The following is a 115,343-nucleotide window of genomic DNA, read 5'->3' as shown; positions in this document are numbered from 1 at the left end:
ATAGCAGAGTCAGGAAATCCACTATCCAGAAAACCGGACATGCCTAACGTATAAGTCATCAGTCCATTCAAACTTAATGCCTGGACAAGACAAAGCGGTAAAAGCAAATAGGTTGCATACTTCAGCATCAACTTCCAATTCTCTTTTATAAAATCGAAAGATGCATTAAACTTCTCACCGAAAGAACGTTTTACGTACAACGCAATTTTAGGTTTCTCTGTTTCCATGTCGTTTTCTATTAGGTAAATAAATATAGTAGAATAAAATAAATGCCAGGGAAGTAAGAATCAGCCCAAGCCTCAGCGCATCCGGCAATTCGGTGTGGCGGGTGATAAAGCCTTCAATGAATCCTGCCATGATAAATACAGGGATGGTGCCTATCACAATCTTCACCCCTCGTTTGGCTCCCCTCCGGAAAGATTCAAGCCTTGAATAGGTTCCGGGGAACAGCCATCCGTTTCCCAAAGCGAGTCCGGCAGCACCGGCCACAATGATAGCCCAGATTTCGAGTGTTCCGTGCAACCATACGGCAAGCATGGACTCGCCAAGCAGACCATGCTGGAAAAAGAAGGTCTGGAAAGAGCCCAGCATGACTCCATTGGCAAAAAGCATATATCCTGTACCGAAGCTGGTTAAGATTCCCATTGCAAAGCAATTGAAGGAAACCATGATGTTGTTCAGTGTGATTCCCAGGAACATAGGAACTTCCGAAGAACCGTTATACACTGCCATAGGTTCTCCGTTGGCTATATTATCCAATGTCATATCCACATAGTTATTTCCCAGAATCAGACGGACAAAATCGGGGTCACCCACAGTAGAAATCACCCCGACCGCTACGCTGACAATGAAAATAAGAAATGAAACAAGCAGTTCACGACGCGCATCGTGCATGGTCTGAGGTATTTCCTGCGTCCAGAAAGTGATGACTCGCGACCATTTCTCACGTTTGTTCCGATAAATTTTATTATGCAGCGCCGAGGCGAGATTGTTCAGATAAATGGTGATGCGGGAGGTTGGAAAATGCGTTTGTGCAAACGCCAAGTCAGCAGTAAGGTCCGTATATGCGTCGGCAAGCCTGTCGGGAGACAAGCTTGTAGCCTGCTCCACCACCTTCTCGGCTTCTTTCCATTTTTCAATATTCCGACGGATGAACGTTACTTCTTTCATACTTTTCTTGAGGACTTCGGATGAGTTTTGTCTGAAATCGGTAACAAAAATAAGAGAATAATGATATATTTGCAACGAAATACTAAAAATGTTCAATCGGAAATGGCAGAATCTACTATAATCACGGGGCAATTCGTCCGTATCAGCCAAACACCCGCCAGCATTGGCGAACGATTTCTGGCATTAGTCATCGACTATATCCTGATAGGACTTTATGTATATTCCACAGCAACCCTGCTCTCTAAATTCCAGGTATCTTCGGATTTTACTATGATTGTTTTTTTTGCAGTCATCTATCTGCCTGTATTATTCTATGCATTTTTATGTGAGATGTTCAACCACGGGCAGAGCCTCGGAAAGAAGCTCATGAACATCCGGGTGGTGAAAGCCGATGGTTCCACTCCGAGCATAGGCTCTTATCTGCTTCGCTGGCTTCTCTTCCCGATTGATATTCCCGTCACCGGAGGACTCGGAGTATTAGTGATTTTGCTGACCAAAAACAGTCAAAGGATGGGCGACCTTGCCGCGGGCACAATGGTTATCAAGGATAAGAATTACCGCAAGATACACGTCAGTCTTGACGAATTCGATTATCTGACAAAAGATTACCGCCCCACATATCCGCAAGCCGCCGACTTATCACTGGAACAGGTAAATGTAATCACCCGGACTTTGCAATCCGGGAAAAAGGACCGTGCACGGCACATCGTGCAGCTTGCCAAAAAAGTGCAGGAAATTCTTTCAATCACACCCCGGGATGGCGGACAGGAACAATTCCTGCAAACCATACTCCGGGATTATCAATACTATGCATTGGAAGAAATCTGAATTTCTTGTCCATTAAACTCAACCTTCCGTATTCTGCCGTTCTGATGCATATTGACTCGGAGAAACTTTATATTCGGCTACAAAACATTTCGAGAAATAAGATGGATTTGAATAGCCGACCATATACATCACTTCCGAAACAGAGAACCTGTTTTGTGACAATAAAGCAGCTGCCTTCTTCATTCTTATCCGGCGAATAAGATCTACGGGAGTGACTCCTGCCAACTGCTTTACTTTCCGGTACAATTGTTTATTATCCATCTCCACTAATTGGCAAAGCATAGAAACATTGAATTCTGTATTTTCCATGTTTTCTTCCATGATGGCAACAAGTTTGGTTATAAATGCTTTCCCTGTATCTATTTCTTTCTCCTGTATCTGTACAGGTTGCCCGATTGTTTCAATACTCAGTCGTTTCTCCAACCTGCGCCGGGTTTTAAGTAGCTGTTCCAGCCGCAGTTCCAGTTTATCAATATCAAACGGCTTAGCTATAAACGCATCTACTCCTGCTTTCATACTTTTGAGTTCTGTATCTTTATCATCCTTCGCTGTCAACATCGCAATAGGTACTAAAGCTATTTGCAAATTTTTGCGTATCACCTTACAGAATTCAATTCCATCCATTTCCGGCATTATCTGATCTACAAGAATTATGTCCGGATGGTGTTCTGAGGCAATGGTTATCCCATCTTTTCCATTTAAAGCATACAGGCAACAGTATTCTTTAGAAAAAGCTTCCACCAGATAGGTTACCATTTCAACGTTATCATCAACAATCAATAATATGGGTTTTCCCGAAAGCAGGCTCAATTGTTGATCCGTCTGAAAACTGTTCTGCACGGAAGATATACAGTTTGCACCGGATAAAGGTAAGGTTACGGTAACTAAAGTTCCACATTTATCGCCAGCACTATTAATGCTGACATGGCCATCATGCAGTTCTATAAACTTCTTAACTATATACAGCCCAATGCCACTTCCATCTTTACGTCTCTCTTTGTTTTTACTCTGAAAATAGCGGATAAAGACATAAGGAAGATCTTCATGCCTTATGCCACTGCCGGTATCCGAAATCTGTATAGTCACCGTTTCAGCTTCCTGAATTATACTAACTTCGATTTTTCCCCCTTCAGCAGGAATGAATTTAATCGCATTAGTGATTATATTTGATATTACAGATTCCATTTTTATCATATCCAGATTCATCCATATTTGTTCTCTATCGGATATGAGGACCGGCCTGATATTTTTCGATGCAAAAGCCATGGAGAAAGTATCCAGGATATTCCTTGTAAAAGAACATAATTCGATATTAGAGCGAATCAAAGTGTTCTCACTTGCACAATCAACCTGCTTGAAATCAAGAACTTCATGAATCAATGAATTTAATTTCAATGCATGTCCGTATACAGACTCCAGCCGCTTTTTATGTTCCGGCTTCTTAATTTCTGTAATCAGAGTACTTAAAGGGGCTATAATCAGGCTTAAAGGAGTCTTGAGTTCATGTGAAATATGAATGAAGAAGTCTAATTTCAGATTTGACAATTCTAATGTTTTCTCTTTCTCTATACGCTCATATTTCAGCTTGATATTCCTTCGGATATATTTTATGATAATAAAAGCGATACCTGCCAATATAAGTGTATATATAATATACGCTATCACCGACGCATACCATGGCGGAAAAATGGTAAAGCCAAACTTCGTAACCGGAGATATCCGGGGATTATCAGAGTTCCCACTCCGCATAAACAACTTGTACCTGCCGGGATGTAAATTGGCAAAAGAAATATAATTCCGTCCCGGCTCCAATTTATTCCATTGCTTCGTATTTCCTAAACGATAATAGAACTCTGTTTCCGACGAATAAGCTAATGTAGAAAACTCAAATGTCAGATTCTTCTCCGTATGCGGCAACTCTATCCTATTCTGGTATCGGATACTACTCCCGATATAATCCACCATAGGTAGCAATCGCTTGTCATTGCTTCTGACAGCTGTTATAATAACCGGACTTGCTTTCTTTTCTTTCTTTATAGCATGAGTGGGCATATAAGATATCCCATCATATCCTCCCCACAATATAACCTCATGTTGCTTGTCATAGAATCCTGCCTGATAATACCTTCCTGGAAATGCGACGCCCGTTCTCTGCAAAGAAGTTACATCCCATGCCATGACTCCTTCTGTACACGAAACCCAGATATTCTTATTTTCCAATACGAAAGAATGCACCAGACTTCCTTTGGCTAATTCACCTATTTTCTCAATGGCACAAGTCAGTACATTGATTCTATAAAGTTCATTGTCCGACGAATACCAAATAGACTGTATTCCATCATAAATCATCTGATTCAGACAAATGTCCAGTATGCGTGTTTTTCGGGATTTACAGTCTATCCGGGCTAATCCTTTTTGAGTATTAACCCACATAAAACCATAATTATCAGCCTCTATCTGATAGGCAATCTCACTAAACTTTGTTGAAACAAGTGAGTCGGATAAATTCCATTCCGCCCGAAATAAAGCCTCATGATCGTGTGCAAGCAATTCTTGCTTGTCAACGATGAATATTCCACCCAGATAGGTTGTAATCCATAAATAACCATATTTATTCTCATAAACATCATATGCCCAATTAGCTTTCTTCTGATTCAGCCTGTCTACTATATTGTAATGTATAAACTTCTTTTTCTTTCTATCATACCTTGCCACCCCGGCATCCGTAGCAATCCACATGATATGATCACGATCTTCATATATACATCTGATTCGGTTGTGCAGAAGTAAACCGTCCGGGGTCTCTGTATTAAAGCATTTCACGTCACCATTTTCTCCAAATAGCAAAAGCCCGTTTGTTCCTCCTAGCCAATACCCTCCTTTGCTATCCTTATATATATGGGTAAAATGATTTCCATTCCTTTCATTTATCAATTCTGAAATATGAATAAACTGAAAAGCAGAGTCATCAATAATCAACGATATGCCATAATCAGTACCTAACCAAACATTATTATTTTTGTCAATATAGATACATGAAATCACATTATTACACAAAGATTGTTCATTTTGCAAATCACGAAGTATATGGTTGACTTTCCCCAGATTCCGACTATAAATATACAAGCCATTATCCGTACCGATCACAATATTATTTTTATTATCAAAAGCCAACGCTTTAGAAGTATTTGACGGCAATGCGAGAGATGTTTCTACATGAGAATCTTTAAAAGAATACTGGAGTAAACATCCTTCCGCCCCAATCCATAAGCAATTTTGTTGTTCATCCCACAGCAATGAATTTACCATCAGTTTCCGGAATTGCTCAGGCAATGAGACTGTTTCTCTCACTTGCTTTATGGGGTCATAACAACTCAAGCCATCATAAGAGCCTATATAAAGTTTGCCATTTGCAGGTGCAAATGCATAAACAATTGATTTACTTTTTCCGGACTCTAATGGCAGGTGCAAAATAGATCCATTCTGGAAATCATAATACAGTAATCCTTCATCATTAGTTCCAATCCAAAGTTTATCGTGCCAAACAGCCAAGGAACGGACGGATTTAACCACCTGAGTAGCCGGATACAGGTTCTCAAATTGCTCAGTAAGCAAATTAAAAAAACGTAATCCCCTATTAGTCCCGATACACAGATATTCTTTACTTATCTGTACTATTGCAGTGATATTGGCATATTCTATATCGGTTTCCTTTGCTAATTTATAGATTTGATATCCATCATAAGAGAACAGGCCACTTTTAGTACCAATCCATGTCAGTCCCGTGTCATCTTGAAAAATTGCATTTACAATATTTGATTCTATTGGGAAATATATATTCTTAAAACTTTTATATTGATAATTATGTGGGAAAACAGAAGGGAGATTAGCGGAGCCATACGCCTGCATACCCCAAACTAAAATATAAACAAGAAGAAGTGTTTGCTTACTAAGAATAATATTCTTTATAATCAGAAATCCTTTCATATATAAGGCCCGTTCAGGCATTGGTTAAAGCGAAAGTAGTAATTAAATTCGATAAAGAGCATACTGAAACCATAAAAACAAAAAAATGGAGCAAACCATTCAGCCATAGGCTGTCCGCTTGCTCCATCCCCCACCAATTAGATTATTTCCGGGGACCGGTATAATTTTCATACCAGTCTGTATATTTGGCCCCCTTTGAGTCTGCCCATTTCGTGAAATCAGGATATTCACTGTCAATACGCTGCCTTTCTGTTACCGGCTTGAAGCCCAATACAGGAATATCAATGGCAAACGGATATGCTCCTTCACGGTCAATGTAATAAGCATCCTTATTAGTGCCGATAAGCGACTGATTAGCTAAAGATGTGGCTTTATGCTTAGGTAAATGTACCTCTGCCCTATCCTTTTGCCCATCAGCATACTTTACAATGATATATGGATTGTAACCTTTCAAATCATCCTTCTTAAAAGAAGCATTGAATTCTCTGGTTATTGTATACGTCTTGCCAATACTTTCCTTAACATTAGGTGTCACTATAATGGACGATGTTTCATTTTCTACTTTTACATCCGTTGAAGTCACTTTACCAAGTTGTCCGGGATCTATCTGATAAGCGAACGCATTTAAGAATGTAGCGCCATCATGTACCGGAGTAAATGTATCGACTATCTTTGTTACCATATTCTTGGTATTAAAAGAAACTTCACGCCTGTATTCCACTATTACATCATTCATGTCATAATCACCACCCGAAGGCCAGATGTCTTCAAACGCCAGCGTACCTTTAAGAGGTTCTACCGGATCCGGTTCCGGATCCTCTTTACCATCGTCAGGTTTAATAACAGGTCTATTAGGGTCGTCAATACTTCCTTCCGGAGTGGCATCTACATAGAACAAGAGGTCACAGTAACTTTGGTTCGCTCCATCTTCAACACCTATAATGGTCTTTCCACTCTTTTCATCTTTCACTGTAACAAATCCATTCTGAGTTATCATTACTTCATTAGAAGTACGAAGTTCTTTCGTCCTAATTTCATTCTCTTTAACATCAGAATCATGTTTGTAGCCATTATATCCATCAGCATAGAGAAACCAGCCTACCGTATATCCTTCCGGAAATTCTTCTGCGGCATTACCGTTCTCATCAAAATAGAGCAAACGTACTTTGTTTCCACAGCTTAATATAGATAATTGACCTTCATATGCCGAGAAAGTAACATTTGGAAATACAATATATTTCTTCACATTGTTCACACCTACGCGATCAGACGTTTTATAAAAATAATATCCAAACGTATTATCATAAGAAGCATCCCGATCAAGGAATACAACATCCAATTTTGTTTTTTCTTTTATCTTTATATTAGTAACCTCGGGGGCTGAAAATAAACTTGAATTATTCACATCCGCAATATTATATGGATTGAAAAATTTCTTCAGGCGCTTTGTTACATCTGAAATTTTCTCATCACCAACCTGATTCACAGATTTTATATAATCCTTACTAGAAGCAAGATTTCCTTTCTCTCCCCATTTACACAGTGAATAAAGATTCTTAGACCTATCAATAGTATACGGAGGCTTTGTTTCACCAAACGAATAAGATCGTGTAGAAGGTCTTAACTGCTTCACACTCATATCAAAGCTAACAGCATTGTCTTTAATTTTCATTTCCACACATCTTGGCAGTCCACAAGTTTCCGTACATAAATAAACTTTCTCCACTGAGGTCGGTATATTCATTTTCCCCTCATACTTTCCGTTGTTATCCGTATAAGTTTTGAATATAGCCTCCACCCCTTCTTTTTTCACCGACGTACCTTCCACCATAGGATCTTCGTCATATACCTCTACAAGAGCAGTAAAACTCGGAACATTATAGTTCACCAGAAGCTTCACATCACCACGCGTTTCAAAACCAAAATATTCATCCGGATCAGGTAAAGGTTGTTTGCCTGCATCCGGGTTATATACGTCTTTTTCCACGCATCCTGTCATCAGACCATTGAATACAATTGTGGCAATCACAATCATAGCGATTTTTAAGTACTTTTGTCTCATAAATACAATATTAAAATTACATAGTCAGTAGTAAACTACATGCAAAATTAGGCTATATCAACCGAGAGAAAAGACACAAAATGGACAAAGGCTAACACAAAAAAGACAAGTTTAGTATTAAAAAGATAAAGCCATCTGATTATTAGTCAACTACAAAACTTTCCGATTTAAAGTTACTATAATACCTCCCGGAAATTGCCGTAAACTTCAGCACACAATAATCCGGGTCCGTCACACCTTCCGGATAATACATGGTATCGCCTTCCTGCCATATCATCTCCTTACTGGAGGCATCCGTCAGCACTTCCATTGTGCCGCGCAACATCACTCCCCTGAAGAATCGCGTATCACAAAAGTAAATACTTGCACGGTCATTTTTCCGGTATTGTGCAACACGCATTGACGAAGTGTTCGTGGTCAGATAGATAACTTTTATCCCCTCCCTTTTCCGGGGCTGCAACATAGCTTTGATATTCGGAAAACCTTCTGCATCTATCGAACCGATGAAAGCGGTTTTCAACTTATCAATCATACCTCCTACTGTTTTCTCTGCATCTCTCATCATTTCATTATTTTATGGGTTATTGTTGCGGCAAAGATAAGCACGACACAGAACATCAATGCAATAAAAACCAAGGGAGAAATAGCACTTTTTACGGTTTATACAGTTTCCGGTAAGCTAATGGCGTCTCTCCCGTACACTGCCGGAAACAACGCACGAAATAAGCAACAGTAGAGAAATGAAGTTCAAATGACAAGTCTGATATGGAAATATCGGTATAGATGAGCTGCTTTTTAGCCTCATCCATAATCTTATTCAGGATATATTGTTTGGCACTGAGGTTCATTGCCGAATTCACAACTTCATTCAGATAGTTGGGAGTAATACAGAGCTTATCCGCATAAAACCGGACGGAATGTTGTTCTTTCAGGTTCGCTCCGACCAGTTCTACAAATCTGCTGACGTGAATGCTGCCGGCTTCCTTATCCTTCTCTCCCTGAGATAGCATATTCAGATACCCCCGGTTCAGCAGCATAAGAGCTTCGTAAAGCAATGCCCTCAGCACATGTATATCATTCTGTCTGTACAAGTCGATTTCTGCCTTTATATCATGCAGAAGCTGCATCATGCGCTTATAAAGTTCATCAGACAAATGGAGTTTAGAAGCTGTCTTTTCCAGGTTGAAGAACGGGAGATGTTGCACAAACAAAGGGTCCTTGAAGAAGGAAGACAAGAACTCATCTTCAAAAATCAGCGCATAACCATCTGCAATATGAGCTGTATCCCAATTCCGTATTTCGCCGGGTTTGGAGAAGAACACATCACCGGGAATTGCTTCACATATCTGATTATCAATCGAGAATCTCCCCTCTCCTTCCGTAATGAAAGTAATATCATAATAAGTCAACGTATGCGCAGCCCCTTCAGCCAGAAACCGCTTCACGTATTTCAGTTCCACGACATCCACTAAAAGTTCACTCCCATACTTATGCTTATAAAATGTATACCGGGGGATTGATTTCTTCATTTAATAATCTCTTATTTATGAATAAACTCTTACCATGAAATTACAACCCGCAAATATATTCATTCCTGTCATAATTCCACTTGCACACCTGACTTAAAATTATGTTTTTTCGCATCTGCCGGTGATATTTAGAATGAATATTTATTTCCTTGTCATTTCTTTTACTAACTTTGACAATCAATACATATAAAAATTACTCTGATGAAGAAACAGTTTGCCTTATTACTAATGGGAATACTTGTTCCTGTTTGCATCTATTCCCAGGATATTTCAGGTGCGTGGAACGGAAAATTATCACTCCCTACCAGTTCACTCACTATTTGCTTCAATCTGCAAAAGACCGAACAAGGTTATACATCCACCTGCGACAGTCCGGATCAGGGAGTTAAGGGTATTCCTACAGAATCAACCCTTTTCAAAGATTCGGTACTAACGATTCAGATTCCCAATATACATGCCTCTTATAAGGGAAAACTCGGAGCGGACAACAAGATATATGGAAACTTCACACAAGGCATTCCATTGAAATTAGATTTGGAAAAAGGAGAATCCGCCAAGATGAACCGTCCACAAGAGCCTCAACCGCCTTTCCCTTACAAAGTGGAAGACATAACCATTGAAAATCCGCAAGCCGGCATCACACTTGCCGGAACATTGACTTTGCCTGAACAAGGGAGTAAATTTCCGGCGGTAGTATTAGTGACTGGTAGTGGCCCGCAAAACAGGGATGAAGAAATCATGGGACATAAACCTTTCTTAGTGATTGCCGATTACTTAACCCGCAACGGAATAGCCGTTCTGCGTTGTGACGACAGAGGCGTTGGTGAGTCGAAAGGAGTATATGCATCTGCCACGAATGAAGATTTTGCCAGCGATGCGGAAGCTGCTTTCCAGTATCTGAAAAGCAGGAAAGAGATAAATTCCAAACAGATAGGAATCATCGGGCACAGTGCCGGAGGAACCATAGCTTTTATGCTGGCTGCCCGGAATAAAGAAGTGGCTTTCATCGTTTCGTTGGCAGGCGCCACCATTCAGGGAGACAGTCTGATACTAAAACAAAGTGAGATGATTTCCAAATCCAGCGGTATGCCGGATGCTGCATGGGAATTGACTAAACCCGTGCTACGCACCCGCTACGCTTTATTAACCCAGGATAAGAGTACAGAAGAAATCCGGAAGGAATTGTATGCCAATGTTGCGCAAACGCTTTCTCCCGGACAACTGCAAGACCCCAATGTCATGAAACAGGCAGAGGCTCAAATGAACTCAATGCTCTCCCCCTGGTATTTGCATTTCATGAGATATGACCCTACTTCCGACTTAAAGAAGACCAAATGCCCCGTCCTGGCTCTCAATGGAGAGAAAGACCTGCAAGTAGACGCCGACATGAACCTCGGAGCAGTGGAGCAGTGGGTGAAATCCAACGGAAACAAGCAAGTCACCACTAAAGAATATCCCGGCCTGAACCATCTATTTCAAGCGTGCAAGACTTGTACTATCAGCGAATACGGACAACTGGAAGAAACAATTAGTCCGGAAGTTCTGAAAGATATGTCAGACTGGATTCTCAAATTGAAGAAGAAATAAATATCCGGAGGTTGCCCCCGATGCTTATTTACCTACAAACTTGAATTCACGCTCATTGTATCTGTCGCCGACATTGGGGTACTTCTTCAACAGATGTTCTATGTCCGCAATATCTTCGGCAGACAAATCCACATCAGCAGCTTTTGCATTCTCTTCCAGATACCGGGAGCGTTTGGTTCCCGGTATAGGAATGAGATTTTCACTTTGTGCCAACACCCAGGCCAAGGCAAGCTGTGCAGGAGTAATCCCCTTCCCCGCTGCGATTTCCGCAAATCCGGCAGATAACCTTTGATTGTTTTCCCAATGTTCGCCGTTGTAGCGGGGCAGATGCTTTCGGTAATCATCCGTTCCCAGAGCTTCCACACGAATTGTATTAGTCACCAGTCCCCTGCCTAAAGGTGAAAAAGGCACCAGGGTAATCTCCAATTCTTTCGTCAATGGCACTATTTCCTTTTCCACATCACGAGTCAGCAAAGAATACTCACTCTCAACGGCGGCAATAGGATGCACGGCATTAGCTTTCCTCAAAGTTTCGGGAGAGCACTCGCTCAGTCCCAGATAACGGACCTTGCCCTCTTTTACCAGTTCAGCCATCGCCCCTACCGTTTCCTCAACAGGAACAGACGGATCTATCCGGTGGGCATAGTACAAATCTATCGTCTCAATCTTCAACCGTCTGAGGCTTTTCTCCACCGCCTGCCTGACATATGCGGGAGAGCCATCCACATAGCTCTCGCCTCCACCAAACACGCTGCCTTTCTCATTACGCAACCTGAAACCGAACTTCGTCGCAATAAAAATTTGATTTCTCTTTTCGCACAGCACTTTAGAGAGCAGTTCTTCATTGGCTCCATTGCCATAGACATCCGCCGTATCCCAAAAGTTCACGCCAAGTTCCAGGGCACGATGCAACGTTGCCATACTCTCTTTCTCATCCGCCGTTCCATACGCAGCACTCATCCCCATGCAACCCAACCCTATTGCAGACAGTTGCACATCCGTTTTACCTAATTTTCTATACTTCATAATTCTACTATTTAAGTCGATGCAAAATTAGGCGATAGCACACGGATGGATTAGCACTATTCAAAGCATCATTTGTACAAATCAAATAGTTGCCTGTTCCCGCACTTTGGTCGGTGACTGATCGGTATGTTTACGATAGAATTTACTGAAATAGGAAATAGATTCAAAGCCCAGGCTGAATGCAATTTCAGATATGGAGCGATTGGTATGCTGCAAATATTGGGTAGCTTCTTTGACGACTCTTCCGGCAATCAGTTCGGATGTCGTTTTTCCGGTAGTCTCTTTAATAGCCTTATTCAGATGGTTGACGTGTACGGACAACCGGTCGGCATAATCGGCAGGAGTATGCAAAATCAGTGTGGCACGGGGGTAATCTACCGGAAACTGTCTTTCTAATAGTTCAAGAAACAATTCGGCAATGCGTTGCGAAGCATTCGGATGCGATTCATACTGATTGATATCCTGCATCTTCACAGCCGTATGTATCAATAAATGCAGATAACACCGCAATACATCGGACTTGCCTGCATAGTCAGATTGCAGTTCCTCCTGCATCCGGGCATATATGTTCTGCACATTTGCCAATTGCACTTCATCCAAAAAGAAAACCTTATCACCCGTCAGCCTGAACAAAGGCGTATTTGCTAAAGAGCCGTTCTTCTCTTCCGTTCGTACAAACTGTTCATTAAAGATGCAAAACATTCCTTTCTGTTCTTCACTGACTGACTCCCACGCATAAGGCACCAAAGGATTAGAAAACAACAAGGCAGGACGGTCCACCAATATCCATTTATCGGCATAATACAATTTTCCCGTCCCCACTATCAGAGTCACTTTATAGAAATCCCGATAACTGAATTGCACCGTCCCGAAGTTACATTGCCGGAAGAAGAGATTGAAATATTCTTTCTCTTTGGAATAAACGGCATCCGGCCTCGGGTCGTAGCATTGTATTCTCTTATAGAATTGAGGAATTGTTTCAGGCATAATGCATATCTGTTTTGCTACAAATTTACAGATTCTTCTTTAATTCTACCGCAACAGAATAGACTAATAGTGCTCTTTACATCAGCATTTGAGAATTAGAGACTATACAGGCCCTGAAATTCATAAGAGTTTCTTTATTTGTTTTATCAAGTCTCCCATCTTTCGCTTATTCTTTTCAATCATTCTCGGTCGCAAAAAGAACCAATTAAAACCGATCCATAAAAGTACAACAGAATATGCTGCCACACCGAATAGTAAAGACCTTTTCAAAGTATATTCATACATATAGAGTGCAATCCCTGCGGACAATAAAATGAAATAGAGGTTCAACAGTTTGGTCTGCATGATATGTTCCTTGCTTCTAACCTTTAGCAAAGCATTCAAGTAATCCATATTCGACTGTTTCTCGTCTATTTTCCTATATAATGAAGTCAAGCCATTATTAAAAACGAGAGCCATTCCCATTGGCAGAATCGACAGTATAATACCGATTTTGGTACTCATCAATTGTGGTTTAAAGTATACCCAGATAAAGATGATAAAAAGAATAGTAAGCAATAAGACTGCATTGAGAATTGTCGTTCTCATAATCCCCTTTCTTCTGAAACCTTTTATTTTTCCAAGTATGTCGGCCTGGTCAACAGCCGGAACCGCCTGCTTGTTCCACAACTCCCTAATATCTATATCATTTTCCATACTCTTTCATTTTCTTTGTTAACAACGCTTTTATACGATGGATTTTCACCCGGATATTGCTCTCGGACAATCCTACGATTTGTGCAATATCCGATTGCCTGACATCTTCCAGTTCCAGCGAAATAATGATACGGTCTATCTCCGGAAGTTCGGCTATAGACTTATACAATATGCGAATCTGAGGTTCGATATCTACAACTTCCTCCTCGGGTAAATCAACAGGTAATTCGGTTGAAACGATTCGTTGCTGCCGCTCCAATTGACGAAGGCAATTGTTGGTTGCAATACGGAATATCCAGGTACTGATATTGGCTTCATTCCTGAAAGCAGGCAGATGTTGCCAGACCTTGATGAATGTGTCCTGAGCCATATCCTGCGCTAAATTATAGTCGTTTACGTATCCCATACACAAACGGAATATTTTGCCCCAGTATTCCTTATATATTACTTCAAATTCCACTATTTATTCTTTAATGAATTCACGTATCTGATTCATAAACCACTCTTTATCGTCAAACATCACAAAATGCAACCCCTTATTAGCATATGCAAACTGCACTGTAGGCAATTTTTTATATTGTTCTTTTATGACTGTTTCTATATTCCTGAAATGAGGTTCCAGTAAAATCAAAGAAGGAACTGTTATGCTCTTTATCCGTTCCCTCAAATCGGTATTCGAGAAATCACAATACATTTTAGCGAATGTTTCCCTGTCGGACTTCAATCCCCAACTTACGATCTCATCGAATTTCGATGAATCGGTAGTAAGACTTGCAGCACTCATTCTTTGCATCTGGGCGAATTGTTCTTCATTCATCGCAGTGATCCGGTTAATCATCTCCGAGCAATCCTTAGCAGGAACTGGCTTAAATTCCGGATTACTCAGAGCCATTAAACAAGGCAGAGCATCCACTACTACAATTTTCACGGCAAGATAAGGAAAATCAGCCGCAATTGCAAGTGCCAACCCTCCTCCCATACTATGACCAATAAGAATCGGCTTTTCTATATTCTTCTCTTTTATAAACCGGGCTATCTGCATTTTCCAACTCTCAAATGAAGGATTCTCTTCCGGTGCAACCCCTGAAAAGCCTGCCATCGTCAAAACGTAGCAAGTATAATCCTCCTTCAACACTTCAACACTTTCCTTCCATACATCTCCCGAACAGGCAAAGCCGGGAATAAATACAATAGCTTGCTTCCCCGTTCCTGACTTGACTACTGAAAAAGGATAATCTTGCGCTAAAGAGAAAGAAGAAGCAAAAAATGCCACTAAGATAAAAAATAGTTTCTTCATTATCATTCGTTTTTTGATTTACCCTTTAGATACGGGAAAGTTCAGAATGTTACAGAAAAGAAGAACTTATTCAGAAGTCTATTTTTTAGTACTAAAATCAAATATAATGCTAATTCTTATTTTCTACTATAAAAATGAAATATCATTCATATGTATTTATAATGTTTGTTTTCTGGTTCTATCAGCAGGGATGAAACAGGCTATTGCTGAAGCTGTTGCTTTCCATGTAGAGGGTATGCAGGCAGAGGGGGATGAGGTCGCTGCTTGGTTGGCTGATGGGGGCTATCAGTTTGAATGGGTACTTGAGATATCGGCCCCAACCTTATCCCACCTTCTCCAAAAGATAAACCGTCCCCCTATTCGACTTCTTACAAGGAATGTCCAGTTTCCGAAGTGAGCGGCCGAAGCATGCTATTTTACTGATTGACAATCTGTCCCGGGTCTTGGTCTGCAAATAGTTGAAGATTTCCATGGCAGTCAGCCACTCTCCCGCCTCTTCACTTTCCGCAGGCTGGAAGTAGCTACTGAAAAGCTGCTCAAGCGGAGTGACCTGTTCAAAATCGCGATTGGTTTGTTTCAGAATCGCCTCATCTTTATCGTCCAGCCAGTAACGTTCACCTTTATATATATCATGCATGGCCTGGGCATACAGCTGCCTGTAATTGATGGCAACATTCGTATCGATAGGTGCAGTCACCTCAATGCAGATGAAACGGCGGCTGCCACTGGGATCGGTCAGCAAATCCATCTGATTGCTCGTACCGATGAACGAAGCGTAACGGCGCACCTCCTGAATACTGCTCGCATAAGGTTTCCGCAGATTAGCCACCGGCTTCTGAAGCAAATGTTTCAGAAAGCCCTGCTGATTGAGATTAATCTGGTCAAATTCATCCAGATTGACCAGCATAAAGCGCCCCAGATAGCGTTCGGCATCCTGCTTGCTCTTAAAGTCAAGACTGTCCGTATAGCCAAAACGCAACTCGGGTGGCAGAATAATGCGGCAATACGTAGATTTCCGGAAGCCTTGCGCACCTACCAACAGAGGCGACGTACTGTTGCCATGCTGCCGGTCGAGTCCCCTCCAATGCGCCACCATACTGAGAAACCAGCGATAGAACAGATCCCGCCAATATGGATTGTTGCACGGCACGAGGTCGGCAAGCGCCCGGATGCGGTCTTTCCCATCCCAGCGGCCCACACCGCAAAGATACTCCTCGACCGGATTGTACAGAGGTACGAAGTCGGACGTCAGATAGCGTTCCACATCTCTGTCCCAGGCACGGATACCTTCTTTCAGGGCATTGATGGCAATACTGTTGCGCGCCCTGCGGTCCATAGTCTTAAAATAAAAATGAATGGAATCGCGCTGGCGGAACTCAAGGTCATTCAAGACCGTATTATAGCGGAACTCATAGCGGCGTCCCATAAACTCCTCCAGCCTCAACGCAGTGTCCTGTTCGGGAGTCAGTGCGCTCTTTTTACCGAAACCTTTACATTCCTGATACAGGTTATGAAGTATAGTGCGCACCGTCTGCTCATCGGACTGGCGATAATAATGAATCAGCACCTGCCGCACCACTTCCTCTTCCGGTATGCCTGCTTTGTAGCAGTGTTCGGCAAGGTGGACGAGCAAAGGCTGTAAATCATCGCCCCGCCTCCAGTTCTCCAGCTCGCGGAAAGCCTTGTCGAGCGCACTCTCAAAAAGCATGACAAATGTTTGCGAAGTCTCATAGCCCGGCTCCATCCGCAGCAACGGATTTTTCTCCGCCAGGCGACGTTGCCGGAAAGTCTCTTCTCCGGGCATGGAGAAGGGCTGTTCCAGACAAAACGATACGGCAGCCGGATTATATTCGGGCTGTTCATCCAGCGTCATGCGGCAACTTTGTGTCAGCGAAGGTTCTCTCAAAGTAATGGGAAACGGGAGTAACGGCTGGTAACAACTTACAGCCAGCCTGTAAGCATGCGCATGGAAAAGCATCGCCTCCTGTTCCCTTTTAGGCAAATTTCCGTCAGGCAGGGCAAAACGCACCCATATCTTCACGCTCTTTCCGCTGGAACCGCAAAAAGCGGCGAAAGTCTGCGGCAACAACATGGCTTGCCGCTTCACCAGGTCAGCTTCTCCCAAACCTGCCAGCTTTTTCACTTCCAGCTGCACCAGTCCGTTGTATTGCTTCATCTTCCGCCCGCCATCTTTGGTACGGGCATACTCCAATGCGGGATAAATACGCGGCAATTTGTCAATATGCTCGTACATCGCATGGGTTCCTTCCAGTTCCGGCAGGACGGTTCGGAGTCCTGTCACATACCCGGCTTTTGTTTCCGATTTCATTTTCTCCATCAGCACACCGGCGTCACAGACTGTGAGCATTTCCTTACCACTCTCTTTGTCATGTCTTATCAAGGTGATCCTCATCCAATTATGTTTTTGAAATTTATTTATTTACAGCCTTCCCGTTACGGGACTGCTAAAGTACAACATTAGAAAGGCAAAGTCAAGCTTTCAGGACTATTTATTGCACATTTACTGAAATAAAATCCAACTGCGCCACTTCAATCAAAATACATCAATAATAATTGAGAGAAACATAAGGAATCACTTGACTTACCCTTATTTATTTTGTATATTTGCAGTAACGGGAACAGGGTGTCAACCCAGGTGAACAGGCCCGTCAATATGGGTTGACGGAACCGTTCACCAAGGTTGGCAGAGCTGTCAATCTTGGTTGACGCACACCCCTGCCGTTACCTAAACGTAACTATCCCTTATGTAAAACAAATTAATGCATCATTCATTTAAAAACAAACAACGATGGCAATCTTATTCGAGTGGTATGAAAACCCGGTGGCCCCAAGCCAACCTCAGGAAGAAACGAAACTTCACGCACGCATCACGCTCAACGGCACAGCGGACACGGCCAGGCTGCGGCGAAAAATTCAAGAACGTTGCTCACTAACGGAAACGGATGTAAGCGCCGTGCTCGATGCCCTGTCGCATGCGATGGGCGACGAACTGGCAGAAGGCAAACAGGTGCATCTGGATGGGATCGGCTATTTCCACCCCACTCTGACTTGCACGGGTGAAATCACCAAAGATACGAAACGGAAAAATACGAAAGTAAAACTGAAAGGCGTCAAGTTCCGGGCGGACCAGACTCTGAAAAATGAAATCGGCGCCGTCCAGTTGAAAAACATCAAGCATAACGGGCACTCCAATAAACTGACGGACGAAGAAATTGACCGACGGCTGACGAATTATTTCAGCGAACACCGGATGCTGACCAGATGTGACTTCCAAAAAGTGTGCGGTATGATGAAATCGACTGCAATGAGGCATATACGGCGCCTGAAAGAGGAAGGAAAGCTGAAAAATATCGGAATTCTGACACAACCGCTATATGTGGCGAATCCGGGCTATTATGGTGTAACAGAAGAAGTTAAAATGTAGAACTGTTAAAAGCGAAGTGAGGGCAAGCAAGTTGCTCTCACTTTTTATTTTGCCATCACTATAATTAATACTCTAAGAGACAATTCATTGACATATCAGTGAGAGTAGTGAGAGCAAATTGCACAAAACTATTTTTCAGATTCTGAATCTTGAGCGAGTCAGGGCATCCGTTCAATAATCTAAACTGGTTTCTTTTATGGGGATTTGAGGCAAACGAGATTTTAGATATGGATTTCAATTAATCAGTATTTATCTCTTTCCGGAGCGGTTATGAATCTTTTCACCACAGAGGACACAGAGTCTCACAGAGTTTAATCAATTTGAAATCAAAAGAATAGAACTCCGTGAGACTCTGTGTTACTCTGTGGTGAAAACTCATTTCTATACTGTTATGAATCAGCTGACATATATTTATTGAGCAAGTGCCCTGATTTAAACACAAATTACACAATGCTAAATTCTTGTTAATTTCACTTTCGGTTATCGAACTATTCTTCAGACACAATGTTGTCATAAGCAAATAGCAAACTTAAACATGAATTAAAGAAATAAAATTATGAAAAAGGAATTAGTCACTGAACATTAGATATTTACCCAAGCAAATCAAGGTAAATACGGAAAATTAGCATAATAACCTAAACTCATAATTTCTCAAATTCTGAAGAAAAGGCAAAACGCTTCAGAATATAAGAATTTTGCAATATTACCAATTAATTATTATTTTAATTATGAAAAAGTCAATTATTCTATCAGTTTTTGTAGCAGCAGCACTCACAGCGAATGCTCAGACTACTGTACAAGGCAGCAAATTCACAGACAACTGGTCTGTAGAACTAAAAACCGGCATGATAACTCCCCTAACCCACAGCGCATTCTTTAAGAACGCCCGTCCGGCTTTGGGACTTGAGTTTACCAAGCAACTGACTCCTGTTTTCGGACTGGGTGTTCAAGGTATGGGATATATAAATACTACGAATAGCAAGACAGCTTTCGATGTTTCCGACCTTAGCTTATTGGGCAAGGTCAACTTGATGAACCTGTTCGCAGGTTATACGGGCGTTCCCCGCATATTCGAAGTCGAAGCCGTGGCCGGTGCGGGATGGCTGCACTACTACATGGACGGCCCTGGAGATGTGAATTCCTGGTCCAGTCGTTTCGGACTGAACTTCAACTTCAACCTTGGCGAAGCTAAAGCTTGGACGGTAGGAGTGAAACCGGCACTGGTATATGATATGCAAGGTGAACACAACCGGAGCCGCTTCAATGCGAACAATGCGGCATTTGAGCTGACGGCAGGCGTAGCTTATCACTTTGGTGGCAGCAACGGAAGTCATCACTTCACTTTGGCGAAACTCTATGATCCGGCCGAGATAAGCGACCTGAACAATTCTATCAATAATCTTCGCTCGCAAGTGAATGAGAAGAACGGTCAGATCAATGTTGACGCACAGAAGATCAGTGCACTGCAACAGGAAGTCAATAACTTACAGAACCGGGTAATTCCTGTTGAGACGGTAGTGGAAACCAGCCGTATTCCGGAATCCATCATTACTTTCAGACAAGGTAGATCTACAGTCGATGCCTCTCAGTTGCCAAATGTGGAACGTGTAGCTTCTTACATGAAGAAATACGCAAATACAACAGTGGTAATTAAGGGATACGCTTCACCGGAAGGTAGTGCCGAAGTCAATGCAAGAATAGCTAAAGCGCGTGCCGAAGCTGTAAAAACAATCTTGGTGAATAAGTATAAAATCAACCCGTCACGTATTACTGCCGAAGGTCAGGGAGTGGGTGACATGTTCACAGAACCGGATTGGAACCGGGTTAGTATCTGTTCTATTATTGAAGATGCCAAATAAACAAAAGGCTAAAAAATAGAGTAAATACATGTAATGTAAGGGTTATCTTCTTGAAGAGGATAACCCTTTTTATTATGACATTACAGTCAGCCAGCGATTGATATTGCGTTTCTCAGCACTGAATTCCACACCGAGTTTTATCACTTCACGCCCGTCAGCCTGATAAGGTATCAAATAATCTTTCTCACCAATTTGCTTCAACGCCGCTTCCGCAGTATCATCTCACTCAGAAAGACTCTCTTTCCCTATACTCAGTTGGAGTCATCCCCGTATATTCACGAAAAAAACGGGTCATTACGGAGTTTGATTGAAAGTTGGTTCGTGAAACCACTTCCTTAATTTCCAGGCTCGAATCCCTCAAAAGAGCCTTGATTTCAAGAATGGTATACTCAACAATCCACTCTTTGGCCGAACGTCCGCTATTTTCCGTCATCAGCATTGTCAGGTACTTAGGGGAAATATGCATTTTTTCCGCGTAAAACGCGACATCACGACTGACTGTATGATATTCTATTACCAGACAAAAGAAGTCGAACATCTTTTTTTCCTTATGGGTATACTTTATCGGTTTTTCCGACTGTGGACTATTCTTATACGATACATACATATCCCAAAAGAAAACCTTCAAAAGATTCATTATGGATTCCCTCCTGAAATAGCTGCATGGTAAATCTATGCGGAAAGATAGTATATAACAAAAATGAATAAACCGGTCACACTCTTCCTCACACATAGGTAAGCTGAAATTTTTCCTCATATAAAAAAAGTACTCAAGAGTAGGCCTATATGTGCCACAAATGGTGTCTAAAAACATCTTTTTAGGCACCTTAAGAAATGTCATAGAGAAATCTTCACTAAAATCAGTCACACAGACTAACTGGTAAGGGAAAATTGTTATCAAATCGTTCTTGATAACTTTTCGCTTATTGGAAAACACACTGAAAAAGGCAGAACCTTCCGTACATACTCCTACAATGCATTCATCAAGATATTTAGGATTTCCATCAAGAGGTAAATCACTTAGATCCGTGTAAACATTGAACTCTTCAAACTCAGGCGAAGTATCAGCCTGATCATATTCGTTATTTTTTCTCACTACCATAATATGTCTGGTTTCAGATTTGTTTTATTTGCATCATAAATAGCAATCACTTATCCCCATCATAGTAATGTGGATACATATCTACTCTTCCATATCTTTTTAGACTCACAATCAACGGCTCAGAGAAAATATAGATAAAACATTCTTTATCTTTCATCAAGATTTTCAGTGCCAGAAAATATTCGCCCTCGTCAACTTGCGGAAGGATTGCACAAACTTTATCTTCTGAGCATCTGTGCACATTGTTAAGCTCTATCAGTATCTTGTCGTTTACTGCGGGAATAATACATAATCTTGTGTTTTCCCACGTCAGCATCTCTAAATTGCATCCGGTAATAATAATGGGAGCCTGCGGAGTGATGGTTCCGTTACGCCTTCTGCTCAAAGGGTCGTAAACCTCCTGAATGACAGGAAACGACGAACCTTCCACCAGTAACATTTCAGCTTTTATTGTTTTCATTTTGTTTGATGATTGATTATACACTCTTCGGCTTTTGGCTGAGAAAAATCTTGCTTATAGATTGATAGTTCATTCCGGCGGAATATCCCGGATGCAACGGAGATAATAGTAGCTTGCCTTGGAGAGATCTCTGACAGACTTATATTTCACTCTTGTCGCATCAGGATAAATTGTCATTGACCATGCTTGAGAAGAAGTTGTATTTTCCGTCGCTAACCAATAGGTGGTTGCTATGTCAGATAAGGCAAATGCTTTACAATCGGTATCTTGGGTAGCTGTAGCCTCTAATTCCTTATAATAAATCATAATCAGGCTTCCTTCACGCAGTGTAGGTATCCGCCATGTTCCCGGAGCGTCCTGACCGTCTTTCCCCCGATACATAGCGCATCCCTTGGGAACGGCAATATTCTTCTCCGTACTATAACTATTACTGTTTGCCGTAGCGAGATAGCCATTTGCCGTAGCCCAATTCATTGTTTGCGTTCCACTATCTTTTCCCTCGCTATCATTGCCATCGCTATATACGATATCCGGAGAGACTATAAAAAATGCAGATACAGTCTTATTGATTTTGCCTGCATCATACATGCTATCTATATGCCGGATAATCCTGTCCGCATAAACAGGGTTGCCATTAGTATCAATAATAGGATTCGTATCTTGACCAGTCGGGGTGTACTCGTATAATTGAATGTTGTTATAAAAGACAGCACTTTTATCTCTGATCCTTTGTTTCGGCAAATCTTTCGAATTAATAGCCGCATACTTGTTTCCCCTTGAATCTTCATAGACTTCTATTGTCTGGGAATATCCCTTTAGCAAGATAAAAAGGGACGCGAAGATTATGACAGTTATTCTTTTCATTTTATTCTTTATATTTTCATTTTATCATTAATAAGTAACGGAAGGGAGAGGGATGTCTCTTACACACCTTGCACTACCCTCAGTCTTATAGTAAGAGTTAAGCCCGTAATACCACCTTTTGGCAGAAGTACTTCCATCTTCTGTAATTGTTTGCCCGCTGCTGGCATCTAATAGACTGCCGATATAGAGGCCAATCAGTTGATTGGATGCCGGTAAATACCATTTTAACTCCTCCCCTTCTATTCGTCCGTTTCCATCTTCATCCCGGTTCTTATCATAGCAAGCCCTTGCAGAAAATGTACTAGCGGGGTGTTGATATTGATATAGCAATATATGTCCGGAAGCATCTTTCTGCGGGACAGGTATATTACCACTCCAAGTAAGGTTCTTTATATTCTCGGCCAGGTTTACCGTTGCGGTTTTTCCATAATACACGTCATCCGTCCCGTATGAATAATCAGCTGTTACAATCGCATTGTAACCATATTCCAATTTACCCGATGGTACGTCATACTGGTATACACTACGTTTCGGTCTGTCATGCACCAATCCCATTGTATAGTTTCCGTCCGTGTCTCTTTCTCCTCCAAAACACCCGGCATATACTGCCGGGCGCTGGTCCAGTCTGAATATATGGAAAGTTTGCAATGTTTCTCCTTCACCCTCTGTCGTAGTAGTTACTTTAATGTATAAAGAACGCTTTCCTGATTTATCGGATTCACCCGGGTCGACCAGTTTGCCGTCATCATCGTAAATGTATTCCTTATTATAGAGATAAAACTTCACCTGAGTGGGAAGTATGGAACTTGCCGTAACACGGGTATCCAATGGCTCTTTAACATTATTGAATGCATCCGTATAGTTGGAAGAGGAAGACAAGAGGAGCCAACTGCTTCCCTTATCGGCTCTCTGCGTACAATCTGCGTCAGTATATATTTCCACTTCCACTTTCCTTCCTTGAGTCTGTATAACTATCGGGCGGACACTATAAGCTGCATCCAGGTCATAATCGACACCCGCTTTGTTGTACTGGGTGTAGCTGAATGATGCCCCGGAAGCCTTTACGTTAAGGCTGGAAAAAAATTCCACATACTGGCTGGTGGTATATGCCCTGATCCGTTCATCGTTCTTCGCCGAGTTTATCTCTGCGTTTATGGCAGTACGTAAATTATAAAAATGATTGGGTTCCACATCGAAGTTATCGGTGTTGTTATTCCCAACATACATCTGGTAGATCGCGTATTCGTCTGTTCCGGTAGTAGGGTATGCCCATGCCTCTATCTGCGTACCCAGTGGCGGCGCAGCACCTGAAGGCGCCTTATTGACCACTTTGTAGTACCGCTGGCTTTCACTCAGAATAGTTGCGACCGTCCCTTGCCGATTCTGCGCTACATACCATGTTGCCGAGTAATAGCCATTGGAATCGGGCTCACCCAACTGATCCATTTCAAATGTGGCGTATGTATCCGCATCGGTATTTTTTACAGGATTGGTGAGCCGGATAGTATTGTTCACATTCAGCAGTTTCAAACCTTGTAACCGGTAATTTTCCACCTCGAACTTGTAACGTAAGGTAACGCGTGCCATCAACCTCTCGATTTCGATGCCTCCCACAAAGCCGGTCGGTTTGTTGTATTCTACCAGACCACGATTACCACCGTCGATGTCCACCACAGTGACACCTGACACTTCTCCGGCCAGCGGCACTTCATCATCTGCGGTGATAAGCGATTGGGTATGCCCTTCTACATTAATAAGATAGTCAAAACTCCAATTCTTGAGTTCATCAAGAGTGCTCACTCCGCTCATATCATAGTTAAGTTTGGGGCCTAATACCAACAGGTATAAGGTTTGGTTCTCTGATACTACGAGGGGGACATCTATCGTCATCAAATCATTTATGGCTGTTACCGCATCACTCAGTTTATGAGGATTTCCGTTAATGGAACCGTGCTCATCGAATTGGAAAAGCCAAAGGTTATGTAACTTGGTCGTGCCGTCAGACACCCGGGTAGTTACCTCATGTGGCTCTTGTCCCTGTTCCAAAGCCACTGTAAACGGCAATCCGGAATCGTTCCTATCCCTAAAAAGCGACTTAGCGGCGGCATATCCGCTCGTTGATGCAGGCTCTATAGCTGGGGGAATACCGACTTTCAGGCTGACCATAACCACCTTACCGGTAGCGTCACCGGGACCGTACTCTGCCAGTTTATCTTTTGCACAGCCCACGAACGCCAGCAACAGCAAGGTGGTGCAGGCTGTCCGGAAATATCTTTTATATTTTGTTCTTAGGTTCATATCATATATGTTTATTGTCAAGTTTTCATCCAGGGAGAGGACATCAGTAGCCGCTTTGTGTAATTGACGGACTGCCGAGAGGAACTGTCACTCCAGTATCTTTCTCCAGTAGAATATTAACAGTAAGATTGATAGGACTCGGACTGCTGTTCTCAGGAATTGTTATCGAGACAGAATAACTATACGTATTCGATGCAGTCTCCACTATAGTACTGAGACACTTTTGGACGCCTCCATAAATAACCTGCAAATACAGTTTTCCGGCAGGTATGGAGATATCCGTCGGAGTAAGCTGGATATTCACCGTATAAGTATCTCCCGTTTGAGGTATATTACCCAGACTACTTAATCCGGTAGTAGCACGTAAATCATATCCGCTTTGCGAGACGGTGAGCAATATGCTCCTTGTCTGTCCGTCCAAACCGACCCCTTCCACCTTCACTCTGAATGAACGCGGTGAAGCGCTTTCTTTACGTTTGACGTATACAGGTATATTTTCCGTATTGCTTCCGTGGGTCGTATGTACGATGTCACCCGATACGAACGAGAAATCGCTCGTATCCGCTGTTCCCGCATCTTCTCCCGTGAGAAGCGTTGCCGTCCAATAAGGCACATTGGATTTTATACCGAAATAAGCATTTCCACCTTTTTCGGTTCCCTGATAAGTAGGACTGGAAATGGTACCCGCCTCCATCTTGCTTTCCGGTATTTCATTGCGCACGCAGCGGATCATATAGGCACTTTGCCTGTCCTTACCGCTTTGGAAACTTGCACCCGATGGATTACCGGAGAATTCGAATACCGAAGCGTCATCGGTCCAATACCCTCCATTGGAATGGTCCCCCTGAGATACACCGCCCGCGTCTCTATACCGGTTATGCGGGGAAAGCAGCCAATGGAAAGAAGGATAACCGTATGAATTATTCTCGTTATCCGATGCCGCTATCAGGGCTTTGTTCTCATCCGGGGTAGCCATGTGCCACTGCCCGTTATCCACAATGTTTTGAGCCTTGATCTGGGTTTCGGAAAGTCCGGCCAGCTTGCAGGGATCTCCCACCCCGGCTTTAACCTGGTCTACGGTGTTATTTGCAGGTATTCCGCCTGTGTTTAGGTAGGGAATACCTGTCCACCCGCTGATGCTTAAGGGATCGTATGAACCGGGATACCAAAGTACATCGTTCAGTACACTGGCACTGGCAGGAGCTATAAACTCCTCACCCGCACTTGTGCCGCTGTGCACGGCTATCAAGCTGCCATATTTGAACAATACATCCTTATATCCCGTCTCCGAATGATATGCTTTCAGTATACCTGAATAAACGCTGACATCATTCCAGATATTGACATTTTTGGATGTATCGGCAACCGCGTCATAATCTGCCGCCTTGTCGCTCACAATGACCAGTCCGTCGATAGGTTTCCAGTTGATGGTAATATCATGTTCCTCCATGGCCACTATTTGCGCATATAGCCCCATTGCCCCCATACCGGTAATGGTGGCATATATCTGATAATGGTTATTTCGTGTCAGGTTATAGTTTTTGGGAGGCTCTTGACCGATATTCAAGAGGTAAACGCAGTTCAGCACCTGAGAACTTCCGTTTTTAAGTACGCACTGTGCGTCAATCTTAAGGTAGGTTGCCTGAGAAGCATTTTCAGGTTGGGATAGCAAGTGCTCAGGAATATATGTGGCAGGAATTGTTATGAAATCCAGTGCGGCAGGAATAGTATAGCTATTATCTTTTATAGTATAATCGCCATTATTGTCAAGCGTGCCTGTTCCTGATATCGCAAGGTCGTCTGACCAGACATCGCCTGTAGATGGCTGCCCTTCTCCTATGGGTGTACCGACCGGCATACGGCATACCTTAACTGTGAGCTTGGCTACTTTGAAATCTTCATCCGGATTGGTTATATTTTTAATAGCTGTAAAGCTAAGACGGGCCACCATACGTGTCACACTTATCGGCAGTTCGGTCATTCTGACATTATTAACTATAACGGTGGCATTTGACCCGTCGCTACGGGATTCGACATAAGCATGTGTCACATTTCCATACATAGGCGGAGGAGCAACGATACCTACGGCTGAGAATGTCACGTTTTCTATTTCATTTTCCCGTTTAATGGCGTTGAGTTTTTCCGTCAGTTCCGTCGTCTCATTACAGATGATGTAAATATTGTTGTATCCCCGTGCAGCCCTGATTGTTGCAGTAAATGTGTTATCATCGTTTATGGAAGCATCGGAAACTGCGTTATACACAAGTTGGTCCTTGTCATTAAAAACAATGGCGCGTACGGATTTTATCACTTTATCTTCATCGGTAGTGTTGCGTGCCCCCATAGTAATGCCCAGTGGTATCCTTTCTCCTTGATAAATACTTGTACCCGCCGGTTCATTCTCGTCACTGCAAGAATAAGTTAAGAGGGCCAGCATTGTTAAAAGCAAGACAACTGCCGGAAATTTTATGTTTATAGTCATTTTCATTCTCTTACGCCGAAGTTTCATTTCAGAAATGGCTTATATATCTGTTGGTTGAAACCAGTAGATCCAGTTATTAATGGTTATGCACAATGCGATGTAACCATTTTCTTCCTCATCACCAATACGGATATTAATATCCCATTGATACCTGCGGTCAAGGTATTCCTGCTCGCTCATCGTATCCGGTTTGCTCTTCAGCAGATAGTCAATAAGGTTAATGACCGCCTGACCTCCTATATCAATTGATTTCCCGGATGACTTTTCTGTTATGGAAAAAGACATATTGCTGCCCTTCACAAATCTGAGAGTATGCAGTTGTGCCTTGAAAGGTGTCTTAGCATCATTTTCTTCTGAACAGGGATAGTAAATAATATCCTTGTTTATATCTCCAAAATTATTTTTATGGTCGTAGGAACCATTTGCACCAACAAGTTTGATGTCATATTTTGACATGTCAGTCAAGCCATCTCCACGTGTAATACTTAACGTAATATCGTTGGTATTACGCAATAAACTGACAGTTTCCGTATTACTGATGCCCTCCGGAGAAAACATTTGCAAAGGACCGCTATGCCATAGCGCATCAAGATGGTTGCTACTTATATTATTTTCAGGCTCATACTTCAGAGTCAATTTATCAACCGGATCACCTGCGGTCATTACAGGAAGCGAATAGAATTTATCTGTCTTTCCGGCCCAAACAATTGCCGTACAGCCTTTCATACGATATGGTACCGGCATGCGGTAGTCCGGTCTTTTCAGCGCATCACCATTTTCGGTTAATGTCTGAAGGTATCTCCCTTTTGCATCGAACACAAAGATTTTCACCTCTTCCACTTGTTCGGTAAACCAGTCTTCATTTGCCATATTGTAGTCATAACGGAATCTAAGAAAAAGGTCACACTGACTGAGGTCGTCATGAAGGACATCACAACCGGTAATCCCTGCCATCAAGCTGACGGCAAGGATTATCATGTATTTCTTTATGTGTGTTTCGATTCCCATTTATCAATGCAAATCAACACCCTGTGACCAATAAGTCCATGGATTGATAGTGATTTTTACAGAGAGATAAGCGTCCGCTTCATCATCATCAGTATCCGGAGGAGTGGGATTGGTAGGATCAGGGTCAGACGGATCGGGAATCCACGGGGTTCCGGGACCGCTCACACTATTGAGTTCAATATTATACCAGTTGTTGCGTACCACACCGTATCTGCCTAAAGCCATCTTAGTTGTAATATTCTGGTCGTGACGGATCAAGACGTCGTAATAACAGACAGATTCGTGATAGTAGCGTACGGCACAGAAACGTCCGATGATACCGGTTTTTGCATTTAATTGATTAGCTGCAGCACCTTCTGAAAGATTGGCGACAATTTCATTCCTTTTGTCTTGACCTTCATCGAATTCCGCTTGTGACATAACCCCGGCTTTTATCAAGAATATGGGTAGGTCTACTTTCAATCCCGTGCCGTCACTATGTTTCAGATATTCAGCTTTAAGTTGTTCCAGTGTATAATAGGCTCCTTTCCAAGAGAAATAATTTGCGTCTTTAGTTATACCGTCAGGAGTATACTGGGCTTTTACTACCACCTTAGTCGTAAAGCCCAGTTGTTGCGCTTTAGCCTCCATGGTGTTTTCAAGACAATATAGACTTGCGTTGTCAATTTGCGCTACGGCAGGCATATTCTCACTTACATTCTTAATATTTTTTAGATAATTGAAAGCTTTGTCCATATTCTCTTCCTTATTACTAGTAACATCAGGTTGTTCGCTCTCCAAATAGTTCTTATCCCGACGATAAACAGCTCCCGGGGTAGCATTATCATAAGTAACAAGGTCACTATACAATCTCACACTCTTGTTAGTTACACTTAATTCCCAACCGTTGAAAGTGAAATTTGAACCTGTAGGCTTTGTAAAACCAGAAGCCTGCGAGACTTGCACTTTTGCACTCAACCGGTCTACATTGATGGTAGCCGGAGCATCTTCTGCTGCTTTTTTTGCAGCTGCCACATCTTCCGCAGTATATGTTGTCGGTTTATGCACAGTTACCGGTGTCAATGCCCCATCAGTCGGCGTACCCGCACTCGCCATCATAAACTTACTAGCAGTAGCAACATCACCAATCACCGCATCAATAGCAGTATTGATTGTAGACCATGCTTTTCCTACTACAGCTTCTTTTGTAAAAGTCCATTTGGAAGCAGAATTGAGAACCACAAATACTTTCTTGGTTTTCTCCGGAACTAATTGAGCCTTACTGGCTGTAGCAGTAGTAGGAGGCGTACTTCCACCACTATTCCCTACAGTTATGTCTCCAGAAGGAACGTTTACTACATCAAGACACACGTCATCCTTATCAAACAACAGAACCGTAACGGTTTCCACCTTGCTTTCTTCAGCAGAACCATCCTCCGTTTTTACATTATCTACCCTTGTAAGCGTACTCGTCCGACTTTGCAACGAAAGTGACAGATATGCCTTCCCGACCAAAACATTACCCGGAATCTCATCTTCACGGGCATCCTCACTACAGCCTGCAAGCATTAATGCCGCCAATGCTGATAACAGAAAACTCCTTGTTTTCATTTTGTTTATGTTTTATAATAGTTAATAAAATGATTATTGTCAATCACGGTATATAAAAAATCAATTGTTCTGTTTGCTTATCAACCGGGCATTCTCTTCTTTCTTAACCAACTCCTTAAGATTGAGATGTGCTTGCTCCAATCCTGATTCCACAGCTTCATTCAAGTATACCTTTGCCTGTTCATAATCTCCCTTTAAGAGGAGAAGTACCCCCATAGCATTTTGATATTCAGGAACAGTGGTATCAGCCTTCTGCAGATATTTCTCAGCAAGAATGGTGTCACCGCGTGAAAGTGCGGCCGAAGCTGCATTCAGATTAGCGGTTTTATCATTGGGGAATATCCGTACCGCCGTTTCAAACAACTCTATAAATTCCGGCGACCCGTTATCATAAGTAAGCGCAACCAGATACATTTCATTCAGACTCAGATTTTGCGGACGGCTGCGCAACATCTCTTTTGCCTGTTCCACATCAAAATTCTGAACATCATAATTCAGCTTACAAACGGCTTTCCGCAGATGCGGATAAAATTCACGGAGCATATACCTGTAAGGGTTACCCAGCTTGTACAGCATCAATGACTTTTTGCGACTGGTATTGGTCTTATAGTTTATCGCTGCGGGTACATGGTCTATAATGTCAAGAATGCCTTCCTTTTCAGGCATATCGGACTCTGCAACCATTTTGCGCAAACCGTCCCAGTTCTCACCTCCATATTCCACATTATACATTTCTTCAGGAAAAGAGAAACGAGGCAGAAGATAGTGGACAAGCGCCTTTGCACGCCCCTCGGAAAGCTGTCTGTTAAAGATGAAGGAGCCTTCGGGGGAAGCATAACCTATCACGGATATTCCACGGACTATTATACTTGAATCTCCCTTTACCTCTTCAATCATATCAGATATCTTTTTCAGTTCAACCGGGTTATTCATATAATCCGCTTTTATATCGGTCTTCGACACAACAAAGTCCAGGAATGCTTCACACGATACCTCACGGCGCTTGACAGGTTCAACTTCAGGCTGGACATAACTGATATGCGGAATAACCTGGTACGTCTCCGTAACCGGGAGTTTTTCCATTGCAACCATGTTGAAAAGCGGAGAAGCGGATATCAGCTTGCCGGGTTTACAGCAGCCCATCACTTCCTCGTGGATGTCCAGGCGCGCATCTTCCATCCACGTTTCAAACGGAATGGATACGGAATATTCTACTTGCCGCTTTCCGTCACTTCCAAATCCTTTCAGGATCTGAAACGGAGCTTCGGACCGGTAAAGCTCAAGTTCCATATCATCCATCAAGGCGAGTTTCCTCCTTGATGTATGATAGTTGTTGCGCCCTTTTATTGAGATTTCCGGCAGTTCCATTTGCATATCGGATCCTTTTAAGACCGGAATCAATTGTATGGAATGATTAGAACTGACCTTCACTCCATCAAAACCATAAAGTATGCGTATGTGTAAGGAGTCTCCTTGTTGAGTCAGCTCAAGAGGGGTTGATTGTATATTTCCTATATACCATTTCTTTTCTGGAAAAGTCTCCCCGGACACAGGAATTACCTGTAGTATGGTCAAAATCCAATATATTAAAAATCTGTTCATTGAGTGTTATTTAATAAGGTATACAAGTGATATAGCCGCTTTTGTCGGACCGAAATAGTTGCGGTTTTCTGTATTTATTTTCTCTCCGCAAGTCTCACATTTGAATTTGTCGTAATGTAAACGCACATACCCTACCCCAATACTGGCTTCCAAGCTCCAGTGATTACCAAGAAAGAAGTGATATCCATAAGATATACCACCTCCCGCTCCCCAACCTTCATATCGGAACTGTTTGGAATCGCTGCCAAACAGAAGAGGTAATTTGTGCCCGGCAATGTTATACTGAGTTCCCAAAACATGTATTCCCCAGAAATGTCCGTTGAATCTCTCACATGTCCAGTAACGATACTCCGCCACCGACAACCAGTGTACCAGCTTCTGATGAGAAGTGGTTTGATTGGGAGTGAACCAGTTATATCCACCTCCCAATTCCAGCGTGCCGCGTGGCGAAAGCCCCCACTCCACCCCAAGGTTAGGTGTACGGGTATACAGGCCATAGAATAGATTTGTCTTTATTGCTACTTTTTGTGCAGTGCACTTTGATATACCACTGAACAATAACAGAATAATTATTATATATTGCTTTCTCATTAAATAGATGTATGCGTGATTCAGATTGCCAGCATCTTAATCTTATTATAAGATGCGGCGAAATTATGAAATAAATATGTATTAAAACAAAAACTTCTGAAATTGCACACAGATTCTGAAGTTTCGTTGAGGGCTTGTTGATATTCTAAGTATTATCTCTCCTTTTTGAATGGAAATTGAGAAAGAGAAGAAAGGGAGTATAGTAAAAGTTTATTAGGGAGTTCTTCTTCCGGAAAAGGCATTCAGTAAATGTTCTACTTTATAATAAAAGAGATGAGGAGCAGAATCAATTTTTGTATTGATTCTGCTCCTCATCTCTTTTATTCATTTCATTATTTAAAGTAGCCCACAGGATGATTCAGCATCGGAATCTGAGCGTCTTTCAGTTTTAAGACTTTCTTTAGCTGAGTGGCATCCATCGAACCTCGCGGCACTGTAGCCAACTTAGCATTGGCACAGAATAAAGAGATATTCTGCGAGACGATGCCTGCATCCATAGCTCCAACCAACTGATTTTGTGTTTTCTGAGCATCACCAAAACGGGAAACATCACTGACCAGTACCAAAGATACCGGAGCCGTTTTTACAAAAGTCTGACCACCGGCAACAGCATCGCGATGATCTCCTTCAGAAACCAGAGTTAACTGGTGATTTTTCGCATCATACAAATAGCTTCCTTCGGGCAGTACCACATACACATCTACATCCTGCTTATTCAAAGCCGATGGAGCGGTCCGCTTTCCGGACTCCGGACGGTTGATTCCGTTAGCAGCCCATAACAAATCCGACAAGTCAGCAAGACTCAATGCTTTCGAAGCATATTCGCGTGTAGACTGACGTTCGGACAATGCTTTCATTACCGTACCGGCACGGTTCAAATTGGGTTTTGGCAACTTAATTACCTTATCAGCAGCAGAAGCAGCCACTGAAAGCACTAAACAAACTAACAATAGTTGTACTTTTCTCATAACTGTGGTATTTTAAAAGTTATGAGGCAAATATAATCAAAAAAGAGAATCTATTTCTATTTTTTGAGTATTCTCTTTAAATAGTTGACATCCAACAATAAATTCACGGTTTCAAAGTTTCCTTTATAAAATACACCCCAATTATTGAAAACACAAGGCAATTCCTTTGCTTTTTGCAACGTATCTACTTGAATGAAGGAGACCGGAACATCATTCACCTCACAATACTGCTTTACGTTCTCAATGCTTTGACAGATATAGGGGCATTGCATATCATAATAAATAGTCAGTTCCTTGTTTTCAATCTCTAATTTCTTAGCATTGGGAGCGAACTCAGGTGTTGTTCCGTCAAAAGAAAGTGCAAGCAGTTCATACCCATTATCGGTAGTATCAACCACCTCAAAGCCAAACTTCTTCGCAAATGACTGGTCGGAAAGCCAGGATTTTTGTTTCTTCGCCCCAAGCATACAAACACCGGATTTACCTTTTTCCTTGGCATCAGCCAGGCAGTACTCCATTAACGCGCGCCCATACCCACTTCCTTTCGGACCACCCGTAACCCACAGGCAATACACATAATAATAGTTGTCGCCAATGATAGGTACCCAAGCCATTTCAAGAGGAGCATATTCAATGAAAACGCAGCCTTTCACATTCAACTTTCTGAAGACATGCCCTTCCTTCAAGCGTTCTGCAAGCCATTGCCGCTTTGCTTCAACGCCCGGATGATGCTTTTTACTACGGATAATGCAGCATAAATGCTCACTGGCAAGGTTTTCTGTTGTCAGGTTTATAAAATCAGTATTCATTAGATAGTCTTATTTCTGTTCAATCACAAATATACATGTTTTTCTTACTCTTTTCCTCAAGAAAGCCGGAAAACAGAAAAAAAACGCTATACTTGCAAATCAAAATATAGTAATAACAGACCACGATAATCATGTTATTAAATCTAACAGAAGAACAAATTATACAATTAGCCCCGGATGCCGCTTCCGTGAAAGCGGGAAAAGGCTTAGCGACAAAAGCCAAATGGGTACTGCTGGAACACAGTGACCGTGCCATCTGGGGACACTGCCAGGGAAGTGGAAAGACTCCATACCAGACCGTAGTCGATACAAAAAATATTGCATTCAAATGTTCGTGCCCAAGCCGGAAGTTTCCATGTAAACACGGGTTGGGACTTTTATTTCTGTATGCCGCGCAAACTGATTTATTCAAAGAAGCGGACGAACCGGACTGGGTGACCGCCTGGCTTTCCAAACGGGAAGAAAAAGCGGAAAAGAAAGAGCAGAAAGCCAAAAGCGATGCTCCCGTAGACGAAGCGGCACAAGCCAAACGGCAAGCCATGCGCCATACCAAAGTGCTGAACGGTATAGACGAACTGGAAATCTGGATGAAGGACTTGTTGCGCAACGGGTTAATCAACATACCGGAACGGGCTTATACTCTTTTTGACGGTATTGCCCGCCGCATGGTCGATGCACAGGCTCCCGGACTTGCCAACCGGTTGAGAAGCATTCAAGAAATCAACTTCTACGATGAAACCTGGAAGTACAAACTGACCGACCAACTCGGAAAGCTTTATCTGTTGATGAAAGCTTATAAAAACCTGGAACAGCAACCGGAAGACTGGCAGAATGAAATCCGCACCCAGATAGGTTACCCGCAGGCCAAAGAAGAGGTGCTGGCAGGGGAAGCCGTTGAAGACCAATGGATAGTACTCCACAAAAAGAGCCAAAAGGTGAATGAGCTGAACAATGATATTTACTGGCTGCATGGCCAGCAAAGCAACCGTTTCGCCGTTTACCTCAGCTTCACGACTCCCGGCTCATTGCCCGAATACAACCTTGTGCCCGGAAGCATCTATCACGCCAAACTCTGTTTCTACAAAGGAGTAGGCAATCTGCGCGCACTGTTCAAGGAGTGCGAATTATCCGGTGAGACATACGTTCCGCATTTTTGCAGCAACCTGCAGGAAGCCGCAAGCCGATACAGAGAAACACTGCAAGTCAATCCGTTTGCCGAAAACGTACCTATATTGGTAGAGAACATCAGGTTGTCCGCACAAGGAAAGCAACTGTACATACAAGACGTGAACGACGAACGCATGCCTGTGCAGATGCAGGAAACAACGAAAACAGACATCCTTGCTGTCACAGGCGGAAAGCCTTTTGCCGCTTTCCTGCTGGCGGATGCCAATTGCTGGGAACTGAACACGATGTGGTATCAATCTAACTGTTATATTTGGAGAGATGAACATAACTGAGCCAATCATAAATGCAGCATTACTCGGAACTGCAACCAAAGAATTCACCCCGTCCGGCTTCCCGGAAGCACTGGAAGAGAACTTCCGCCTCCTGCAGGAAAAAGCCGAAGATGCGGAAGCCGCTTTCTATCAGATAGCAGCGTTAACTTTCGCCTATCAGCGTGCCGGAACAGAACCGCAATCCGCCGAAGAAACCACTGCCATCAGTGAAGCTCCGGAAGACAGCCTGCCTTACTTTGACCGTGCCGTCGGCGAAATGCTCGTCCAGATGGTGAACGAACGCAACCGATACCTCTTATTATATGCTTACCGGAAAGCAGTGCAATGCAACAAGCTGATTCCGCCTTTCTACCTGCGCCCGTTAATCTCCCGAGCCTACGACCGCAACAACCCCGACAAGCACGAAGAACAGTCATTGCTCTCTTTGCTGACGGGAAACCGTGGCCGCTGGCTACTCTCGCACATGGAACTTCCCGACTGGGGAGACACCGGAAACGAGACTTGGGAAACCGCCTCGCACGAAGAACGGAAGCGAATGTTGCAACGTCTGAGAAAAGAAGCCCCGGAACAGGGACTTGCCTTGTTGCAAACCGAATTGAAAAACGAGTCCGCCGCCCACCGTGACGAACTGATACAGTGCCTTCGTATCAACCTGAGCAAGAAGGATGAACCTTTCCTACAAGAAATTATCACCACCGACCGGAGTAGCAATGTAAAAGAAACCGCCCGTCGGCTGTTATGCAGTCTGCCCGACTCCGAATTGGTAAAGACATACTGCGAGATGCTACGCGGGAAACTCCGTTATAAGATGCTGCTGGGTTGGTCGTATGAGAAAATCGCTTTTACTCCGGAACTAAAGAAATTAGGACTGGAAGAAGTCAGCCCCAATAAAATGGAGAAGGACGACGAATTTCTTCTACGTCAGCTTGCGGAACGTGTACCCCTCAGTTTCTGGGCAGAATTATACGACTGTTCTCCGGAAAAGGCAGCCGCCAAACTGGCAAAAAAGCCGCCATTCAGCCAATACTTCAACCTGCGCCTGCCGATAGTGAATTTCAATGATAACTTATGGGCTTACCAAACGCTGAAAGAAGATGCAAGCGAACATCATTTTGCTTCGTTGATAGGATTGCTGACACCGGAACAACGGGAAGAGATCGACTTCCAGACCACAAACAAGAACCTCAGCGCCCTCGACTCCTGGTATAACGAAGACGGAAAACAGTGGGGACCAAAGTTCTCCGCACGGGTGTTGCAGCGATTGTTCCAAAGCGATTATTATTATCCTCCCAAAGAGACCGCAGAACGCTTGGCGCTCTACTTGCCCCGGGAAGTATATCCCCAACTGGAGAAATATACACTGGCAAATGAAGCGGACCACTTCGCAGCAAAATTCAGTCGGTCGATAACTGAATACATGAGAATGAAAGAGAAAATAAATACCATGTTCAATGACAATAAATAATATAAAAACGATATGAGTACCTTACTTAGACAACATGCCGAACAGCAATTCGCAGAAGAGTTGCACGAACTGAAAAAGAATGAAACAAATCCTGTTCCCGAGAACTGGGAGATGTCTCCGCAATCCGTAGTTACTTACCTGATGGGGGGCAAACTGAAAAACGGATTCGAGGTTTCACCTAAATACATAGGTAACCGTCGCCTGATGGAGATTGCAGTCGCCACACTGGTAACAGACCGCGCACTTTTGCTCTACGGGCTTCCGGGTACAGCGAAAAGCTGGGTGAGCGAACATATTGCTGCGGCCATCTCCGGCAATTCCACGCTGATAGTGCAAGGTACTGCCGGAACGGGAGAAGAGGCGATTCGCTACGGATGGAACTATGCCCGCCTGCTGGCGGAAGGCCCGAGTGAAGGGGCTTTGGTGCAAACACCGATTATGAAAGCGATGCAAGAGGGCAAGATAGGACGTATCGAAGAATTAACCCGTATAGGTTCGGACGTGCAGGATACGCTGATTACGATTCTTTCTGAAAAGACGCTTCCCGTTCCTGAATTGAATAAGGAGGTGCAGGCAATACGGGGATTCAACATCATTGCTACTGCCAACAACCGCGATAAAGGAGTCAATGATTTATCGAGTGCTTTGAAACGTCGTTTCAACACTGTTATCCTGCCCCTGCCGGATAGCATTGATGAAGAAATAGATATTGTACGCCGTCGCGTGGAAAGCTTTGAAAAGGTGATGCAACTTCCGGCAGAGAAACCGGCACTTGAAGAAATCCGTCGTGTAGTAACCATTTTCCGTGAACTACGGCAGGGAGCTACCAATGATGGAAAAACGAAGTTGAAAGCACCCAGTGGTACATTAAGTACGGCTGAGGCTATCTCCGTAGTGAATAATGGTCTGGCTATGGCAGGTTATTTCGGAGATGGGCAGATACATGCCGAAGACCTTGTTTCGGGAATTCTGGGTGCAGTGGTGAAAGATCCCGTACAGGATAAGGTGGTATGGCAGGAGTATATGGAGACGGTTGTGAAGAACCGCGATGGATGGAAAGATATTTACCGGGCTTCAAGAGATATGATTTGATAAGAGTGTCTCAAAGGAGTATCTCAATTCCCCTCCTCCTGGGAGGAGAATGAAGTTACTCTTGTCAAATCATCTGTTAATCAAATAAAATCTTAATGAACTAAAAGACTCAAAAAATGTCCATTCATTTATTAGGAATAAGACACCACGGTCCCGGTTCGTGCCGGAATGTATTGGAATACTTGCAGGAGCTACAGCCTGACCTTATCCTTCTGGAAGGTCCGGCAGAAGCTGAGGCATTGCTTCCATGTGCATTGAACGAGCAAATGGAACCACCCGTTGCCCTGCTTGCCTATCAGCCCGACCAGCCGCAGAATGCCGTGTTCTATCCGTTCGCCGAGTTCTCTCCGGAGTGGCAGACGATATGTTATGCAATGCGCAATGAAGTGCCGTTGCGTTTCTTCGATTTGCCTCTGACACACTCTATGGCGCTGAGTCAAAAGCCTGCCAAAGAGGAAAAAGAAGAAACGCCGCAGGACGAACCGGAAGGACAAGAGACGGCACAGGAAGTTATTGCTGAAACAGAAACAAGCATTCAAGAAGCGGAAATAAGTGCAAAAGAACAGGAAACTGTCTCCGAAACCGAAGAAGAAACCGGCGATATATACAGAGACCCTTTCGACTATCTGGCGGAAGCCGCCGGATATACGGATGGCGAATGTTGGTGGGAAACTACCATCGAGCACCGTAAAGACAGTGCCGACGTATTTCTGGCAGTGCAAGAAGCGGTCACCGCACTACGTGAAGAACTTCCCAAACATACCTCTCCCCGCGACCTGCTCCGTGAAGCCTGGATGCGCAAGATGATACGTGCGGCACAGAAAGAGAACTTCGAACGTATCGCCGTGGTTTGTGGTGCCTGGCATGTTCCTGCACTTGAGAATATGCCCAAAGTGAAAGAAGACAATGAACTGCTGAAAGGACTTGCCAAAGTAAAAGTGGAATGTACCTGGATACCCTGGACCTACGACCGCCTCTCCTTCCGCAGCGGGTACGGAGCGGGAATAGAGTCTCCCGGCTGGTATCATTATCTCTGGCATCATCCCGAAGATGACGGTACTCTCTGGATCAGTCAGGCCGCCTCGCTTTTCCGCAAGAAGAACATGGATATTTCAGTGGCCCACGTCATCGAAACGGTTCGTCTGGCACAGGTGACGGCTGCTTTGCGCAACCTCCCCGCCCCTTCGCTGGCAGAGTTCAACGAAGCCATTACCACCGTCATGGGCTTTGGCGACGACATCCTTCTGCAAATCATCAAAGAGGAACTTATCATCAGCGACCGTTTGGGGCGTGTTCCGGACAATGTTCCCAAAGTTCCCCTATTGGTGGATGTGGAAAAGGTACAAAAGCGGCTGCGCGTTCCGTTTACCGCCGAAATCAAAGAACTGACGCTCGACCTTCGTAAACCGAACGATCTGGAAAGAAGTATCTTCTTCCACCGCCTGTACCTTTTAGAAATAGATTGGGCTATCCCGGGCAGCTCCGACGGTAAAGGTACGTTCAAAGAAAAATGGACGCTTTACCACAAACCGGAACAGATTATCAGCATCATCGAGAAAGCTATCTGGGGAAATACACTGGAAGAAGCCACCCAAAAGTATCTGCTCAAACAGACCGGAGAGATAAGGCATATTCCGGAACTCACCCATCTGCTCGACCGGGTGATTCCCGCCAATCTGCCGGATTTAGTAGATGCCATGACCGTACAACTCGACCGTCTTTCGGCTGCTTCTACCGATATTATCGAAATGATGGAAGCCGTTCCCGACCTGGTCAGCATCGTCCGTTATGGCAATGTGCGCAATCTGGATTTCTCTAAAGTAGGTAATATGCTTCATGCCATGATTGCCCGTATCCTTGCGGGCGGCGTACTTGTCTGCATCAATATCGATGAAGAGGCGGCAGCGGATATTCTCAACAAACTGGTGTCTACGGACTATGCGGTATCTACCCTCAACGATCCGGAACTGAACACCATGTGGCTTGAATTTATCCGCCAGGTGCGCACTTCCGTCAATGTGCATCCGTTGCTGTCCGGCTATGCCACACGCTTGCTGAACGACAAAGGGGACATTTCACCGGAGGAGGCACAGAACACCCTCAGTTACTATTCTTCCGTCGGCAACGCTCCGGCAGACATGGCATACTGGTTCGAAGGATTTCTCCGTTCTTCCGGAGCTATCCTGTTGTTGGATGACAATCTTTGGAATCTTGTAAACAACTGGGTATGCGGACAGGACAAGGAGACTTTCATGGAACTGCTCCCCATATTGAAACGCACATTCAGCGAGTTCACCCCACCGGAACGCCGCAAACTGGGCGAAAAAGCCAAAGCAAGCGGTGCAGGCGGCATACAGACGCAGACGGTCACAGTCTCCGCCCACAATGAGGCGGAAGCTGCCAAAGTAATCCCGCTGATCCGCCAATTATTAGGAATTGAAACGAAGTAAAGAGTAAACAATGGAAGAAGAATATCTGAAAAGATGGCGCCTGATATTGGGTGGAAACGAGGCCGACGGTACAGGTATCACGCTGACGCAGGAAGAGCAACGCATCGACCAGTCTCTGGAAGCTGTGTACGACAGTGACCGGCGCGGCGGACTCGGCTCATCCGCCCCGAAAGTAAGCCGTTGGCTGGGAGACATCCGCGAGTTTTTCCCGCAGACGGTGGTACAAGTCATCCAACGCGATGCCATCAAACGGCTGAACATCACCTCACTGCTGACGGAAAAGGAAATGCTGGAAACCGTAGTGCCGGATGTGCATCTGGTAGCTACGCTGATGTCGCTCAGCCGTGTAATCCCGGAAAAGAACAAGGAAATGGCACGGCAGGTAGTCCGCAAAGTAGTGGATGAATTGTTGCGCAAACTCTCCGCCCCTACCCAACAGGCTGTGACGGGAGCACTCAATCGTTCCGCCCGCCAGAGAAATCCGCGTTATAACGAAATAGACTGGAAAACCACCATCACCAAGAACCTGAAAAATTATCAGCCAGAATATAAGACGATTATCCCAGAAGTGCGCATCGGTTACGGCAGGAAGCGGAAAGCGATGAAAGACATCATCCTCTGTCTGGACCAGAGCGGTTCAATGGGAACATCGGTGATTTATTCCGGAATATTCGGCTCGGTGCTGGCTTCCATTCCGGCAGTAAGCACACGGATGGTAGTATTTGATACGGCAGTCGTAGACCTGACCGATGATTTACAAGACCCGGTAGACCTTCTCTTTGGTGTGCAGTTGGGTGGAGGTACGGACATCGCCCGCGCCCTGACCTATTGCCAGGGAGTGATTACCCGTCCGCAGGATACGGTACTCGTGCTGGTTACCGACTTGTATGAAGGTGGCGATGCCCGGGAAATGCGCAAGAAGTTCGTATCTTTAGTGAACAGTGGTGTGCAACTCATCGTGCTGCCTGCACTGAATGACGACGGCGCCCCCTCTTACGACAAGAGTCATGCGGAGTTTCTGGCAAATATCGGTGTACCGACTTTCGCCTGTACACCCGATAAATTTCCCGACCTCATGGCGGCAGCGCTTAGCAAACAAGATATAGGGATGTGGATATCGCAGAACATCAAAAGTACTTAGTTCTGTGAAAGCCTGTATTCATTAGGGGCTACCCCCACCAGTTTGCGGAACAGGTTGCTGAAATATTGCACGCTTGAAAAGCCCAATATTTCGGCAACCGAACCAACGGTATTCTCATTGGCAGACAACATTTTCTTGGCTATCTCTATCCTTTTCAACTGGAAATATTCGTCCAGGTTCTTCCCCGTTTCAAACTTCAACAGGTCCATGAAATAGCGTGGCGACAAGTGAAGTAGATTTGCACAATACTTTACGGTCGGCAATATCTTGGTCTTCAACTGCCCGGAGCGGATATATTCATCCAGCAGCGTATCCATTTTACACAATATTGTCTTATTCGCCTCATTCCGCGTAATGAACTGGCGTTCGTAAAAGCGGGAACAATAATCCAGCAACAATTCTATATATCTTGAGATTAACACCTTGCTATGGCAGTCTATCGCATGCTTCAATTCCTGCTCAATATTGCAGAAACACTCCACAGCTTTCGTTTTCTCACGCAACGACAGATGCAACGCTTCATTGGGACTGTAAGAGAAGAACGGACAATGCCTGATGTGCTGCTCCAGAGAGGTATTACACAGAAAGTCCGGATGGAATGCCAGCAGCCAACCTTTTTGGAGAAGAACCTTCCCGTCATTCATATCGATAGATGCTCCCGGAGCCAGAAACAACAGGGTGGCATTGGAATAGTCGTAGTATTTACGTCCATAGATATAGTCGCAACATTCACTTTCCAGCAATAACAGGGTGTAAAAGTCGAACTTGATGGTACGTTGCATCACGTTGGCTTTGGATAAGTCGATAGCACTCACCAGCGGATGCAGTGTCTTGTTGCCCAGGCAACAATTACACTGATGTACAGTCTCTATGTTCAATATATCCTTTTTCAAAGCTATGAATTTTGCAGTCGGTATTCGTTCGGGGTGCAGCCTACGCGCTTCTTAAACAGGCGGTTCAGGTGCTGCGGATACTGAAATCCCAGCCTGTAAGCAATCTCGCTGATGGTTTCTTCCGCTCCGAGGATGTGCTCTTTGGCCAGTTCGATGACCTTTGTCTGTATATGTTCCTGGGGTGTTTTCCCGGTTTCCTTCTTAATCATATCACCAAAGTAATTGGGAGACAGATAAATCCTGTCTGCGAAATATTTCACTGACGGCAACCCCTCCTGCATCGGAAGACCACTCTGGAAATATTCATCCAACAGTTGTTCGAACTTCGTCAAAGCATCTTTATTCGCATTGCTGCGGGTGATGAACTGGCGCTCATAGAAACGCATGCAATAGTTGAGCAAGAGTTCTATGTTCATTGCAATCAATGACTTGCTATGCTTGTCTATGGGATGTTCCAGTTCGATGCTGATTTTCTTCAGGCAGTCCATCACGGTTTCTTTTTCCTGGTCGGACAGATGCAAAGCCTCATGCACTGCATAGGAGAAGAAGGTGTAGTTCTTTATTGTTTTCCCAAGTGAAGTCCCGTGAATCAAATCGGGATGAAAGACGAGACCGTAAACGGGCTGGCTGATTTGGTCACCAACCGTGCTCACACTAATCGTCTGTCCGGGTGCAAAACAGACAATAGTACCTTCCTGATAGTCATAAGACTGGCGGCCATACTTAATATCACAAGTCTTTGCCAACTTCAGAAAAAGTGCGTAAACGCCATAATGCATTTGTATTTGATTGACCGCCCGCGTCGCTTTCGTAAGGTCGACAACGCTTACCAAAGGGTGCAATGTTTCAAGTCCGTACAAATTATTGTACTGATCCACATTATCCAGATTTATAACCTTTTCCATAATCCTAAGTATTTGAACAGCAGCAAAGATATGAATTATTTTTTATTGATAATAAGGTGTCTGTAATAAGGGTTATACTATCCGTAATTGGGGTATAACTTTCATTTTACATTGGCAGGAATATCAGGATTTATACCCAACTTTATAATCTGTGCAAATCCACGTATCTGTGGTAAAAAGATTTTTGGCACATCCCCGATAAAATAAAAATCCGCCTCACGAGACGAATCATTTCATCCCACGAGACGGATATTTTCACATCACAAGACCCAATTATTCGTCTCGTGAAACTATTCTCTCTCTAATCTTTTCAATGCATCCCACGCTTTTTTATATCCTTCCGTCAACTCCTGCATCACTTCCGCCACAGTCTGTATCTGCCTGCCATAAAGCAACGCTGAAACCTGGCCGATCTCCAATTCTCCTTCCTCCAGGTCTCCATAAAAGATGCCTTTCTTGGCACGTCCCCGCGCCAGCAGAATGCGAAGTTCATCCTGAGTCGCCCCCACAGCTTCGGCAGCCTCCACCGCATCGCGGAAATTACTTCTTGCCAGGCGTACCGGAGCAAGTTTCTTCAACAGCAACCGCGTGTCCCCCTCCTGCAAACGCAGGCAGTAATCCTTAAAATACTCGTGGGCGGAGCTTTCCTCCGTCAGTGCAAAACGTGTACCAATCTGCACACCTTCCGCCCCCAACACACGGGTAGCAAGAATAGCTTCGCCCGTAGCAATTCCTCCGGCAGCAATCAACGGCAAAGTTGTAGCCGCGCGTACAGCAGGCAACAGGCACAAAGTGGTAGTCTCTTCCCTTCCGTTGTGTCCTCCGGCTTCAAAGCCTTCGGCCACCACAGCATCCACACCCGCCTCTTCGGCCTTCATCGCAAAGCGGGAAGAACTAACCACATGTACCACTGTCACACCTCTCTCCTTCAGCCATCCCGTCCATTTGGCGGGACTCCCGGCGGAGGTAAATACTATATTGACTCCCTCGTCCACTACTATCTGCATGATTTCTTCAATCTGCGGATACATCAACGGAATATTCACTCCAAAAGCGTGATGCGTAGCGGCACGGCATTTACGGATGTGTTCACGCAATGTTTCGGGATGCATCGAACCTGCCCCAAGCAAGCCCAACCCACCCGCATTACTTACTGCCGACGCCAGGCGCCAACCACTACACCAAACCATACCGCCTTGGATTATTGGATATTTTATTCCGAAAAGGGAAGTAATTCTGTTCATAGTTCCTTCATTTAGGCATTATTAGGAAGAAACAAGAAAAAAGGATGAAAGGTTCGGACAAAAAGACGATTTGTCATAAAAGAAACACCCGGAAATACGAATATACAACATACGTATGACCGGGTGCGCAAATAATACAAATGAAGATAAAACAATTATCCCTATAATAAACACATCCTTTAATAAACAAATCTTTTCCTTAATTACTAATAGCCTTGGCCGGTGCTTTTCTCGACACCGTTATAGAGTCACCATATGCCTTCAATACTTCCAGAGTACGGGCACGACGCTTGCGTCCTTTGGGATTCCAGAAATCTTTGGTGAAAGGTGCCATAAGATTTAACCCGCCTATACCTCCGCCACTAGCACCTTGCCAACTGCCCACCGCCATATTATTCGCCCGTTCCGTCACCCGATAGCGTAATCCGGTCGCCTCAATCTCATCCATACTTTTGCGTATGCCCTTATCCAGAGGATGTTTCGCCCAGTCACTATAAATCTTGAGCAATTTAAGCTCATAAAAAGGATCGCCACGCCACGTATTCTTATCTATTTTAATCCTCTTCTGATATACCGGATCCCAGTTGTATTTTGTATTTGCCGTATAAGGGCGCAAAGTTAGAATCACTTTCTTCTTCGGCACATTCGGTACTTCGGGCAGTGCCGTGTTGAAATCCAGCCATTGTTTTTCCGTTGACATCAGTTGCTTACCTACGGGTTGGTCTATTCCCAACTCTTCCAGTACCTTCGGATTCAACTTCACTTCCCCCTCTCCGTCCAGCAGGCGGCGCAATCGCAGAGAGTCCTGAGGTGTCCAGTTCTGAGCGCAAAGGGGAAGGACTACTGCAAAAAGCAGTCCGATTATAGTGCAATATTTTCTCATTAATTTATTGTCTTACCACCACATATATCCGCTTCCGCAAAGCGGTTCATCGTAACAGGGGTCTATGGTCCACATCGTGCGGGGATATTTGCGGCTCTCCCACCAACGGCGATAACGGGCGGCGGCATCCAGCACTTCGTCATCGGACAAGAAGTAGATGCCTTCATAATTTTCCGCATCCGCATGCACCATCTTACAACCCATCGAAGCATTCTGTCCCAGACGGATGGTCTCCACCGTCCACAAGATGCATTCCCCCAAACGGAGTTTGCCTCCAGCCGAATAAGAAACCGGCGCCAACGGGAAAGAAGGGATTACCGTCAGGTCTTCAGCATACTTCAACAGACCTTCTATATCGTCAACGGTAAACCGGGGCACAGTGTTCAGACCTTCCGGACTTTCTACCGAATACTTTCCGCCCTTCAGTTGCTTCACAAACAAATCCACATCGGGATTATTGTAATCAAGCGTTTCCTCCGTGCACGACACAAAAGAAAGAGAAAGGCAAAGCAGCAACGCCAGCATTGCGGCACGACATGAGCGGATATTGATTCGTCCGCCAGCGAGTATAGTATATAGAGATAGAGTTCTCATTATTGTATTGTTTTAAGGTTAATATGTCATACGAACACCGCAAAGCAGGTTAAGGTTCGTCGGACGTTCCGTACGCAGCGTTTTTGTCTGCGAGTCTGTATCAAAATGATGGGACACCGTAGGTTCGGCAAACAGGGCTATCCGGTCGTTAAGTTTATAACGGACACCCAGACCGGCGGCTATGGACAATTGTATAGGTTCTGCACCGAAACCGTTGTCTTCCGCTCCGGCTATGCACTTCTCGGCGGCTCCACCCAGCGTAACATAGAAGTCTACTTTGGAATTGCTTGCCAGCATCGCATTCAGTTTCACGGGAACAGCCAACGTATGCAATGCATGATCTCCATCCAAGCGGTTGTACTGTAAACCTGCCTCAAGGGAGAAATGTTTATTCAGACGGCGTTCTGCTGAAAAGTTGGCAGTGAAAGGCATTCCGAAATCACCTTTTGGTAACGATGTACCGATTCCGGCTTTGAAAGCCCAGTTCTGTTTTTTGCCTGCAACATTGGTACTTGCCAACGCGGCATCCGTACGTTTGGAATGAGCGTTAGAATCAGTACCGGGTGTTGTATTTACGGGATCGGTTGTCACATGATAACCATTTCCATTCTGAGTTGAAGCGTTCTGGCCATACATGCCATTTCCTCCCTGCTGATGGTTGCCGTATACGCGCTGCCTGATTGTAATGGAAACGGTGACAGATACGGATTCATCTTCTTCACCGCTTGAAGCAAGCGCCACAGTGGATGAAGATTGTCCCGGATGTTTGTGACCGGGCTTCTGTGCCGTCGGGTTGGTATCATGGATAGAAGGGAATTTCTCCTGTACCGCGTCTCCGTTCAGACTACCTTCCGGTGTCAGGGTAGCGACCTTCGTAAATGCTTCCTGGATTTCTTCTTTCGGAGAGAAATACCAGAATGCAGCGGAAGCGGCTCCCAACACCAATACTACGGAAGCGGCAGCCGCCACCCGGTAGAACCGTGGAGTAAGGATGAAACTCTTTTGTTTTTGCCCGGATAAGTTGGCAGCCTGTCCGGATGCAACAGCTGCGGAAGCATCCGTCGCATCGGCTCCGGCTTTCGAAAGGTCGCCTTGCAGCTTTTCCCAAAAGCCATCCCGTACCGTCATCTCTGCACCAGCGAGGCGACTGCGGAACAAACCGGTTATTTCATCATTTCCTTTCATACTCTGTATATTCTTTAATTCTTTTTGCTAACAAATTTTTGGCGCGATGCAATTGCGAGGTGGATGAATGTACCTTAATCCCAAGCATTTCCGCTATTTCCTTGTGCGATTTTTCTTCAAACACATACAAGTTGAAAACGGTTCGGCATCCATCAGGCAATTCTGCCACAAATGCCATTAATCGTTCTTCGGAGAGGCGGTCGCCATTGTCGGCTATACTTGCTTCGTCGGGCAGGTCGGGCAATTGTTCTTCGTTCACCACCAGTTGGGTGATGCGTTTCTGCCTTCGCAGATAGTCTATTGCCTGTGTCACCATTACTCTTGTCACCCACGTTGCCAATGCACATTCGCCCCGGAAAGTGAAGTGGGTGAAAATCTTGATGAACCCATCGTGCAATACGTCATGCGCCGCATCCACGTCGCCCGTATAGCGGTAACATACCGCAAGCATCTGTTTGGCATAAAGGGTGTACAGTTCCTTACGAGCAGAATCTTTCCCTGCCCGGCAGCCCTCTATCAGTTCTATATCATTTTCCAACGTCAGTGCTCTTTTTAACGGACGCCTCTTCGCGTCATTTGTTAGTTAGACGCAGCTTTCCGAAGAATGCTGCAATGTTATATCTAAAAAGAAGTTAAAGAACGGAGATTATTTATACTTTGCTTTCAAAGTCTGTATTTGCTTGTCAAGCATTTCATCCAGTTCATCAAATTCATCCCAATACAAGAAACCGGGTACCATTATGACGAAATTGACAAATTCATCATTACTTATAAGAAATGAGACTTGATCCAGCAAGTCGTTGTCAGTTTCCAAAGCAAACTTTACATTCCTGGACATAACAAGTCCCATAAGTACATCTGTTTTTGCTGCATAGTAATCACCGACATCTTTCTTCCGCCTCCCCAACTCAAAATAGGTTTGCAATATATCCTGCAACAAACGCTTGTCTGAAATATACTGCATCAACGAAGAACCTTTCAGCACATCCAATGCATCAGTTTTATACGAGAGTTCATTCATATTATTGAAAAGCTTGTCATATTTGCTTAAAGTATCCGCCGGTATTCCTGATACATCCATTTTATGCTTTATCAACAAAGAACTCATATGCCTGTCTATATCCAGCAAGTGCTTTATATAGCACAACTCCTTCCTATTATACTCCAATTCTTCCGTAATCAGTTGCATCGCAGCCCGTACCTCTTTTTGACGACTATGCTCCGTAATCTTATCGCTTCCCCAAAAAGTTACAATGATACCTGCCGCCACAATACTGAACTGACGGAAATAATCTCCCAGTCTCCAGCCTTTAACCGTAGACTTTATCTTATCGATATTTCCCATAAGCATTTATTTTGAGCCATATTTCTCTTCAATAGTTCGTATCATCTTATCAAGCTTTTGCCCCACACGTTTTCTATAATCGGGAGTAAAATACTTCTGGGGGATTCTCAGAAAGTTTCTCAGTTTCTTATCCGAAACGTATATTTCCCATGCTTCCCAGCCTCCTTCATTTACCGTGCTTATTTGTTCATCAGTCAGTGACAAATAAAAAGGATGAAACGCCTCCTCCTTCATATCATAATATCCATTCATAGTCAGTTTACATCCTTCTAATGTCTCATATATCTCAGTCAGCGACAGCAAAAGCTCCTTATCAGATATTTTCTGCATCAGCATAGAGCTTTTAAGTATATCCAGCGCATTCTGGGTATAAGAATAGCTGCGGATGTGCCCTAAAATGAAGCGGAATTGTTTCAAGGAATCTTCCGGTATTGAGCGGATATCCATATCATGTTCCACCAACAAAGCAGAAAGACGTTCATCTTCACTGAACTCGGACATAATCTCTTCAAAGTTCTTCCGATTACTTTTCAGTTCATCCCCAATCAGCAACATAGTAGATTTAATATCCGCCTGTTCCGAACATCTGGTGACCAACTCGCTGCCAACGAAAGTTATCAGCACACCAATTACAACAATAGAAGTTTGCCGTACATACTCGCCCGGCTTCCATTTTTTAATAGTAGTTTTTATTTTATTCCAGTCTATCTTTTCCATGCTTTCCTGGTGCATTTTAAGAAGAAAGCTTCTCATAAAGATTGCAATATGATGGCAAACTTATGAGAAGCTTCCTGCTATTCTTTAAATACGGCTTTCTGTCTTTGTCAACATGCTTTAAAGCTCATATCCAATCCTTTCACGGAGTGGGTCAGAGCGCCGACTGAGATAAAGTCTACGCCACATTCGGCATAGTCGCGCAGCGTATCGAACGTGATGCCGCCGGAAGACTCGGTTTCGTAACGGCCTGCTACCATATCCACAGCTTTCTTCGTCATTTCGGGCGTGAAGTTGTCGAACATGATCCGATCTACACCGCCGAGATCGAGCACCTGCTGCAATTCATCGAAGTTGCGTACTTCAATCTCAATTTTAAGGTTTTTGCCTTTCTCTTTGCAGTATTCCTTGGCACGGTTGATGGCTTTATCAATGCCTCCGGCAAAGTCCACATGATTGTCTTTCAACAAGATCATATCGAAAAGACCGATACGATGGTTTACACCGCCACCAATCTTCACTGCCATTTTCTCAAGGATACGCATGCCCGGAGTAGTCTTACGGGTATCGAGCACACGTGTATTCGTACCTTTCAGCCGTTCGGCATATCGATGTGTCATAGTGGCAATTCCACTCATGCGCTGCATGATGTTCAGCATCAGGCGCTCCGTCTGCAACAGAGACTGTACTTTGCCTTCCACCACCATAGCCACGTCGCCCGGTTTCACTTCCGCACCATCGTTGATGAACACCTCTACCTGCATAGTCGGATCGAAACGGTGGAAAACTTCCTTGGCTACTTCGATACCGGCCAATATGCCCGGTTCTTTAATCAAAAGTTTGGATTTACCCATCGCCGTGGCGGGGATACATGAAAGGGTGGTATGGTCGCCGTCGCCTATGTCTTCGGCAAAGGCGAGGTCTATCAGCCTGTCAATCAATTCTTCTTCCTTATTCATTCGTCTTATCTATTCTTATTTGATGTATGACATATTTGTTCTGTACCTTTCTGAAGAAACAATTCACCCGAAAGTTTCCGTTCTTAGTCGCCAAAGTACCGATGATGAAACTCGACTCATCGCGCTTTCCCTGGTGGTTCACATCAAAGCTACTGACTTTGTTATCGGCAAAAAAACCGGCCATGGCTCCTTCCGCCGTTTGCTTGTCAGCGTTGGTCGTGCGATTTTGGATAATCAAATCCACTTTATCACCCAGATACCTGTTTAGTTCCTGAGAGTTTCCTTTCTTGAAGGCCACAATCACCCCCACAGGCACATCCTGCGCAAAGAGCGAGGACATCCACATGAAGAGACAGGTCAACAGCAAAACTACTCGTTTTTTCATAATCACAAGTATTAATGATACGCAAAGGTAAGCATTTATTGTAGAATACAATAAAAAAGCGCTAAATTTGTGCGCGAATCATAACTTAAGCAGCATGAAAACAACCTTACTCGTCGTAGGAAGAACAGTAGAACCGCATTTTATCACCGCCATTAACGACTATGTGCAGCGCACCAAACGCTATCTGACATTCGAAATGGAAGTCATCCCGGAATTGAAGAATACCAAGAGCTTTTCAATGGAAGTGCAGAAAGAAAAAGAAGGGGAATTGATATGCAAGGCATTCCAGCCGGGCGACGTCATCGTATTGCTGGACGAGGGAGGAAAAGAAATGCGCTCCATAGAGTTCGCAGACTATATGAAGCGCAAGATGAATACCGTAAACAAACGGCTTGTATTCGTTATCGGAGGACCGTATGGTTTCTCACAAAAAGTATATCAGGCGGCACACGAGAAGATGTCTCTCTCCAAAATGACTTTTTCGCATCAGATGGTGCGGCTTATCTTCGTAGAACAGTTGTACCGGGCAATGAATATACTTAGCGGCGGGCCTTATCATCACGAATAGTATTTTAAGACCTTGACACCTGGAATCCCGTCCCCGACAACGCCATTTCCACAAAACGCGCCCTCGGATTCGGCACATCTTGCATCAATATCTCCCGAATGCGCAATGCCGCCTGCGGATCTTTCGCCACCATATATAAATAGCCACCGCCACCGGCACCCGGCAATTTATATCCCAGTGTATAATCCTTGATACGGTCGATAATCGCTTCCACCGCCGGAGGATTCGTGCCACAGTCCAAAGCCTTATTCTGCGTCCAGGTCTTGCCGATCAGTGCACCGTAAGTTTCAAAATCATTTCGCTGAATAGCTTCTGCCATATCCAGCGCATGTGCCTTCATATTTTCCAGTATGCCCAAGTGAACAGACGAATTGAGGAACATGGAACGTACAATTTCTGCCAGGATTCCCTTGGCTGTACGCGTTATTCCGGTATAATATAATAGGTGGCAATCGCGATATTCGGGATGCGTGAAAAGATGTTCGGGCAGCCAACGCACCAGCGGATTCTGCACAAAGCCCGGTTCCGTCTGCAATAGTTTGATGCCTTGTAGCACACCGCCATACTGGTCTTGCCAGCCACCGCCTGTCGTCAACAGTTGCTCCAGGGCAAGAGTACGGCGGCATATTTCGTTCTTGTCCCACATCAGGCCGCAGAAATCACTCAAAGAGCCTAATACGGTAGAGGCCAGTATCGAACTGGTTCCCAAGCCCGAACCGGCGGGAATAGCGGACAATAAAGTTATTTCTATACCTGTGCCGAATGCCTGCAACTGTTTTTCCAAAGAGGGATAGGCCACCTCCGAAAATACGGGACCAAAACCTGCCAGCGTCAACGCCGCTTTCGGAATGGAGAAGGGGGAACCAATCTTGCAGTAATCCTGCAATTCATCGAAATCGTTCACTACCTCCATCGCTCCCATATCGATAGAACGCAATACGATGTGAAAATCTTTGCAAGGCTTCACATATACCTGCAAGGGAGGCTGACCGTTCAGTTCTATTGCCAGGTTCACCACATTTCCACCAGCAAAAAGAGAATATGGCGGAGTATCTGTCCAACCACCGGCAGCATCTATACGCACAGGACTACGCCCCCATACAATCTGATCGCTATATACATTCAGGTGCGGACGGCTTTTGCGTTCATACAAATCCGTCAGCAATCCTTCGCGCAACAGGCCGAAAGCTTCTTTTTCATCATCCCGGAAATCATTTCCGTCCAGTTTATCTATCTGCGCCCGGAGCATACGATTATGAATACGTTGCATCTGAGGAGCATCAGCCGGCAACACATCCGGCTTCTTCAACTCCAGGCGGTGAAAATTTTCTGCAACATCCGCTAAATCCAACTGATAGAACACGCTTTTCTCATAATTGCGTGTCAGCAATTCCCAATTGTTTTTCCGGAAGTTTTCACGCTGTGCATACAGCTGGCGCAGATCGGCCTGTGCAGAAATCTCATCAGCAGAAAGGCGTTGGCTGTTCAGCCAGATTTCCTTACCTTCCGTCAACTCCGGTTCCGAGACCATCCAACGGAGCACCTTCCCCATCTGTCCTATATCTGCCACAACAGGAAAAATTCCCGCAGCCTGCAAGTCATCTTTCCTTCCGGTCACATCATCTGCCGTCAAGCCACGTTCTGTCAGCCATGCCGGGAAAGGCATCCCCAGAAACAATGTCTTTTCGTCCCGGGTGTCTCCTTTGAATACATCGTCAAAACCATACGGACGAACTGCCCGGCTTTTTTCTCCAAGAGGGACAATGTCTACGCATACTCCATCGGGAAGGGTCAGCGTCCAGTTATTTTCCGGTACTCCTGTGATGATTTGCCGGGAACCGATTGTCCACGATACGCCAATACAGCTATTCTCTATCCAGAGGCTATCATTCTTTGAGGAAAGGGATACGTGCACTTCCGCATTCTGCACAAATATGGCGGGATTCGGTTTCACTTTACGATGCATTATCTGACGCTGGTCATACACTTTATTCTGCAACGTAACGGTGGAAGAAAGCAGTTCGCGACTTGTGCCGTAATGATAGAATTCGCCGCCCGGCAACGGCAATATGGCTACGGACAATTGGTTCAGTTCTTCATCATTAATACGCGGATGGTTTCCCAGTGACAAACCGAAATCCGAATACAGGTCGTAATACTTCAAATCCGAATATGGAATGTTCTTATCCGAGGCACCTTCTTCTTTTTGCGAACGCTTCATCAGCAGTTCCACTGCCCGGTCGCTTAACAACCAGATGCCTATGTCCATCAGGAACAGATGGGTTTTGGAAAGATTCTCCAATTCCTGCAATGATGGTTTCTGCAACATGAAGTCCAAAGCTTCAGGCTGCTTGCGGTCCGAAACGAATACGCCATGATGTGTAGCCAAAACAGGGTCTACCCACAATCCATAGCATACGACATCCGCATCCGGTATTTCCTGCAAAGGTTTCTCTGCACGTATATACACGTCGCCACTGGCAATCAGTGTACGTAATTTTTCCGGTGTCCGTTCCATTATCTTTTCATAGAGCGGAAGTTGCAGAGACAGCAAGTTTTGTCCCAGTTTCTGGCCGCGCGCCCAACGGAACACAGGTATCGGTGTGAATACCTTTCCCGAAGGGGCATATCCTGGCAAACGACGGCTTTGTCCGCCTGCATGCAGCAGGATTCGTTTCTCGGTTGAATGCTCTGTCTTTTGATTTCTATACCATTCTCGCAGGAGCCAGGTTGTCCCCCCGCCCGACCCAAGTTTCATGCCAACAGGATCAGACGTACAAAACCATTCTGTACGATCTACATTTTCCAGTTCATAGAATGCCGACACAAGATTAGGCGGCAAGGATAATAATTTTTGCATGTCTAATTGCTATATTGATTGCTACGTTGCTTACTATATTAGCTGCAAATTAAAGCAATCTTAAGCAAAATCCACGAAAAGTTTTAATGATTTTGAAGGTGGAGATGGAAATATCTCCGCATGAAGAGAACGTAAGCGATAATACCAAAAGGGTGTAGCCATCCCGAAAAGCAGCTACAACTATTGTAGGCATAGGTAAAAGAAGAAAACCAAGAAATAATCTCTTGAGGGTATTTATACCGTAACGTCTGCTTTTTTCAAGAAACAATCAGAAAATAAGCTCCGGAAATAATAGTAAGAATCACAACTAACGCCTAAAAAGACAGGAGAAGAAGAAAAGCTCAGAAGAGCAGAGAATCAAAGATACTATTCTGATAACCAAAGTAGTATAGCCCATAAAAAGGAGCACACGAAATATCAACTTTAACACAGTGTTAAAGTTAACTTCTTGTTGACAGGAAGTTGAGAGTCTGTCAACAGGAAGTTAACTCCTTGTAGAGAAGAAATAAAAAAGGCAGATTCCTGATTAACATTGTTAAATAAGGATATCCGAGTTTTTCATTTTTCCAGCATGGATATGACTTGATGCAACAATGCAGGCATTTCATGGGTACTGCTCTTTATTGCATTAATCTGTTCTTTTCCTTCTGACGTTAAGGAGAAATGCATCTGACGCTTATCTATTTTGCCTACAACACGAGCTATCAGTTTCTTCTCTTCCACTGAGCGAATCAGTTTGGAAGTGTTGGAATGAGTAAGCCCCAACTCTTCCGCTATTTCACCAGAAGTAAGTCTGGGATGCTCCAGAAGTGCACAAAGCAACATTCCTTCATTCAGCGAAAGATTGTATTGCTGTATGAACTGGGTTTCAAACTCGGCTATCGCCCGATAGATATCACGTATCTTACATAAGTCTTCCATATATTGTTATTTCTTTCGTTATCGTTAATAAACAAATAACTATATGAAAAGGTTGACATTGGCTTTATCGGCACGCTCCATGTAAGTAGCAACACCACCGATAGTTACCTCGTCCAGCAACTCTTCACGACAAATCCCCATCATGTCCATTGACATCTGACAGGCTATAAATTCAACTCCCTGAGCAAGCGCCTGCGAACGAAGCGATTCCAAAGAGTCCACACCTTTTCGTTTCATCAAAAAACGCATCATACGACTTCCCATGCCAAACATATTCATCTGAGACAACTTCAGCTTCAAAGAGCTGGAAGGAAGCATCATACCAAACATCTTACCGAAAATATCTTTCCTGACTTTCGGTTTCTGTACTTTTTTCAGAACATTCAGCCCCCAGAAAGTAAAGAAAACCGTTACCTTCTGGCCAGTTGCCGCAGCGCCATTTGCTAATACAAAAGTAGCCAAAGCCTTATCCAGATCATCACTAAAAAGAATCAACGTCTTTCCTCTTCCCACTGCCATAGTTCCGGCAGAAGACGGGCAAAACGCAGCCGGATCACCTTTCTCAATAACCACCGTATAACGTCCTTTTTCTTCATGACTTCCTACCAGACGATTACCCGTTGTATCGCACCAAGCCGAAGCATCACGTGCAAATCCTGCATCAGTCGCCACGATTTCCACTTGTTCTCCCGGCTCAAGGGCGTCCATCGCCTTCTTCACCTGCATGATAGGTCCCGGACATTGCAAGCCACAGGCATTAATTTTCAGCGATTCCTTTGAAGTAACCGGATGATTACGAACCGGCACAACCGCCTCGGATGGAGCGGGCAACGGGGCTACTGCGACAGAATATAGTTTATAGCCTCCCGAAAGATTACGTACATTTTCATATCCATTCCCCATCAGAATGCGTTGTGCAAGATAGCCTCGCAATCCAACAGCACAGAACACTACCACAGGCTGATTCTTCGGAATTTCTGCAATGCGTTCCCGCAAATCATCCAAAGGAATATTTACCGCCCCAGGAATCGTACCGAAAGAGTATTCTTCTGCGGTACGGGTATCCACCATCAACAGCTTATCCTTCTGCTCCACCAATTCACGCCAGGTAATGACAGGCATTGCGCCAGTAATGATATTGGAAGCTACATAGCCTGCAATAGCGATAGGATCTTTTGCGGAAGAGAATGGAGGCGCATAAGTATGCTCCGTCTCCATCAAATCATAAACTGTTCCGCCATGTTTGATAAGCCCGGAAATCTGGTCAATGCGCTTGTCCACACCTTCATAACCGATGCACTGCGCGCCATATAACTTTCCCGTAACAGGATGGAAAGTCAATTTCAAAGTCAGGGGAAGCGCATCCGGATAGTAGCCTGCATGGGAGGCAGAATGAGTGACGGAACTTTGATACTCCATTCCCCATTGTTTCAAACGCTTGGCAGCAAGTCCTGTAGAAGCAACTGTCATATCAAAGACTTTGGCAATGGAAGTGCCGATAGCACCTTCATAAGTAACAGTATTGCCAAACACCATATTATCAGCTACGATACGTCCCTGGCGGTTTGCCGGATTTGCCAGATAGTTAAGCCACGGTTTCCCGGTCAGAGGATGCGGATACTCAATCGCATCACCTACGGCATAAACATCTTTCTCGGAAGTTTCCATATATTCGTTCACCCAAATACCTCCCGCCTCTCCTATTTTCAGACCGGCCTGTTTAGCCAAAGCCGTTGCCGGACGCACACCGATAGAGAGCAACACCATATCAGCAGGAATTGTCTTTCCACTCTTCAGAAAGACAGTAATACCTTTCTCCGAACGCTGAAAGTGAGTAACACCTTCTTCCAAATAGAGGGAAACTCCTTTCTGTATCAAATGCTGATGAACAGGAGCAGCCATTGAAAAATCAATGGGCGCCATTACCTGGTTACCCATTTCTACAACAGATACGGCAACTCCGGCATGATGCAGATTCTCGGCCATCTCCAGACCTATAAAGCCTGCACCCACTACAACCGCACGTTTCACGGCATGTTCCGTAAGATAAGACTTTATCCGATCAGTATCTTCGACATTACGAAGGGTAAAAATACCTTCAGAATCGATACCTTCCAATGGAGGCCGGACAGGTGTGGCTCCCGGCGACAATAAGAGTTTATCATACGTTTCCTCATACTCGCGTCCGTCAGCGGTGCGAATGGTAATCGTTTTATTTTGCGGGGAAATGGCAGTCACCTCATTTTCCACACGCACATCCACACGGAAACGCTGACCGAAAGAAGCCGGTGTCTGCACCAGCAATTTTTCACGTTCAGCAATGACTCCACCTATATAATAAGGTAAACCGCAATTGGCATAGGATATATACTTGCCTTTCTCCAGTAAAAGGATATCAGACTTCTCGTCAATTCTTCTCAAACGGGCTGCTGCCGTAGCTCCTCCGGCAACTCCACCAATAATCACATACTTCATATTACTGCCTTTTTTAGATAAGAACAAAACAAAGATATATATTGTTTTCCAATTACGAATATTTTCCAAAGGAAATTATCATAATATACAGACTGACAGTACCTATTAGCACTATTTAAGAAATAGGGAACAAAGAAAAAGAGAAGATGACTACCAGTTAGGCAGTTCATCAAAACCGGCAGCTGTGTACCATTCAGTAGAGCGGTATGCTTTATCCGTCAGATTGTTGGATGTAGTAGGAATGTAACAGGACACGCCGTCAGTGCCTTCCATAGTAAACATCCTTACATAAGAAGAATAGTTTTTAGGGGTAGTAGCCCAATAGGCCACAGTTGCATCAAAAGCCCGCTTCCATGTTGCATAGGCGGCATCAGTAGTAATCTCACGCACCACATCCACAAAGTCATAATACCCTACGCGCCCATTATCATAACCACCAGAACCACTACGTTTATCATAATCAAATGCAACCGCACGAAGCCGCAATTTATCAACTGTCTCAGGCAGAATTTGTTTTGTAACCCGTGCCAAGTTATCCAATTGATTCGTTCTCAACGCACACACAGAGGCTCCACCTGTCCAGTTATCATTCGAAATATTCTCACCTCCAGCGTATTTAGCCGCATAAGGCTCATAATAAGCCTTGGCAACATTCACAGCTGCATCATCTGCGGAGAACATGGCCGGTACGACTTCTTCATATGAAGCACCAGGACCGGGAATTTCCGTCGGAGAACCAATGCAATAGTCTGTATAATCACGCAACTCATAGGCAACTTCCACAGATTGCATAAAGCAGGCATCGAACAAAATGAAATCAAAATGAGGAGCCGCCACCAATATTTCAACAAATTCAGAAATATTCATTCTGTTATCGCCGTTGCTTTTATCCTGCCCCACCCACCGGGTATCGGCACGCAACGGATAAGGAAGCCAACCGTCGCCATGCGACCAGTAGACTAACCCATAACTGTCAGCTTTATATTGGGAATTCAGAAATACATCTGCAAAGACTTCCTTAGTTTCAGATACACCCACCGAATTACGGCTTCCATAATTTTTCACCTCAATTTCCGTAACTGCTCCATTTACATTTTTCAATTCCAGCAGGCGGGCGGACGAACCGTTATCTATATATACCAGCAAATGCACACTGGTATCCTTCACTTTCGCCATACCTACCTTCATCTCCGCCAAGTCCAGCGAAGCAAAAGGAGCAAGAGAGTTGTCTGCTGCAATATAGGCTAAAACCGTACGACTTCCATTCAGAGGAGTTGCCGGCTCAATGGTTATTTCACAAGTCGCACTCTTCGCTTCGTCTTCCGTAAGCACAATTATAGCCACTTTGCCTGCCCGTAAGGCTGTCACTTTACCACTTGCATCAACCATTGCTATACTTTCGTCGCTCGAACTCCAAGTCAGCCTTTTGTTAGTCGCATCGTCAGGCATGACAGTCGCTTGCAAAGTCTCGCTTTCTCCTTCTATCAGCGAAAGCTTATTCTTATTTAGTTCGACACCAGTTACAGACACTTCGGGTTCAGCAATCTCATCGCCACAAGTCACGGTGCAAACATCAAACTTTCCACCATCTTCGGTAACTACAAGTATAGTTACCCTTCCCATCTTCAAAGCCGTTACCTTACCATTCGCATCAACCGTAGCCACACTCGTATTACTTGATTTCCAGGTAACCCTCTTGTTTGTAGCATCCTCCGGAGTAATGGTAGCTACCAGAGTTTCGCTTTCACCTTCTTCCAATGCAAGCTCAGTCCTATTCAATTCAATACCCGTTACGGCAATAATATCCGGGTCCTGATTGTTATCACCGCAGGCTATCAATAATATAGAGATGCAAATACACAGAAGAAAATAAAGCTGATTTTTCATGGCAGTAAACAATAAATTAATGAAATCTTCATTTCAGGCTAAGGAAGTGAAAATGATTACTCTTCCGGTTTCTTGAAACGGAAAGCCTCAGAATCAATAGGCATCAGCACTATTGTCTTGTTCTTCTTATACTTGCCTTTCACTTTGGCAGCTTCCTTTTCCAGTTTGCTCTTATTCTCGGAGAAGTAAATCATGCAAGTATAGTCGGGACATCTCAAATCGTATTCCAGATAGTTTTTCAGTTGATACGTATAAAGGTCACGCTTAGGCAGAAAACCATTTTTGTCCAGTTCCACACTATCCAACGGTTGGATTGCGGTAAAGTACACCACTGTGTCATTGAACGAGGCGGCAACGCCGAATGCATATACGGCCTTTTCTCCTTTAGCTTTCTTGAACGAGAATGCCGAGCAGACCATAAAAACTAAAGCTACGGCAAAAAGTATACGAACGTACTTCATAATAATAATGTGTTAATGTGACAATATGATAATGTGCTAACCTGCTGCGCTATCAGCCTGAATGATTATGAGCACATTAATCTTTGCGGCAAAGATAACAAAAAAACCGGTGGCCAAAGCATGACCTACCGGTTTTTAATTCCTTCTATTTGTCGGAAATTGATATTTCTTATTATCCCAAATAAGACTTGAGCAATTTACTACGATTACTTTGTCTTAATCTTCTAATTGCTTTTTCCTTAATCTGACGCACACGCTCACGGGTTAAACCGAATTTGTCGCCGATTTCTTCTAATGTCATTTCCTGTTGTCCGATACCGAAAAACATCTGTATGATTTCTTTTTCCCTATCGGTTAACGTAGAAAGTGCTCTATCAATTTCCCTCGCAAGAGACTCGTTCACTAAAGAGCGGTCGGCCATAGGAGAGTCGTCGTTTACCAACACATCCAGCAAGCTGTTGTCTTCTCCCTCTACGAAAGGTGCGTCCACCGAAATGTGGCGTCCGGATACCTTCAACGTATCAGAGATTTTATCAACAGGGATTTCCAGTTCATCTGCCAGTTCTTCGGGCGACGGGCGACGTTCGTTTTCCTGCTCGAACTTGGAGAATGCTTTGCTGATTTTATTCAGCGATCCTACCTGGTTCAACGGAAGACGCACAATACGCGACTGTTCTGCCAAAGCCTGCAAAATGGACTGACGTATCCACCATACTGCATAACTGATGAATTTGAAACCACGTGTTTCATCGAACTTTTCGGCGGCCTTGATCAGTCCTAAATTACCCTCATTAATCAAGTCGGGCAAACTCAAACCCTGGTTCTGGTACTGCTTGGCCACAGATACAACGAAACGCAGATTGGCACGTGTCAACTTCTCCAGTGCGATACGGTCACCCTTGCGGATGCGTTGAGCGAGCTCCACTTCCTCTTCGACAGTTATGAGGTCTTCGCGACCGATTTCCTGCAAATACTTGTCAAGAGAAGCGCTCTCTCTGTTAGTGATACTTTTTGTAATCTTAAGTTGTCTCATTCTTCTAAAACAGATTTGGGTTGCAAAGTTACGACATTTTATTTAGTTACAAGCTAAGTTGCCCTAACTTTTTTATCTTATTCACTATACTATATAAACAAAAAAGAATGCCGACAAGTTAGTTGCCGACACCCTTTTTCTTCTTTGTTAGCTAATATTACAATCTTCTTACCTTAAATTATCCTTTATCATTCGTTTTTTATTCCTGAGCAACACTTACCGCATAGCTGGCGCGCTTTCCGGAGGGGAACATACCTGTGATGAACAACACTTGTTCCTGAGTCTTTGAAGCTTCCTTCATCACTTTTTCCATATCTTCCACAGTCTTCATCGGTACATTGTTCACTTTCAGGATGATGAAACCTTTACGAATACCGGCTTCCCCCATTTTGCCGTTGCTAACTCCCGTAACTTCAAGTCCATAACCCAGGTTGAGTTGTTTCTTCAAGTCATCGGGGATAGGACGGAAGGCTGCACCAAGAATATCCATATCGGCATTCTTCACTACTTTCGTAGTACCTTGCTCGTTCTTCAGCGTAACTTCAATATTCTTTTCTTTCTTATCACGCATCACTTTCACCTGCACCTTGTCGCCCGGACGATGTTTTGCCAAAGCTTCCTGCAAGTCGGCAAATTTGTGAATTGCCTTGCCATCCATGCCGATGATTACGTCGTCTACCTTAATATCGGAACCTGACGCTGAACTTCCATCAACGATTTCACGTACCCAAAGACCATCAATAACACCATATTTCTCTCTGGCTTCCTTCTTGATGTCACTCAACTTCTTGCCTGTTTTATCAGCAACCTGCGTGTCGCCCGGTTCTTCAGTAAGCACGGTTACACTCACACCCAGTTTCACACGTTGTACAGTACCGAATTGCTTCAGGTCGGCAACTACTTTCTTCATAATACTGGTAGGGATCGCAAATCCATAACCAGTATTTGAACCTGTCGGAGAGAAAAGGGCAGCATTGATACCAATCAGCTCACCGCTTGCATTTACCAATGCACCGCCACTGTTACCCTGGTTGATAGCGGCATCAGTCTGGATATATGATTCGATGCTTTGCTTACCGGTCTGCTGACTCATGCCCAAAGAGCGCGCTTTGGCACTAACGATACCTGCCGTTACTGTTGAAGTCAGATTGAAAGGATTACCTACTGCAAGCACCCACTCACCTACTTTCAGTGCATCAGAGTCACCTACCGGAATTGTGGGGAAGTCGTCACCTTCTATCTTAATCAGAGCCAAGTCGGTCTCTGCATCCGTACCGATGATACGTCCCTTGAACTGGCGGTTATCGTTCAGCGTCACACTGATTTCATCCGCACCGTCAATTACGTGATTGTTCGTTACGATATATCCATCTTTGGAGATGATGACACCCGAACCAAAACCTGTGCGTTCGGGAGTCTGCACCTGGCGTCTTTGTGTACCGCCGCGACCACCGAAGAAATCGCCAAAGAATTCAGAGAACGGGTCTCTCACTTCCACTTCCTGAACTTTGGAAGATTGAGTGGAGCGGATATGTACTACAGCATGAATCGAATTTTCCGCTGCTTGTGTCAAGTCTACCGGCTGCGCATCGACAGCATTATAAGCGGCCAAACGTACGTTCGGATTTTGCTCGAACATTTCATTAAATGCACTGGCAGTATTGGCAGGCACTTTATTTTGCAGCATCTTATAGGTGGTTAAACCTGCTACTCCTGAACTGAGAAGTACGATAGCTGCAACCCCAAGAATGTTTTTTGTTGTCTGTTTCATATTAATCTTCTATTCTTTTAATTGTTAATATTCAAGTTTCGTTTAACATTTCGACGTTAAAATAACGACAAAAATCGTTCAGTTATTCCGCTTGTCACTCTTTTTTGTTCTCTTTTAACAGTGAACTTTTAGGGCTTAACAGCGGTTAACGACAGAGGCTGACAATTTTACATTTATGCACTATTACTGACGTGAAAATAAGGCAGATAGGCGTTAAAAAAGAAACAGACCGTCTATTCATTTAAAATAGATGGTCTGTTGAGGTCAAACAGACGGTGCGTTTGGGGTAAACAGACCATCTGTTTGACCCTAATAGACCATCTGTTTTTAAGAGGCTGATATTTGCTTAATTATCAAGGTATTCTATATCCATGTGATAATCCCATTTGGGGAAGTAAAGATTGCCTCCCTCCCATTCCACTTCACCACGCTGGAAGTCTACGGTTTCGCTACGGGGATATTTCTTTTCGGGAACCAACGGCATGCCGTAGTCACTGTTCACAATCATGCGCCAGGAATCGATACCACCCAGGAAGAAATATTCTTCATCCGCACTGCGGGCAAAGGTAGGAATGCCGAATGACTGGTCGGCGGGCACCCAGCCGATACCTTCAAAGTAAATTTCCGCCCAATCATGCAAGTTCCATGCCTGGGGGTGCATCATGAAACCACTCTGAAAATGAGCGGGAATACCACTGATGCGGCAGAGAGTGATAAACAGCAGGCTGACCTGCCCGCAATCTCCTTTGTGGTTATCCAATACGTATTCGGGAATATTCTCTATGGTGGAATACTCGCGTGCGGAAGCCCAGGGGAAGTTATCGTTCACCCAACAGAAGATGCGCCTGGCTTTCAGCAACGGATTCGTCTCACCTGCTGTCAATTTGGCAGCAAGTTCACGCATACGCGGCGAGAAGATGATGTGCTTCTCACGTTCGGCGGTATATTCCTTATATAGAGAGGAGGTCGTGTCATACGGCTGAATATCTTCGGGCTTCAGATTGTGCCATTCGGCATTGGAGGTATATTCGAAGCTCTCGGAGAACACGGTCGGCTTATCTTTCACGGCACGTTTCTCCATGTAGAGAGTGCTGTGAAGACATTCTTCCGGAGAGAAGACAGGATTCGGTTCGCTGGCGGAGATAAACTTCACATCTTGCTGACGCGGCTGATCCTTACGCGGATAAGGAAGCCAGCAACGGATAAGCTCTCCCGCAGGAACGGCATTGCTATCTACTGTGAGCGTATAGGTGACATGCATCCGTTTGGGGGCAACAATAGGATTATCTCCTTTTTTTACGCTTGCGATCACTGCAGGCAAATGTTCCATATTCACTTTTTCGCTTCCGCTGGGGGTAATGCCGTCCTTAGCTACCTTTATTTTATAGCAGGCGGAATCAACGCGGAACAGATTAGGGCCGGCATTACGGAAATAACGCTTCTCACCGTCCAGAGTCATGCACTCCAAGGCTTTGGAAGCTTCCCACTGGTGCATTTGTTCATCGGTTACATCAGGGATATACTTGCGAATGTAATCTTTCACCTGGGCTTCCGTGCGGGAGAAGTCAGTGAGGAGGCGCTGGTGCAGGTCATCTTCCCAAGTATAGGGCTTACTTTCCGGTTTGGGAGTACAGGCGGCAAAGAGAAAGAGTACTGTAAAAGCAGACAATGCTTTTTTCATAATAAGAATGTATTAGATGATGCTTATAATTTCACAACTCCGATACCCGGTAAATCGGGCAACGTAATCTTACCTTTCACCACCTCCATTCCTTTGAAACGGTCGTTAGCGATAAGCAGGTTGCCATCCAGATCGGCAAAGTCAACCGCAGGAGAGAATTGTGCGGCCGCAGAGCAGGCACATGAAGTTTCCGTCATACATCCCACCATCACTTTCATGCCCAGCGCACGCGCCAGTGTCACCATCTTCCAGCCTTCGCGCATACCGGTACATTTCATCAGTTTGATATTGATGCCGTGGAACGCTCCTTTCAGTCCGGCCACATCACCCAGACGCTGCAACGACTCATCAGCAAAAATAGGCAACGGACTTTGCTGCGTCACCCAGGCTATGTCGTCCAGTTGAGTTTTAGGCATCGGCTGTTCAATCATCACGATACCTTTTTCCTTCAGCCAATGTATCATGTCGATAGCATAATGTTTATCCGTCCAACCCTGATTAGCATCGACTGCAATAGGAAGGTCGGTTACGGAACGGATAACTTCAATCATCTCTTTATCATTATCACGCCCCAGTTTCACCTTGAGGATATTGAACTGTTCGGCACATTCTTTCGTTTTTTCACGCACCACATCCGGCGTATCAATGCCGATGGTAAAAGTGGTGGAAGGAGCTTTATCCTTATCCAGTCCCCATATCCTGTACCAAGGGGCCTGCAACAGCTTGCCCACGAGGTCATGCAAAGCTATATCAACAGCAGCCTTAGCGGCGGCATCTCCCGGCGACAGTTTATCTACGTATGCCAGAATGTCTTCCAGCTGGAAGGGGTCGGGAAACTGCCCGATGCCATCCTGCACTTTCTTCAAGAAAGCCAGCACACTATCCATCGTGCCCAATTCACGTTGCAGATAAGGCGGCATGGAGGCTTCGCCATAACCGATAATGCCATCATATTCGATTTCCACCTGCACATCAGGAGTGGTGGAACGCGAGTAGGAAGCTACAGTGAACACGTGACGCAATTTCAGCTCGTATGGAAAGAAGCGCAATTTCATCTTAGCATTCACACCACGCCTGTTGATATTGAACAATGCCGGAGCACTTTCCCCTGCAAACACATTGTTAATTGCCATACCGGAACCCAATGCGGCAAAGGCGGCTGTCTTCAGGAAATCTCTTCTGTTTTGCATAATATTCGTTTTTAGGATAAAACTTTATTCATAATAAGGATTGGTAGCCGTAGTGTTAAGAGGCGCCTCCTTATTTATATAAGGCAACACGCGCGTAGCAAACAGCAGGCGGCCGAGGTTATATTCATCGAAAAGATCGTCGGCAGTATCGAAACTGCTGACGTGGACATCACCCTGCGAATGAATGAAACGCTTGTTGCCGATATACATTCCCACATGCACCACACGTTCCTTACGGTCTGCCGTAGCTTTACGCCCGAAGAATATCAGATCACCGGGTTGCAGATTACTAAAATCGGGAGCAATGTCAATATGTTCGCCTACGTAGGCCTGCTGCGAGGCATCGCGGGGAATGATAATATCATGCATGAAAAGAATGGTACGCATAAAACCGCTGCAATCCACTCCTTTCGACGAAGTGCCTGCCCACAGATACGGAATTCCCATCAATGTATGTGCCGTGCGGATGATACTGGCAGCATCCTGCTTCAAGGCCGCACGCCATTTCTTCTCCGGCATAGAGATGGATTTAGAAATATATCCGGTACGGCCGTCGGGATAAACAACCTTGTAAAACGCTCCTTTCGTCCCCTCCCACTTCAGACGGTTGCCGGCAGCAACATCGGAAATAGTCTGGGAAGTCTGGTTCGGTTCGGAATAAACAAAGCCATAGTGGGAAGTTACCACAATCTTTTCCGCAGCGTTCCAGGCATGAAGTTCCTCTTTCGTCACCGGATGAACACCTACACGATGCACCCACGCGATATAATTATCCGGTGTCTGGATGCGATACCAGCCATCGCGTTGCAACACACGGACAGGCATACCCATCAATCCTTGCGTCATCATCTCTGACGAGAAATCCGGGTCAACACGAAGATTCGCCACCGACACGTTTAAAATGCCATAAGTTTTTCCTTCCAAGGCAGCCTCATCCGGCAACACTTGCAGGCAGTCCATCACTTTGTAATTGGCTTGAGACAGTCCGCTGAGCAATGCCGCCTTTGCTTCAGGCGAAGTTGTTACACCACGCAGCATCACATTTTTACCTGAGAAAGAATAATCAACATCGAAAAGAGCCACCCGCTTGTCCGGGGCATACTGACGTTTCAAACTGTCGGACAACTGAATCACATCGGCAGGAATAGTCCTGTCCCCGGTTTCCGAAGCTACCGAACAAAGAGAAGCCAAAAGGAACAGGGATACGATAGGAATAAGTTTCTTCATTAGCTAAAATGATTTGGGGGTTATTTAGTGCTAACAAAGTTAGGAATAATTTCTGTTTTGAATATATTTTTTCAAGAATATTAAGATATAGTTTTAAAATGTAGCCGGACGGCTCCGTGTCTGCTCCGTACCAGGTACGTATGATGTCCGTACTATTAGGATACAGAGCTCGCTCTGTTCAAATCCGCTACAAGAATACGCAGAAACTGTAAAAAGGGTTATTCAATCTGTAATCCGGGTATCCTGCAATCGCAGGAAGACAGCTAATTTTGCAGCATCCGATAGTTCCCTATGGAGAACCATTAAAACGATTACAAATTAAATAACTGAAAGACGTATGAATACAAGAATGAATTTTTCTTTTTACAACCCTACCCGCATTCTATTCGGCGCAGGCGAACTGAACAATCTGCACAAGCAGACAATGCCCGGCAAGAAAGCCCTGCTTTTGATTTCAAATGGTAAGTCGACCAAAGTCAACGGTTCGCTCGACCGCACGATTGAACAATTGGAAAAGGCCGGCATAGAGTATGCCATCTTCGACAAGATTATGGAAAACCCGTACAAAAGCGTCGTCATGGAAGGAGCCGCTTTTGCTAAAGAAAATGCCTGCGATTTTATTCTGGCTCTCGGAGGAGGTGCCGTACTCGATGCATCAGTCGCCATAGCGGCAATGGCAACGAATCCGGGCGACTTATGGGATTATGTTTTTGGCGGCACCGGCAAAGCAATGCCACTGAAAAATCCAGGCTTGCCCATAGTTACCATTGCCACAACTTCAGGAACAGGCTCCGAAATCAACTGCTGGGGCGTTATCTCCAATCCCGACACGAATGAGAAAATCGGTTTCGGCGCACCGGAACTGACTCCCGTTCTTGCCATCGTAGACCCGGAACTGATGAAAACGGTTCCCGCCAAATACACGGCATACCAGGGATTCGATGCTTTGTTCCACAACACAGAGGTAATGATAAGCAACGGTGTAAATATTCTGAGCGAAGCGATTGCATTGTCCGCCATCGAGAATATCACGAAATACCTTCCGCGTGCAGTCAGAGACGGAAATGATATGGAAGCAAGAGAACACGTCGCATACGGCAGCACGCTGGCAGGCATCACCATGCAACTGACAAGCACCACGGCCGAACATTCCATGGAACACTCCATGAGTGCCTACCATCATAATCTTCCTCACGGCGCAGGGCTGATTATGATTTCCCGTGCTTTCTATGAGTTCTTCATCGAGCGTCATGCCTGCGACGAGCAGTTCATCAAAATGGCAAAAGCAATGGGCATTGAAAATGCCGACAAGCCAGAAGATTTCATCACAGCACTTGTCAAATTGCAGGAGGATTGCGGTGTGGCCGATTTGAAGATGAGCGATTACGGGTTCAAGAAAGAAGAATCCATGACGCTTGCCCGAGGTGCCCGCTCCATGCAGGGAGGATTATTCCTTGCCAATCCTTGCGAAATGACGGATGAAGACTGCGCAGGAATTTTCGACAAATCCTATCGTTGATGGATGGATGGGCGAACCTTATAAGTCATGCCAGTGTTTTTAATATAAATATACGCTTCAAAGTCTGACGAATATAATTAATATCAAGAAGAAAAAAAGATGAAAGTATTACTGATAAATGGAAGTCCCCGGAAAAACGGAAATACACATTTGGCTTTATTGGAGGTAGCAAAGGCGCTGAATGAAAACGGAGTAGAAACAGAAATCATTTCTATCGGAACAAAAGCCGTACAAGGTTGCATAGCCTGCAATCGCTGTACTGAATTGGGACGATGTATCTTTAAAGATGAATTGTACAACAACATCCGCCAGAAACTGGAAGAAGGTATTGACGGACTGGTAGTAGGCTCACCGACCTATTACGCCGGTCCCAATGGTTCGCTGTGCGCCCTATTAGACCGTCTTTTCTATTCAAGCTCGGAGTTGATGGAGTACAAACCGGCTACGGCAATAGCTGTTTGCCGGAGAGGTGGAGCCAGTGCCACTCTTGACAGATTGAATAAGTATTTCACAATAAACCATATGCCTGTTGTTTCTTCCCAATATTGGAATATCATTCATGGAATGATGCCGGGCGATGTCCTGCAAGATGCGGAAGGATTACAGACTATGCGAATGTTAGGCAGAAATATGGCCTGGTTATTGAAAAATGCGGCTGACGGGCAGAAGCACCCGGAAGCAGAACCTTTGGTACGGACAAACTTTATCCGTTAATTGAAATCATAATAGAATCATTGAGTTCTCACAGAGAAGCGTAAACAGACTGAAACGATGTGTTTCCATAGTCTGTTTGCGCTTTTATTTTCAGGCTAAAGGTGCAATAGCTATCAATTTATTCTCCAGCATCCCACAATCTGTAATTCGGGTTATCACTCCCGTAATTTGTCTACCAAGATTTGTATGAGTTCTTCCGTACTTTGCAGTATAGAAATCAACGTATCAAAGAACCATATAATTTATGAGACAGACTAATAAATTGAAACCCGGTTCGAGTGCTTTGCTCGTATTCATCCTCACTGCAGGAGTCTTCGGAATCATCAATACGGAAATGGGAGTGATTGGAATCCTCCCCCTGATAGCCGAGCATTTCCACGTAACCGTTCCCGAAGCAGGATGGACAGTCAGTATATTCGCATTGGTAGTGGCTATATCAGCGCCCATTATGCCGCTACTTTTCTCGGGCATAAACCGGAAAAAAGTCATGCTGCTGGCACTGGGAGTCTTCACACTGAGCAACATCATTTCGATGCTTACCTCCAACTTTACCCTACTACTGATAACCCGTGCCCTTCCGGCTTTCCTTCATCCTGTATATGTATCGATGGCTTTCACGGTAGCGGCCGCATCTGTCAGCAAAGAGAAAGCTCCGAAGGCTGTAGCCAAAGTCTTCATCGGAGTATCCGCCGGCATGGTATTGGGTGTACCGGTGACCAGCTACATAGCGAGTGAGGTGTCGTTTACAATGGGAATGATGTTTTTCACAGTGGTGAATGCGCTGGTATTTGTGGCCACCATCCTTTTCATACCCTCCATGCCCGTTAAAGAAAAGCTATCTTACGGTACGCAACTCAATGTGCTGAAAAAGAAGATTATCTGGTATTCCATTATTGCTGTCACCCTGATAAACGGTGCTTTATTCGGATTCTTCAGTTATATGTCTGATTATCTGAGAACGGTTACGGAAGTTTCTTATAGTGTCATCAGCGTCCTGCTGCTGATATACGGGCTTGCCAATATTATCGGAAACGTCATTGCAGGAAAACAGTTAGCCACCAACCCGATACGCAGCATGACTTTCATTCCGTTCGCACTATTCACCTTTTATATATGTATATTCATTTTAGGGGAATGGCTTGCGGCAATGGCTGTCATTATCCTGATTCTGGGTATCCTGGCAGGATACGGGCAAAACACCATGCAGTATATGATAACCGAAGCCGCTCCCGAAGCTCCGGATTTCGCTAACGGCTTGTTCCTATTATCAGCCAATCTGGGCACAACGGTAGGTGCGGCAGTTTGCGGAGCATTTATCACTTTCTTCGATACACGCTATTCCGTAATCGGTTCTTTGCTGTTTCTTGCGGTCAGCATAGTATTCGTTGTTCTGAGAATTCGCACGGTGCAATCTTCGAAAACAATAAAACTGAAAGTCGTAGCACAATGAAGCTTTTTTAAATAAGCGATTATAAAAGAAGTATTTGTCTATGTTTTCTGTATACAATGCGATAATCTGTAATTTGGGTTATTATGTCTGTAATCCATCTACAAAGAGTATCACTTTTACACCGTAATTTTGCAATGTAAGTAATAGACATCAATTCTCATTAATCATTCACCCAAAGAAAATATGAAAAAGATATTATTTTCAGTAGTGGCATCCTTTATGATGCTCGGCGTAGGTAGTGCTTCGGCACAAACCGATGCAGACAATTTCTACAAAAGTGATTTAGTAAACATGGAGAAAGTATCCTTCTCCAACCAGTACAAAATGAAAGTGGCCGGAAACCTTTTCCTGCCCAAAGATATGAAAGCAGGAGAAACGTATCCCGCAATCATCGTCGGGCACCCGATGGGAGCAGTCAAGGAACAAAGTGCGAACCTCTATGCGATCAAGATGGCCGAACACGGTTTCGTCACCCTCTCCATCGACCTGTCCTTTTGGGGAGGAAGTGAAGGAGAACCACGCAACAGCGTCTCTCCGGAGATTTATGCGGAAGACTTCAGCGCAGCAGTCGATTTCCTCGGTACACGCCCGTTCGTCGACCGCAACCGTATCGGCGTAATCGGTATCTGCGGCAGTGGAAGTTTCGCCATCAGTGCGGCAAAAATCGATCCGCGTCTGAAAGCCATTGCAACCATCAGCATGTATAATATGGGTACAGCAAGCCGCAACGGACTGAAACACGCACTGACCCTAGAACAAAGGAAACAAATCATTGCCGAAGCCGCCGAACAACGTTATGTAGAATTTCTGGGCGGAGAAACGAAATATACCGGCGGCACCGTACACGAACTGACGGCAAACTCCTCTCCGATTGAACGCGAGTTTTATGAATTCTACCGTACAGAACGCGGAGAATTCACCCCCGAAGGTGCAACGTCCCTGACCACCACGCACCCCACCCTGGCAAGCAACACGAAGTTCATGAACTTCTATCCGTTTGCCGATATCGAAACCATCTCACCGCGCCCCATGCTTTTCATCACCGGAGAGAATGCACACTCACGCGAATTCAGCGAAGACGCCTACAGCAAGGCTGCCGAACCCAAAGAATTATACATCGTGCCCGGTGCAGGCCATGTGGACCTTTACGACCGGGTCAGCCTCATCCCGTTCAACAAGCTGGACTCTTTCTTTAAGGAATACCTGAAATAATACCGTGAAGATTATGAAATATTACTTAGTACTCATTTTTATGACGTTGACATTGTCCGTTTGGGGCACATCATGCAGCGACGATGCTCCTATACCCGAAACAGGGCAACAGATACCTCCGGGAAGTACAGACGACGATGAGCCTCCGGTTAATCCCGGCAATGACGACGATGATGACGATAACCCTATGAGCAACAATCTAAAAATAACAGTCGGCTCCGCCTCATTCAATGCCACACTGGAAAACAATGCGGCGGCAACAGCCTTCAAGGCATTACTGCCTATGACCATAAACATGTCCGAACTGAACGGCAACGAAAAGTACTTCTACCTATCGGGAAACCTGCCTACCGCATCTTCCAACCCGGGAACCATCCGCACGGGCGACCTGATGCTTTACGGCGGCTCCTGTCTGGTACTTTTCTATGAGACTTTTTCAACATCCTACAGCTACACCCGCCTGGGGCGTGTAAACAACCCTTCGGGACTGGCATCCGCCCTCGGTTCGGGCAGTGTAACCGTAACATTCGAACTACAATAAGAACAAAGATATTATGGAAATTATCAAAAACAAAGAATTCGGAGGCGAACGCCCCCTGTTTGCCACTCACGACCTCCAACTGGAAAATGTAACCATCCATGCGGGTGAGTCCGCATTGAAAGAATGCAGCAACATCGTGGCAGTGAACTGCCGTTTCGAAGGGAAATACCCATACTGGCACAACAATGGCTTCACTATAAAGAACTGTTTCTTCACAGAAGGTGCCCGTGCCGCACTTTGGTACTCGCAGAATGTACAAATGACGGATACCGTAGTGGAAGCACCGAAGATGTTCCGCGAAATGGACGGGATAAAGCTGGAAAACGTGCAACTTCCCAATGCCTTGGAAACCCTTTGGTTCTGCCGCAATGTAGAACTCAGAAACGTACAGATTGACAAAGCCGATTACCTGTTCATACACGGTGAGAACATACGCATCGAAAATTACAGCCAGAACGGCAACTACTCATTCCAGTATTGCAAGAACGTGGAAATCCGCAATGCCATCATCAACTCCAAAGATGCTTTCTGGAATACGGAAAACGTAACGGTATACGATTCCGAACTGAACGGCGAATACCTGGGCTGGCATTCCAGAAACCTGCGTCTGGTGAACTGCAAGATTTCAGGCACGCAACCACTCTGTTATGCCCACGACCTGATTATGGAAAACTGCACAATGGCCGATGATGCCGACCTTGCATTTGAATACAGCAGTCTCCAGGCCACCATCAAAGGCCCGGTTCACAGCATAAAGAACCCACGCACGGGAAGCATCACGGCCGAAAGTTACGGAGCCGTCATCATAGACGAGAACATAAAGGCCCCCGGCAACTGCAAACTGAAACTTTGGGACGACCGGACCTGTTTTGACGAAACGCAAGAAGAGATGCAATATGCAGCACAACTTTGATGAAATCATTCCACGCCGGGGCACGAATTCCTATAAATGGGATTCTGCCACTACCCCGGGTGTATTGCCGATGTGGGTAGCCGATATGGATTTCCGCACAGCACCCGCCGTGACGGAAGCATTGAAAAGGCGGGTGGAGCATGGCATCTTCGGATACGTCCGCGTGCCCGATGCTTACTACAATGCAACGATCAACTGGTTCAAAAGACGCCACGACTGGAGAATAGAAAAAGAGTGGATTATCTATACCTCCGGAGTAGTACCGGCGCTGTCGGCAATCATAAAAGCCCTGACCAGCCCCGGCGACAAAGTCTTGGTACAGACTCCGGTCTATAATTGCTTCTTCTCATCCATACGAAACAACGGATGTGAAATCGTTTCCAACCCACTGATTTATAAGAACGAAACTTACCGGATTGATTTCGATGACTTGGAGAAGAAGGCTGCCGATAGTAAAGTCAAACTCTTACTATTGTGCAACCCTCACAACCCTGTCGGAAGAGTATGGAACCGGGAGGAACTGATACGCATCGGTGAGATTTGCCTCCGGAATCATGTAACGGTAGTAGCGGATGAAATTCATTGTGAACTGGTTTTTCCGGAATATACCTATACGCCTTTCGCCTCCATATCGCAGGAGTTCCTGATGAATTCCGTCACTTGCATTTCCCCCAGCAAGGCGTTCAACCTGGCAGGAGTCCAGATTGCCAACATCGTGTCCGCTGATACCTATGTACGCAAGAAGATAGACAAAGCCATCAATATAAACGAAGTCTGCGACGTAAATCCATTCGGAGTAGAGGCTTTGATAGCCGCCTATAATGAAGGAGAAGAATGGCTGGAAGAACTGAAAAGGTATCTGTTCGATAATTATAATTACCTGAGGAGTTTCTTCGCCGAACATCTGCCGGAGCTCCCCGTAACGAAGCTGGAAGGTACTTACCTGGTGTGGGTGGATTGTTCCGCATTAAAGCGTACCTCAGAAGATATAGTAACCTCGCTATTGGAACAGGGAAAACTCTGGCTGAACGAAGGCAGCATGTACGGAGACACCGGAGAAGGCTTTGTCCACATCAACATAGCCTGCCCCCGGCAAGTATTAACAGAAGGTTTAGAAAGGTTCAGGCAATGGAAGAACGGAAATTATTAGTAACTTCGCGAAAGCGTATTAAGAAACAGAAAACATCATGGAATATAGAACATTAGGAAACACCGGTTTGTCAGTCAGCGCCATCGCATTAGGGTGCGAAGGGTTCGTTGGCAAAACAGAAGAACAGACATGTGCAGAAATGGATTTCGCCATCAGTAAAGGAATCAACTTTATTGATATGTATGCCTCCAACCCCGACTTACGCAGCAACATCGGCAAAGCGTTGACAGACCGCCGCGAGCAATTTATCATCCAAGGGCATCTGTGCACCACCTGGGAAAACGACCAATACCTGCGTACACGCGACATCGACAAGGCAATCGCCTCCTTCGAAGACCAGTTGGCACGCCTCAATACCGACTATCTGGATATCGGCATGATACACTATGTGGACAGCGAAGAAGACTTTCATGAAGTATTCAACGGTCCCGTCATCCGGCTGGCCCTGCGCCTGAAGGAAGAAGGCAGAATCCGCCACATCGGACTGAGCAGCCACAACCCCACCGTTGCACGTATGGCTGTGGAAAGTGGACTGATTGAAGTGCTGATGTTCTCCATCAATCCTTGCTACGACCTGCAACCGCCCACTGAAAACGTAGATGACTTATGGGCCGATGAAAACTATGCCCACTCCCTGCAGAACATAGATCCGAAGCGGGAAAGGCTCTACGAACTGTGCGAAGAGAAAGGTGTAGGCCTCGATGTGATGAAGGTATATGGCGGCGGAGATTTGCTAAGTGAAACCAATTCACCCTTTGGCAAAGCTATGACTCCGGTGCAATGCATTGAATATGCACTGACCCGTCCGGCTGTTGCCTCCATCATGGTGGGGTGCAGAAGTTGTGATGAGATGCAGGCAGCCATCGACTGGTGCACCGCCAGCAAAGAAGAAAGAGACTACACCGCCGTCATGGCAGGCATGGAAAAGTTCACCTGGAAAGGCCATTGCATGTATTGCGGACATTGCGCTCCTTGCTCCGTAGGCATCGACATAGCAAGCGTAAACAAGTACTACAACCTGACCATTGCCCAGAACGAGATACCCGAGACTGTGCGTGAACACTACAAAGCCCTCACACACCACGCCTCAGAGTGCATCCAGTGCGGGCAATGCGAAACGAACTGTCCCTTCGGAGTCGCCATCATCGAACAGATGGAAAAGGCTGCGGAGAAATTCGGATATTAGCAGAGCGAACATTGCTTTACTTTCCAGGCATAAAGCAACACCACAACGAACGAAAGCAACGGAACAATAAACGAGAAAGACATATTCGTCTGGTCGGCCACATACCCCATCATGAGCGGTCCTATCGCTCCCCCGATGGGGGACATCATCAGATAGGAAGATGCACGCTTGGTATAGTTCCCCAATCCTCTCAGTGAAAGTGCAAAGATGGTGGGGAACATGATAGCTTCAAAAGCATATCCCATGAACAGGGCTACCAATGATAAAACTCCCAGATCAAGCACCACCAAAGCCGTAGTAACAACCGTACCCACCGCACAGAAAAACAGTACCTTCTCCGCCCGGATATACCGCATAATCCAGCTTCCGGCAAAACGACCGCACATAAACAATCCCAAACCACCGAACGAAAGCACCACAGAAGCATCGCGGGCATTCATCCAGCCGTCATCCACCACATAATTAATAAAGAAGCTGTTGATTGAAATCTCCGCTATCTCATAACAGAACAGACTGACAATACCGAAAATAAACAGCTTATGCGACCAAAGCCCACGTGCTCCACCCTCGCCCAGTTCTTCCTCATCTTCTCCATGCACAATCTCCGGCAGACGGATTTTATAGAACACCAGTGCCACCATCAGCACTATAATTCCCATCAATGTGTAGGGCAAGGATATATTGCTTTCACCCCCTTCCGAGAATAATAACAACCCACCGATAAGCGGCCCGCATATGCATCCCAAGCCATTGAATGACTGCGCCAAGTTAAGACGGCTGGCAGCCGTTTCACGGTCACCAAGCTCCGTCATGTAAGGATTAGCGGCTGTTTCCAGAAACACCAGTCCACAGGCTATGACAAACAGGGAGAGAAGAAAGAAATTGAAAGACATCCAGTATTCTCCGGGAATGAAAAGCAGGGAGCCTATCCCGTAAAGCAGCAAACCGAAGACCACCCCTTTACGGTAGCCATATTTGTTGATAAACAGTCCCGCAGGGATAGCCATCACGAAGTATCCCAGATAAAACATCACTTGCACCCATGCCGAATGGGCACGTGTAATAACCAGCACATCTTGAAAGTGTTTATTCAGCACATCCAGTATGGCATGTGCAAATCCCCATAAAAAGAACAGGGAAGTAACCAAAATAAAAGGAATCCGATATTCCTTCTTTACCAAATTTTGCATACAGAATTTTCTTATAAGCAGCGTGACGCTGCACCCGGATTTCCATGCGGGCTAGAGATGCCACGGCCAATTTTCCGGCCGCAAAGATAGGCAAGAAGTTTCATAATATGACAATTTGTAGTAACTTTGTATTCATCTATAAAGAAATAGTCTGAAAAACAATATGAAGACATCTCCCAAACAATACATTGAAACCTCACGCCTGATTCTGCGCGACTGGCAAGAAGAAGATATCCCCGTTTTTGCCCGACTGAACAGTGATGACAAGGCAATGGAGTTCTTCCTCAACAAACTTTCCTATCAAGAAACCCTCGACTTCTATAACCGTATCCGAAAAGAATTCGCATCCAGAGGATATGGATTGTATGCAGTAGAAAAGAAAGAAGACCATGCATTTATCGGTTATGTAGGATTGCATGACGTTACGTTCGATGTAGACTTTGCCCCAGCCGTAGAGATAGGCTGGCGTCTGATTCCCGAAGTATGGAATCAAGGATACGCCACAGAAGCGGCTTCCGCCTGTCTGAAATATGCAAAGACGACATTGGGACTGAAGGAATTATATTCCTTCACCTCACTCCCTAATAAACGTTCGGAGCGTGTGATGCAAAAGATAGGTATGATGAAAGATAAAGAATTCAATCACCCGTTGGTCAGCCCCGACCATCCTTTACGCAGACATGTATTGTATAAAATCTCCTTGGCAAATATTTAATCAACATACTGCCCACGAGTATCTGTAAGGCACATTAAAAAGGCTACACCCTTTATCGCGGATAGCTACACCCTTTACCCCAAAAGGTGTAGCCATCCTGGGAAAAGGGTGTAGCCTTAGAAAAGAAAAGGTTTTCATCTTTAAGGAAAAGCGCAATATACCATAGGAAGCCCTAATGCAAATAAAAAACAATTATCGCTTTTTTATTAATAAATCATGAATTAAAAGTTGCCGTCTCCAACTATTGTATTACCTTTGTCGCAGTTTGAGTTACGAATCGTTATCGTATAGTTCTTCTTTTTATCCTTTATTAAGCAGACCTCTCCTTTAATTATCCCCTCACTCTTACATTAGTATTTATTTAATTAAAATTTCAAATGAACATTTACATTTCAGGTTTAAGCTTTGGCACAAATGATGCCGACTTGAACGAATTATTCACAGCGTATGGAGAAACCTCTTCAGCTAAAGTTATTATGGACAGAGAAACCGGAAGATCCAGAGGATTCGGTTTTGTAGAAATGACCGACGATGCAGAAGGACAAAAAGCAATTGACGAACTCAACGGAGCAGAATACGACCGGGAAACGATTTCAGTAAGCGTTGCACGCCCTCGCGAAGAAAGACCCCGCAACAACGGATATAATTCCAGACGTTATTAATGTCTACCCTACAAACAAGAACAGGAGATATAATCTTCTGTTCTTGCTTTTTATCAATCAAAAACAACAATACAAAGAAAAGAACATCGCTAAACGAATAGAATACCAGAAGTATATTTATCCGCTTGTAGTCTTGTTACAATATCAATTTTATGAAACCATTTTTTATTGGAAATATAGAGATAAAAACACCTATCATACAAGGTGGAATGGGAGTCGGAATTTCATTATCCGGCTTAGCATCAGCCGTTGCCAATGAAGGCGGCATAGGTGTTATTTCATGTGCAGGCTTAGGTCTGCTATACCCCAAAGGCAAAGGCGACTATACCGAAAAATGCATTTGCGGGCTTAAAGAAGAAATTCACAAAGCCCGCCAAAAAACGAAAGGAATCATCGGAGTGAACATCATGGTGGCCCTTTCCAATTATGCAGAGATGGTCCGCACTGCCATAAGCGAAAAAATCGACGTAGTCTTTGCCGGTGCAGGACTTCCTCTCGACTTACCTTTATACCTGACGCCGGAAAGCAAAACGAAGTTGGTACCCATCGTATCTTCTTCAAGAGCTGCAAAAATAATATGCGACAAATGGGAGAAGAATTATAATTATCTGCCTGATGCCATAGTAGTAGAAGGTCCCAAAGCCGGAGGGCATCTGGGATTCAAGAAAGAACAGTTGCAAGATGCCCAATACGCCCTGGAAGCATTGATACCTGAAGTAGTAGCTATCGCAACAAGTTATAAGGAAAAAAAAGACATTCCCGTAATTGCCGCAGGTGGAATCTCCACAGGTGAAGACATTGCACGGTTCATGCAACTGGGAGCTTCGGCCGTACAAATGGGAAGTATTTTCGTAACTACCCAGGAGTGTGATGCTTCGGAAACTTTCAAAGAGGTCTATATTCATTCCAAGCCCGAAGATGTTCTCATCATCGAAAGTCCTGTAGGTATGCCCGGACGAGCCATCGACGGAGAATTTATCCGCAATGTAGAGAAAGGGCAGGAAAAGCCAAAGTGTTGTTCGTTCCATTGCATCAAGACGTGCGATTATCAGAAAAGCCCTTATTGCATCATCAAGGCATTGTATAATGCAGCCAAAGGCAATATGAAAAGAGGATATGCATTTGCAGGCAGCAACGCTTTCCTCTCCGACAAAATACGCAGTGTGAAAGAAGTGATAAGTACATTGAACACTGAATTTCTTTTAGCAACCTGCCAATTAGTCCCAGCGAAAATGAAAACTTAAAAAACAATTCGATATGATGAAAAAGAGTATTATCCGACCAGAGACAGGGTCTTCCAATCAATTAACAGAGAATGCTATCAAAGAGCACAAGAAAAAAGTGGGAGAAGTAATCCTTGTAGCAATCACTCCACGGACAACGATTGAGCTTCCGGCTCATCTATCTCAGGCTGAAATAGCCGAACGTGTAGAGCTTTATAAGAAGTTGCACAGTTCGAAAATATAGTTTCAGTTTATTTTCATCAATTGACTATAATAGAAAATCCCTGAAGTTTAACACCTCAGGGATTTTTTTATAATCATACGACGAGAACCTTTCTTTAAGCTTCTATCCCTGTCACCGTCTTCAATAAATAGCCTATCAGAAAACTTATCCCAGCTACAGAAAAACTCAGTATTGCCATTTCCGAGAAGCGACGTTTGAAGCTCTCGTTCCGGGCTATGGCATAATAATAATTGAAGAAAGCAATAATGAGCAATGCCATCAGAAGCATAATGCATAACGCCATGACAGGGCTCGACAAAAGAATGAACGGCCCCACCAAAGCTACCACGGTGATGATATAAGCAATGCCTGTATAAATAGCCGCCTTAACCGGACGCTTGTTTCGTGTCTTTTCCGATTTTGTAGAAAGATACTCGGAAGAAGCCATAGAAAGTGCCGCGGCAATACCTGTAATACTTCCGGTCAAAGCTATCAGTTTCGTATCGTTCAATGCCAGCGTAAAGCCTGCCAATGCTCCGGTAAATTCCACTAATGCATCATTCAGACCAAGCACCACCGCCCCCATATATTCCAATCGTTCCTCGCTAATCATTCCTATGAGTTTTTCTTCATGATGCTGTTCGTCTTGCGCCATCTCAGCAAAATGTTCCATATCAGGATACTGAGAATAAACACTCGTTGTTTCTTTCTCTCCCAGCTCCAACCGCCGAACAGCGAATGTAATGCCTAACAGGCGTACCAGCCATACATAAAAAAGGATTTCCCAACGATTGGGAGTAACTTCCCGATGAGTGTAACTGCGCAACGTAGCATAGTGCCTGCTTTCATCTTCTGAAATACGTTGCAGGATTTTCCGGTTTTCCGGATCTTTTTCAATAGTTGCCAGCTTCTTGTATATGATGCACGATGTGATTTCTTCCCGCTGGAAGCCAATTATCTTCTTCAATAGTTCTTGCTCTGTTTCCTGTCTCATTTTTCTATAAATTAAGTAAACGCAAAATTAAGAATAATCGATGTTATACAACAATCAAACTCATAATTGTTTTCATGAGGACATCAGTTTCTTCTCGAAAAGAATCAGAAGACAATAAAGATACGGTTGTTTTAAAATAAAGAAAGCTGATCAGTACGAAGACTCTTCATTTCCCGTTCCACAATCACAGCCTCATTTCCAACTTCTTCAATCAGCATCGGAGAGTTCTTGTCGTGCTTGCTACGGTTAAATTTAGCCGTATTATAATTACCTTTAATCGCATAACAGTAAATGCACCCGTTAAGGCAGCTTTCATAAGTACCGATATCGATGCTTTCCACACAACGGCAGATATCCCGTTGGTTCTTGTCTTTACGGGAGAGAATGGGATAGCCTGTAATTCTTTCAATCAATCGGTTATCCACACACAAGCCACTTGGAATGCCTATATGAGATAAATCTACTCTGGTGGTGCAAGTATCCAGTTCCATCGACAGCTCATCCGCCGTTTTCCTGAAAGCGACCGCCATCGCCTCAATATCCTCTTTTGCTAATGGCTCTATATTGAATTCACGAAGAGAAGCACGCACATGCGGATAATGGTCGATAAACCCCAGCATACATTTCTCCGTATATCCTTGCAGGGCTACTGCCATTTCAGCAAACTTATCCTGATGAAAAACTACTGTATACTGTTCGTTCGTAAGAATCGGATCATACCGCCACACCACTTTTTCCTTTCCTATCCTATCAGCAAGATACTTAAAAGTATCAATACGCCTGTCAAGCGATGGTAATTTACTTTCCAGTTCCGTCCCATAGGGATTCAGTGTAAACTGAAAATAATATTTGTAGTCAGCCAGTCTATCCAGTCTCTCAATCATCGGGGCCGGATTCTTTGTCCAGAACACTACACAATCAATGACAGCAGGATCTAAACTGACCCTGCTTATCATATTTGGATTATACGGATTCGGTACAAGGACATATCCTTCATTTATCCGGTTGAAAAACCATTCCGAATAGAAAGCAGGAATATCCGTCCTGCGGCTGGCGCTTATTATCATATCGCCACCCTACTCTTCTTTAGACGATGGAACCACGTAATCTTCTTTAATGAACTCATCATACACCCTTTTAGGATGGTCGAACGGAGCTACCCCCGTACGGTCTTCATTAAAGTTCTCACGCCGGAACTTTTTCAATTTCAGATTGTCTTCAGCATATTCCCTCAGTTTCCTTTTCTCTTGACCATACAAAGAGCTGGATAACACTTCAGATTCCAACAGACTCTCTTTAGGAGTGATGGATGGCAATAAATTCTGTTCCAAGAGTCCGCGATACGCCCCATTATATTCACACCAGACATTATTGCCCAGAACAAACAAACGATAGGTATAGTTGGACCATGCTGTTTTGATAGTTATTTCACGAGCATAGATTTCTACTGTCGCTTCCGAGGCATAGCTCGGATCGCGAATGACAACCAGTTTCCGACCTGAAATATCTTCCTTTACAGAAGTAATCCATCTTTCACCATGCAAGATTTCTTCAATAATTTCAGGCAGTTTTTCTTTAATTTCAAAATGTATTCTCATGTTCTTTGCCTGTGGGTCAGGACTTTTTTATTACCCCCAATTTGATATATGCCCCTAAAGATAACGAAAATTCATTTGAAAAACAATATGTGCCGCGAAAATATTATCTATTTGCCATCCGATAGATGCTTTCCATATCTTCACGATACAATATCTTCAAATTTCCTGTCGTTCTCTTTCCGCCGGAACTGCACTTATCCGCCATCATTCTGATTTCGTCATCCGTAGCCTGCCGTCCTATCAGTTGGCAGATACTGACAGGCATCCCGATAGCACGATAGAAATTCTCCATGGCTTCAATACCCGCCAAAGCTGTATGTTCAGCCGATTTAAAATCATTCGTCACTCCCATCACATTTACGGCAAACTGTGCAAAGCGTGTCACATTTTCCTTATAAACATATCGCGCCCAACTTCCCCAAAGAGCCGCCAGACCTGCACCATGAGCCACATCGAAAAGAGCACTCAATTCATGTTCAAGCTGGTGTGTAGCCCAGTCTCCGGTGGTTCCGCATCCTGTCAGGTCATTGTGTGCCAAGCTGCCGGCCCACATAATCTGTGCACGGTGAGCGTAATTTTCCGGGACTTTCAGCACTTCAAAAGCACTGTCCTTCACGGTGCGAAGAATACCTTCGGCCACGGCATCCGTCACGGTCATGTCGTCATCATGAGAGAAATAACGCTCCATCGTATGCATCATAATGTCCGTCACGCCACATGCTGTCTGATAGTTGGGTAACGTAAAGGTACGTTCCGGATTCATCACCGCAAACTTGCAACGGCATAAATCATTGGAGTAGCCTTTCTTCAAGTCACCGTTTTCATTAGTAATTACAGTACTGTTACTCATTTCACTACCTGCCGCCGGAATCGTCAGTACGGCAGCAACCGGAAGGCAAGCTTTCGCTCTCGCTTTGCCCATATAGAAGTCCCAGACATCACCCTCATAAAGCACACCAAAAGCAATTGCTTTCGCAGAATCGATGACACTACCACCACCTACGGCAAGAATAAAATCAATACCCTCTTTCCGACACAACTCAATACCTTCATGTACCATCGACAGACGGGGATTAGGCACTACCCCACCTAATTTAATATAGGTGATGCCTTCCGCCTCCAATGCCCGGCAAATCTTGTCGAGCAAACCGGAGCGCTCAGCGCTCTGTCCACCATAATGTACCAGAACATTCGTTCCACCATATTGTTTCACCAGTCTTCCTGTTTTCTCTTCCGAAGCTGCTCCAAACACTACTTCCGTGGGAGCATAATAAATAAAATCTTTCATTATCTGATGTTATTGTTTGGTTATGATACAAAGATAAAACACTAATATCAAAGAAACAAAGTTTATAGAAGTTATAGCCTGCTTAAAGGAATTATTCACACTTCTTTAATCCTGCACGACAGACTCTTCTTCATCCTTTATTTTCTTATATATACTTACTGGCTACTCATAACAAATTCGGTTCTTTACCATAAAAGTATACATTTAACCGAATTTGCACCGAGTTTATACCGAGTATATACAGAATCTACATTGGATTTATTATATACACTCTCTCTTACTTAAATATATGGGCTATTTCCAAAACTTGTCTCCATTCATTCTCGTTCCCTATTCCTATCCATTCAGAATATAACTTTTCTTTATGTCTGATAAAAGAGTATGAATAGGTTATCCGGGCAGAATGGCATAGTTTTGTAACGAATTAAACAGAATATGTCATGTATAAGCAAATTATTCGTCCGTTACTTTTTTTGTTGAGCCCCGAGAGAGTACACTCTCTCCTACTGTCCGCTTTGCGGTGCTACAGCCACTTACCATTCGTTCGTTCCTGGGTACGCCGCTATTACAAAGCTACGGATAAGCAATTGGTCTGGAACCAGCTCGTCTTTAAAAACCGAATCGGGCTTTCTGCCGGATTTGATAAAAGCGCAGAAGCTTTCAATGAACTTTCCGATTTCGGATTTGGCTTTATCGAGATAGGAACAGTGACACCCGACAGTCAGCCCGGCAACCCTAAGCCACGCATTTTCCGTCTGCCGAAAGCTGATTCACTGATTTCAAGGACCGGATTTAATAATCCCGGATTAGACGTCGTAAAACGTCGCTTAGAATACAAAACAGATGCATATCTACTCGGAGTCAACATCAATAAGAATCCCGGGTCGGAAAAGGAGGAAGTCGTGAACGATTTTCTTCGGTTATACGCCGGATTGTATAGCTTGGCCGACTACTTCACGCTGAACTGGGGTTCCATAGAAGCCACCTTGATGCATACAGTCCTGGAAACGCTCACCGATTTTCGGAATAAACAGAAGAATTATCGCCCTATACTCCTGAAAATACCCGCCGACATTACTACTGAAGGAATGGATGCAGTACTCCATTGCATCCAAGCTTACAAACTGCAAGGAGTAATAGCCACCGGACCTACAATGGACCGTTCAAACCTATCCCCCTATACAACCGCCCGGTTAGAAGCTATCGGTGCAGGTGGAGTAAGTGGAAAAGGAATCGGAAAGAAATCTATCGAGGCCGTAAAATACCTGCGCTCCCACAGCGAGAGAGGCATGTTGATTATAGGCGCAGGCGGTGTGATGACTCCTGAAGATGCCAAGCAAATGCTGGCAGCCGGAGCGAATCTGATACAGATTTATTCCTCTTTCATCTACGAAGGGCCTGCGATAGTTAAGAATATGATTAAAGCTATCCATTAGAATAAGAAACAATCGTTATCTTTGCACGGTAATTACCAACTAACTAATTCCGATATAAATATTATGGCATTTACCAACAACATTATGATTGTCCGCCACAGATTGCTGACAGAGCTGGTAAAACTGTGGAGAGATAACGAACTTATAGAAAAAATAGACCGTCTTCCCATCGAACTGAGTCCGAGAAGATCAAAACATGCCGGACGTTGCTGCGTACATAAAGAGCGTGCCGTATGGAAATACAAATCGCTGCCGCTACTTGGCTTGGATATGGAGGATGAAAATGACGAATTAACCCCATTGTCAGAGTACGCAGCCCGTGCACTCTACCGTGCAGAAAACGGAAAACCAAAAGATAACATCATGTGCGTGATTGACGAAGCATGTTCGGCTTGCGTACAGATCAATTACGAAATCACCAATCTTTGCCGTGGCTGCACTGCCCGCAGTTGCCAGACCAACTGCCCTAAAAAGGCCGTCCACGTGAAAGAAAGCGGACAGGCATGGATCGACCATGACGAGTGCATCAGTTGCGGTATCTGCCACAAGAGTTGCCCGTATCATGCAATCGTCTATATCCCCGTACCCTGTGAAGAAGCTTGTCCGGTGAAAGCCATCAGCAAGGATAAAAAAGGTATCGAGCATATTGACGAGAGTAAATGTATCTATTGTGGAAAATGTCTCAACGCTTGTCCGTTCGGAGCTATCTTCGAAGTGTCACAGGTATTCGACATCCTACATAAGATACGTAAGGGTGAAAAGATAGTAGCTATCGTCGCCCCATCCATTCTGGGACAATTCAAAACAACTATTGAACAAGTTTATGGCGCCCTCAGAGCCGTAGGATTCGCAGATGTCATTGAAGTGGCACAGGGAGCCATGGATACCGTCAGCAATGAAGCGCACGAGTTAATAGAGAAACTGGAAGAAGGGCAGAAATTCATGACCACTTCCTGTTGTCCGTCGTACATCGAACTGGTGAATAAGCATGTGCCGGGAATGAAGCCCTATGTATCAAGCACCGGATCGCCCATGTACTATTCCGCACGTATCGCGAAAGAGAAACATCCGGATGCAAAAGTAGTGTTCATCGGTCCTTGTGTGGCTAAACGCAAAGAAGCGCAATGGGATGATGCAGTGGATTTTGTCATGACTTTCGAAGAAGTGGCATCGGTACTGGACGGACTGGATATCCAACTGGAACAGGCACATCCTTACAGCATGTCGTTCGCATCCGTACGCGAAGCCCACGGATTTGCACAGGCAGGTGGCGTGATGGGGGCTGTAAAGGCTTATCTGAAAGAGGAAGCTGACAAGATCAATGCTATCCAAGTGGCTAATCTGGATAAGAAAACAATCGGTTCTCTGCGTGCTTATGCCAAATCAGGCAAAGCTCCAGGACAGTTCATTGAAGTGATGGCATGTGAGGGCGGATGTATCACAGGGCCTTGCACACATAATGAAATTGCAGCTGGCAAACGTCAGTTTGTGCAGGAATTGGCAAAACAGGAAAAGACTTATTAGATAAGTAGTTAGTAGCAAGTAGTAAGTAGTGAATGGTTAGTAACTTATCAACTTTTATAGAATGAAAAATTTGATTACTAAACTCCGGCAAGAGCACTATTTAGATGCAGAAGAATACAAAGCTCTGCTGCTTTGCCGGGATGCCGATGCCCTAAAATACTTGCAAGAGCAGGCACGGGAGGTGGCACTCGGACAGTTTGGTAATCGGGTATTTATTCGCGGGCTGATTGAGATAAGTAACCGTTGCCGCAATAATTGCTACTATTGCGGCATACGGAAAGAGAATCAAGATGTTGTACGCTACGAGCTGACACAGGAGGATATTCTGGATTGTTGTCGTGAAGGATATACACTCGGTTTTCGCACCTTTGTATTGCAAGGAGGCGAAACACCGGCTACAAAAGATGCTTGGACGGTTGAAACAATCTCTTCCATCCGACAGGAGTTTCCGGATTGTGCCATAACCTTATCGTTAGGCGAAAAATCCCGTGAAGCTTACGAACGCTTTTTCCAGGCAGGAGCCAATCGGTATTTATTGCGGCACGAAACGCACAACGAAGAGCATTACCGCCATCTGCATCCGGCCGGTATGTCCATAAAACAACGGCTGCAATGCCTGACGTGGCTCAAGGAAATCGGATATCAGACCGGGACGGGAATTATGGTAGGCAGCCCCGGACAGAGCATAGGCCATCTGGTGGAAGATATTCTTTTCATAGAACAATTCCATCCGGAAATGATAGGTATCGGCCCGTTCATCCCGCATCACGACACCCCGTTCGCCACCGCCCTTCCGGGGAGTATAGAAATGACCTTAAAACTCCTTTCCATTTTCCGCCTGATGCATCCCGAAGTGTTACTACCTTCAACAACGGCACTGGCCACCCTCTCACCGGACGGAAGAGAACGCGGAATACTGGCAGGAGCCAACGTGGTAATGCCCAACCTTTCCCCCCGCGACCAACGGGAGAAATATACACTTTATGACAACAAAGCTTCTCTTGGTGCCGAAGCCGCAGAAGGATTACAGCAATTAGAAGAGAAGTTGGCAGCTATAGGCTACCGAATATCGAAAGAAAGAGGAGATTATAGTTATGTACAATGTTAAATCAAAACAAGCGGAAGAGTTCATCGATCATCAGGAAATTCTGGATACGCTGGACTATGCCCTTTCCAATAAAAACAACCGCGCGCTCATAGAAAGCCTGATTGAAAAGGCTGCTTTGTGCAAAGGTCTGTCCCACCGCGAAGCCGCCTTACTATTGGAGTGCGACCAGCCGGACCTGACAGAACGTATCTTCCACCTGGCACGGGAAATCAAACAAAAATTCTATGGCAACCGCATCGTGATGTTCGCACCGCTATACCTTTCCAACTACTGCATAAACGGCTGTGTCTATTGCCCTTATCACGCCAAGAACCATACGATAGCACGCAAGAAACTGTCACAGGAAGAGATACGGCAGGAAGTCATCGCCTTGCAGGACATGGGACACAAACGTCTGGCCCTGGAAGCCGGTGAAGACCCGCTCCGCAACCCTATCGAATATATTCTGGAATCTATCCGGACCATCTACGGCATTCATCACAAGAATGGTGCTATCCGGCGGGTAAATGTAAACATCGCCGCCACAACGGTAGAGAACTACCGCCGTCTGCGAGATGCCGGAATCGGTACATATATTCTATTCCAGGAAACCTATCACAAGGAGAACTACGAAAACTTGCATCCCACCGGACCGAAAAGCAAATACTCCTATCACACCGAAGCCATGGATCGCGCCATGCAGGGCGGCATCGACGATGTCGGTATAGGCGTTTTATTCGGTCTGAATACTTATCGTTACGATTTTGTGGGCCTGCTGATGCATGCCGAGCATCTGGAAGCCACATTCGGTGTAGGCCCGCACACCATCAGCGTGCCACGTATCTGTCCCGCTGACGATATCGAAACGAAAGATTTCCCTAATGCTATTTCGGATGAGATGTTCTGCCGTCTTGTAGCTGTTACGCGCATTGCGGTTCCTTATACGGGTATGATTATTTCCACCCGCGAATCGGAAGCTGTACGCCGACGGGTGCTCGAATTGGGTATCTCGCAAATCAGTGGAGGTTCGCGCACCAGCGTGGGCGGATATGCCGTGCCGGAAACGGAAGAAGAAAATTCCGCCCAGTTTGACGTCAGCGACCGCCGCACGCTGGATGAAGTGGTAGGCTGGTTGCTCGACCTGGGACATATCCCCAGTTTTTGCACCGCCTGTTACCGAGAAGGACGCACGGGCGACCGTTTCATGTCGCTCGTCAAACGGGGTCAGATAGCCAACTGCTGCCAACCCAACGCACTGATGACATTGAAAGAATATCTGGAAGATTACGCCTCACCGGAAACCCGGGAGAAAGGTACCCGCCTCATTCACGAAGAGATGGAACGTATTCCTAATCCAAAGATCAAGGAAATAGCGATGCGAAACCTGCATGAGATAGAAAACGGAAAAAGAGATTTCAGATTCTAAGCCTATGAACCAAACTCCTAACGCCAACCGCCTGCAAATCGCCCTCTTCGGACGGCGGAACAGTGGTAAATCCAGTCTTGTCAACGCACTGACGGGGCAAGATACCGTCCTCGTCTCCCCCACGCCCGGCACCACTACGGACCCGGTTACGAAAGCGATGGAAATTTATCCTTTCGGCCCCTGCCTATTCATAGACACTCCGGGATTTGATGACGAAGGTGAACTGGGAGAAATGCGCGTGGAGCGTACCCTGAAAGTCATAGAGAAAACAGACATCGCCCTGTTCCTTTGCGAAAATGGAGATGAAGAAGAACAAGTATGGATAAAACGCCTGAAAGAGCGGAATATCCCCGTAGTACTCATCCTTAATAAATCCGATATTCGCCCCGACATTGGGTCCCGGGCTGCACAGATTGAAAAAGTTTACGGAGAACATCCCGTCATTGTAAGTGCCAAAAGTGGTACCGGCATCCACGAAATTCATCGCACTATCCTAGAGAAACTTCCTGCTGACTTCGGAGAACAAACCATCACCGGGAATCTGGTAAAGGAAGGAGATGTGGTATTATTAGTCATGCCTCAAGATATTCAGGCCCCTAAAGGACGTCTGATTCTCCCCCAAGTGCAGACTATCCGCGAATTACTGGACCGGAAATGTCTGGTCATGAGTTGCACCACCGATAAATTGGGAGATACATTACGTGCGCTCGCCTCTCCACCCCAACTGATTATTACAGACTCGCAAGTATTTCAGACTGTCTATCAACAGAAACCGGCAGAAAGCCGTCTCACTTCTTTCTCCGTACTCTTTGCCGGTTACAAAGGAGATATACATTATTACGTGGAAAGCGCCGCCGCTATCGATGGCCTCACAGAGCAATCACATGTACTGATAGCCGAAGCCTGTACGCATGCCCCACTGACAGAAGACATAGGAAGAGTAAAACTCCCCCGCCTGTTGCGGAAAAGAATCGGCGAAAGATTAAAGATAGATATCGTTTCGGGAAATGATTTCCCTGAGGATTTATCCGGATACAATCTGATTATCCATTGCGGTGCCTGCATGTTCAACCGCAAATATGTACTGAGCCGCATCGAGCAGGCAAAGACACAGAAAGTGCCGATGACAAATTATGGAATAGCAATTGCACATTTAAGTGGGATACTTGATAAGATCAGTTATTAAATGTTCTCCGGGTGAATGATTATTTGCCCGGAGAACACACTCCTTTTTCCGGGAAGTTACTATTCCAACTCCTCCAGTACTTTCTTCACATCCACCGCCTGTAACCTTCCATACACCTTCTCCCCAATCATCACCACCGGTGCCAGCCCGCACGCTCCTACACAACGCAGGCAATCGAGTGAAAACTTCCCGTCCGGTGTAGTCTCCCCTACTTCGATACCCAGCACGCGCTTGAATTCCTCAAGCAATTTCTCCGAACCACGTACGTAGCACGCCGTTCCCATACACACCGAAATAGGATGTTTACCTTTAGGAGTCATCGTAAAGAAAGTATAGAATGTTACCACACCATACACACGCGACACCGGAACATTCAGCTTTGCAGCAATCAGGCGCTGCATCTCTTCCGGCAGATAGCCGTGCAGATGCTGCGCTTCATGAAGTATATTGATAAGTTCGCCCGGCTGGTTGCCATGCTTGTCACAAATAGCACGCACTTGTTCGGCAACGTCACAGGCTAATTTGATATCTGACATAGTTTCTCCGTTTTAATAAGTTAATCAATCGCCTTATTGAAATAATGCGTATGCAGCAACCGTTCTGCAGTCTCACTCAGCGGTTTGCCCAGATATTCCTCGTACAACGTCTTGATGTACGGATTCTCATGCGACTTGCGCAAAGGCTTCTGTGCATCTTCCCGGTACAGTGCATTGGCACGTGCATACAGCACTTCCGAGTTGCCATGATGCAACGGTTGTCCGCCACCACCGATACAGCCCCCCGGACATGCCATAATCTCAATCACATGATACTCATTCCGCCCGTGGCGAATATCTTCCAGCAGATGGCGTGCATTACCCAGACCATGGGCAATACCCACTTTCAGTTCAAAGCCATCCAGATCAATCGTTGCACGGCGCACACCGGCCAGGCCACGCACCTGCTCAAAGTTCACATTCTCCAATGTCCGTCCGGTATAAATCTCATAAACCGAACGCAATGCTGCTTCCATCACACCACCGGTCGTTCCAAAGATGACACCTGCACCCGTTGAAGCTCCCATCGGCTGATCGAACTCCTTATCTGTCAGTAGCGTAAAGCCTACGTTAGCCCGTCTGATAAGCCGTGCCAGCTCGCGGGTGGAAATAGAATAATCCACGTCCGGACTGCCATCTGTCTTAAACTCATTGCGGTCGCACTCATACTTCTTTGCCAGACAAGGCATAATTGATACCACTACCAGCTTTTCACGCGGGATGCCCATCTTCTCCGCCCAAAATGTCTTGGCAATGCTACCGAACATCTGCTGCGGCGAGCGTGCCGTAGAAGGAATATCAAGCATATCGGGGAAATGATGTTCAAAGAAGTTCACCCATGCCGGGCAGCATGAAGTCAGGATAGGCAGGCGAACGGATTTATCCCCGTTCATATAACGTGTCAGACGGTTCAATATCTCGGCACCCTCTTCCATGATGGTAAGGTCGGCGGCAAAGTCTGTATCAAATACATAATCAAAGCCCAATTCACGAAGAGCGTATACCATCTTTCCCGTTACCAACGTCCCGGCAGGCAGTCCGAACTCTTCTCCCAGAGCCGCACGAACGGCCGGAGCAGTCTGTACAATGACCACCTTATCCGGATTTTCCAAATCCAGCAACAGACGGTTGGTATGATCGCGTTCCGTCAATGCCCCTACCGGACAAACAGCTACACATTGTCCGCAATAAGTACATTCACTGTCACTCATCATCTTATCGAAAGCCGGAGCAATGGTAGTATTGAAACCACGGCGAATGGCTCCCAAGGCGCCTACCGTCTGTACTTCATTGCATACACTCTCGCAACGCCTGCAGAATATACACTTATCCATATTCCGCACAATGGACGAAGTGACTTCACGCTTACGAGGCGAAAGCTCCCCACCATTATAAGGCATCTGCCGGATATTGAAACGCAACGCCAAAGTCTGCAACTCACAGTCGCCGCACTTCGGACAGGTAAGGCAATCATTCGGATGATCCGAAAGTATCAGTTCAGCTACCACCTTGCGGGCATTCATCACACGCAGGGTACTGGTACGTACTACCATTCCTTCTGTACAACGGGTAGCACAGGCAGGAGCCAGATTACGACGTCCTTCCACCTCCACGACACAGATGCGGCACGAGGCCGGATTATTCTTAACGCAAGTGCCCTTCAAATCAATATGACAAAGGGTGGGTATATCTATACCGATTTTCCGTGCGGCTTCCAGGATAGTCGAGCCTTCAGGCACGGTAATATAATGGCGGTCTATTTGCAGGGTTATTTGTTTTTCTTCCATTTTCTTTCAGTTTAGTTCCCTTAAACTACATTGATTGCTTTGAATTTACAGCGTGCCATACACATGCCGCACTTGATGCACTTGTCCGGATTGATGACATGCGGTTTGCGCACATCACCCAGAATAGCATCCGCCGGACAATGTTTAAAGCAAAGATGGCAGCCAATGCACAATTCCGGATTAATGGTATAAGTCAGTAATGATTTGCACTGCTTCGCCCGGCAGGTTTTATCCCTCACATGCTCCACGTATTCATCATAAAAGTTATTGAGCGTAGACAGTACCGGATTGGGTGAAGTCTGTCCCAGCCCGCACAAGGCAGTATCTTTTATCACCTTTCCCAATGTAGAGAGTGCATCCAGATCTTTCATCGTGCCTCGTCCTTCGGTTATCTTGTTCAGCAGTTCCAGCAGACGCTTGTTACCAATACGGCAGGGCGTACATTTTCCGCATGATTCTTCCACCGTAAAATCAAGATAGAAACGTGACACAGAAACCATGCAATCATCTTCATCCATTACAATCATACCACCGGATCCCATCATCGAGCCTTCCGCCAGCAAGTTATCAAAGTCAATTGGTGTGTCCAGGTGCTTTTCCGTCAGGCATCCTCCCGAAGGTCCACCCGTCTGCACAGCCTTGAATTTCTTTCCTCCCTTAATGCCACCGCCAATTTCATAAATCACCTCACGCAGTGTCGTACCCATCGGCACTTCTATCAAGCCGACGTTATTAATCTTACCGGCCAAGGCAAATACTTTTGTCCCTTTCGAACGTTCCGTGCCGATAGACGCGAACCATTCCGCACCTTTCGTCAGAATAATAGGAATATTGGCAAGCGTCTCCACATTGTTCACATTGGTCGGCTTGCCCAAATAACCGGCTTCGGCAGGGAAAGGAGGTTTCAAAGTTGGTTCACCGCGCTTCCCTTCCATAGAGTGGATCAGGGCAGTTTCCTCACCACATACGAATGCTCCCGCGCCGTAACGTATCTCAATATCAAAACTGAAATCCGTACCGAATATATTCTTTCCCAGCAGCCCGTATTCACGTGCCTGGGCAATAGCTATTTTCAATCTTTGTATGGCCAACGGATATTCCGCCCGGATATATACCAATCCTTTCGGAGAACCGATGGAATAACCGCAAACTGCCATTGCCTCAACAATGGAGTGCGGATCACCTTCCATGATGGAGCGGTCCATAAAGGCACCGGGGTCTCCTTCATCAGCATTACACACCACATATTTCATATCAGCCTGTTGCTTATGGGCAAACTCCCATTTCTTCCCTGTGGGGAAACCACCACCACCGCGTCCGCGAAGTCCGGAACGTTTTATCACGTCAATCACTTGCTCCGGCTTCTTATGGAGCAGACTATCTGCCAATGCCATATAACCATCCAGAGCAATGTATTCTTCAATGTTTTCCGGATCAATGAAACCGCAGTTACGCAGTGCTATACGCATCTGCTTCCGATAGAAGTCCATATGCTTGGAGTCACTGACGGTCTTCTCCGTCTTCGGATCGATGTAGAGCAGCCGTTCTATTTTCCGTCCCCCGATGATATGCTCGCCGACTATCTCGTCGGCATCATCAGGCACCACCTGGGTATAGAACGTGTTATCAGGGATAATCTTTACGATAGGTCCCTTTTCACAAAAGCCGAAACAACCGGTAGTGATAACGTCCACCTTGTCGGCAATATTATTTCTCTCGAGTGCTTGCTGAAGACGTTCAGCAATGATGTGGCTGTCGGATGCCTTGCAACCTGTACCACCACAGATCAGGATTTGCAGATGCCCGGTTCCCAATGCCAACCCACAGCATTGTGCCGTAACCGCCTCGTTGCTTTCTTCACGTAGCAAGAGCGCGCCTTCTGCCCTTTTCCTGATAATTTTCAGATCATGGATAGTTAGTACTTTCATTTTGTAATAGATTTGGGGTTGAGAACAAAGATACAAAAAGTGTTGAGATTACAAAAGGAAAGCAATAAAGATTATAGGAAGGTGAATTCCTCATATTGAAAAATTATATATTTTTGCACCCGCTTTCGGAAAAAGTCCGAAAGAAGTATCAATATTCAATATAACATTTTACAAAAAACATGAATCACCCTTACAAAAAGATCATCGTTTCCGCCCTGCTCGGAACGTTGTTTTTAGGCGCCTGCTCAGACGATGCACCGTCTGAGGGAGAAGGCAAACAACAAGCTTATTCATTAGTGGTAAAAGGTATTACGACTTCCGGTTCAGACTCTTCTGAGGAGCTACGGGATGTGTCTGTTTTCCAGTTCAGCGATGGCAACCTGTACAAAACGCAACAATTGACTCCCGAATCCAATGGCCAGTCCAGTATTTCCGCACTCAACGGATCACGGCTATACTTCCTCACCGGAGTGACACTTCCGGTTCAGGAAGGAAACATTACCGAAGAAGAATTCCGCAATATGACCATCGGCGAAGGACTGCACGAGAATTCAGCTCCTGACTTTATGGCTGCAGTTGTTGAATTAGAAAGTACTCCCCAAACACGCAGTGGTCAGGAAATTAACGTTGGCATGAAACGCGGTGTAGCCCGTATAGACCTGAATACCACAGCAGACAGCAAAACATTAATCAAAGAAGTAATCGTAGAGGATGCTCCGGCTGAAACATATCCGTTCATCGAAAACACTTCCGCATCAGATAAAACAGTAAGTTACTTAAAGAAATTTGAGCCTGCTTTCGGTGGAGAACAACAGGGAATATTCCGCATTTTCGAGAGTACACGTCCTGTAAATATCATCCTGCGGGGTACATACGATGAAATCCCCATCAGACTAAAAATGCAATTACCAAGTATAGAACGTAACAAAGTGTACGAACTGTCAGTACTCAATGCAGGTGCCACAGTAGAAGGAATCTTCGAAATCAAGCCTTGGGAAGAAGGCGAAACGATTATCGGGAAACCTGATACGGAGCATCGTATCCTGCTTAATGCTTCCCAATCTAAAATTCCGGAAGGAGTAACAGTAGATTATGAGAATAATATAGTAGAGGTACCCGCCACAGGAGTCAGTGACATGAAGCTGGCATTTGTTTCCGACACCCGGATTGACATATCAACTACTGAGGGTACTGATAGTGGCGTGAATCTCAGTGAAATGTCGGTATCTGAAGAAACAGAAGGCATAGTGTCGGCATTCAATGTATCAGTGGCCGCACAAGGCAGTGGCCGACTGGGCTATACAATTCTGGTACATTTAAAAAATGCTTTGCTGACCGGCTCTTATGATTATGTAGAAATTCGTGTGGCTCCGAGCGACAAGCAGATTGAAACAGTTGAAATGGGCGGTAGCACATGGATGGCGTTCAATGCACGCAGCCGGGATCTGGAAGACCAGGTATATCCTTTAGACGGTGCTACTGTTGAGGAGATGTACCATAATGGTTGGATCAGCAGTATCGGTGGGTTGTTCCAGTATGGACGGAAGTATATGTATATCCCCTGGCAAGGATATAGCCCCTCAAACAATCTGGGTAACCAGACTGCCGACGCACCCTGGCAAAACGATACCCATATGCCTTGTCCGGAAGGTTACCGTGTGCCAACCCGCAGCGAACTGAACTCTCTTCTCCCCAAAGGACAGGAAATTCCCGGCACTTACACAGCAGGAAACGGAGAAAAAATAACCGCTACACTCCACGTTGGCGAAGGAACCCTGACTACCCCGACCGGTGTAACAGGAACACAACACTATGTGAAATTTACTTCAGAAGATACCGGACGTTACCTTATCATCCCCTTGGCAGGCGGAAAAGGTGACAAGTCTACCACCAATAATCCCGCCTTCGGAAAAAGAGCCGTGTTATGGACAAGCGAACGTAACGGCTGTCCGGGTGGTTATGCATGGGCTTACTGGTTGCCGTTTGAAGGCAAGGAAACCACTGCCATCACCGAAAAACAATTGCAGATGGAAGCGTTCGCATCCTTACGTTGTGTAAAAAAATAAAGGAGGAATTCTATGAAGATTACAAAAATAATCCTATTATTTCTGGCATTGTTGCTGGCAAGCTGCTCAAACGAACTTGAGCAGGAATACGGTCTCATGCCACCTGCCTCCGGCCAGGTAACATTTCTTCTTGGATTGCACGAAGATGACACTTCTGCCATACGGACACGCAACGGTGAACCGGAACAGATTGCCCGCATGTGGTATGCCATTGCCAATGACCGGGGAGAAATACTCAAACCGTTGTATCAAAAGCTGGAAGCAGACTTCTCCAAACTGACCATTGAAGGATTGGAATATGGTGACTATACGGTTGTATTCCTAGCTACCACGAGTGCGGAATCAAATGCGACGATCAACGAACCTGAGCAATTGTCAGACGTCTGGCTGCTGAATAAGGTGGCAAAAGCCCCTCTTGACGATGTCTATTTTTACAAAAAAATAGAGCTGCATATTGGCAAGGAACAAGCTGCGGAATCGCAGACGGTGACATTGGAGCGATGTGTAGGTAGAGTTGATATAGACTTGAATGTCTCGTCCGATTATATGTGGCGTTTTATCCGCAAAATCGACATCACATTTGATGATGCTGAAGGAATATATACCGGTCTCAGTGCAAATGGCGAATACTCCGGTACGGAAGGTATTGAATCTTATGACATCACGGAGAGCCGTTCATTTTACTCATTGCCCAGTAAAGAGGCACTTTCCGGAGTTGTAACGATCGAGTCAGACCGCAGTGACGGCACATCGTTCGTACACAAATACCGCTTCAGCAATTGCAAAATCGAGGCAGGCCGTATATCCCACATCAGCATTGATTACCGGCATCCGGAAAGCCAGGACGGATTGCTTTATATCCGTGAAGAAGATTTCTCCCGCTTCCGGACTGACACTATGTTTTTAGCCAACGAGCCACGAGATATCTTCTATGACAGCAAGCACCGTTCCTTTTATGCAAACGCACCGTTACAAGTATCTATCTCGGATGAACATCAATTACTGGTTAAATTCTTCTCACCGGTTACTATCCATGATGTGACGATTCTATGTCGATTCAATAATATCAGTACTGAGTTCCTTGAATTGGCACATTTCGATGTAATCTATCCTTTCATGGAAGCCACTTTCCCATTGCCAGTTGTAGGTTCTGACCGCACATTCACCACCAGCAGCGGCAGAAAGATAGTGATACCTGCACAACCGGAACTTTCCGGTGACGATGTCACGCTTATTATCCGGACGGAAGATCCGTATATGAAGAAGATAGAACAGATAGACAGCCGGTGGTTCATCCGTTTCTCTGCTTATTCAGCCGATAACGGACACGCTTACTGGCGACACATGAATCCATTATTATGTCGTCACGGGGTAGCATTGGCTATCAATATGGCTTTCATGTTCTCTTCCGAAGAGTTTAACACAGAAATGAACAAATATGAAGGCAAACTGAAGGATAACGGAGGAAATGCCATCAATCTGGATGCATTACGCCAGAGAATCCGCAGTCATGGAGGACTCGTATTGGGGTGCGTATCAGGCGTCGGCGGTCTGGGAGGCGGCAACACTTACGGATTGGCGAACTACTGTTATACCGGAGTCTATTTTGATGCAACACCACTGGGATCCAATCCTCATAACTATCCCCGACAAGCTATGTTCCACGAATACGGGCATTGTTTAGGTTACAACCATAGCAGTACCATGACTTATGGCGACCAATGGACAGTACTCTGCGCCACAGTATTCGTAAACATGGGGCAAGAGGGTAAATTACCAATATGTTCAAAAGACATAATTGCCAATTTACCGATGTAAAAAGATACAAATAGTAAATAAAAGTAAAAAGGGAGGAAGCAGATATGAGTAAATCAAATTTCTGCCCCTCCCTTTTACTATGATATAAATAAAGACCTATTACTTCTGAACCTCTCCTTTTTCATTGAAAAGGACCGGATTCTCTGTACCGGCTGCATCCACCAATGTTACCTTGTAAGTCTTAGTCCCATCTTCAGCAACTTCAACGGCTGCCTCTTTGATGGTTGCTTCGGAGTAGTTTTCTTTGATGGCATCCAGAACAGCCTGCGGAAGTTCTTTTACATCAATCGGTTTAAACTCATTTATCATCGTTACGATTTCAACATCTGATACCATGTTGTTAGCAAATGCTACTGAAGTACCCAATCCCATTACCAATGCTACTGCTAAAAATAACTTTTTCATAATTCTAATTGTTTAAGTTAAACATTTCTTGTTAGCTCTCACATAATATAGTGCAAGACGCATGCCAAAGCTATAATCAAAGTCATATTTAACTATATATCAACCACTTGATGTAGCAATGAAAAAAAAGTATTTTTCTGTTCTGAGTATTTTTTCCACAATTATGTGGAAATCTGTCTACAATAAACTATAAGTTACTTCATGCAACAACCTTTTATTTGCTCTACAATATATGCCACATCTTCATCCGTTACCCAAGGACCGGCAGGAATACATAAACCCATATTAAACAAACGTTCAGAAACACCATTCACATAGCAAGGATTATGGGCATAAACAGGCTGAAGATGCATAGGCTTCCATAAAGGACGGGTCTCAATCCCTTGCTCATCCAGTTTACAGCGGACCTCATCATAATCAGTACCGGTCTTAGCCGGGTCTATCAAGATAGTAGACAGCCAGTAATTAGCGTTGAAACGATCATCAGGATTAGATTTCAACGTTATACCGTCCACACCTTCAAAAGCCTGCTCGTAAAGAGCATGTACATGGCGGTGATGCGCAATATGCTCATCCAATACGGTCATCTGACCACGACCGATACCTGCACAGATATTACTCATGCGATAATTGTAGCCGATCTTCTCATGCTGGTAATGAGGGAAAGGTTCACGAGCCTGCGTAGCGTAAAACATAGTCTGCTTCTTGGTGCTTTCATCAGGAACGATCAAAGCGCCGCCACCCGAAGTAGTGATCATCTTATTACCATTAAAAGACAACACGCCAAAGGTACCAAAAGTACCGCACTTCCGGCCCTTAAACTCAGAACCCAAAGCTTCCGCAGCATCCTCCAGCACAGGGATTTCATATTTAGCGGCTATCGCGCAAATCTCATCAATCCTGGCAGGCATACCGTAAAGATGAACAGGAAGAATCGCTTTAGGTTTCTTGCCTGTCTTCGCAATCCTATCCTTAATGGCTTCCTCCAGCAAAACGGGATCCATATTCCAGGTATCCTCCTCACTGTCAATAAACACGGGAGTTGCTCCCTGATAAGCAACAGGATTGGCTGACGCACAGAATGTAAACGACTGACAGATCACCTCATCACCAGCTCCTACCCCAAGTTGGATCAGTCCCAGATGTATGGCCGCCGTACCGGCAGATAAAGCAACCACATGCTTCCTATCATTGCCAATTGTCAATTCCCCATTGTCAATTAAAAAATCTTCCAAAGATTTTTCAAAGGCATTTACGTTGGGCCCCAAAGGAACAACCCAGTTCGTATCGAAAGCTTCCTTTATAAAAGCCTGTTCCTTGCCACTCATGTGAGCCAGGCAAAGATAAATTCTCTTGTCCATAAAATTATTATGATTAAAAAAGAAACACATCGAGAAGTAAAAAGAAAGTTATTTCTGCCTTATGTAATAAGGAATAAATAACCAACGCAACAACTTACCTAATTTCACAACAATCATTAGGAATGCAAAATATCTATTCCTTATATTTTAAAACCTTTGCAGGTATCCCTGCCATTACAGCATTTTGGGGTACATCTTTAATAACTACAGCACCGGCACCGACAAGACAATTTTCACCTAATTCGTGTACACCAGTCATTATAGTAGAACTAATGCCAATATATGCATATTTATTCGCAATAATTGATGCCCCAAAATTCACTCCTGTAGAAAGAAAAGTACCTTCGTGCAATATAGAATGATGAGCAACATTTACTCCCATACTTATCATTACAAAGTTTTCTATTTTTGTGTACGGCATGATATGAGCCCCCAAAAGAATATAAACACCTTTTCCTATTTCAACATTTGGAGATAAGCATACTGTAGAATGAATAAAATTAGGAACCTCATATCCCAGACTTAACGCACGTTTTAATATTTCAACTCGCAATTTATTATTTCCTAAAGGACAATAAACAGCTTCAACATCATATTCATCTTTTAAACAAACAAGAAAATCCAATTTCCCCAACACAGGAATGCCACATACCTTTTGGTTGATATACCTAGGATCATCATCCAAAAAACCTACAATTTCGACACCAGCTTCCTGAAGATAAGCCAGATAGACTTCTCCATAAGTGCCTGCACCAATAATAACACTTTTCATATTCATTTCCTTCAATTATGCCCATTAAAAGGCACAGTAGTAGCTTCTCCCTCTTTAGATATTCCTTCCCTAATAAAAACTTTTATGATTGTAATAAATACAATTTTCATATCTAAATAAAAAGAACAATGATCTACATACCAAACATCCAGTTCAAACTTTTTTGTCCAACTCAAATTATTTCTTCCATTAATCTGTGCCCAGCCAGTTATTCCTGGACGCACTTCATGGCGTCTCATTTGTTCTTTAGAATACAAAGGCAAATAATAAGTTCTTAAAGGGCGAGGGCCGATCAGAGCCATATCACCTTTCAATACATTGATTAATTGCGGCAATTCATCAATAGAAGTAGAACGAATAAATTTTCCTATTTTTGTCAAACGTTTCTCATCCGGCAATAAGTTGCCATCTTCATCACATTCATCAGTCATTGTTTTGAATTTGATGACTTTAAAAATCTTACCATGCCTTCCAGGACGTTCCTGAGTAAAAAAAGCACCGGCACCTTTATTGGCAAAATGCAACCAGATTGCCATAAAAAGTAATATCGGCCAAATAACTGCCAATACCAAAAACACTATTACAAAATCAATGAATCGCTTCAGAAAACAAGAATACATAATCATTCAAAATGCTTCATTATTATATCATAACTACAATTCACTGTATAATTAGTCTCTAAATATGAATATCCATTCTCTCCCATAATCCTAATCCGTTCTCTATCAGAAGCCATTAAGTCAACCATTTCCATGTAAGTTTCTATATTTCCACTTTCAGTCCATAAGCCAAAACCGTTGATTTTAGCTATTTCTCCTATATCCGTATTCCTGTCAGTAGCCATCAATACCGGTATTCTGTTTTTTAAATAAGAGAGCAAGCGAGACGGGAAATTAGGGATCGTGAAACGCCTGTCCAGAAATATCAAACCTATGTCACAAACTCTTACCAAACTGTCATATTCTTGTTTGGGAAGTGAAGATAACAAGCAAGCATTATGCGGTGCATTTGTATCAAACCACAATTTAATCTTCATAAATTCAGTACCACTACCCACTATGATAAAAAACGAGTTGTTCCTTTTTTCATTGGCCGCAAGTACCTCTATCAGAAAGTTAATACCTTGCGGGCGTCCCAAATTCCCCCCATAAATAAAAAGTATTTTATCTGTGGGAATATTCAATTTTTGAAATAAAATCTCTTTGGGGTAGGCTTGCTCTTCTTCCTTACAAAGTTCTATACTATTGGGACAAACCTCTACTCTACGGATATCAACCTCACGATTATGCCTCAATACATAATCTATGTTAGCCGGAGACATGCAACCGATATAATCTGACAACTGATATAGTCTTTTTTCCTTTTTACGGAACATCCTATAGAGAAGACCTCCTTTGGAGAACATACCCAAATCAACAGCATTCTGAGGAAATATATCCTTTAAAAGAAGATATGTCTTGGCATCCTTTTTCTTCAACGCTGCTATTACTTTATTGAAAGTAATCGGGGGAGTCGAATAAAGGACCAAACCAAATTTTACATTCCGCCAATACTTTTGAATTGCCTTCTGATATTGATACTCCAAGAGTAACGTACCAATTCCCTTTTCTATCAGATTAGTCTTCTGTATATTGAATGTCCATACTTTTAATATCTTCACATTTCCGCTATCCAGCATTTTAGTCGATTGATGAAAGCGCCGTTCTGCCGGTGTTACAATATATATTGTATGTCCATGACGAACAAATTCACGCATCAGATCCGTATAAATTCCTCTTTCCTCTATATCCGAAATGCGGGAAAGTGTCAAAAAAAGAATATTCATCTCCGAATAATCAGAATTTTCTCCAAACCATCTTATTCACCACTCCCGTATAGCTCTGAACCAACTTTACAACTTTAGTCGATACATTCTCATCGGTATAATTTGGTACAGGTAACCCATTGTCACCATTCTTATTCATCTCCACAGCCGTATCAACCGCCTGTAACAATGACTGTTCATCAATACCTGCCAAGATAAAACAGCCTTTATCCATCGCTTCCGGACGTTCCGTACTGGTACGGATACAGACTGCCGGGAAAGAGTGCCCCACAGAGGTAAAGAAAGAACTTTCCTCCGGCAGTGTTCCGCTATCCGATACCACAGCGTATGCATTCATCTGTAGACAGTTGTAATCGTGGAAACCGAGTGGCTCATGCTGAATCACCCGACTGTCAAGTTCAAATTCACTCGCCTCCAACCGTTTCTTACTACGAGGATGACAACTGTAAAGAATCGGCATGTCATATTTCTCCGCCATCGAATTTATTGCCTTAAAAAGCGACAAGAAATTCTTCTCTGTATCAATATTCTCTTCCCGATGGGCAGAAAGCAAGATGTATCGTCCTTTTTCCAAGTTCAGTCTTTTATGAATATCCGAAGATTTGATCTCTTCCAGATTCTCATGCAACACTTCAGCCATAGGAGAACCTGTCACGTATGTGCGCTCCTTTGCCACCCCCGAAGCATTCAGGTATCTGCGTGCATGTTCCGAGTAACAAAGGTTCATATCTGAAATAATATCCACTATCCTGCGATTGGTTTCTTCCGGCAGACACTCGTCAAAGCAACGGTTACCAGCCTCCATGTGGAAGATGGGGATATGAAGGCGTTTAGCACCTATCACACTCAGACAGGAATTAGTGTCACCCAATACCAATACAGCATCCGGCTTAACTTGCACCATCAGTTTATAGCTGGCATTGATAATATTCCCCATTGTGGCACCAAGATCATCCCCCACTGCATCCATATACACATCAGGATCTTTCAGCTTCAAATCATGGAAAAACACACCATTCAGATTATAATCATAATTTTGTCCGGTATGCGCCAGAATACAGTCAAAATACTTACGGCACTTGTTGATGACGGCCGCCAAACGGATAATTTCAGGCCGAGTGCCTACTATAATCAAGAGTTTCAGCTTACCATTCTCCTGAAACTTGATATCAGAATAATCCAATTTTATATCCATTGTTTTAAACTTTTTCAAAATAAGTATCCGGATGTTCCGGGTCAAAACATTCGTTGCACCACATAAAAGTCACTAAATCTTCCGTTTCAGAAAGGTTAACTATATTGTGTGTATATCCGGGAATCATCTCTACCGCCTCTATTTTTTCACCGCTCACTTCGAAGTTCACCACCTCTTCCGTTCCAATCTTTCGTAGCTGTATCAGCCCATGTCCGCTCACCACCACAAACTTTTCGTTCTTGGTATGATGCCAATGTTGTCCTTTCGTGATGCCCGGTTTGGAAATGTTCACCGAGAACTGTCCACGGTCGGCAGTACGAATAATTTCAGTAAAACTGCCACGATCGTCCACATTCATCTTCAAAGGATAACAGAATTTATCTTTTGGCAAATATGAAAGATAGGTAGAATAAAGTTTCTTCGTAAAAGCATCGCTCAAATCAGGTACCGCCAAAGTATCGGACATCTGCTTGAACGATTTTATCAGCTCCGCAATATCACCAAGAGTTATCGTATGCACCACAGGCACTGTACAATACTCCTCCACATAATGCTCTTTGCCCTTCAATGCTGAAATCAATTCGTCCACCACATCGTCTATATATACCAAGTTCATCACGACCGAAGGGTCATTAACCCGAATGGGTATATCATGAGCGATATTATTGCAGAATGTAGCCACTGCACTGTTATAGTTGGGACGACACCACTTACCGAAAACATTCGGGAAACGGTATACCAGCACCTTTGCACCCGTTTCTTTACTATAATCAAACAACAGCCGTTCTCCTGCACGTTTCGATTCACCGTAAGGATTGTCCTGGGCAGCCTGTATGGAAGATGATATCATCACCGGACACGTATTATTATATTTTTTCAGCGTATCAAGCAATGTGGAGGCAAAACCGAAATTTCCTTTCATAAACTCTGCCTCGTCCTTCGGGCGGTTGACACCTGCCAAATTGAACACAAAATCTGCTTGTTTGCAATAAATATCCAGTTCGGAAGGATCGCTATCCAAATCATACTCATAGACAGTCAGGCTTTCACCCGATATTCCATAATTACGGGCTTTCCCTTCTTGAATATTATGTAATTGCGATACTAAATTCCGGCCGACAAACCCTTGAGCACCGGTTACTAAAATTTTCATAAAACAATTCTATAACTTATTCACTCTTTATTTCCGTAGTTTTCACCTTCTCCTCCAGTCCGAGATCTTCGCGAATAAAGCGAAGTTTCAGAAGAAGTTTCTTCATACCTTCCACATCCAGGCGAGCGGTATTGTGGCTGTGGTAATCCTCTATCCGAGCAATATCCTCATTACCTTCCGTAAAGAATTTATCATAGTTCAAGTCACGGGTATCGCAAGGAATCCGATAATACTCACCCATATCAATGGCTTTAGACATCTCTTCACGGGTTACCAGAGTCTCATACAGCTTTTCACCGTGGCGTGTACCAATATTTTTCACTTCCGTATCGCCATATTCAGGTTTTAGCCGCGCATATGTTTCCTTCAAGGCCTGAGCCAAAACATCTAATGTGGCAGCCGGAGCCTTCTGAACAAACAAGTCTCCGTTGTGACCATGCTCAAATGCATAGATTACCAAATCCACAGCATCATCCAGCGTCATCATGAAACGGGTCATATTCGGATCTGTAATCGTAATCGGTTTACTGTTTTTAATTTGTTCCACCCACAGAGGAATCACAGAACCACGGCTTGCCATTACATTTCCGTAACGGGTGCAACAAATGGTAGTCCCTGCTTCATCACCCAAAGCACGACCTTTAGCAATAGCTACCTTTTCCATCATTGCTTTACTGATACCCATAGCATTGATGGGATAGGCGGCCTTGTCCGTACTAAGCACAACTACGTTTTTCACACCGTGAGCTATAGCAGATTCCAACACATTATCAGTACCAATCACATTGGTCTGTACGGCCTGCAATGGAAAGAACTCACAACTGGGCACCTGCTTCAAGGCAGCTGCGGAAAACACATAGTCCACGCCCACCATCGCTCCATCTACAGATTGACGGTCACGGACATTGCCAATATAGAATTTCACTTTAGGATTCTGCAAGTGATGACGCATGTCATCCTGTTTCTTTTCGTCTCTCGAAAAAATACGAATTTCCTTGATATCGCTGTCAAGAAAACGACGGAGTACGGCATTACCAAAAGAACCTGTACCTCCAGTAATCAACAAAACTTTGTTTTTAAATATTGACATAACACTTTATATTAACTTTAAAATTCATGCTCTATAGTAGTAATCGAGAAATAAGTGGTTACGTGAAAATGAGTTGGCGCTTAACAGAGTTGTTCACTACTTACCCCGCCACTACTTGACTATTACAAATCAAAAAAATTAGTTCAATTGATAATTTCGATTATTGTGTGTGATAATGGCCTCAAAATCCTCTTTTCTTCTCTGAATATCATAATATTTCAGATTCTCATCAGTTAAATTCATTGATTTCAAGGATGTTAACTTATTAATCAAATTTAACAACTCATTATCAAAGTCATTATCTATATCAAATAATAGTTGAGTCTTATAAATAGGATTATCCAAACCACCCTTTCCTGAATGGATTAAAACATTATTGGCACATAAAGCCTCTAACGCCGCCAACCCAAAACCTTCATATAATGAAAGTTGAAAATAATATTCGGAATGCTTCAAAAAGCTTATCTTCCTTTCTTCGGACACTTCTCCGGTCAATTCTACAGAATCATTCAAACCATATTTATCAATTATAGATTGAACAAAAGCTGTCCCCTCTCCTTTCCGCCCCATAATAATAAATCGGTAATCGGAAAATGCAGGAATCTTCTTTAACTCAGCAAAAATTCTCAAAGCTCTATCCACTCCCTTTCTCTTCACATTACCTTCTCCTCCCATCCATACAACTGTCGTAAACAGTTTATCTTTGTGAGCATCAGAAAAAAACTGCTTTGTATCTATCGCATGCTCACTATAACTTAATTTCTTTTTTGAAGAAAGTATTTGAGTGATATTCTTCAAATCAGATTGCGACACGACTATGCAAGAATTGGCAACCCAATAACAGAGTTTAAAAAACAACACTTGAATCCTATAGTTACGAGTAGAAGCATAATTTGCATCCAAAGCATCAACACCTCCAGTAAAATAAGTCTTTTTCCAAAAACATTTTGCCAATAATGCAGCAAAAAACGAGTATTTATAAAAGTAAGAAAATAGAATATCATATTTCCAAAACAAAAGACTATCCAATATCTTGTGAGATAATAAGACTTCATATCCCAAATCCTCCAGCAAAGCAATATCTATCTGATAAAATTTTTGAGTCTTGAGCAACTCAATAGATTTCACACTTGAATAAAATAAAACCCTTTTTCTCATTTTTGATCTGTACACAAAAAATTCATTAATCGCTTTGCCTGAATTTCAGAATTCTTATTCTTCAATATGAACAGTCTTGCATGTTTGCCAAATTCATCTAGTTCAGCCTGCTCTTTGCTTCCCCATTCTTTTAAAATAGCAGTAAATGTCTCCTGCGAATTATCTGGCATTAGCACCAAATGCTCCTCGTAATCAACAGGAAGTCCTGGTAGCTTATACATAACAGTCGGTGTACCCGAAGCCATGTATTCCATAGTCTTCGATGGGAAAGAATACTTTGTGTATTCCGCTCCACCTTTACGAGGATTAACCAATAATGTAGCTTCTCGTTGCATTTCAAAAATTCTTTTTTGCTCCACAAGTCCCCAATATTTTATACGAGAATCGCTTTTTACAGCATCTTCCACAAAAGCCTGATCTAAGCCCAATCCACATATCCACAATGAGAATTCTTCATCGTCAATCCTTTTAAAAGCTTCGATCAAATCACGAATGCCAAAACGAGCATCCAGTTTACCTGTATAGAGAATTGTTTTCTTCCTTTTCTTTTGAGAAGCGACTTCTATGGGGTTATACACACCTTCCAACAGACACCAAGGTCGAGTACCAACATTCAATTTATCTTTCATATACTCTGTAAGAATAATAAAAGAATCAACTTCGGGAACTAACGTATAAATCCGATTCGTAGTAACCTTGCCATACACCCTATAAAGAAAAGATGTATTATCTCCAAAATATTCAGGCAAATCCAAAACGATACAACTTACTTTCACGTTAGGATACCTATGTTTTAAATCAATGGCAGCCTTTAAATAGGGGTAAATCATAGAATAAACCAATATCATTACTTTTTCTCCGTTGTGTGAGTCCAACCATTTAGAAGCTTCCTTAATAATGGAATGATAAATACTATATTTCTTTAGATAAGTAAAATTAAGGAAAGCCCCGTTTACGCCTTTCATCGAAGCATATTCAAATTCAGATCGAGGGAAAAAAAGATTGGAACAACGCATTGGAAAGCTTCCAATATCTGGAACATTCACTATATAATCAAGTTTGTTTTCCAACTCTTTAAAACCTTGTAAAAGGGCTTTTTGAAAAGTTGTTGTGCTAATCGTTATGCGAGTTCGACTACCGATTAGGCGCTCTGTTGACGGTTCACAAAAGCAACCAATATATAATAATTTCATATTTTACAATTTAATAGTTACAGATGAGCCTATGGATGAAAACAATGCCAATAAAAAAATGAGTAATACACTCAGATGAGCAATATTATGATAATAAGTCAAATAAAAAACCCCTTGGCTATATACTGTAAAAAATACAGTGTAAACTAGTACAAAAGGAAAAGATAAAACTCCTTTTTTCTTTTCCTTAAATGAATATTTATATACAAACAACAATATTAATCCAAATATTAATAAAAACAGTGAGCCAATGCTTGTATAAATTGAAGAAATAAATGTCTTAAATATCCACGGTACAATATCATAATTATACAGCAAACTATCAACTTGGTTTTTATAATTAAGATCTACATCCTTTACCAAAGGCAAGAATAAAGATTGACCTCCATCAGAAATCATATTAGGAATATAATAGTATTCTGCAAAATTAATTGGTCCCTGCCCTATATACGATAACAATGATTCAAAAAGCTGCATAGCATCCTCATTTGCAACTAAAAATCTTCCCACAGAAATAATTAAAAAGAAGAAAAGAAAAAAAGAAAATATAACAACTGTAATTTTTTTCAGTGTTTTTAATATTCCACTATGCAAATATTTACGAAACAACAAAAATGAAAAAATAAAAGAAAAAATCCAAAAGACAATTCCATCCCTTCCCATAAAAGCAAGAACAAAAACAGGATATGACAGACTAGAAAATAAAATTACCCAAGAAAAAAAACGTATCTTTTTATCTATGATTAAATTAATAAAAAAAAGAGTTAGTTGAAGGTTATATAAAAAAGCAAATAATTTGGCTAAGCCATTTTTTATACTAGGTTCTATAAACGGATGATTTCCAGTTGTTACCATAGATCGAACATTTGCGATATCAGCTATATCAACAGCAATCATTTTATAAGCAACAGGCAAATAAAAAACAATTGAATATAGAGAACATACTGAAAGTATAACAGAAATACATTTTATTATTTTTTTACTCGGAATTCTAAGATATTCAAAATTAGAATCATTAATTTCAATAAATGGGTATAAATATAACCAAAGAGATACTGTCAAAAATAAATATCCAAAAGAATAGTTATCTATTTTAGGATTCTTCTGTTGAAACTCCAAAATAATAAGCAATACTGAACATAAAAAAGACAACGTATAAATAGATATTAAGAAGGTTGATGAAGTAAAACCTTTCTTTTTTATCATTCTCAATAATACAGTCCACCAAAAAGCAAATGTCAGAACAGCACTAACTAACATTTTCTACGAATTTTATTTAAGAGTTTCTTGTAGAATATAGGAGTAAACAATAGGCGAAGTATTTTGCGATTGTCCTTACATTCTTGAAAAACAATTTCTTCTTTTAAAGAAGATATTTTACTTTCAATCTCCATAGCAAACATTCCGCCTGTTCCTCGTAAAAAACTTTCCAGTAAAATTAGCCTTTGTTCCAACATAAATATATTTTTTCCTTTATACAAGGCAGATGCACTATAACCAACATAACTAATTCTATAAACAGACATTATATCACTAATTAAGTATATCTTTCCTTTTAACAAAGTTCTTAAAATTAAAGAATAATCACCACTATATATCACCGCCAGCCAAGAAGGATATTCCTTAGCTACTTCTGACAATACTAATATAGACGCAGTCGGAATCTTCCAAGCATGAATAGCATCATGTACCGGCAGTTCTCCACTATAAGAAGTTTTATTAAAAAGGCAAACATCATTCTTTTGTTGATAAAAAACAAAAGCATTATGAGCACACATACTATACTCCGGATTACTTTCCAAGAAATCCACTTGCTTTTGCAACTTTAATGGATCAATCCAATAATCATCACCTTCACACATCGCTACATATTTCCCATGAATATGTTCACTCATTATGCGTTGTATAGAACCATCGAGTTTTGAATATTGATTTTCGGTCTCAAAAATAGGCTTTATAATATCCGGATATTTTTCTGCATACTCACGTATTATCTTCGCTGTTTCATCAGTTGAAGCATCGTCATGCACAATAGCCTCAAAACGAAAATTAGTTTTCTGCATTATAAAACCTTCAAGGCATTGACGAATATAAGGCTCATGATTGTACGTGATACACCGAATGGTGACCATCAATGGTCGCTCTTCTTTGTTTATTTCCACTTTTTCATCCATCTATTTTTACATTTATATTTGTGAGTATAACAATACAAATTCTCAACTCCATTCAAAGCATAAAAAAATCAGAAACTAAATTAAAGAATTTATCATCCAGGAAAACATGAAGTATTTTTATTTTTTCGGCAGTTTACAGAATTATTTAAAGTGAAATAAATTATCAAGTAAAACCCTTAATATTTATATTATGACTTCACTCTAATAATTCTCGCAGGAGCCCCTGCAACAACAGTATTTTTTTCTACAGAATGAGTCACTAAGGCACCAGCACCTACATAAGCATTATAACCAATCGTATCAACTTTTCCACTTATTATATTAGCACCAATACCAATAAAAGCAAAATCTGCAATAGTTACATAGGCACCTATCATGGCTCCAAATGCAATATAGCAATGATTACCGATCGTTGTAGAATGGGATATTGATACATTATACGACAGAACTGAGTTATCTCCTATGATAACATCTGGATGTACAACAGTATTTATATGAATGACTACTCCATTACCTAATTGTGCAAATCTAGAAACTTGAGCTGTTGGATGAATGAGAGAAGGTACTCTCCCCCCCTTCTGCAATATTTTGTCAAACAATTGTGAACGAATAGCATTATCTCCTTGACTCAAGGCTAAATTCATTCCGACTAAAGAGGGTAGTGAAAACAAATCGTCAAAAGAGCCCAACACTCTATATCCATGTTCTATATCACCAGTTCTGTCACCATTATAGTGATATAATCCCTTAATTTCATACCCACAAGCTTCTGCCAAATCGATGTAAACGGAAGTATTATGTCCTACTCCTAATATATAAATTTCTTTATTCATCTACAATACATTTAATTACTCTATTTATTTCTTCCTCACTCAATGTATGATACATCGGCAAACATATCACACTATCTGCTACTTTATGTGATACCAGCAAATTCTCAAGCTTGGCAGATTCCAATCCTCTATATGTAGAAAACTCACTAATTAACGGGTAAAAGTATCTACGCCCTAACACGTTTTGCTCTTTCATCTTGAAATAAAGTTCATCACGTGTCATGCCATATTTCTCGGTATCTACAAAAATGGGGAAATAAGAATAATTATGACGGACACCCGGCATATCTTCCATAAAACTGATACCCTCCACATCCTTTAAAACTTTTCGATATTTAATGGCTGTCTGACGACGTGCCTCAATAGCGGAGTCCACCTGCTTCAAATTAAGTAAACCATAAGCTGCACGTATCTCATCTACCTTACCATTAATACCCGGAGCAACAATCTCGGTCTCTCCCGCAAAACCAAAATTCTTCAAGTAGTCAATACGTCTCTTTATTTTTTCATCATGACAAATCAAAGCACCACCCTCAATTGTGTTATAGACCTTCGTAGCGTGAAAACTCAATGTTGACATATCGCCGGCATTCAATATTGATCGTCCATTTATTTCCACACCAAAGGCGTGAGCAGCATCATAAATTACCTTTAAACCATATTTATCGGCTATTTCCTGAATACGTTCCGTATCGCAAGGTTTACCATAGACATGCACAGGCATGATGGCGGTAGTCTTAGGAGTAATAGCGGCTTCTATCTTATCAGGATCAATATTACAAGTATCAGGGTCAATATCCACAAACACAGGTTTGATGCCATTCCACCACAAGGAATGAGTAGTAGCAACAAAACTGTAGGGAGTGGTTATCACTTCACCTGTGATACGCAATGCCTGCAAAGCACACATTAGAGGTAATGTACCATTAGTAAAGAGACTGATATAAGGTACTTTTAAATATTCACATAACGCCTTCTCTAGCTCCTGATGATAATGACCGTTATTGGTCAACCACTTGCGATTCCATATATCCTGCAAATAAGGAATGAAATCATCCAATGAAGGAAGTAATGGGGAAGTAACTGTAATTACTTTATTTTCCATTTTTACTACAATAAATATATATTTAATTTTTATCTACGCTTCAATACAGAAAGCACCAACTGCTTGACTTCAAGATACTCGTCAAGATGCAACTTTTCATATATAAACAGCGCCAACAAGATTCCGGCAAAAAGCTGAATGGGCAACAGAGCGTAAACAGAAATATTCCAGAAAGAAACACTCCACATAAATGCCGCCACCACAAAAGAAATCAGAAAAGTGGGTAATATGTCTTTTAGCTGTTCACCTGTAGGATAGTTTATCAAATTAGCCGAATAATAACTATTCAAAAAATAAGCGATAAAAGAAGTCAAGACACTACCCCACAACATGTATTCAATTCCATAAGCAATACCCACAACGATAGGCCCCACAGCTATAATTTTCTTTATGATTTCCAGTTTCAGAAACAAATCCGAACGCCCTTTTACTTGCAGGATATTCAAGTTGATGGCATGAAGCGGATAGAGTATACCGCTGAAACAGATGATTTGCAAGAAGTAAACGGCAGGCAACCATTTTTCACCTATCAAAATCAGAATCAATGGTTTCGCAACCGCAGCCAATCCCAACATACAGGCAAAAGTTATCAGCATGGTAATCTTGATCACTTTCCGGTACGCCTCCCGCAAGCGTTCCGGCTCTTCCTGTATGGAACTTAAAACCGGATAACTGACTCGCTGAACAACAGAGGTAAGATTACTGGAAAATATCATATTGAACTGCTCTGCACGAGTATATTGCCCCAACTGAGCAGAAGTATAGAAACGTCCGATTACAATGTAGTAGATATTTTTATAGATAGTATCCAGTAATCCTGAAAGCAACAATTTGGAACCAAAGCCAAACAATTCCTTAAAACTCTTCATAGAAAATTCCCATACCGGATGCCATTTGCTATATACCCATAAAAACAAAGTATTCAAAAATTGACGGAAAAGCTGTTGACCGACTAGACTCCATACTCCCATTCCTCCCAGTGCCATTCCTATTCCAATTACTCCACTGCTAATAGAAGATATCAAAGAAACTTTGGTTTGCGTCTTGAAATCCACATTTCTTACAAACTGGGTACGGGGAATAATGGCAAGTGCATTGATTATCAGCACCCAGCCTATGATCCTTATAACTGCCAGCAAAACAGGCTCCTTAAAGAATACACTGATTGTAGGGGCAGCTAAATATAGTAGTGCATAAATAAGAATACTGACTGTCAGATTAAAATAGAAAACAGTGCTATAATCAACTCGTTCTATACGTGTCTTTCGTATCAGTGCATTAGAGAAACCACTGTCTATAATGGAGTTAGAAATTGCTATAAAAATAGCAATCATAGCCATGATACCATATTCTTCGGGAGTCAATAAACGGGCTAGTACAAGTCCCACCAAAAAAGTGATGCCGGAATTGGATATATTATCAATGAAGCTCCACCCAACACCATGAATGGTTTTATGTCTTAAAGAATCCGCCAATTGTATTATTCTTATTCGTCAATATACTCCCAAGGATAGGAATTATCTACCACATTCTGAAACTCTTCAATAGCTTCTTGTTGTTCAACAGTGAGTAATGTGGAATCCCAGGAAGCAATGATAGTACGACCTTCATCCGCCAAAGGCTCATCAAACACCTCGCCATAACAGGCAGTGAGCAGACGGAGTTTCAGCAACGAAGCGGGAAGAACCTCAAGAATGTCCCAACAACGATCTAACACCTCCTGAACATGCCGCTGCTTCTCACCGTGATCTACGAACGAGGCACTATAGCCCATCAGAAGAGCGAGACAAACGTTCGCCTGTTCTTCCACTGTGGAACCTTTGGCACCGGAATTATACAAAGCAGTAGTCAGGCGATAAACTTCACCGTTACGGCGGGAAAGGTCGTCGCTATAAACCGGATTCCCGTCCATACCTAAATACATCAGATCGTGCGCTGCACGCTGAAGAGCAAGTGTTTCTTCAGAAAGAGACATAGTTATTTTTATTTATGATTTCAGATTTATGATTTATCAACTGTCAACGAGCAATCATTGATTATCAACAGCCAATTATTTGATTACTTCGATCAGGTCCGGATGGATGGTGGCCATGGCTACGGCAATGACACCTTGTATCTCGACAACCACACGGCGGTCACGGGCACCCTTCACCTTCAGGAAAACACCCTCCTGTCCCGCAAAGTCACCACCGATGACACGGACTTTCGTGCCCTTGGACAAATTCAGCTCATCAGGTTGGAAGTACATGAGATGGTCATTGTAAGTACCGGCTACAGCAATAAAACGTTGCATTTCACTGTCGGAGATAATAATCTTCTGACCGCTACGGGTATCCGTAATGTATTGCAAATAGCTTACCTGTGATTTGATGCGCTTCACATCCGAAGGACGGGCATGAACAAAAAGCAGGTTGTGGACAACAGGAACCAGAACCCGGACTTTCTTACCTTTCTTTATGCTGATCTTGTATTGCATGGGAATGAAACAACCCATTTTTTCCTTTTCAAGAAGACGCATAGCATCAGGCTCTCTACGGTACGTGGCACGCATGGCGTACCATATTTCAGACTCTTTTTCCGTTTCCATTCTATGTCCTGTTCAGAAAAGGGTGTTCCTCCGGGGCTTTGACACCCTTGCATACACCTGAGTTTCAATCAATTGCGAACACTT

Annotated in this window: 98 protein-coding genes and 1 pseudogene (1 of these 99 running past the window's edge); 29 read left to right on the top strand and 70 right to left on the bottom strand. The window is 43.9% G+C overall.

Annotation, left to right across the window (positions count from 1 at the left end):
- A protein-coding gene (locus BUC01_RS13305; protein WP_025830688.1) for a hypothetical protein crosses the window boundary here: on the bottom strand, positions 1-227 show its start. It extends 715 nt beyond the left edge of the window; 227 of the gene's 942 nt are visible here — the first part of the coding sequence; its start codon is at positions 225-227; the stop codon falls past the left edge of the window.
- The gene (locus BUC01_RS13300; RefSeq protein WP_073313944.1) at positions 208-1,170 is read right to left on the bottom strand and encodes a stage II sporulation protein M; all 963 of its coding nucleotides are present in this window, start codon (positions 1,168-1,170) and stop codon (positions 208-210) included. The genes BUC01_RS13305 and BUC01_RS13300 overlap by 20 nt, the downstream gene beginning before the upstream one ends.
- A gap of 102 nt (positions 1,171-1,272) precedes the next feature.
- On the opposite strand from BUC01_RS13300, the gene BUC01_RS13295 reads away from it, so the two are divergent.
- The gene (locus BUC01_RS13295) at positions 1,273-1,998 is read left to right on the top strand and encodes an RDD family protein (protein WP_025830687.1); all 726 of its coding nucleotides are present in this window, start codon (positions 1,273-1,275) and stop codon (positions 1,996-1,998) included.
- A gap of 18 nt (positions 1,999-2,016) precedes the next feature.
- Here the strand turns inward: BUC01_RS13295 and BUC01_RS13290 are convergent, their stop codons facing one another.
- From BUC01_RS13290 to BUC01_RS13275, 4 genes are all read right to left on the bottom strand, one after another.
- Positions 2,017-5,985, bottom strand: coding sequence for a two-component regulator propeller domain-containing protein (locus BUC01_RS13290; RefSeq protein WP_025830686.1), 3,969 nt, complete (start codon positions 5,983-5,985; stop codon positions 2,017-2,019).
- Positions 5,986-6,127: 142 nt separating this feature from the next.
- Entirely contained in the window at positions 6,128-8,047 is a 1,920-nt protein-coding gene (locus BUC01_RS13285; protein WP_025830685.1) for an LruC domain-containing protein, read from the bottom strand.
- A 142-nt stretch (positions 8,048-8,189) separates the two neighbouring features.
- Positions 8,190-8,612, bottom strand: coding sequence for a pyridoxamine 5'-phosphate oxidase family protein (locus tag BUC01_RS13280; RefSeq protein WP_175560882.1), 423 nt, complete (start codon positions 8,610-8,612; stop codon positions 8,190-8,192).
- A gap of 88 nt (positions 8,613-8,700) precedes the next feature.
- On the bottom strand, positions 8,701-9,576 hold the full coding sequence (locus BUC01_RS13275) for an AraC family transcriptional regulator (protein ID WP_025830684.1): 876 nt from the start codon (positions 9,574-9,576) through the stop codon (positions 8,701-8,703).
- A gap of 201 nt (positions 9,577-9,777) precedes the next feature.
- Here BUC01_RS13275 and BUC01_RS13270 point away from each other — a divergent pair, with 201 nt between their 5' ends.
- On the top strand, positions 9,778-11,163 hold the full coding sequence (locus tag BUC01_RS13270) for an alpha/beta hydrolase family protein (RefSeq protein WP_073313943.1): 1,386 nt from the start codon (positions 9,778-9,780) through the stop codon (positions 11,161-11,163).
- A gap of 24 nt (positions 11,164-11,187) precedes the next feature.
- Here the strand turns inward: BUC01_RS13270 and BUC01_RS13265 are convergent, their stop codons facing one another.
- From BUC01_RS13265 to BUC01_RS13240, 6 genes are all read right to left on the bottom strand, one after another.
- Positions 11,188-12,189, bottom strand: coding sequence for an aldo/keto reductase (locus BUC01_RS13265; RefSeq protein WP_025830683.1), 1,002 nt, complete (start codon positions 12,187-12,189; stop codon positions 11,188-11,190).
- A gap of 81 nt (positions 12,190-12,270) precedes the next feature.
- Complete coding sequence (locus tag BUC01_RS13260) at positions 12,271-13,176, bottom strand: helix-turn-helix domain-containing protein (RefSeq protein WP_025830682.1); 906 nt, start codon at positions 13,174-13,176, stop codon at positions 12,271-12,273.
- Between the two features lie 120 nt (positions 13,177-13,296).
- A complete protein-coding gene (locus BUC01_RS13255; protein WP_025830681.1) occupies positions 13,297-13,872 on the bottom strand; it encodes a hypothetical protein in 576 nt (191 codons plus the stop codon).
- Positions 13,862-14,332 carry an RNA polymerase sigma factor gene (locus BUC01_RS13250; RefSeq protein ID WP_025830680.1) on the bottom strand — a complete coding sequence of 157 codons (471 nt, stop codon included), beginning with the start codon at positions 14,330-14,332 and terminating at the stop codon, positions 13,862-13,864. The genes BUC01_RS13255 and BUC01_RS13250 overlap by 11 nt, the downstream gene beginning before the upstream one ends.
- Before the next feature lie 3 nt (positions 14,333-14,335).
- On the bottom strand, positions 14,336-15,175 hold the full coding sequence (locus BUC01_RS13245) for an alpha/beta fold hydrolase (RefSeq protein ID WP_034523956.1): 840 nt from the start codon (positions 15,173-15,175) through the stop codon (positions 14,336-14,338).
- Between the two features lie 316 nt (positions 15,176-15,491).
- Positions 15,492-17,582 carry a BT4734/BF3469 family protein gene (locus tag BUC01_RS13240; protein ID WP_025830678.1) on the bottom strand — a complete coding sequence of 697 codons (2,091 nt, stop codon included), beginning with the start codon at positions 17,580-17,582 and terminating at the stop codon, positions 15,492-15,494.
- 396 nt (positions 17,583-17,978) lie between these two features.
- Between BUC01_RS13240 and BUC01_RS13235 the strand changes: the two genes are divergently transcribed.
- Entirely contained in the window at positions 17,979-18,614 is a 636-nt protein-coding gene (locus tag BUC01_RS13235; RefSeq protein WP_025830677.1) for an HU family DNA-binding protein, read from the top strand.
- A gap of 728 nt (positions 18,615-19,342) precedes the next feature.
- Positions 19,343-20,473: an OmpA family protein gene (locus BUC01_RS13230; protein ID WP_025830676.1), complete on the top strand. Its 1,131-nt coding sequence runs from the start codon at positions 19,343-19,345 to the stop codon at positions 20,471-20,473.
- A 72-nt stretch (positions 20,474-20,545) separates the two neighbouring features.
- On the opposite strand, the pseudogene BUC01_RS13225 reads toward BUC01_RS13230, so the two are convergent.
- The 12 genes and pseudogenes from BUC01_RS13225 to BUC01_RS13170 form a co-directional block, all read right to left on the bottom strand.
- Positions 20,546-20,689 (bottom strand): annotated as a pseudogene (locus BUC01_RS13225) (PD-(D/E)XK nuclease domain-containing protein); the annotation flags it as partial.
- 10 nt (positions 20,690-20,699) lie between these two features.
- Positions 20,700-21,575 (bottom strand): helix-turn-helix domain-containing protein, encoded by an 876-nt coding sequence (locus BUC01_RS13220; RefSeq protein WP_073313942.1) that lies wholly within the window; start codon positions 21,573-21,575, stop codon positions 20,700-20,702.
- A 46-nt stretch (positions 21,576-21,621) separates the two neighbouring features.
- Positions 21,622-22,035 (bottom strand): DUF4469 domain-containing protein, encoded by a 414-nt coding sequence (locus BUC01_RS13215; protein ID WP_025830675.1) that lies wholly within the window; start codon positions 22,033-22,035, stop codon positions 21,622-21,624.
- A 69-nt stretch (positions 22,036-22,104) separates the two neighbouring features.
- Positions 22,105-22,899, bottom strand: coding sequence for a DUF1566 domain-containing protein (locus BUC01_RS13210; RefSeq protein ID WP_073313941.1), 795 nt, complete (start codon positions 22,897-22,899; stop codon positions 22,105-22,107).
- 27 nt (positions 22,900-22,926) lie between these two features.
- A complete protein-coding gene (locus BUC01_RS13205) occupies positions 22,927-25,197 on the bottom strand; it encodes a DUF4906 domain-containing protein (RefSeq protein ID WP_073313940.1) in 2,271 nt (756 codons plus the stop codon).
- A gap of 43 nt (positions 25,198-25,240) precedes the next feature.
- Entirely contained in the window at positions 25,241-27,685 is a 2,445-nt protein-coding gene (locus BUC01_RS13200; protein WP_083595462.1) for a fimbrial protein, read from the bottom strand.
- A gap of 33 nt (positions 27,686-27,718) precedes the next feature.
- On the bottom strand, positions 27,719-28,687 hold the full coding sequence (locus tag BUC01_RS13195) for a FimB/Mfa2 family fimbrial subunit (protein ID WP_025830674.1): 969 nt from the start codon (positions 28,685-28,687) through the stop codon (positions 27,719-27,721).
- A gap of 3 nt (positions 28,688-28,690) precedes the next feature.
- The gene (locus BUC01_RS13190) at positions 28,691-30,277 is read right to left on the bottom strand and encodes an Mfa1 family fimbria major subunit (protein ID WP_025830673.1); all 1,587 of its coding nucleotides are present in this window, start codon (positions 30,275-30,277) and stop codon (positions 28,691-28,693) included.
- Between the two features lie 60 nt (positions 30,278-30,337).
- Complete coding sequence (locus BUC01_RS13185; protein WP_073313938.1) at positions 30,338-31,879, bottom strand: DUF3868 domain-containing protein; 1,542 nt, start codon at positions 31,877-31,879, stop codon at positions 30,338-30,340.
- Between the two features lie 6 nt (positions 31,880-31,885).
- Complete coding sequence (locus BUC01_RS13180; RefSeq protein ID WP_025830672.1) at positions 31,886-32,470, bottom strand: DUF3575 domain-containing protein; 585 nt, start codon at positions 32,468-32,470, stop codon at positions 31,886-31,888.
- Between the two features lie 332 nt (positions 32,471-32,802).
- The gene (locus BUC01_RS13175) at positions 32,803-33,438 is read right to left on the bottom strand and encodes a SagB/ThcOx family dehydrogenase (protein WP_025830671.1); all 636 of its coding nucleotides are present in this window, start codon (positions 33,436-33,438) and stop codon (positions 32,803-32,805) included.
- Between the two features lie 56 nt (positions 33,439-33,494).
- Positions 33,495-34,247, bottom strand: a complete 753-nt coding sequence (locus tag BUC01_RS13170; protein WP_025830670.1) for an N-acetyltransferase — start codon at positions 34,245-34,247, stop codon at positions 33,495-33,497.
- 131 nt (positions 34,248-34,378) lie between these two features.
- Between BUC01_RS13170 and BUC01_RS13165 the strand changes: the two genes are divergently transcribed.
- The 5 genes from BUC01_RS13165 (at position 34,379) to BUC01_RS13145 (ending at position 41,855) form a co-directional block, all read left to right on the top strand.
- Positions 34,379-35,707 (top strand): SWIM zinc finger family protein, encoded by a 1,329-nt coding sequence (locus tag BUC01_RS13165; RefSeq protein ID WP_025830669.1) that lies wholly within the window; start codon positions 34,379-34,381, stop codon positions 35,705-35,707.
- Positions 35,694-37,172 carry a DUF5691 domain-containing protein gene (locus tag BUC01_RS13160; protein ID WP_025830668.1) on the top strand — a complete coding sequence of 493 codons (1,479 nt, stop codon included), beginning with the start codon at positions 35,694-35,696 and terminating at the stop codon, positions 37,170-37,172. Before BUC01_RS13165 ends, BUC01_RS13160 begins: the two co-directional genes overlap by 14 nt.
- Before the next feature lie 12 nt (positions 37,173-37,184).
- A complete protein-coding gene (locus BUC01_RS13155) occupies positions 37,185-38,264 on the top strand; it encodes an ATP-binding protein (RefSeq protein ID WP_025830667.1) in 1,080 nt (359 codons plus the stop codon).
- 116 nt (positions 38,265-38,380) lie between these two features.
- On the top strand, positions 38,381-40,714 hold the full coding sequence (locus BUC01_RS13150; RefSeq protein WP_025830666.1) for a DUF5682 family protein: 2,334 nt from the start codon (positions 38,381-38,383) through the stop codon (positions 40,712-40,714).
- Between the two features lie 10 nt (positions 40,715-40,724).
- Positions 40,725-41,855: a vWA domain-containing protein gene (locus tag BUC01_RS13145; RefSeq protein WP_025830665.1), complete on the top strand. Its 1,131-nt coding sequence runs from the start codon at positions 40,725-40,727 to the stop codon at positions 41,853-41,855.
- Here the strand turns inward: BUC01_RS13145 and BUC01_RS13140 are convergent.
- From BUC01_RS13140 to BUC01_RS13090, 11 genes are all read right to left on the bottom strand, one after another.
- Positions 41,852-42,748, bottom strand: a complete 897-nt coding sequence (locus BUC01_RS13140) for a helix-turn-helix domain-containing protein (RefSeq protein ID WP_025830664.1) — start codon at positions 42,746-42,748, stop codon at positions 41,852-41,854. The genes BUC01_RS13145 and BUC01_RS13140 overlap by 4 nt on opposite strands.
- 2 nt (positions 42,749-42,750) lie before the next feature.
- Positions 42,751-43,653, bottom strand: a complete 903-nt coding sequence (locus BUC01_RS13135; protein WP_025830663.1) for a helix-turn-helix domain-containing protein — start codon at positions 43,651-43,653, stop codon at positions 42,751-42,753.
- Positions 43,654-43,943: 290 nt separating this feature from the next.
- Positions 43,944-44,897 (bottom strand): NAD(P)H-dependent flavin oxidoreductase, encoded by a 954-nt coding sequence (locus tag BUC01_RS13130; RefSeq protein ID WP_025830662.1) that lies wholly within the window; start codon positions 44,895-44,897, stop codon positions 43,944-43,946.
- A 199-nt stretch (positions 44,898-45,096) separates the two neighbouring features.
- Complete coding sequence (locus BUC01_RS13125) at positions 45,097-45,780, bottom strand: DUF4858 domain-containing protein (protein ID WP_025830661.1); 684 nt, start codon at positions 45,778-45,780, stop codon at positions 45,097-45,099.
- 12 nt (positions 45,781-45,792) lie between these two features.
- Positions 45,793-46,305, bottom strand: coding sequence for a DUF4943 family protein (locus tag BUC01_RS13120; protein ID WP_073313937.1), 513 nt, complete (start codon positions 46,303-46,305; stop codon positions 45,793-45,795).
- Positions 46,306-46,392: 87 nt separating this feature from the next.
- On the bottom strand, positions 46,393-47,559 hold the full coding sequence (locus tag BUC01_RS13115) for a porin family protein (protein WP_025830660.1): 1,167 nt from the start codon (positions 47,557-47,559) through the stop codon (positions 46,393-46,395).
- On the bottom strand, positions 47,546-48,097 hold the full coding sequence (locus BUC01_RS13110; protein WP_073313936.1) for an RNA polymerase sigma factor: 552 nt from the start codon (positions 48,095-48,097) through the stop codon (positions 47,546-47,548). Before BUC01_RS13110 ends, BUC01_RS13115 begins: the two co-directional genes overlap by 14 nt.
- A 108-nt stretch (positions 48,098-48,205) precedes the next feature.
- Positions 48,206-48,904 carry a hypothetical protein gene (locus BUC01_RS13105; RefSeq protein ID WP_025830659.1) on the bottom strand — a complete coding sequence of 233 codons (699 nt, stop codon included), beginning with the start codon at positions 48,902-48,904 and terminating at the stop codon, positions 48,206-48,208.
- Positions 48,905-48,910: 6 nt separating this feature from the next.
- Positions 48,911-49,621, bottom strand: a complete 711-nt coding sequence (locus BUC01_RS13100) for a hypothetical protein (protein WP_025830658.1) — start codon at positions 49,619-49,621, stop codon at positions 48,911-48,913.
- Between the two features lie 107 nt (positions 49,622-49,728).
- Positions 49,729-50,577 carry a carboxylating nicotinate-nucleotide diphosphorylase gene (gene nadC / locus BUC01_RS13095; RefSeq protein WP_073313935.1) on the bottom strand — a complete coding sequence of 283 codons (849 nt, stop codon included), beginning with the start codon at positions 50,575-50,577 and terminating at the stop codon, positions 49,729-49,731.
- Positions 50,570-50,962 carry a DUF4783 domain-containing protein gene (locus BUC01_RS13090; RefSeq protein ID WP_073313934.1) on the bottom strand — a complete coding sequence of 131 codons (393 nt, stop codon included), beginning with the start codon at positions 50,960-50,962 and terminating at the stop codon, positions 50,570-50,572. Before BUC01_RS13090 ends, nadC begins: the two co-directional genes overlap by 8 nt.
- A gap of 94 nt (positions 50,963-51,056) precedes the next feature.
- Here BUC01_RS13090 and rlmH point away from each other — a divergent pair, with 94 nt between their 5' ends.
- Positions 51,057-51,530, top strand: coding sequence for a 23S rRNA (pseudouridine(1915)-N(3))-methyltransferase RlmH (rlmH, locus tag BUC01_RS13085; RefSeq protein WP_025830657.1), 474 nt, complete (start codon positions 51,057-51,059; stop codon positions 51,528-51,530).
- Positions 51,531-51,534: 4 nt separating this feature from the next.
- On the opposite strand, the gene BUC01_RS13080 is transcribed toward rlmH, so the two are convergent.
- The 10 genes from BUC01_RS13080 to BUC01_RS13035 form a co-directional block, all read right to left on the bottom strand.
- Positions 51,535-54,390, bottom strand: a complete 2,856-nt coding sequence (locus BUC01_RS13080; protein ID WP_073313933.1) for a bifunctional fucokinase/fucose-1-phosphate guanylyltransferase — start codon at positions 54,388-54,390, stop codon at positions 51,535-51,537.
- Between the two features lie 558 nt (positions 54,391-54,948).
- Entirely contained in the window at positions 54,949-55,311 is a 363-nt protein-coding gene (locus BUC01_RS13075) for a MarR family winged helix-turn-helix transcriptional regulator (protein ID WP_025830656.1), read from the bottom strand.
- 39 nt (positions 55,312-55,350) lie between these two features.
- Positions 55,351-57,786 (bottom strand): FAD-dependent oxidoreductase, encoded by a 2,436-nt coding sequence (locus tag BUC01_RS13070; protein ID WP_025830655.1) that lies wholly within the window; start codon positions 57,784-57,786, stop codon positions 55,351-55,353.
- A 150-nt stretch (positions 57,787-57,936) separates the two neighbouring features.
- Entirely contained in the window at positions 57,937-59,673 is a 1,737-nt protein-coding gene (locus BUC01_RS13065) for a clostripain-related cysteine peptidase (protein WP_025830654.1), read from the bottom strand.
- Positions 59,674-59,729: 56 nt separating this feature from the next.
- A complete protein-coding gene (locus BUC01_RS13060; RefSeq protein WP_025830653.1) occupies positions 59,730-60,134 on the bottom strand; it encodes a hypothetical protein in 405 nt (134 codons plus the stop codon).
- 172 nt (positions 60,135-60,306) lie between these two features.
- Entirely contained in the window at positions 60,307-61,167 is an 861-nt protein-coding gene (locus BUC01_RS13055; protein WP_007209697.1) for a sigma-70 family RNA polymerase sigma factor, read from the bottom strand.
- 199 nt (positions 61,168-61,366) lie between these two features.
- Entirely contained in the window at positions 61,367-62,938 is a 1,572-nt protein-coding gene (locus BUC01_RS13050; RefSeq protein ID WP_025830652.1) for a trypsin-like peptidase domain-containing protein, read from the bottom strand.
- Positions 62,939-63,284: 346 nt separating this feature from the next.
- The gene (locus tag BUC01_RS13045) at positions 63,285-64,619 is read right to left on the bottom strand and encodes a transglutaminase-like domain-containing protein (RefSeq protein ID WP_073313932.1); all 1,335 of its coding nucleotides are present in this window, start codon (positions 64,617-64,619) and stop codon (positions 63,285-63,287) included.
- A gap of 23 nt (positions 64,620-64,642) precedes the next feature.
- Positions 64,643-65,809, bottom strand: a complete 1,167-nt coding sequence (locus BUC01_RS13040; protein WP_025830651.1) for a dipeptide epimerase — start codon at positions 65,807-65,809, stop codon at positions 64,643-64,645.
- A gap of 24 nt (positions 65,810-65,833) precedes the next feature.
- Entirely contained in the window at positions 65,834-67,036 is a 1,203-nt protein-coding gene (locus BUC01_RS13035) for a C40 family peptidase (RefSeq protein WP_025830650.1), read from the bottom strand.
- 337 nt (positions 67,037-67,373) lie between these two features.
- On the opposite strand from BUC01_RS13035, the gene BUC01_RS13030 reads away from it, so the two are divergent.
- The 8 genes from BUC01_RS13030 to BUC01_RS12995 all read left to right on the top strand — a co-directional run bounded on the left by BUC01_RS13030 (position 67,374) and on the right by BUC01_RS12995 (position 75,721).
- A complete protein-coding gene (locus BUC01_RS13030; RefSeq protein WP_073313929.1) occupies positions 67,374-68,555 on the top strand; it encodes an iron-containing alcohol dehydrogenase in 1,182 nt (393 codons plus the stop codon).
- A 99-nt stretch (positions 68,556-68,654) separates the two neighbouring features.
- Positions 68,655-69,269, top strand: a complete 615-nt coding sequence (locus tag BUC01_RS13025) for a flavodoxin family protein (RefSeq protein ID WP_025830649.1) — start codon at positions 68,655-68,657, stop codon at positions 69,267-69,269.
- Between the two features lie 244 nt (positions 69,270-69,513).
- Positions 69,514-70,719: an MFS transporter gene (locus tag BUC01_RS13020; RefSeq protein WP_025830648.1), complete on the top strand. Its 1,206-nt coding sequence runs from the start codon at positions 69,514-69,516 to the stop codon at positions 70,717-70,719.
- Positions 70,720-70,902: 183 nt separating this feature from the next.
- Positions 70,903-71,931, top strand: coding sequence for an alpha/beta hydrolase (locus BUC01_RS13015; protein WP_025830647.1), 1,029 nt, complete (start codon positions 70,903-70,905; stop codon positions 71,929-71,931).
- A 13-nt stretch (positions 71,932-71,944) separates the two neighbouring features.
- Positions 71,945-72,472: a cyclophilin-like fold protein gene (locus tag BUC01_RS13010; RefSeq protein WP_073313927.1), complete on the top strand. Its 528-nt coding sequence runs from the start codon at positions 71,945-71,947 to the stop codon at positions 72,470-72,472.
- A 13-nt stretch (positions 72,473-72,485) separates the two neighbouring features.
- Entirely contained in the window at positions 72,486-73,385 is a 900-nt protein-coding gene (locus BUC01_RS13005; protein WP_025830646.1) for a DUF3737 family protein, read from the top strand.
- Positions 73,369-74,535, top strand: coding sequence for a MalY/PatB family protein (locus tag BUC01_RS13000; protein ID WP_073313925.1), 1,167 nt, complete (start codon positions 73,369-73,371; stop codon positions 74,533-74,535). Before BUC01_RS13005 ends, BUC01_RS13000 begins: the two co-directional genes overlap by 17 nt.
- A 37-nt stretch (positions 74,536-74,572) precedes the next feature.
- Entirely contained in the window at positions 74,573-75,721 is a 1,149-nt protein-coding gene (locus BUC01_RS12995; protein ID WP_073313923.1) for an aldo/keto reductase, read from the top strand.
- Here the strand turns inward: BUC01_RS12995 and BUC01_RS12990 are convergent.
- Positions 75,718-76,911 (bottom strand): sugar MFS transporter, encoded by a 1,194-nt coding sequence (locus BUC01_RS12990; protein ID WP_073313921.1) that lies wholly within the window; start codon positions 76,909-76,911, stop codon positions 75,718-75,720. The two genes, BUC01_RS12995 and BUC01_RS12990, sit on opposite strands and share 4 nt — an antisense overlap.
- A 163-nt stretch (positions 76,912-77,074) precedes the next feature.
- On the opposite strand from BUC01_RS12990, the gene BUC01_RS12985 reads away from it, so the two are divergent.
- From BUC01_RS12985 to BUC01_RS12970, 4 genes are all read left to right on the top strand, one after another.
- The gene (locus BUC01_RS12985; protein WP_034523952.1) at positions 77,075-77,626 is read left to right on the top strand and encodes a GNAT family N-acetyltransferase; all 552 of its coding nucleotides are present in this window, start codon (positions 77,075-77,077) and stop codon (positions 77,624-77,626) included.
- A 377-nt stretch (positions 77,627-78,003) separates the two neighbouring features.
- Positions 78,004-78,288 carry an RNA recognition motif domain-containing protein gene (locus BUC01_RS12980; RefSeq protein WP_025830644.1) on the top strand — a complete coding sequence of 95 codons (285 nt, stop codon included), beginning with the start codon at positions 78,004-78,006 and terminating at the stop codon, positions 78,286-78,288.
- A gap of 152 nt (positions 78,289-78,440) precedes the next feature.
- A complete protein-coding gene (locus BUC01_RS12975; protein ID WP_025830643.1) occupies positions 78,441-79,532 on the top strand; it encodes an NAD(P)H-dependent flavin oxidoreductase in 1,092 nt (363 codons plus the stop codon).
- Between the two features lie 16 nt (positions 79,533-79,548).
- Positions 79,549-79,755: a hypothetical protein gene (locus BUC01_RS12970; RefSeq protein WP_369862749.1), complete on the top strand. Its 207-nt coding sequence runs from the start codon at positions 79,549-79,551 to the stop codon at positions 79,753-79,755.
- A gap of 94 nt (positions 79,756-79,849) precedes the next feature.
- On the opposite strand, the gene BUC01_RS12965 is transcribed toward BUC01_RS12970, so the two are convergent.
- The 4 genes from BUC01_RS12965 to BUC01_RS12950 all read right to left on the bottom strand — a co-directional run bounded on the left by BUC01_RS12965 (position 79,850) and on the right by BUC01_RS12950 (position 83,614).
- Positions 79,850-80,728: a VIT1/CCC1 transporter family protein gene (locus tag BUC01_RS12965; protein ID WP_025830642.1), complete on the bottom strand. Its 879-nt coding sequence runs from the start codon at positions 80,726-80,728 to the stop codon at positions 79,850-79,852.
- A gap of 131 nt (positions 80,729-80,859) precedes the next feature.
- Positions 80,860-81,795 (bottom strand): DUF1848 domain-containing protein, encoded by a 936-nt coding sequence (locus BUC01_RS12960; protein WP_025830641.1) that lies wholly within the window; start codon positions 81,793-81,795, stop codon positions 80,860-80,862.
- Positions 81,796-81,804: 9 nt separating this feature from the next.
- Positions 81,805-82,326, bottom strand: coding sequence for a hypothetical protein (locus BUC01_RS12955; protein WP_025830640.1), 522 nt, complete (start codon positions 82,324-82,326; stop codon positions 81,805-81,807).
- Between the two features lie 103 nt (positions 82,327-82,429).
- Entirely contained in the window at positions 82,430-83,614 is a 1,185-nt protein-coding gene (locus tag BUC01_RS12950) for an iron-containing alcohol dehydrogenase (protein ID WP_073313919.1), read from the bottom strand.
- Between the two features lie 440 nt (positions 83,615-84,054).
- Between BUC01_RS12950 and BUC01_RS12945 the strand changes: the two genes are divergently transcribed.
- The 5 genes from BUC01_RS12945 to hydF all read left to right on the top strand — a co-directional run bounded on the left by BUC01_RS12945 (position 84,055) and on the right by hydF (position 90,273).
- Complete coding sequence (locus tag BUC01_RS12945) at positions 84,055-85,050, top strand: quinone-dependent dihydroorotate dehydrogenase (RefSeq protein WP_025830639.1); 996 nt, start codon at positions 84,055-84,057, stop codon at positions 85,048-85,050.
- 63 nt (positions 85,051-85,113) lie between these two features.
- Positions 85,114-86,574 (top strand): monomeric [FeFe] hydrogenase, encoded by a 1,461-nt coding sequence (locus BUC01_RS12940; protein ID WP_073313917.1) that lies wholly within the window; start codon positions 85,114-85,116, stop codon positions 86,572-86,574.
- Positions 86,575-86,635: 61 nt separating this feature from the next.
- Entirely contained in the window at positions 86,636-87,682 is a 1,047-nt protein-coding gene (gene hydE / locus BUC01_RS12935) for a [FeFe] hydrogenase H-cluster radical SAM maturase HydE (protein WP_025830638.1), read from the top strand.
- Positions 87,669-89,087 (top strand): [FeFe] hydrogenase H-cluster radical SAM maturase HydG, encoded by a 1,419-nt coding sequence (gene hydG / locus BUC01_RS12930; protein WP_073313915.1) that lies wholly within the window; start codon positions 87,669-87,671, stop codon positions 89,085-89,087. The genes hydE and hydG overlap by 14 nt, the downstream gene beginning before the upstream one ends.
- A gap of 4 nt (positions 89,088-89,091) precedes the next feature.
- Positions 89,092-90,273, top strand: coding sequence for a [FeFe] hydrogenase H-cluster maturation GTPase HydF (gene hydF / locus BUC01_RS12925; protein ID WP_073313913.1), 1,182 nt, complete (start codon positions 89,092-89,094; stop codon positions 90,271-90,273).
- Positions 90,274-90,332: 59 nt separating this feature from the next.
- Here the strand turns inward: hydF and nuoE are convergent, their stop codons facing one another.
- Genes nuoE through nuoF form a run of 3 tightly spaced genes read right to left on the bottom strand, consistent with a single transcriptional unit; the run spans position 90,333 to position 94,524 of the window.
- Positions 90,333-90,809 (bottom strand): NADH-quinone oxidoreductase subunit NuoE, encoded by a 477-nt coding sequence (gene nuoE, locus BUC01_RS12920; protein WP_007665079.1) that lies wholly within the window; start codon positions 90,807-90,809, stop codon positions 90,333-90,335.
- A gap of 20 nt (positions 90,810-90,829) precedes the next feature.
- On the bottom strand, positions 90,830-92,596 hold the full coding sequence (locus tag BUC01_RS12915; RefSeq protein WP_073313911.1) for an NADH-dependent [FeFe] hydrogenase, group A6: 1,767 nt from the start codon (positions 92,594-92,596) through the stop codon (positions 90,830-90,832).
- Between the two features lie 20 nt (positions 92,597-92,616).
- Positions 92,617-94,524 carry an NADH-quinone oxidoreductase subunit NuoF gene (gene nuoF / locus BUC01_RS12910; RefSeq protein WP_073313909.1) on the bottom strand — a complete coding sequence of 636 codons (1,908 nt, stop codon included), beginning with the start codon at positions 94,522-94,524 and terminating at the stop codon, positions 92,617-92,619.
- A gap of 179 nt (positions 94,525-94,703) precedes the next feature.
- On the opposite strand from nuoF, the gene BUC01_RS12905 reads away from it, so the two are divergent.
- Both BUC01_RS12905 and BUC01_RS12900 read left to right on the top strand, forming a co-directional pair.
- Positions 94,704-96,590: an FISUMP domain-containing protein gene (locus BUC01_RS12905; RefSeq protein WP_073313907.1), complete on the top strand. Its 1,887-nt coding sequence runs from the start codon at positions 94,704-94,706 to the stop codon at positions 96,588-96,590.
- A gap of 12 nt (positions 96,591-96,602) precedes the next feature.
- Positions 96,603-98,408 (top strand): FimB/Mfa2 family fimbrial subunit, encoded by a 1,806-nt coding sequence (locus tag BUC01_RS12900; protein ID WP_025830637.1) that lies wholly within the window; start codon positions 96,603-96,605, stop codon positions 98,406-98,408.
- Positions 98,409-98,507: 99 nt separating this feature from the next.
- On the opposite strand, the gene BUC01_RS12895 is transcribed toward BUC01_RS12900, so the two are convergent.
- From BUC01_RS12895 to BUC01_RS12815, 17 genes are all read right to left on the bottom strand, one after another.
- Entirely contained in the window at positions 98,508-98,813 is a 306-nt protein-coding gene (locus BUC01_RS12895; protein WP_025830636.1) for a hypothetical protein, read from the bottom strand.
- Between the two features lie 194 nt (positions 98,814-99,007).
- The gene (locus tag BUC01_RS12890) at positions 99,008-100,174 is read right to left on the bottom strand and encodes a DegT/DnrJ/EryC1/StrS family aminotransferase (protein WP_025830635.1); all 1,167 of its coding nucleotides are present in this window, start codon (positions 100,172-100,174) and stop codon (positions 99,008-99,010) included.
- A gap of 133 nt (positions 100,175-100,307) precedes the next feature.
- A complete protein-coding gene (locus tag BUC01_RS12885; RefSeq protein WP_073313949.1) occupies positions 100,308-100,946 on the bottom strand; it encodes an acetyltransferase in 639 nt (212 codons plus the stop codon).
- A gap of 11 nt (positions 100,947-100,957) precedes the next feature.
- Positions 100,958-101,566 (bottom strand): sugar transferase, encoded by a 609-nt coding sequence (locus tag BUC01_RS12880; RefSeq protein ID WP_025830634.1) that lies wholly within the window; start codon positions 101,564-101,566, stop codon positions 100,958-100,960.
- Positions 101,567-101,568: 2 nt separating this feature from the next.
- Positions 101,569-102,771 (bottom strand): glycosyltransferase family 4 protein, encoded by a 1,203-nt coding sequence (locus BUC01_RS12875; protein ID WP_025830633.1) that lies wholly within the window; start codon positions 102,769-102,771, stop codon positions 101,569-101,571.
- Between the two features lie 10 nt (positions 102,772-102,781).
- Positions 102,782-103,966 carry a non-hydrolyzing UDP-N-acetylglucosamine 2-epimerase gene (gene wecB, locus BUC01_RS12870; RefSeq protein WP_025830632.1) on the bottom strand — a complete coding sequence of 395 codons (1,185 nt, stop codon included), beginning with the start codon at positions 103,964-103,966 and terminating at the stop codon, positions 102,782-102,784.
- A gap of 4 nt (positions 103,967-103,970) precedes the next feature.
- Positions 103,971-105,119 carry a capsular polysaccharide biosynthesis protein CapF gene (locus BUC01_RS12865; RefSeq protein ID WP_025830631.1) on the bottom strand — a complete coding sequence of 383 codons (1,149 nt, stop codon included), beginning with the start codon at positions 105,117-105,119 and terminating at the stop codon, positions 103,971-103,973.
- A 16-nt stretch (positions 105,120-105,135) separates the two neighbouring features.
- On the bottom strand, positions 105,136-106,209 hold the full coding sequence (locus BUC01_RS12860) for a polysaccharide biosynthesis protein (RefSeq protein WP_025830630.1): 1,074 nt from the start codon (positions 106,207-106,209) through the stop codon (positions 105,136-105,138).
- Between the two features lie 138 nt (positions 106,210-106,347).
- A complete protein-coding gene (locus tag BUC01_RS12855) occupies positions 106,348-107,367 on the bottom strand; it encodes a glycosyltransferase (protein ID WP_073313905.1) in 1,020 nt (339 codons plus the stop codon).
- Positions 107,364-108,560 (bottom strand): glycosyltransferase family 4 protein, encoded by a 1,197-nt coding sequence (locus BUC01_RS12850; RefSeq protein WP_025830629.1) that lies wholly within the window; start codon positions 108,558-108,560, stop codon positions 107,364-107,366. The genes BUC01_RS12855 and BUC01_RS12850 overlap by 4 nt, the downstream gene beginning before the upstream one ends.
- 3 nt (positions 108,561-108,563) lie before the next feature.
- Positions 108,564-109,820, bottom strand: a complete 1,257-nt coding sequence (locus BUC01_RS12845; protein ID WP_073313903.1) for an oligosaccharide repeat unit polymerase — start codon at positions 109,818-109,820, stop codon at positions 108,564-108,566.
- Positions 109,814-110,734 (bottom strand): glycosyltransferase family 2 protein, encoded by a 921-nt coding sequence (locus BUC01_RS12840; RefSeq protein WP_051568883.1) that lies wholly within the window; start codon positions 110,732-110,734, stop codon positions 109,814-109,816. The genes BUC01_RS12845 and BUC01_RS12840 overlap by 7 nt, the downstream gene beginning before the upstream one ends.
- A 188-nt stretch (positions 110,735-110,922) precedes the next feature.
- Complete coding sequence (locus tag BUC01_RS12835) at positions 110,923-111,567, bottom strand: PglD-related sugar-binding protein (RefSeq protein WP_073313901.1); 645 nt, start codon at positions 111,565-111,567, stop codon at positions 110,923-110,925.
- Positions 111,560-112,672, bottom strand: a complete 1,113-nt coding sequence (locus BUC01_RS12830; protein ID WP_025835967.1) for a DegT/DnrJ/EryC1/StrS family aminotransferase — start codon at positions 112,670-112,672, stop codon at positions 111,560-111,562. Before BUC01_RS12830 ends, BUC01_RS12835 begins: the two co-directional genes overlap by 8 nt.
- A gap of 29 nt (positions 112,673-112,701) precedes the next feature.
- The gene (locus BUC01_RS12825; RefSeq protein ID WP_073313899.1) at positions 112,702-114,147 is read right to left on the bottom strand and encodes a lipopolysaccharide biosynthesis protein; all 1,446 of its coding nucleotides are present in this window, start codon (positions 114,145-114,147) and stop codon (positions 112,702-112,704) included.
- A gap of 11 nt (positions 114,148-114,158) precedes the next feature.
- On the bottom strand, positions 114,159-114,647 hold the full coding sequence (locus BUC01_RS12820; RefSeq protein WP_073313897.1) for a UpxZ family transcription anti-terminator antagonist: 489 nt from the start codon (positions 114,645-114,647) through the stop codon (positions 114,159-114,161).
- Between the two features lie 75 nt (positions 114,648-114,722).
- Positions 114,723-115,259, bottom strand: coding sequence for a UpxY family transcription antiterminator (locus tag BUC01_RS12815; protein ID WP_073313895.1), 537 nt, complete (start codon positions 115,257-115,259; stop codon positions 114,723-114,725).
- Positions 115,260-115,343: the final 84 nt, after the last annotated feature.

It is taken from the genome of Bacteroides stercorirosoris (assembly GCF_900142015.1).
Classification (GTDB): Bacteria; Bacteroidota; Bacteroidia; order Bacteroidales; family Bacteroidaceae; genus Bacteroides; species Bacteroides stercorirosoris.
This window is presented reverse-complemented; position numbering and strand designations above follow the sequence as displayed.

Coding starts and splice junctions, on each gene's coding strand:
- BUC01_RS13300 (WP_073313944.1), bottom strand. CDS start 1,170: ATGAAAGAAGTAACGTTCATCCGTCGGAATATTGAAAAATGGAAAGAA.
- BUC01_RS13295 (WP_025830687.1), top strand. CDS start 1,273: ATGGCAGAATCTACTATAATCACGGGGCAATTCGTCCGTATCAGCCAA.
- BUC01_RS13290 (WP_025830686.1), bottom strand. CDS start 5,985: ATGAAAGGATTTCTGATTATAAAGAATATTATTCTTAGTAAGCAAACA.
- BUC01_RS13285 (WP_025830685.1), bottom strand. CDS start 8,047: ATGAGACAAAAGTACTTAAAAATCGCTATGATTGTGATTGCCACAATT.
- BUC01_RS13280 (WP_175560882.1), bottom strand. CDS start 8,612: ATGATGAGAGATGCAGAGAAAACAGTAGGAGGTATGATTGATAAGTTG.
- BUC01_RS13275 (WP_025830684.1), bottom strand. CDS start 9,576: ATGAAGAAATCAATCCCCCGGTATACATTTTATAAGCATAAGTATGGG.
- BUC01_RS13270 (WP_073313943.1), top strand. CDS start 9,778: ATGAAGAAACAGTTTGCCTTATTACTAATGGGAATACTTGTTCCTGTT.
- BUC01_RS13265 (WP_025830683.1), bottom strand. CDS start 12,189: ATGAAGTATAGAAAATTAGGTAAAACGGATGTGCAACTGTCTGCAATA.
- BUC01_RS13260 (WP_025830682.1), bottom strand. CDS start 13,176: ATGCCTGAAACAATTCCTCAATTCTATAAGAGAATACAATGCTACGAC.
- BUC01_RS13255 (WP_025830681.1), bottom strand. CDS start 13,872: ATGGAAAATGATATAGATATTAGGGAGTTGTGGAACAAGCAGGCGGTT.
- BUC01_RS13245 (WP_034523956.1), bottom strand. CDS start 15,175: ATGATAATGAAGAAACTATTTTTTATCTTAGTGGCATTTTTTGCTTCT.
- BUC01_RS13240 (WP_025830678.1), bottom strand. CDS start 17,582: ATGAGGATCACCTTGATAAGACATGACAAAGAGAGTGGTAAGGAAATG.
- BUC01_RS13235 (WP_025830677.1), top strand. CDS start 17,979: ATGGCAATCTTATTCGAGTGGTATGAAAACCCGGTGGCCCCAAGCCAA.
- BUC01_RS13230 (WP_025830676.1), top strand. CDS start 19,343: ATGAAAAAGTCAATTATTCTATCAGTTTTTGTAGCAGCAGCACTCACA.
- BUC01_RS13220 (WP_073313942.1), bottom strand. CDS start 21,575: ATGGTAGTGAGAAAAAATAACGAATATGATCAGGCTGATACTTCGCCT.
- BUC01_RS13215 (WP_025830675.1), bottom strand. CDS start 22,035: ATGAAAACAATAAAAGCTGAAATGTTACTGGTGGAAGGTTCGTCGTTT.
- BUC01_RS13210 (WP_073313941.1), bottom strand. CDS start 22,899: ATGAAAAGAATAACTGTCATAATCTTCGCGTCCCTTTTTATCTTGCTA.
- BUC01_RS13205 (WP_073313940.1), bottom strand. CDS start 25,197: ATGAACCTAAGAACAAAATATAAAAGATATTTCCGGACAGCCTGCACC.
- BUC01_RS13200 (WP_083595462.1), bottom strand. CDS start 27,685: ATGAAAATGACTATAAACATAAAATTTCCGGCAGTTGTCTTGCTTTTA.
- BUC01_RS13195 (WP_025830674.1), bottom strand. CDS start 28,687: ATGGGAATCGAAACACACATAAAGAAATACATGATAATCCTTGCCGTC.
- BUC01_RS13190 (WP_025830673.1), bottom strand. CDS start 30,277: ATGAAAACAAGGAGTTTTCTGTTATCAGCATTGGCGGCATTAATGCTT.
- BUC01_RS13185 (WP_073313938.1), bottom strand. CDS start 31,879: ATGAACAGATTTTTAATATATTGGATTTTGACCATACTACAGGTAATT.
- BUC01_RS13180 (WP_025830672.1), bottom strand. CDS start 32,470: ATGAGAAAGCAATATATAATAATTATTCTGTTATTGTTCAGTGGTATA.
- BUC01_RS13175 (WP_025830671.1), bottom strand. CDS start 33,438: ATGAGAAAAGTACAACTATTGTTAGTTTGTTTAGTGCTTTCAGTGGCT.
- BUC01_RS13170 (WP_025830670.1), bottom strand. CDS start 34,247: ATGAATACTGATTTTATAAACCTGACAACAGAAAACCTTGCCAGTGAG.
- BUC01_RS13165 (WP_025830669.1), top strand. CDS start 34,379: ATGTTATTAAATCTAACAGAAGAACAAATTATACAATTAGCCCCGGAT.
- BUC01_RS13160 (WP_025830668.1), top strand. CDS start 35,694: ATGAACATAACTGAGCCAATCATAAATGCAGCATTACTCGGAACTGCA.
- BUC01_RS13155 (WP_025830667.1), top strand. CDS start 37,185: ATGAGTACCTTACTTAGACAACATGCCGAACAGCAATTCGCAGAAGAG.
- BUC01_RS13150 (WP_025830666.1), top strand. CDS start 38,381: ATGTCCATTCATTTATTAGGAATAAGACACCACGGTCCCGGTTCGTGC.
- BUC01_RS13145 (WP_025830665.1), top strand. CDS start 40,725: ATGGAAGAAGAATATCTGAAAAGATGGCGCCTGATATTGGGTGGAAAC.
- BUC01_RS13135 (WP_025830663.1), bottom strand. CDS start 43,653: ATGGAAAAGGTTATAAATCTGGATAATGTGGATCAGTACAATAATTTG.
- BUC01_RS13130 (WP_025830662.1), bottom strand. CDS start 44,897: ATGAACAGAATTACTTCCCTTTTCGGAATAAAATATCCAATAATCCAA.
- BUC01_RS13125 (WP_025830661.1), bottom strand. CDS start 45,780: ATGAGAAAATATTGCACTATAATCGGACTGCTTTTTGCAGTAGTCCTT.
- BUC01_RS13120 (WP_073313937.1), bottom strand. CDS start 46,305: ATGCTGGCGTTGCTGCTTTGCCTTTCTCTTTCTTTTGTGTCGTGCACG.
- BUC01_RS13115 (WP_025830660.1), bottom strand. CDS start 47,559: ATGAAAGGAAATGATGAAATAACCGGTTTGTTCCGCAGTCGCCTCGCT.
- BUC01_RS13105 (WP_025830659.1), bottom strand. CDS start 48,904: ATGGGAAATATCGATAAGATAAAGTCTACGGTTAAAGGCTGGAGACTG.
- BUC01_RS13100 (WP_025830658.1), bottom strand. CDS start 49,621: ATGGAAAAGATAGACTGGAATAAAATAAAAACTACTATTAAAAAATGG.
- nadC (WP_073313935.1), bottom strand. CDS start 50,577: ATGAATAAGGAAGAAGAATTGATTGACAGGCTGATAGACCTCGCCTTT.
- BUC01_RS13090 (WP_073313934.1), bottom strand. CDS start 50,962: ATGAAAAAACGAGTAGTTTTGCTGTTGACCTGTCTCTTCATGTGGATG.
- rlmH (WP_025830657.1), top strand. CDS start 51,057: ATGAAAACAACCTTACTCGTCGTAGGAAGAACAGTAGAACCGCATTTT.
- BUC01_RS13080 (WP_073313933.1), bottom strand. CDS start 54,390: ATGCAAAAATTATTATCCTTGCCGCCTAATCTTGTGTCGGCATTCTAT.
- BUC01_RS13075 (WP_025830656.1), bottom strand. CDS start 55,311: ATGGAAGACTTATGTAAGATACGTGATATCTATCGGGCGATAGCCGAG.
- BUC01_RS13070 (WP_025830655.1), bottom strand. CDS start 57,786: ATGAAGTATGTGATTATTGGTGGAGTTGCCGGAGGAGCTACGGCAGCA.
- BUC01_RS13065 (WP_025830654.1), bottom strand. CDS start 59,673: ATGAAAAATCAGCTTTATTTTCTTCTGTGTATTTGCATCTCTATATTA.
- BUC01_RS13060 (WP_025830653.1), bottom strand. CDS start 60,134: ATGAAGTACGTTCGTATACTTTTTGCCGTAGCTTTAGTTTTTATGGTC.
- BUC01_RS13055 (WP_007209697.1), bottom strand. CDS start 61,167: ATGAGACAACTTAAGATTACAAAAAGTATCACTAACAGAGAGAGCGCT.
- BUC01_RS13050 (WP_025830652.1), bottom strand. CDS start 62,938: ATGAAACAGACAACAAAAAACATTCTTGGGGTTGCAGCTATCGTACTT.
- BUC01_RS13045 (WP_073313932.1), bottom strand. CDS start 64,619: ATGAAAAAAGCATTGTCTGCTTTTACAGTACTCTTTCTCTTTGCCGCC.
- BUC01_RS13040 (WP_025830651.1), bottom strand. CDS start 65,809: ATGCAAAACAGAAGAGATTTCCTGAAGACAGCCGCCTTTGCCGCATTG.
- BUC01_RS13035 (WP_025830650.1), bottom strand. CDS start 67,036: ATGAAGAAACTTATTCCTATCGTATCCCTGTTCCTTTTGGCTTCTCTT.
- BUC01_RS13030 (WP_073313929.1), top strand. CDS start 67,374: ATGAATACAAGAATGAATTTTTCTTTTTACAACCCTACCCGCATTCTA.
- BUC01_RS13025 (WP_025830649.1), top strand. CDS start 68,655: ATGAAAGTATTACTGATAAATGGAAGTCCCCGGAAAAACGGAAATACA.
- BUC01_RS13020 (WP_025830648.1), top strand. CDS start 69,514: ATGAGACAGACTAATAAATTGAAACCCGGTTCGAGTGCTTTGCTCGTA.
- BUC01_RS13015 (WP_025830647.1), top strand. CDS start 70,903: ATGAAAAAGATATTATTTTCAGTAGTGGCATCCTTTATGATGCTCGGC.
- BUC01_RS13010 (WP_073313927.1), top strand. CDS start 71,945: ATGAAATATTACTTAGTACTCATTTTTATGACGTTGACATTGTCCGTT.
- BUC01_RS13005 (WP_025830646.1), top strand. CDS start 72,486: ATGGAAATTATCAAAAACAAAGAATTCGGAGGCGAACGCCCCCTGTTT.
- BUC01_RS13000 (WP_073313925.1), top strand. CDS start 73,369: ATGCAGCACAACTTTGATGAAATCATTCCACGCCGGGGCACGAATTCC.
- BUC01_RS12995 (WP_073313923.1), top strand. CDS start 74,573: ATGGAATATAGAACATTAGGAAACACCGGTTTGTCAGTCAGCGCCATC.
- BUC01_RS12990 (WP_073313921.1), bottom strand. CDS start 76,911: ATGCAAAATTTGGTAAAGAAGGAATATCGGATTCCTTTTATTTTGGTT.
- BUC01_RS12985 (WP_034523952.1), top strand. CDS start 77,075: ATGAAGACATCTCCCAAACAATACATTGAAACCTCACGCCTGATTCTG.
- BUC01_RS12980 (WP_025830644.1), top strand. CDS start 78,004: ATGAACATTTACATTTCAGGTTTAAGCTTTGGCACAAATGATGCCGAC.
- BUC01_RS12975 (WP_025830643.1), top strand. CDS start 78,441: ATGAAACCATTTTTTATTGGAAATATAGAGATAAAAACACCTATCATA.
- BUC01_RS12970 (WP_369862749.1), top strand. CDS start 79,549: ATGAAAAAGAGTATTATCCGACCAGAGACAGGGTCTTCCAATCAATTA.
- BUC01_RS12965 (WP_025830642.1), bottom strand. CDS start 80,728: ATGAGACAGGAAACAGAGCAAGAACTATTGAAGAAGATAATTGGCTTC.
- BUC01_RS12960 (WP_025830641.1), bottom strand. CDS start 81,795: ATGATAATAAGCGCCAGCCGCAGGACGGATATTCCTGCTTTCTATTCG.
- BUC01_RS12955 (WP_025830640.1), bottom strand. CDS start 82,326: ATGAGAATACATTTTGAAATTAAAGAAAAACTGCCTGAAATTATTGAA.
- BUC01_RS12950 (WP_073313919.1), bottom strand. CDS start 83,614: ATGAAAGATTTTATTTATTATGCTCCCACGGAAGTAGTGTTTGGAGCA.
- BUC01_RS12945 (WP_025830639.1), top strand. CDS start 84,055: ATGTATAAGCAAATTATTCGTCCGTTACTTTTTTTGTTGAGCCCCGAG.
- BUC01_RS12940 (WP_073313917.1), top strand. CDS start 85,114: ATGGCATTTACCAACAACATTATGATTGTCCGCCACAGATTGCTGACA.
- hydE (WP_025830638.1), top strand. CDS start 86,636: ATGAAAAATTTGATTACTAAACTCCGGCAAGAGCACTATTTAGATGCA.
- hydG (WP_073313915.1), top strand. CDS start 87,669: ATGTACAATGTTAAATCAAAACAAGCGGAAGAGTTCATCGATCATCAG.
- hydF (WP_073313913.1), top strand. CDS start 89,092: ATGAACCAAACTCCTAACGCCAACCGCCTGCAAATCGCCCTCTTCGGA.
- nuoE (WP_007665079.1), bottom strand. CDS start 90,809: ATGTCAGATATCAAATTAGCCTGTGACGTTGCCGAACAAGTGCGTGCT.
- BUC01_RS12915 (WP_073313911.1), bottom strand. CDS start 92,596: ATGGAAGAAAAACAAATAACCCTGCAAATAGACCGCCATTATATTACC.
- nuoF (WP_073313909.1), bottom strand. CDS start 94,524: ATGAAAGTACTAACTATCCATGATCTGAAAATTATCAGGAAAAGGGCA.
- BUC01_RS12905 (WP_073313907.1), top strand. CDS start 94,704: ATGAATCACCCTTACAAAAAGATCATCGTTTCCGCCCTGCTCGGAACG.
- BUC01_RS12900 (WP_025830637.1), top strand. CDS start 96,603: ATGAAGATTACAAAAATAATCCTATTATTTCTGGCATTGTTGCTGGCA.
- BUC01_RS12895 (WP_025830636.1), bottom strand. CDS start 98,813: ATGAAAAAGTTATTTTTAGCAGTAGCATTGGTAATGGGATTGGGTACT.
- BUC01_RS12890 (WP_025830635.1), bottom strand. CDS start 100,174: ATGGACAAGAGAATTTATCTTTGCCTGGCTCACATGAGTGGCAAGGAA.
- BUC01_RS12885 (WP_073313949.1), bottom strand. CDS start 100,946: ATGAAAAGTGTTATTATTGGTGCAGGCACTTATGGAGAAGTCTATCTG.
- BUC01_RS12880 (WP_025830634.1), bottom strand. CDS start 101,566: ATGTATTCTTGTTTTCTGAAGCGATTCATTGATTTTGTAATAGTGTTT.
- BUC01_RS12875 (WP_025830633.1), bottom strand. CDS start 102,771: ATGAATATTCTTTTTTTGACACTTTCCCGCATTTCGGATATAGAGGAA.
- wecB (WP_025830632.1), bottom strand. CDS start 103,966: ATGGATATAAAATTGGATTATTCTGATATCAAGTTTCAGGAGAATGGT.
- BUC01_RS12865 (WP_025830631.1), bottom strand. CDS start 105,119: ATGAAAATTTTAGTAACCGGTGCTCAAGGGTTTGTCGGCCGGAATTTA.
- BUC01_RS12860 (WP_025830630.1), bottom strand. CDS start 106,209: ATGTCAATATTTAAAAACAAAGTTTTGTTGATTACTGGAGGTACAGGT.
- BUC01_RS12855 (WP_073313905.1), bottom strand. CDS start 107,367: ATGAGAAAAAGGGTTTTATTTTATTCAAGTGTGAAATCTATTGAGTTG.
- BUC01_RS12850 (WP_025830629.1), bottom strand. CDS start 108,560: ATGAAATTATTATATATTGGTTGCTTTTGTGAACCGTCAACAGAGCGC.
- BUC01_RS12845 (WP_073313903.1), bottom strand. CDS start 109,820: ATGTTAGTTAGTGCTGTTCTGACATTTGCTTTTTGGTGGACTGTATTA.
- BUC01_RS12840 (WP_051568883.1), bottom strand. CDS start 110,734: ATGGATGAAAAAGTGGAAATAAACAAAGAAGAGCGACCATTGATGGTC.
- BUC01_RS12835 (WP_073313901.1), bottom strand. CDS start 111,567: ATGAATAAAGAAATTTATATATTAGGAGTAGGACATAATACTTCCGTT.
- BUC01_RS12830 (WP_025835967.1), bottom strand. CDS start 112,672: ATGGAAAATAAAGTAATTACAGTTACTTCCCCATTACTTCCTTCATTG.
- BUC01_RS12820 (WP_073313897.1), bottom strand. CDS start 114,647: ATGTCTCTTTCTGAAGAAACACTTGCTCTTCAGCGTGCAGCGCACGAT.
- BUC01_RS12815 (WP_073313895.1), bottom strand. CDS start 115,259: ATGGAAACGGAAAAAGAGTCTGAAATATGGTACGCCATGCGTGCCACG.